Source organism: Brevibacterium sp. LE-L, assembly GCF_050214925.1.
In the GTDB taxonomy this organism is placed as follows: domain Bacteria; phylum Actinomycetota; class Actinomycetes; order Actinomycetales; family Brevibacteriaceae; genus Brevibacterium.
The window spans coordinates 631913-747255 of record NZ_CP189759.1 but is presented as its reverse complement, the minus strand read 5'-3'; the positions used below and the strand labels follow the sequence as shown (position 1 = coordinate 747255).

The 115343-nt window shown below is 65.0% G+C and carries 99 protein-coding genes, 3 tRNA genes and 2 pseudogenes (2 of these 104 running past the window's edge); 47 read left to right on the top strand and 57 right to left on the bottom strand.

The annotated features are described in order from the left end of the window. On the top strand, window positions 1–1991 hold the 3' portion of the coding sequence (locus ACQE2J_RS03280; protein WP_240689816.1) for an RNA degradosome polyphosphate kinase. Its footprint begins 154 nt before the window's first position; only the last 1991 of its 2145 coding nucleotides appear in the window; its start codon lies beyond the left edge, outside the window; the stop codon is at window positions 1989–1991. Further along, window positions 1988–2962 (top strand): NUDIX hydrolase, encoded by a 975-nt coding sequence (locus tag ACQE2J_RS03275; RefSeq protein ID WP_135540033.1) that lies wholly within the window; start codon window positions 1988–1990, stop codon window positions 2960–2962. The genes ACQE2J_RS03280 and ACQE2J_RS03275 overlap by 4 nt, the downstream gene beginning before the upstream one ends. A 137-nt stretch (window positions 2963–3099) precedes the next feature. On the opposite strand, the gene ACQE2J_RS03270 is transcribed toward ACQE2J_RS03275, so the two are convergent. Next, window positions 3100–3909 (bottom strand): methyltransferase domain-containing protein, encoded by an 810-nt coding sequence (locus tag ACQE2J_RS03270; protein WP_167854420.1) that lies wholly within the window; start codon window positions 3907–3909, stop codon window positions 3100–3102. Window positions 3910–4232: 323 nt separating this feature from the next. Between ACQE2J_RS03270 and pstS the strand changes: the two genes are divergently transcribed. The 4 genes from pstS to pstB all read left to right on the top strand — a co-directional run bounded on the left by pstS (window position 4233) and on the right by pstB (window position 8525). Next, window positions 4233–5333, top strand: a complete 1101-nt coding sequence (gene pstS, locus ACQE2J_RS03265) for a phosphate ABC transporter substrate-binding protein PstS (RefSeq protein ID WP_426937488.1) — start codon at window positions 4233–4235, stop codon at window positions 5331–5333. 247 nt (window positions 5334–5580) lie between these two features. Continuing rightward, window positions 5581–6471: a phosphate ABC transporter permease subunit PstC gene (gene pstC / locus ACQE2J_RS03260; protein WP_240689831.1), complete on the top strand. Its 891-nt coding sequence runs from the start codon at window positions 5581–5583 to the stop codon at window positions 6469–6471. A gap of 5 nt (window positions 6472–6476) precedes the next feature. After that, window positions 6477–7613, top strand: a complete 1137-nt coding sequence (gene pstA, locus ACQE2J_RS03255) for a phosphate ABC transporter permease PstA (RefSeq protein WP_135540028.1) — start codon at window positions 6477–6479, stop codon at window positions 7611–7613. A 132-nt stretch (window positions 7614–7745) separates the two neighbouring features. After that, window positions 7746–8525: a phosphate ABC transporter ATP-binding protein PstB gene (gene pstB / locus ACQE2J_RS03250; protein ID WP_135540026.1), complete on the top strand. Its 780-nt coding sequence runs from the start codon at window positions 7746–7748 to the stop codon at window positions 8523–8525. A 135-nt stretch (window positions 8526–8660) separates the two neighbouring features. Here pstB and ACQE2J_RS03245 read toward each other — a convergent pair whose 3' ends face one another. Then, window positions 8661–9314, bottom strand: a complete 654-nt coding sequence (locus ACQE2J_RS03245; protein WP_135540024.1) for a winged helix-turn-helix transcriptional regulator — start codon at window positions 9312–9314, stop codon at window positions 8661–8663. Between the two features lie 109 nt (window positions 9315–9423). Between ACQE2J_RS03245 and ACQE2J_RS03240 the strand changes: the two genes are divergently transcribed. After that, window positions 9424–10110 (top strand): dihydrofolate reductase family protein, encoded by a 687-nt coding sequence (locus ACQE2J_RS03240; protein ID WP_426937062.1) that lies wholly within the window; start codon window positions 9424–9426, stop codon window positions 10108–10110. Between the two features lie 131 nt (window positions 10111–10241). Here the strand turns inward: ACQE2J_RS03240 and ACQE2J_RS03235 are convergent, their stop codons facing one another. The 3 genes from ACQE2J_RS03235 to ACQE2J_RS03225 all read right to left on the bottom strand — a co-directional run bounded on the left by ACQE2J_RS03235 (window position 10242) and on the right by ACQE2J_RS03225 (window position 13518). Continuing rightward, on the bottom strand, window positions 10242–11339 hold the full coding sequence (locus ACQE2J_RS03235; protein WP_426937061.1) for a hypothetical protein: 1098 nt from the start codon (window positions 11337–11339) through the stop codon (window positions 10242–10244). 86 nt (window positions 11340–11425) lie between these two features. Next, a complete protein-coding gene (locus ACQE2J_RS03230; protein ID WP_135808630.1) occupies window positions 11426–12064 on the bottom strand; it encodes a response regulator in 639 nt (212 codons plus the stop codon). After that, window positions 12049–13518: a sensor histidine kinase gene (locus ACQE2J_RS03225; RefSeq protein ID WP_426937060.1), complete on the bottom strand. Its 1470-nt coding sequence runs from the start codon at window positions 13516–13518 to the stop codon at window positions 12049–12051. Before ACQE2J_RS03225 ends, ACQE2J_RS03230 begins: the two co-directional genes overlap by 16 nt. A 111-nt stretch (window positions 13519–13629) precedes the next feature. On the opposite strand from ACQE2J_RS03225, the gene ACQE2J_RS03220 reads away from it, so the two are divergent. Beyond that, window positions 13630–14088, top strand: a complete 459-nt coding sequence (locus ACQE2J_RS03220; protein WP_426937059.1) for a DUF4383 domain-containing protein — start codon at window positions 13630–13632, stop codon at window positions 14086–14088. A gap of 4 nt (window positions 14089–14092) precedes the next feature. Here the strand turns inward: ACQE2J_RS03220 and ACQE2J_RS03215 are convergent, their stop codons facing one another. The 3 genes from ACQE2J_RS03215 to ACQE2J_RS03205 form a co-directional block, all read right to left on the bottom strand. Further along, a complete protein-coding gene (locus ACQE2J_RS03215; protein WP_135540016.1) occupies window positions 14093–15106 on the bottom strand; it encodes an inorganic phosphate transporter in 1014 nt (337 codons plus the stop codon). 3 nt (window positions 15107–15109) lie between these two features. Beyond that, a complete protein-coding gene (locus tag ACQE2J_RS03210; protein WP_425119858.1) occupies window positions 15110–15775 on the bottom strand; it encodes a DUF47 domain-containing protein in 666 nt (221 codons plus the stop codon). Window positions 15776–15981: 206 nt separating this feature from the next. Continuing rightward, window positions 15982–16569: a hypothetical protein gene (locus ACQE2J_RS03205; RefSeq protein ID WP_426937058.1), complete on the bottom strand. Its 588-nt coding sequence runs from the start codon at window positions 16567–16569 to the stop codon at window positions 15982–15984. Window positions 16570–16749: 180 nt separating this feature from the next. Here ACQE2J_RS03205 and ACQE2J_RS03200 point away from each other — a divergent pair, with 180 nt between their 5' ends. Beyond that, window positions 16750–17688: a hypothetical protein gene (locus ACQE2J_RS03200; RefSeq protein ID WP_426937057.1), complete on the top strand. Its 939-nt coding sequence runs from the start codon at window positions 16750–16752 to the stop codon at window positions 17686–17688. A 114-nt stretch (window positions 17689–17802) separates the two neighbouring features. Continuing rightward, window positions 17803–17875: transfer RNA gene (locus ACQE2J_RS03195), tRNA-Lys, on the top strand. A 355-nt stretch (window positions 17876–18230) separates the two neighbouring features. On the opposite strand, the gene ACQE2J_RS03190 is transcribed toward ACQE2J_RS03195, so the two are convergent. From ACQE2J_RS03190 to ACQE2J_RS03170, 5 genes are all read right to left on the bottom strand, one after another. Next, the gene (locus ACQE2J_RS03190) at window positions 18231–20180 is read right to left on the bottom strand and encodes an ABC transporter permease (RefSeq protein ID WP_426937056.1); all 1950 of its coding nucleotides are present in this window, start codon (window positions 20178–20180) and stop codon (window positions 18231–18233) included. Further along, the gene (locus ACQE2J_RS03185; RefSeq protein ID WP_426937487.1) at window positions 20177–20830 is read right to left on the bottom strand and encodes an ABC transporter ATP-binding protein; all 654 of its coding nucleotides are present in this window, start codon (window positions 20828–20830) and stop codon (window positions 20177–20179) included. Before ACQE2J_RS03185 ends, ACQE2J_RS03190 begins: the two co-directional genes overlap by 4 nt. Before the next feature lie 125 nt (window positions 20831–20955). Further along, window positions 20956–21492, bottom strand: a complete 537-nt coding sequence (locus tag ACQE2J_RS03180) for a helix-turn-helix domain-containing protein (RefSeq protein ID WP_426937055.1) — start codon at window positions 21490–21492, stop codon at window positions 20956–20958. A 429-nt stretch (window positions 21493–21921) separates the two neighbouring features. Further along, window positions 21922–22806 (bottom strand): CPBP family intramembrane glutamic endopeptidase, encoded by an 885-nt coding sequence (locus ACQE2J_RS03175; RefSeq protein ID WP_426937054.1) that lies wholly within the window; start codon window positions 22804–22806, stop codon window positions 21922–21924. A gap of 611 nt (window positions 22807–23417) precedes the next feature. After that, window positions 23418–24053 (bottom strand): tyrosine-type recombinase/integrase, encoded by a 636-nt coding sequence (locus ACQE2J_RS03170; protein ID WP_426937486.1) that lies wholly within the window; start codon window positions 24051–24053, stop codon window positions 23418–23420. An 83-nt stretch (window positions 24054–24136) separates the two neighbouring features. On the opposite strand from ACQE2J_RS03170, the gene ACQE2J_RS03165 reads away from it, so the two are divergent. After that, window positions 24137–24385: a hypothetical protein gene (locus ACQE2J_RS03165; protein ID WP_426937053.1), complete on the top strand. Its 249-nt coding sequence runs from the start codon at window positions 24137–24139 to the stop codon at window positions 24383–24385. 485 nt (window positions 24386–24870) lie between these two features. Here the strand turns inward: ACQE2J_RS03165 and ACQE2J_RS03160 are convergent, their stop codons facing one another. Further along, on the bottom strand, window positions 24871–25308 hold the full coding sequence (locus ACQE2J_RS03160) for a hypothetical protein (RefSeq protein ID WP_426937052.1): 438 nt from the start codon (window positions 25306–25308) through the stop codon (window positions 24871–24873). Between the two features lie 517 nt (window positions 25309–25825). Next, window positions 25826–26530 carry an O-methyltransferase gene (locus ACQE2J_RS03155; protein ID WP_426937051.1) on the bottom strand — a complete coding sequence of 235 codons (705 nt, stop codon included), beginning with the start codon at window positions 26528–26530 and terminating at the stop codon, window positions 25826–25828. Between the two features lie 162 nt (window positions 26531–26692). On the opposite strand from ACQE2J_RS03155, the gene ACQE2J_RS03150 reads away from it, so the two are divergent. Together ACQE2J_RS03150 and ACQE2J_RS03145 are read left to right on the top strand one after the other, a co-directional pair. Then, window positions 26693–27151 carry a YybH family protein gene (locus tag ACQE2J_RS03150; protein WP_426937050.1) on the top strand — a complete coding sequence of 153 codons (459 nt, stop codon included), beginning with the start codon at window positions 26693–26695 and terminating at the stop codon, window positions 27149–27151. Between the two features lie 21 nt (window positions 27152–27172). Next, entirely contained in the window at window positions 27173–27646 is a 474-nt protein-coding gene (locus tag ACQE2J_RS03145) for an FABP family protein (RefSeq protein WP_426937049.1), read from the top strand. Window positions 27647–27677: 31 nt separating this feature from the next. Here ACQE2J_RS03145 and ACQE2J_RS03140 read toward each other — a convergent pair whose 3' ends face one another. The 4 genes from ACQE2J_RS03140 to ACQE2J_RS03125 form a co-directional block, all read right to left on the bottom strand. Beyond that, window positions 27678–27941, bottom strand: coding sequence for a hypothetical protein (locus ACQE2J_RS03140; protein WP_426937048.1), 264 nt, complete (start codon window positions 27939–27941; stop codon window positions 27678–27680). Window positions 27942–27945: 4 nt separating this feature from the next. Beyond that, window positions 27946–28188, bottom strand: coding sequence for a DUF2249 domain-containing protein (locus ACQE2J_RS03135; protein WP_426937047.1), 243 nt, complete (start codon window positions 28186–28188; stop codon window positions 27946–27948). 148 nt (window positions 28189–28336) lie between these two features. Beyond that, the gene (locus ACQE2J_RS03130; protein ID WP_426937046.1) at window positions 28337–28588 is read right to left on the bottom strand and encodes a PspC domain-containing protein; all 252 of its coding nucleotides are present in this window, start codon (window positions 28586–28588) and stop codon (window positions 28337–28339) included. A gap of 88 nt (window positions 28589–28676) precedes the next feature. Further along, a complete protein-coding gene (locus tag ACQE2J_RS03125; protein ID WP_426937045.1) occupies window positions 28677–29996 on the bottom strand; it encodes an FAD-dependent oxidoreductase in 1320 nt (439 codons plus the stop codon). A gap of 141 nt (window positions 29997–30137) precedes the next feature. Between ACQE2J_RS03125 and ACQE2J_RS03120 the strand changes: the two genes are divergently transcribed. Further along, on the top strand, window positions 30138–30671 hold the full coding sequence (locus ACQE2J_RS03120) for a GNAT family N-acetyltransferase (RefSeq protein ID WP_205683345.1): 534 nt from the start codon (window positions 30138–30140) through the stop codon (window positions 30669–30671). A gap of 79 nt (window positions 30672–30750) precedes the next feature. Here ACQE2J_RS03120 and ACQE2J_RS03115 read toward each other — a convergent pair whose 3' ends face one another. The 6 genes from ACQE2J_RS03115 to ACQE2J_RS03090 all read right to left on the bottom strand — a co-directional run bounded on the left by ACQE2J_RS03115 (window position 30751) and on the right by ACQE2J_RS03090 (window position 38163). Then, window positions 30751–31809, bottom strand: coding sequence for a BadF/BadG/BcrA/BcrD ATPase family protein (locus ACQE2J_RS03115; RefSeq protein ID WP_426937044.1), 1059 nt, complete (start codon window positions 31807–31809; stop codon window positions 30751–30753). Further along, complete coding sequence (gene murQ, locus ACQE2J_RS03110) at window positions 31806–32780, bottom strand: N-acetylmuramic acid 6-phosphate etherase (RefSeq protein ID WP_426937043.1); 975 nt, start codon at window positions 32778–32780, stop codon at window positions 31806–31808. The genes ACQE2J_RS03115 and murQ overlap by 4 nt, the downstream gene beginning before the upstream one ends. Beyond that, window positions 32777–34288 carry a sodium:solute symporter gene (locus ACQE2J_RS03105; protein ID WP_426937042.1) on the bottom strand — a complete coding sequence of 504 codons (1512 nt, stop codon included), beginning with the start codon at window positions 34286–34288 and terminating at the stop codon, window positions 32777–32779. The genes murQ and ACQE2J_RS03105 overlap by 4 nt, the downstream gene beginning before the upstream one ends. A 117-nt stretch (window positions 34289–34405) precedes the next feature. Further along, entirely contained in the window at window positions 34406–35611 is a 1206-nt protein-coding gene (locus ACQE2J_RS03100) for an anhydro-N-acetylmuramic acid kinase (protein ID WP_425120503.1), read from the bottom strand. Beyond that, window positions 35608–36444 (bottom strand): GntR family transcriptional regulator, encoded by an 837-nt coding sequence (locus ACQE2J_RS03095; protein WP_426937041.1) that lies wholly within the window; start codon window positions 36442–36444, stop codon window positions 35608–35610. Before ACQE2J_RS03095 ends, ACQE2J_RS03100 begins: the two co-directional genes overlap by 4 nt. Window positions 36445–36777: 333 nt before the next feature. Continuing rightward, window positions 36778–38163: a GntP family permease gene (locus tag ACQE2J_RS03090; protein ID WP_240689811.1), complete on the bottom strand. Its 1386-nt coding sequence runs from the start codon at window positions 38161–38163 to the stop codon at window positions 36778–36780. 80 nt (window positions 38164–38243) lie between these two features. Here ACQE2J_RS03090 and ACQE2J_RS03085 point away from each other — a divergent pair, with 80 nt between their 5' ends. The 3 genes and pseudogenes from ACQE2J_RS03085 (at window position 38244) to ACQE2J_RS03075 (ending at window position 40621) form a co-directional block, all read left to right on the top strand. After that, window positions 38244–38564, top strand: coding sequence for a 4a-hydroxytetrahydrobiopterin dehydratase (locus tag ACQE2J_RS03085; protein WP_425120500.1), 321 nt, complete (start codon window positions 38244–38246; stop codon window positions 38562–38564). A gap of 168 nt (window positions 38565–38732) precedes the next feature. Next, window positions 38733–39739: pseudogene (gene mgrA / locus ACQE2J_RS03080) on the top strand (L-glyceraldehyde 3-phosphate reductase). 81 nt (window positions 39740–39820) lie between these two features. Beyond that, on the top strand, window positions 39821–40621 hold the full coding sequence (locus ACQE2J_RS03075; protein WP_135539978.1) for a DedA family protein: 801 nt from the start codon (window positions 39821–39823) through the stop codon (window positions 40619–40621). Between the two features lie 15 nt (window positions 40622–40636). Here the strand turns inward: ACQE2J_RS03075 and ACQE2J_RS03070 are convergent, their stop codons facing one another. From ACQE2J_RS03070 to ACQE2J_RS03060, 3 genes are read right to left on the bottom strand one after another with little or no spacing between them, the layout of a single operon-like run. Continuing rightward, entirely contained in the window at window positions 40637–41497 is an 861-nt protein-coding gene (locus ACQE2J_RS03070; RefSeq protein ID WP_425120498.1) for a shikimate dehydrogenase, read from the bottom strand. Continuing rightward, the gene (aroQ, locus tag ACQE2J_RS03065) at window positions 41494–41946 is read right to left on the bottom strand and encodes a type II 3-dehydroquinate dehydratase (protein WP_135539975.1); all 453 of its coding nucleotides are present in this window, start codon (window positions 41944–41946) and stop codon (window positions 41494–41496) included. Before aroQ ends, ACQE2J_RS03070 begins: the two co-directional genes overlap by 4 nt. A gap of 2 nt (window positions 41947–41948) precedes the next feature. Further along, window positions 41949–42698: an IclR family transcriptional regulator gene (locus tag ACQE2J_RS03060; RefSeq protein ID WP_135539973.1), complete on the bottom strand. Its 750-nt coding sequence runs from the start codon at window positions 42696–42698 to the stop codon at window positions 41949–41951. A gap of 205 nt (window positions 42699–42903) precedes the next feature. On the opposite strand from ACQE2J_RS03060, the gene ACQE2J_RS03055 reads away from it, so the two are divergent. Together ACQE2J_RS03055 and ACQE2J_RS03050 are read left to right on the top strand one after the other, a co-directional pair. Continuing rightward, a complete protein-coding gene (locus ACQE2J_RS03055; RefSeq protein ID WP_135539971.1) occupies window positions 42904–44226 on the top strand; it encodes an MFS transporter in 1323 nt (440 codons plus the stop codon). After that, window positions 44223–46112 (top strand): bifunctional sugar phosphate isomerase/epimerase/4-hydroxyphenylpyruvate dioxygenase family protein, encoded by a 1890-nt coding sequence (locus ACQE2J_RS03050; RefSeq protein WP_135539969.1) that lies wholly within the window; start codon window positions 44223–44225, stop codon window positions 46110–46112. The genes ACQE2J_RS03055 and ACQE2J_RS03050 overlap by 4 nt, the downstream gene beginning before the upstream one ends. A 16-nt stretch (window positions 46113–46128) precedes the next feature. On the opposite strand, the gene ACQE2J_RS03045 is transcribed toward ACQE2J_RS03050, so the two are convergent. Beyond that, window positions 46129–46992 carry a hypothetical protein gene (locus ACQE2J_RS03045; RefSeq protein WP_426937040.1) on the bottom strand — a complete coding sequence of 288 codons (864 nt, stop codon included), beginning with the start codon at window positions 46990–46992 and terminating at the stop codon, window positions 46129–46131. 236 nt (window positions 46993–47228) lie between these two features. Between ACQE2J_RS03045 and ACQE2J_RS03040 the strand changes: the two genes are divergently transcribed. Both ACQE2J_RS03040 and ACQE2J_RS03035 read left to right on the top strand, forming a co-directional pair. Continuing rightward, on the top strand, window positions 47229–47546 hold the full coding sequence (locus tag ACQE2J_RS03040; RefSeq protein WP_135539966.1) for an XRE family transcriptional regulator: 318 nt from the start codon (window positions 47229–47231) through the stop codon (window positions 47544–47546). A 15-nt stretch (window positions 47547–47561) separates the two neighbouring features. Next, a complete protein-coding gene (locus ACQE2J_RS03035) occupies window positions 47562–47813 on the top strand; it encodes a hypothetical protein (RefSeq protein ID WP_426937039.1) in 252 nt (83 codons plus the stop codon). On the opposite strand, the gene gap is transcribed toward ACQE2J_RS03035, so the two are convergent. The 4 genes from gap to ACQE2J_RS03015 all read right to left on the bottom strand — a co-directional run bounded on the left by gap (window position 47814) and on the right by ACQE2J_RS03015 (window position 52445). Then, window positions 47814–48809 carry a type I glyceraldehyde-3-phosphate dehydrogenase gene (gap, locus tag ACQE2J_RS03030; RefSeq protein ID WP_135539964.1) on the bottom strand — a complete coding sequence of 332 codons (996 nt, stop codon included), beginning with the start codon at window positions 48807–48809 and terminating at the stop codon, window positions 47814–47816. It abuts the gene before it with no gap. A gap of 248 nt (window positions 48810–49057) precedes the next feature. Next, window positions 49058–50257: a DJ-1/PfpI family protein gene (locus ACQE2J_RS03025; protein WP_240689810.1), complete on the bottom strand. Its 1200-nt coding sequence runs from the start codon at window positions 50255–50257 to the stop codon at window positions 49058–49060. Between the two features lie 46 nt (window positions 50258–50303). Beyond that, window positions 50304–50645, bottom strand: a complete 342-nt coding sequence (locus ACQE2J_RS03020; RefSeq protein ID WP_135539962.1) for a carboxymuconolactone decarboxylase family protein — start codon at window positions 50643–50645, stop codon at window positions 50304–50306. A gap of 213 nt (window positions 50646–50858) precedes the next feature. Beyond that, on the bottom strand, window positions 50859–52445 hold the full coding sequence (locus tag ACQE2J_RS03015) for a serine hydrolase domain-containing protein (protein ID WP_425120494.1): 1587 nt from the start codon (window positions 52443–52445) through the stop codon (window positions 50859–50861). Window positions 52446–52929: 484 nt separating this feature from the next. On the opposite strand from ACQE2J_RS03015, the gene ACQE2J_RS03010 reads away from it, so the two are divergent. Together ACQE2J_RS03010 and ACQE2J_RS03005 are read left to right on the top strand one after the other, a co-directional pair. Then, the gene (locus tag ACQE2J_RS03010; RefSeq protein ID WP_426937038.1) at window positions 52930–53325 is read left to right on the top strand and encodes a hypothetical protein; all 396 of its coding nucleotides are present in this window, start codon (window positions 52930–52932) and stop codon (window positions 53323–53325) included. Further along, complete coding sequence (locus ACQE2J_RS03005; RefSeq protein ID WP_426937037.1) at window positions 53322–53786, top strand: VOC family protein; 465 nt, start codon at window positions 53322–53324, stop codon at window positions 53784–53786. Before ACQE2J_RS03010 ends, ACQE2J_RS03005 begins: the two co-directional genes overlap by 4 nt. Before the next feature lie 136 nt (window positions 53787–53922). Here ACQE2J_RS03005 and ACQE2J_RS03000 read toward each other — a convergent pair whose 3' ends face one another. From ACQE2J_RS03000 to ACQE2J_RS02970, 7 genes are all read right to left on the bottom strand, one after another. Then, window positions 53923–54543, bottom strand: coding sequence for a response regulator (locus ACQE2J_RS03000; RefSeq protein ID WP_425120493.1), 621 nt, complete (start codon window positions 54541–54543; stop codon window positions 53923–53925). Next, complete coding sequence (locus ACQE2J_RS02995; protein WP_240689800.1) at window positions 54540–55982, bottom strand: sensor histidine kinase; 1443 nt, start codon at window positions 55980–55982, stop codon at window positions 54540–54542. Before ACQE2J_RS02995 ends, ACQE2J_RS03000 begins: the two co-directional genes overlap by 4 nt. Before the next feature lie 143 nt (window positions 55983–56125). Then, window positions 56126–58396 (bottom strand): MMPL family transporter, encoded by a 2271-nt coding sequence (locus tag ACQE2J_RS02990; RefSeq protein ID WP_135539956.1) that lies wholly within the window; start codon window positions 58394–58396, stop codon window positions 56126–56128. A 127-nt stretch (window positions 58397–58523) separates the two neighbouring features. After that, a complete protein-coding gene (locus ACQE2J_RS02985) occupies window positions 58524–59090 on the bottom strand; it encodes an isochorismatase family protein (protein ID WP_096159805.1) in 567 nt (188 codons plus the stop codon). Window positions 59091–59180: 90 nt separating this feature from the next. Further along, complete coding sequence (locus ACQE2J_RS02980; RefSeq protein WP_426937036.1) at window positions 59181–60059, bottom strand: siderophore-interacting protein; 879 nt, start codon at window positions 60057–60059, stop codon at window positions 59181–59183. Window positions 60060–60175: 116 nt separating this feature from the next. After that, window positions 60176–60796 (bottom strand): GrpB family protein, encoded by a 621-nt coding sequence (locus ACQE2J_RS02975; RefSeq protein WP_426937035.1) that lies wholly within the window; start codon window positions 60794–60796, stop codon window positions 60176–60178. Between the two features lie 85 nt (window positions 60797–60881). Further along, entirely contained in the window at window positions 60882–61358 is a 477-nt protein-coding gene (locus tag ACQE2J_RS02970; protein ID WP_096159809.1) for a DoxX family protein, read from the bottom strand. Window positions 61359–61604: 246 nt separating this feature from the next. On the opposite strand from ACQE2J_RS02970, the gene ACQE2J_RS02965 reads away from it, so the two are divergent. Further along, a complete protein-coding gene (locus tag ACQE2J_RS02965) occupies window positions 61605–62804 on the top strand; it encodes an IS110 family transposase (RefSeq protein WP_426936721.1) in 1200 nt (399 codons plus the stop codon). Between the two features lie 114 nt (window positions 62805–62918). Here the strand turns inward: ACQE2J_RS02965 and ACQE2J_RS02960 are convergent, their stop codons facing one another. After that, window positions 62919–64115, bottom strand: a complete 1197-nt coding sequence (locus tag ACQE2J_RS02960) for a CPBP family intramembrane glutamic endopeptidase (RefSeq protein WP_426937485.1) — start codon at window positions 64113–64115, stop codon at window positions 62919–62921. Window positions 64116–64379: 264 nt separating this feature from the next. Between ACQE2J_RS02960 and ACQE2J_RS02955 the strand changes: the two genes are divergently transcribed. From ACQE2J_RS02955 to ACQE2J_RS02880, 16 genes and pseudogenes are all read left to right on the top strand, one after another. Beyond that, a complete protein-coding gene (locus ACQE2J_RS02955; protein WP_425120488.1) occupies window positions 64380–65942 on the top strand; it encodes an APC family permease in 1563 nt (520 codons plus the stop codon). A 1165-nt stretch (window positions 65943–67107) separates the two neighbouring features. Further along, window positions 67108–67662, top strand: coding sequence for a hypothetical protein (locus ACQE2J_RS02950; RefSeq protein WP_135539950.1), 555 nt, complete (start codon window positions 67108–67110; stop codon window positions 67660–67662). A gap of 524 nt (window positions 67663–68186) precedes the next feature. Further along, window positions 68187–69608 carry an argininosuccinate synthase gene (gene argG, locus ACQE2J_RS02945; RefSeq protein WP_135539948.1) on the top strand — a complete coding sequence of 474 codons (1422 nt, stop codon included), beginning with the start codon at window positions 68187–68189 and terminating at the stop codon, window positions 69606–69608. Between the two features lie 372 nt (window positions 69609–69980). Further along, the gene (locus ACQE2J_RS02940; RefSeq protein ID WP_426937034.1) at window positions 69981–71165 is read left to right on the top strand and encodes a Gfo/Idh/MocA family protein; all 1185 of its coding nucleotides are present in this window, start codon (window positions 69981–69983) and stop codon (window positions 71163–71165) included. Continuing rightward, a complete protein-coding gene (locus tag ACQE2J_RS02935) occupies window positions 71162–72190 on the top strand; it encodes a sugar phosphate isomerase/epimerase family protein (RefSeq protein ID WP_426937033.1) in 1029 nt (342 codons plus the stop codon). The genes ACQE2J_RS02940 and ACQE2J_RS02935 overlap by 4 nt, the downstream gene beginning before the upstream one ends. A 33-nt stretch (window positions 72191–72223) precedes the next feature. Next, on the top strand, window positions 72224–72991 hold the full coding sequence (locus ACQE2J_RS02930) for a GntR family transcriptional regulator (RefSeq protein ID WP_426937032.1): 768 nt from the start codon (window positions 72224–72226) through the stop codon (window positions 72989–72991). Between the two features lie 250 nt (window positions 72992–73241). Continuing rightward, window positions 73242–74234: a 5-dehydro-2-deoxygluconokinase gene (gene iolC, locus ACQE2J_RS02925; protein ID WP_426937031.1), complete on the top strand. Its 993-nt coding sequence runs from the start codon at window positions 73242–73244 to the stop codon at window positions 74232–74234. After that, window positions 74231–75157, top strand: a complete 927-nt coding sequence (locus ACQE2J_RS02920) for a Cgl0159 family (beta/alpha)8-fold protein (protein WP_426937030.1) — start codon at window positions 74231–74233, stop codon at window positions 75155–75157. The genes iolC and ACQE2J_RS02920 overlap by 4 nt, the downstream gene beginning before the upstream one ends. Then, window positions 75154–76077 (top strand): 5-deoxy-glucuronate isomerase, encoded by a 924-nt coding sequence (gene iolB / locus ACQE2J_RS02915; RefSeq protein ID WP_135539937.1) that lies wholly within the window; start codon window positions 75154–75156, stop codon window positions 76075–76077. Before ACQE2J_RS02920 ends, iolB begins: the two co-directional genes overlap by 4 nt. A 28-nt stretch (window positions 76078–76105) precedes the next feature. Continuing rightward, on the top strand, window positions 76106–78010 hold the full coding sequence (iolD, locus tag ACQE2J_RS02910; RefSeq protein WP_135539935.1) for a 3D-(3,5/4)-trihydroxycyclohexane-1,2-dione acylhydrolase (decyclizing): 1905 nt from the start codon (window positions 76106–76108) through the stop codon (window positions 78008–78010). 56 nt (window positions 78011–78066) lie between these two features. Continuing rightward, a complete protein-coding gene (locus ACQE2J_RS02905; protein ID WP_135539933.1) occupies window positions 78067–78981 on the top strand; it encodes a sugar phosphate isomerase/epimerase family protein in 915 nt (304 codons plus the stop codon). A 60-nt stretch (window positions 78982–79041) separates the two neighbouring features. Next, complete coding sequence (locus ACQE2J_RS02900) at window positions 79042–80070, top strand: Gfo/Idh/MocA family protein (RefSeq protein ID WP_135539931.1); 1029 nt, start codon at window positions 79042–79044, stop codon at window positions 80068–80070. Window positions 80071–80102: 32 nt separating this feature from the next. Continuing rightward, complete coding sequence (locus ACQE2J_RS02895) at window positions 80103–80987, top strand: sugar phosphate isomerase/epimerase family protein (RefSeq protein ID WP_426937029.1); 885 nt, start codon at window positions 80103–80105, stop codon at window positions 80985–80987. An 83-nt stretch (window positions 80988–81070) separates the two neighbouring features. After that, complete coding sequence (locus tag ACQE2J_RS02890) at window positions 81071–82486, top strand: sugar porter family MFS transporter (protein ID WP_135539927.1); 1416 nt, start codon at window positions 81071–81073, stop codon at window positions 82484–82486. A 99-nt stretch (window positions 82487–82585) separates the two neighbouring features. Then, entirely contained in the window at window positions 82586–82945 is a 360-nt protein-coding gene (locus ACQE2J_RS02885; RefSeq protein WP_135539925.1) for a universal stress protein, read from the top strand. A 406-nt stretch (window positions 82946–83351) separates the two neighbouring features. After that, window positions 83352–84754 (top strand): annotated as a pseudogene (locus ACQE2J_RS02880) (anion permease). Window positions 84755–84968: 214 nt separating this feature from the next. Here ACQE2J_RS02880 and ACQE2J_RS02875 read toward each other — a convergent pair. Continuing rightward, window positions 84969–85268 (bottom strand): hypothetical protein, encoded by a 300-nt coding sequence (locus tag ACQE2J_RS02875; RefSeq protein WP_135539907.1) that lies wholly within the window; start codon window positions 85266–85268, stop codon window positions 84969–84971. Between the two features lie 136 nt (window positions 85269–85404). Next, a tRNA-Arg gene (locus ACQE2J_RS02870) sits at window positions 85405–85477 on the bottom strand. A gap of 377 nt (window positions 85478–85854) precedes the next feature. On the opposite strand from ACQE2J_RS02870, the gene ACQE2J_RS02865 reads away from it, so the two are divergent. Further along, window positions 85855–87687: a phosphoenolpyruvate carboxykinase (GTP) gene (locus ACQE2J_RS02865; protein ID WP_426937028.1), complete on the top strand. Its 1833-nt coding sequence runs from the start codon at window positions 85855–85857 to the stop codon at window positions 87685–87687. Window positions 87688–88135: 448 nt separating this feature from the next. Here ACQE2J_RS02865 and ACQE2J_RS02860 read toward each other — a convergent pair whose 3' ends face one another. The 4 genes from ACQE2J_RS02860 to ACQE2J_RS02845 form a co-directional block, all read right to left on the bottom strand. Beyond that, window positions 88136–88369 carry a hypothetical protein gene (locus tag ACQE2J_RS02860; RefSeq protein WP_135539904.1) on the bottom strand — a complete coding sequence of 78 codons (234 nt, stop codon included), beginning with the start codon at window positions 88367–88369 and terminating at the stop codon, window positions 88136–88138. After that, on the bottom strand, window positions 88366–89763 hold the full coding sequence (locus tag ACQE2J_RS02855) for an inorganic phosphate transporter (protein ID WP_135539902.1): 1398 nt from the start codon (window positions 89761–89763) through the stop codon (window positions 88366–88368). The genes ACQE2J_RS02860 and ACQE2J_RS02855 overlap by 4 nt, the downstream gene beginning before the upstream one ends. A 225-nt stretch (window positions 89764–89988) precedes the next feature. Continuing rightward, window positions 89989–91386, bottom strand: a complete 1398-nt coding sequence (locus ACQE2J_RS02850; RefSeq protein WP_425120527.1) for an aspartate aminotransferase family protein — start codon at window positions 91384–91386, stop codon at window positions 89989–89991. Between the two features lie 36 nt (window positions 91387–91422). Beyond that, on the bottom strand, window positions 91423–92907 hold the full coding sequence (locus ACQE2J_RS02845; RefSeq protein WP_135539899.1) for a CoA-acylating methylmalonate-semialdehyde dehydrogenase: 1485 nt from the start codon (window positions 92905–92907) through the stop codon (window positions 91423–91425). Window positions 92908–93020: 113 nt separating this feature from the next. Here ACQE2J_RS02845 and ACQE2J_RS02840 point away from each other — a divergent pair, with 113 nt between their 5' ends. After that, the gene (locus tag ACQE2J_RS02840; RefSeq protein ID WP_135539897.1) at window positions 93021–94730 is read left to right on the top strand and encodes a PucR family transcriptional regulator; all 1710 of its coding nucleotides are present in this window, start codon (window positions 93021–93023) and stop codon (window positions 94728–94730) included. A gap of 34 nt (window positions 94731–94764) precedes the next feature. On the opposite strand, the gene ACQE2J_RS02835 is transcribed toward ACQE2J_RS02840, so the two are convergent. The 5 genes from ACQE2J_RS02835 to ACQE2J_RS02815 all read right to left on the bottom strand — a co-directional run bounded on the left by ACQE2J_RS02835 (window position 94765) and on the right by ACQE2J_RS02815 (window position 99741). Beyond that, entirely contained in the window at window positions 94765–95769 is a 1005-nt protein-coding gene (locus tag ACQE2J_RS02835; RefSeq protein ID WP_135539895.1) for an Ldh family oxidoreductase, read from the bottom strand. Window positions 95770–95895: 126 nt separating this feature from the next. Continuing rightward, window positions 95896–96987, bottom strand: coding sequence for a proline racemase family protein (locus ACQE2J_RS02830; protein WP_135539893.1), 1092 nt, complete (start codon window positions 96985–96987; stop codon window positions 95896–95898). 117 nt (window positions 96988–97104) lie between these two features. After that, on the bottom strand, window positions 97105–98352 hold the full coding sequence (locus ACQE2J_RS02825) for an FAD-dependent oxidoreductase (protein ID WP_135539892.1): 1248 nt from the start codon (window positions 98350–98352) through the stop codon (window positions 97105–97107). A 166-nt stretch (window positions 98353–98518) separates the two neighbouring features. Next, window positions 98519–99121 (bottom strand): OmpA family protein, encoded by a 603-nt coding sequence (locus tag ACQE2J_RS02820; protein ID WP_101598897.1) that lies wholly within the window; start codon window positions 99119–99121, stop codon window positions 98519–98521. Next, window positions 99118–99741 (bottom strand): hypothetical protein, encoded by a 624-nt coding sequence (locus ACQE2J_RS02815; protein WP_135539890.1) that lies wholly within the window; start codon window positions 99739–99741, stop codon window positions 99118–99120. The genes ACQE2J_RS02820 and ACQE2J_RS02815 overlap by 4 nt, the downstream gene beginning before the upstream one ends. Before the next feature lie 319 nt (window positions 99742–100060). Here ACQE2J_RS02815 and ACQE2J_RS02810 point away from each other — a divergent pair, with 319 nt between their 5' ends. Beyond that, window positions 100061–100906 (top strand): IS1249 family transposase, encoded by an 846-nt coding sequence (locus ACQE2J_RS02810; protein ID WP_167854417.1) that lies wholly within the window; start codon window positions 100061–100063, stop codon window positions 100904–100906. Here ACQE2J_RS02810 and ACQE2J_RS02805 read toward each other — a convergent pair. Beyond that, a protein-coding gene (locus tag ACQE2J_RS02805) for an IS5 family transposase (RefSeq protein WP_135539887.1) occupies window positions 100892–101771 on the bottom strand; the annotation gives its coding sequence in 2 pieces (ribosomal slippage) (window positions 100892–101413 and window positions 101415–101771; 879 coding nt in all). The two genes, ACQE2J_RS02810 and ACQE2J_RS02805, sit on opposite strands and share 15 nt — an antisense overlap. A 518-nt stretch (window positions 101772–102289) precedes the next feature. After that, a tRNA-Ser gene (locus ACQE2J_RS02800) sits at window positions 102290–102378 on the bottom strand. 376 nt (window positions 102379–102754) lie between these two features. Between ACQE2J_RS02800 and ACQE2J_RS02795 the strand changes: the two genes are divergently transcribed. Together ACQE2J_RS02795 and ACQE2J_RS02790 are read left to right on the top strand one after the other, a co-directional pair. Next, complete coding sequence (locus ACQE2J_RS02795) at window positions 102755–105223, top strand: LCP family protein (protein WP_426937027.1); 2469 nt, start codon at window positions 102755–102757, stop codon at window positions 105221–105223. Beyond that, window positions 105220–107376: an FAD/NAD(P)-binding protein gene (locus ACQE2J_RS02790; RefSeq protein WP_425120405.1), complete on the top strand. Its 2157-nt coding sequence runs from the start codon at window positions 105220–105222 to the stop codon at window positions 107374–107376. The genes ACQE2J_RS02795 and ACQE2J_RS02790 overlap by 4 nt, the downstream gene beginning before the upstream one ends. A gap of 150 nt (window positions 107377–107526) precedes the next feature. Here the strand turns inward: ACQE2J_RS02790 and ACQE2J_RS02785 are convergent, their stop codons facing one another. After that, window positions 107527–109917, bottom strand: coding sequence for a YhgE/Pip family protein (locus ACQE2J_RS02785; RefSeq protein ID WP_135539881.1), 2391 nt, complete (start codon window positions 109915–109917; stop codon window positions 107527–107529). Further along, window positions 109914–112841: an MMPL family transporter gene (locus tag ACQE2J_RS02780; protein WP_426937026.1), complete on the bottom strand. Its 2928-nt coding sequence runs from the start codon at window positions 112839–112841 to the stop codon at window positions 109914–109916. The genes ACQE2J_RS02785 and ACQE2J_RS02780 overlap by 4 nt, the downstream gene beginning before the upstream one ends. A 182-nt stretch (window positions 112842–113023) precedes the next feature. Between ACQE2J_RS02780 and ACQE2J_RS02775 the strand changes: the two genes are divergently transcribed. Both ACQE2J_RS02775 and ACQE2J_RS02770 read left to right on the top strand, forming a co-directional pair. After that, window positions 113024–113686, top strand: a complete 663-nt coding sequence (locus tag ACQE2J_RS02775; protein WP_426937025.1) for a TetR/AcrR family transcriptional regulator — start codon at window positions 113024–113026, stop codon at window positions 113684–113686. Window positions 113687–113867: 181 nt separating this feature from the next. Beyond that, window positions 113868–114827, top strand: a complete 960-nt coding sequence (locus ACQE2J_RS02770; protein ID WP_426937024.1) for a hypothetical protein — start codon at window positions 113868–113870, stop codon at window positions 114825–114827. A gap of 32 nt (window positions 114828–114859) precedes the next feature. Here ACQE2J_RS02770 and ACQE2J_RS02765 read toward each other — a convergent pair whose 3' ends face one another. Beyond that, a protein-coding gene (locus tag ACQE2J_RS02765; RefSeq protein ID WP_135539873.1) for a C45 family autoproteolytic acyltransferase/hydolase crosses the window boundary here: on the bottom strand, window positions 114860–115343 show its end. It continues 743 nt past the right edge of the window; only the last 484 of its 1227 coding nucleotides appear in the window; the start codon falls outside the window, past its right edge — the gene reads right to left on this strand; it ends in the stop codon at window positions 114860–114862.

Below are 115343 nucleotides of genomic sequence, written 5' to 3'. Positions count from 1 at the left end.
TCTCGATCTTCGCAACGAATCTCGACGAGTTCTTCATGGTCCGCGTCGCCGGTCTCAAACGCCGCATCAACACCGGGCTGGCCGTGCCGAGTGTGACCGGACGGATGCCCGCCCAGGTCATGCACGACATCGGGGTCCGCGCGTATGAGCTGATGAGCCGGCACGCCGCGCTGCTCAAGGACGATATCGGCCCCCGTCTCGACGCGGAGTCGATCTCGAAGGTCCAGGTCGACGACCTCACCGCGGACGAACGCACCCGCGTCGACGCGTTCTTCTTCGGTCACGTCTTCCCCGTCCTCACCCCCCTCGCCGTCGATCCCGCGCACCCGTTCCCCTATATCTCGGGACTCTCGCTCAACCTCGGCGTGCTCCTGCGCTACCCGGACTCGGGCAAGGAGCTCTTCGCCCGCGTCAAGGTGCCCCCGCGTCTGCCCCGGTTCTTCAACGTCGCCGCGGCGACCGACCGCCCCGCCGGACGCGACGTCCCGGCCCGGTTCGTCGCCCTCGAGGACATCATCGCCGAACATCTGGGCACCCTCTTCGAAGGCATGGAGGTCGTCCACCACTCGACCTTCCGCGTCACCCGCAACGAAGACCTCGAAGTCGAAGAGGACGATGCGGAGAACCTGCTCAAGGCCCTGGAGAAGGAGCTGCTGCGCAGGCGCTTCGGCCCGGCCGTGCGGATGGAGATCACGGAGAACATCCATCCCCGCGTGCTCGAGATGCTCAAGGACGAACTGGGCATCCACGAATCCGAGATCTACCATCTGCCGACGCCGCTCGACCTGTCGGGAATGTCCGATATCGCCGATGTGCCGCGCGATGACCTGCATTTCCCGAAGATGGTCCCGCAGATGAACAAGGATCTGTCCCTGCGCGAATCCAGCGACCAGGTCGACGTGTTCGAAGCGGTGTCCCATCACGACATCCTGCTGCACCACCCCTACGATTCGTTCTCCACCAGTGTGCAGGCCTTCCTCGAGCAGGCCGCCTCGGACAAGAACGTGCTCGCGATCAAGCAGACGCTCTATCGCACCTCCGGCGATTCGCCGATCATCGACGCCCTCGTCGATGCCGCCCAGGCCGGCATCCAGGTGCTCGCCGTCGTCGAGATCAAGGCCCGCTTCGACGAGGAGGCCAACATCACGTGGGCGCGCAAGCTCGAACGCGCCGGCGTCCACGTCGTCTACGGCATCGTCGGACTCAAGACGCATGCGAAGCTGTCTCTGGTGGTGCGGCAGGAGGCCGAGGGGCTGGCCCGCTACTGCCATGTCGGCACCGGCAACTACCACCCGAAGACCGCCCGCGGCTATGAGGACTTCGGACTGCTGACGAAGGACCGCGCGGTCGCCGATGATCTGACGAAGCTGTTCAACCAGCTCTCCGGCTATGCGCCGCGGTCCGAGTACTCACGGTTCCTCGTCGCCCCCAGCCAGGTGCGCACGGGACTCATCGAACTCATCGACGCCGAGATCGCCAATGTCGAGTCGGGCGGCACCGGGCAGGTGCGCATCAAGGTCAACTCGATCGTCGACGAAGCGATCATCGACGCCCTCTACCGGGCGTCTCGTGCCGGGGTGAGCGTCGAAGTCTTCGTCCGCGGCATCTGCGCCCTGCGACCGGGAATCGAAGGACTCAGTGAGAACATCACCGTCCGCTCCGTGCTCGGCCGGTTCCTCGAGCACTCCCGCACCTTCGTCTTCGGCAACAACGGCGACCCCATCGTCTACATCGGGTCGGCGGACATGATGCATCGCAACCTCGACCGGAGGGTCGAGACGCTCGTGCAGATCGTCGACGACAGCCACCGGGACGAGGTCATCGAACTCTTCGACCTCGCGTTCGCCCCGACCACCTCGGCGTTCGAACTCGCCGACGACGGCAAGTGGACCCGGAGCACTCACGATGCCGACGGCAACACCCTCATCGACTACCAGACCGAACTCATCCGCAGACACCGGAAGCGGCGTCGAATCGGGGACGAGGCGTGAGCCGCTCGTCGGTCAGTTCGGCGCAGGCGTCGTCCCGGGTCAAGGCCGATGTGCTCGCCGCCGGCGCCGTCTGCTGGCGACGCGGACCCGACGGCCTCGAAGTGGTGCTCATCCACCGTCCGAAGTACAACGACTGGTCCTGGCCCAAGGGCAAGGTCGACCCGGGCGAGACCCTGCCGGAGACCGCCGTACGCGAGGTCAAGGAGGAGACCGGCCTCGACATCCACCTCGGCGTTCCGCTGCCCTCGGCCGAATACACGGTCGGAGGAAAGAACCTCAAGAAGGTCTTCTACTGGTCGGCCGAGGTCAAGGGCGAAACTGTCTTCGCTCCGCTGAACAGACGCGAAGTCGACCGGGCCGCATGGTTCCCGGTCGACAAGGCCCGGACCAAGCTGACGTCCTATGCCGATCGGGAGCAGCTCGACGCGGTGGAGAAGTTCGACTCCACGGATGCGCTGCGCGCCTGGCCGCTCATCCTCGTCCGCCATGGCAAAGCGTTCCCGCGGTCGAAGTGGTACGAGACCGAACATGTGCGACCGCTGCTCAAACTCGGCACCCGACAGGCGATGGCCCTGACCGGTCTGCTGGGAGCCTGGAAGACGAAGAAGCTCATCTCCAGCCCGTGGAAGCGGTGCATGGCGACCCTGGCCCCGCTGTCAGCGGCCAGGGGACAGCCGATCAAGAAAGCCCCGACGCTCAGTGAGAAGGCGGCCTCGGCGAACCCGGAGAAGACCGCACGGTTCATCCGCAAGCTGCTGGAGAAGGGAAAACCCGTCATCTACTGCACGCACCGCCCGGTGCTGCCGACGATCTTCTCCGTCTACGCCGAACATGCCCCCAAACGCGTGGTCGCGAAGCTGCCGAAAGACGACCCGTATCTCAAGCCCGGTGAGGTCCTCGTCGCCTATGTGCGACCCGGCGCGATGCCGCGCATCGTCGCGATCGAACGCGTCCGCCCCATCGACAGCTGATCGAGGGATCTCAGCCCCTAGGGCGGATGAACGGATTCGCCTGTGAGGGTGAGCCGATCCGCTTGTGACGGTGAACCGATCCGCTTGTGAGGAAGGGCCGCCTCGGCGAAGGGACTTTCTCGGCGAAGGGACTGCCCTCAGCCGACGGTGCAGTAGGCGCCGTACATCAGCGGCCCGAGGAGGGTGGCGTCTTCAGCATCCAACTCGTCGGTGAGCCGCTGCGTGAGCGAGTCGATTCCGAGCTCATCGCCGGTCACAATCCCCTGCTGCTCGAGGTAGGGCAACAGAGCGGCCAGGGCATTCACCCAGCCGAAGCTCGGTGCCTCCGCCCCGCCGCCCACCGGTGCGCTCAAGGTCAGGTGCGGGTCGGGCAGCCCGGCGGAACGGTACGCCGCGAACAGGTCTCTGCCCATCCTGCCGTGGATTCCTATCGATGCGAATGTCTGCAGAATCAGTTCTCTCACGTATTCCAGCAGCGGCGTGTCCGCACTCGCCCACCCCTGTGCGACGTCGAGTTCGTGCATGACCAGCAGACCCCCAGGACGCAGGTGCCGGCCGAGTCGCTCCACCACCTCGACTGGGCTGCGCAGATGCATGAGCACGGCTCGGCCGACGATCGCGTCGAAGTCTTCGTCGAGGTCGAGGGTGCAGAGATCCGCCTCGGCAAACTCGATCTCTCGCCGATGGCCCAGCCGACTGCGGGCGCCCTCGAGCGCCTCGGGATTGCGGTCGACGGCGAGCACATGCCCGTCCGGGCCGACGAGATCGGCGGCGATGACGGCGACGTCTCCGGCGCCGGTGCCGATGTCGAGGACGCTCATGCCCTCAGTGATTCCCGCTTCGATGTGCAGCTGCTTGGTCAGAGGGTCGAAGACGACCGACTGGTCGCGCAGTCGTGAACGTTCGCTCTCGGACTCGCCGAGGACATATCGGTTCCCATCCTTCATGGCTTCGACCGTAGGAACGGGGCCGGACCGGGACAAGAGATCGACGAACCTCAGGGGGCGCGTACGCATACGGCGGGCCGCCTCGGCGAGCGTGCACGAGTACCGGGCGGGCCGCCTCGGCAAGGGAATGCCGGTCCCGACAACGATCCTTTCACGAAAACGGCGCGGTCTGTGATCAAGCGCTCAAGGCGGTTCCAACCCTTCGCCCCTCGTTCACCTCCCATTCACGTTTCAACTCCTTGCACTTCACGCGTGGTCTTTAGCGTGGAACACGAGCAATCGAGAACTCTCGAGCTGTGTCCACAACCATGAAAGGCATCTTCGTGAAGATGAAGCATCTCGCCCCCTCCGCTGCGATCCTCGCGGTCGGCGCCATCACCCTCTCGGCCTGCGGCGGCCAGTCCGCCACCGGCGAGGAGGCTTCGGGCGGCAGCAGTGACCTGCAGGGCACCCTGACCGGCATCGGCGCCTCCTCGCAGAAGGCAGCCATGGATGCCTGGACAGCGGACTTCACCTCGCAGAACTCCGGTGTGACCGTCAACTACTCCCCCGACGGCTCGGGTGCCGGCCGTGAACAGTTCCTCGCCGGCAACGCACAGTTCGCCGGTTCCGATGCCCACCTCGACGATGACGAGGTCAAGGCCGGTCAGGAGGCCTGCGGCGCCGACGGAGCCTTCGAGTTCCCCGTCTACATCTCCCCGATCGCCGTGACCTTCAACGTCGAGGGCGTCGATGAGCTCAACCTCTCACCCGACACGATCGCGAAGATCTTCAAGGGTGACATCACGAACTGGAACGACAAGGCCATCAAGGCCGACAATCCGGACGCGGAGCTGCCTGATCTCAAGATCACCGCAGTCCACCGTGCCGACGACTCGGGCACCACCGAGAACTTCGCCGAGTACCTCAAGGCCACCGCCGATAAGACGTGGGACGCCGAGGTCGACGGAAACTTCCCGAAGGAGTACGGCGGCGAGGCCGCTCAGGGCACCGACGGAGTCATCCAGACGGTTTCGGACACCGACGGTGCCATCGGCTACGCGGATGCCTCCGCCGTCGGTGAGCTCAACACCGCCAAGGTCAAGGTCGGCGACGAGTTCGTCGAGCTCTCCCCCGAAGCCGCGACCAAGGTCGTCGACGCTTCGGAGAAGGTCGAAGGACGCGACGAAGGCGATCTCGCCTTCGACCTCGCCCGCGACACCACCGAGTCCGGTGCCTACCCGATCGTCCTCGTCTCCTACCACCTCGTCTGCTCCTCTTACGAGGACCAGGAGACCGTGGACATGGTCAAGGCCTGGGAGAAGTTCGTCGTCTCGGAAGAGGGACAGAAGTCGGCCGCCGATTCGGCAGGGTCCGCCCCGATCTCCGACGACCTGCGTGCGGAGATCGAGAAAGTCATCGACTCGATCAAGGTCGCGAGCTGACATTTGGTCTCTGACCTCGAGAAATAACCAGCCGGAGCGGCGCAGAGTCCCTGCGCCGCTCTTCGGCGCCTGTGAACCGACCAGGGTTCCACCACAAGTCACGTGAGGAGTACTTGTGCCGACCAGCACACCGATCACCGAGTCCGGCCCCACAGGTCCGGGCTCCGCTCCCGAGGCCGGGCCGCAGCCGCAGAGCTCGAGTCCCGCTCCTCGGCAGCAGAAGGCCGTCGTCCGCCCCGGCGACCGCATCTTCTCCGCCGCCACACTCATCGCCGGCATCCTGATCCTGCTCATCCTCGCAGGGGTGGCGCTGTTCCTGCTCGCACAGTCGAAGGACACCATCGCCGCGCAGATCAGCGATCCGGCGCAGATCACCGGCGGCAAGGGGTTCCTCTCCTATGTGTGGCCGCTGGTCATCGGCACCCTCATCTCCGCGGCGATCGCGCTGATCGTGGCGACTCCCTTCGCCCTGGGCATCGCACTGTTCACCACGCATATGGCTCCGCGCAGGCTCGCCCCGACGCTCGGCTACGTCATCGACCTGCTCGCCGCGATCCCCTCGGTCGTCTACGGCCTATGGGGCATCGCCCTGGCCGGGAACCTCACGGGCTTCTACCTGTGGCTGTCGAAGTGGTTCGGGTGGATCCCGATCTTCGCTCCGGCCGAGGACGGGTCCGTCTCGCAGACGGGACGCACGCTGCTGACCGCCTCCCTCGTGCTCTCGATCATGATTCTGCCGATCATCACCTCGCTGACCCGGGAGATCTTCCTCCAGACCCCGCGTCTGCAGGAAGAGGCGGCACTGGCCCTCGGCGCCACCCGCTGGGAGATGATCCGCATGGCCGTGCTCCCGTTCGGCAAGTCCGGCATCGTCTCGGCGACGATGCTCGGCCTCGGACGCGCGCTCGGTGAAACCATGGCCGTGGCCATGATCCTCTCCCCCGGCGTCCTCACCGCCTCGCTCGTCGTCAGCGGCAACCAGACCATCGCCTCGGAGATCGCGCAGAACTTCCCCGAAGCCGCGGGTCTGCGTCTGTCCGAACTCATCACGGTCGGCCTCGTCCTCTTCGTCATCACTCTGCTGGTGAACATGGGAGCCCGCGCCATCGTCGCCCGTACCTCGGTGAAGGGAAGCTGAGAACGTTGACCACCGCAGATACCGCCATCGCAAAGCCGAAGAAGCTGACCTCGAAGCAGCTGCCCAACGCCACCCCTTGGGTCGTCGCCGCCGCCTCGATCGTCGTAGCGACCCTCATCAGCCTCATCTCCTTCGGCGGCTTCAACATCCCCGTCGTCGCCGTGCTCGCGGGCCTCATCAACATGGTCGCCGTGTTCGCGGCATCCGCAGCCTACGAAGGACGCCGCAAGGCCGTCGACCGCGTGGCGACCACCGTCGTCACCTCGACCTTCGTCCTCGCCTGCGTTCCCCTCATCTCGCTGCTGTGGCTGACCGTGTCCAAGGGCGGGGCCGCCATCAGCGGCGACCTGCTCACTCGCACGATGCTCGGGATGAAGGGTGTGCTCGACCAGCAGTACGTCGCCGGTGAAGCCACCCTCGCCGGCGGTTTCTACCACGCCATCGTCGGCACCGTGCTCATCACACTCGCCGCCTGCATCATCTCGATCCCGATCGGTGTCCTCACCGCCATCTACCTCGTCGAGTACTCGAACAAGAACCGCCTGGGCAAGGCCATCACCTTCCTCGTCGACGTGATGACCGGCATTCCCTCGATCGTCGCAGGTCTCTTCGCCTTCGCACTCTTCTCGACGATCGCGAATGTGCTCATGCCGGCCTCGGCGGGAATCGCGAAGACCGGCTTCACCGCGGCTGTGGCCCTGTCGGTGCTCATGATCCCCATCGTCGTGCGCAACACCGAGGAGATCCTGCGTCTGGTGCCGATGGATCTGCGTGAAGCCTCGTACGCTCTTGGCGTGCCGAAGTGGAAGACGATCATGAAGATCGTCCTGCCCACCTCGGTGTCGGGAATCCTCTCCGGTGTCACCATCGCCATCGCCCGCGTCATCGGCGAGACCGCACCGATCATGGTCACCGCCGGATTCGCGAAGACCCTCAACTGGAACCTCTTCTCCGGCTGGATGTCGACGCTGCCGACGTTCATCTACGATTCGCAGCTGCGCCCCGTTTCCCCCGGTGCGGCCGCGCTGGCCAGCTCCGAACGGGCCTGGGCCGCCGCCCTCGTCCTCGTCCTCCTCGTCATGGTCCTCAACCTGCTCGCCCGCATCATCGCGAAGGTGCTGGCGCCGAAGGCCGGCCGCTGATGTGCGGCGCGGACGCGCGACGCGGACGTGCGACGTGATCTGGTCACGGTGCGGCCGCCTCGGCGATCATCACAGCGGCGCATGCCGGTCACGATTCTCTAGACTCATCACAATCCACGGATAGGAAACACAATGTCCAAGCAGATCGACATCAGGGATCTCGACATCTTCTACGGAGACTTCCGCGCCGTCGACGGTGTGCAGATGCAGATCAAGCCGCGCTCCGTGACCGCGTTCATCGGCCCCTCGGGATGCGGCAAGTCCACCGTGCTGCGCACCCTCAATCGCATGCACGAAGTCATCCCCGGCGCCAGCGTCTCCGGTGAGGTCCTCATGGACGGCAACGACATCTACGGCGCCGGCGTCGATCCGGTCAACGTCCGCCGTGAGGTCGGCATGGTCTTCCAGCGTGCGAACCCGTTCCCCACGATGAGCATCAAGGAGAACGTGCTCGCCGGCGTGCGGCTGAACAACAAGCGCCTGTCGAAGTCCGCGGCCGACGAGCTCACGGAACGTGCCCTGCGCGGCGCGAACCTGTGGAACGAGGTCAAGGACCGTCTCAACCTGCCCGGTTCCGGCCTCTCCGGCGGTCAGCAGCAGCGCCTGTGCATCGCTCGCGCGATCGCCGTCGAGCCCGAGGTTCTGCTCATGGACGAACCGTGTTCGGCCCTCGACCCGATCTCGACGCTGGCGATCGAGGACCTCATCAACGACCTCAAGGACAAGTACACGGTCGTCATCGTCACCCACAACATGCAGCAGGCCGCGCGAGTGTCCGACAAGACCGCGTTCTTCAACATCGCCGGCACCGGCAAGCCCGGCAAGCTCATCGAGTTCAATGAGACCTCGACGATCTTCTCCAACCCGGACAAGGAAGAGACCGAGAACTACATCTCCGGCCGCTTCGGATGACCTGAGCCGTGCCGGTCGCTTCGGGGACCTGAGTTTTCCGGTCGGGTCCGCCGACGCACGTCATTGTCTGGTCGTTCCACGGCGTTCAGCCGCTCTGAAACACCGCGGATCGACCAGAGAATCCCTTGAACGAGCTCACTCTGCGGTCGATGGGCTGCTGACGCCCTCGTCGAGTGGTGCTCGGAAGGCACGGACGAACTCGGGCAGCAGGGATGCGTCGCCGTCTGCTGTCACCGCTCCAGCCGCCACGGCTGCCTCCGCTTCACCATCGGCAAGCACACCCCGCAACCCCGGCCCACCGATGAAGAGCTGCGCGTGCGGATCAGCACCTTCGGCGACATCGACCCCGAACTCATGCACGACCGCATGGGCCTCTGCCGGCCCCGCAGTGACTTCGACGGTGAATGGCCGCACTGCCGCCTCGGTGCGAGATGACAGCAGAGCCGCAGCCAGCGAGCTGTCGGTGGGAACTTCGTCCTCGCGCGGAGCGGCCAGACGTCGAGCGCCCCAGCGGCCGAGTTCGATCAGCACCGGCCCGAGGTCCGAACCGTACTCGCTGAGACGATAGACGACGTTGCGCCCATCAATGCTGCGCTCGACGATCTCGGCAGCTTCGAGTTCACGCAGTCGTGTGGTCAGCAGGTTCGATGGGATGCCGGGAATGCCCTGCCGCAATTCATTGAAGCGCTTCGCGCCCACGAGAAGATCGCGCAGAATGATCAGCGACCACCTCTCGCCCAGAGCCTCTGCCGCCCTGGCCAAACCGCAGAACTGCCCATACGACTTCATGATTGACAGTCTAGCCAACATAGTTCACTATTGAAACTGCAGTTTACTTTTTGAACTGACATTTAATGCATCATGCTCGGCCCACACGACACTCGATGAGGAGATCATCATGAGCCGCACTGTCATCGCCGCACTGTTCCAATCGCTCGACGGCATCGCATCGGACCCGTTCAAATTCCAGTTCGACTCCTTCGACGAGGAGGTGGGACAGTGGATGAACACGGCCATCGGTGGAGTTGACGACTGCATCCTCGGCCGTGTCACCTATTCGGAGTGGGAGAACTACTGGCCGAACCACACCGAAGGCGAAGACGCACCGTTCGCCGACTTCATCAACGCGACGCCCAAGCACGTCGCCTCGAGGACTCTGTCGCAGGCGGACCTCCGATGGGAGAACTCCACGCTCATCCAAGGAGACCTCGTCGACTTCGTCCGTGAACTCAAAGGCACCGACGGCGGCAAAATCGCCGTCGAAGGGTCGATGTCAGTGGTCCGTCAACTCGTCGAAGCCGAGCTCATCGACGAACTGACGCTGGCCGTCCATCCGGTTGTCGCCGGCAGCGGACGCTCGCTCTTCGAGGGAGGCACGACAACTCGATTGGCATTCAAAGACGTGCAGCGCACCAGCAAAGGCAATCTGCTGGTCACATACGGACCATTCGCCGGACTGACCGCCGGTCCTACGGGCGGGCAGTCCGATGGGTCGGCAACCCGACAGTTGGGCAGCCCGGCTGAACGGCACCCCGACGGGCGCAGTCCGACGGGGCAACCTCGACAGACGGGCTATGCCAGGTGAACAGGCAGCTCTTGGGGGGCAGCCCGACGCCGATGAGGCGGACGATTCCCGTCCGCCTCATCGGTCGTGGTGAGCACTCGCTGGTCGGCTGTCACGTCTGTACTTCGGCTGTCACGTCTGCGCTTCAACTGTCAGTTCCGAGCTTCGGCTGTCAGTCGGCGTTCCCGGTAGGCAAAGGTCGCCCAGCCGAGGGCCACGGCCCAGACCGGGAAGAGCAGCGTCGGCCCGATCGTCGCCCACCAGCTGTCCGCGAAGACTTCAGGCATGCCTGAGAAGGCTGTGCGCACCAGGCCGACTCCGCCGGTGAAGATCGCCAACGACACGACCGTCGCAGGAATCGTCGCGAGAGTGATCGGCACTCGTCTCCCGCCCAAGGGACCGAGCCACGCAGGCAGCCGTTCTCCCCATTTCTGCACGAGCCCGAGTGTGAGCAGGATTCCTGCCACCGCGGCGAGGGCGAGCGCCAGGCCCGAATGCCAGAGCCCCACGCGCTGCCCTTCATCGAAGAGGCCTTGGCTCAGACCGATCGGAATGCCGAGCGCCCAGAGAATCCGGGTCAGTGCGTAGAATCCCGGGACGACGACGGCCACACCAACTGCGAGCTTCGCACTGGTCGAGACCGCGGTCGAACCGCTTCCTTCGGGTACCGCAGATCCGTCGACCGAACCGGCATCTCCGGCCGGATGCCGGTCACTGTTACTGCGCAACCCGGCCCGACGCGACCGTTCGGCGACGGCCCACACGACGAGCCACAGCAGCGGACCGATGAGCATGATCGCCTGCCAGATCACTGGAGCCGGGATCGGCGGGAACTGCAGGCTGAGCGCATAGCCCACGTAGGCCAGCAGCAGAGTATCGGTGAAGAAGACGGTGACCACTGCGGTGATTGCGAGTGCGACGACTCCGAGGGCCCGGACCGCGGAAGGTTCGTGCAGTCGTTCCCGCACACGGGCCACGGTGAGCGGAACCGCAGAGAGGACGAAGCTCAGCAGAGCGACGAAGCCGACGACGCCGGCCATGACCGATATCGGGAGCGAGGCGATCGCCGAGGTGAACGCCCCGTCTTCGGATCCGGCCAGCGGTGCGCCGACGATTCCCAGTCCCCAGAGGACCGACATGACGAAGAGGAAGAGCGACCACGCCGAGGCGGCCGCCAGTCCCGCCCGAACAGCGACGGGTGCGGGCTGTGATGGATGATGGACTGTGTGGTGGAGCTGTTTCTGTGTCATGCCTCCACATTCGCCCCCGCGGGCCTGCCACGGTCTCCCCCACAAGGGTGAAACCCGACCCCGAGCGGGTGAAGTCCGATTCGGGCTCAGTGCGTGATGAACCCCGATTCGAAGGCCAGGATCACCGCCTGCGTCCGATCTCTCGCGCCGAGCTTCGACAGCAGCGAACTGACGTAGGTCTTGACCGTCTCCGCCCCGAGGAACATCTCACCGGCGATCTCGGCGTTGCTCATCCCCCGCGCCATCAGGGTGAGAACCTCCTGTTCCCGGCTGCTCAGCTGAGCCGAACTCACCAGATCGACGTGTCGGACCGACCGTGCCGCCATGTCCCGGATCTTCTGCGGATAGAGCAGCGCCTCTCCCCCTGCCACGGTGTGCACCGCTCTGATCAGCTCGTCCGGTTGAGCGCGTTTGAGGACGAAACCGTCGGCTCCCACACGCAAGGCCTCGAAGACGTAATCATCGCTGTCGAAGGTCGTGAGGATGAGCACCCGGGGCGACTCCTGCCGGTCCACGAGCAGCCGCGTGGCCTCCAACCCGTCGAGTCGGGGCATGTGCACATCCATGACGACGACGTCGGGACTCAGCCGAGTCACGAGATCCAGCGCCTCCGCCCCATCGCCGCCTTCCCCGACCACTTCGAGCCCCGGATCGGAGTCGATGATCGCGGCCAGTCCCGCGCGCACGAGCGGCTCATCGTCGATGAGGATCACCCTGATGGCCATGGCACCTGTCCCTCCGAATACGGCAGCCTCACCTGCAGAGCCCATTGTCCGCCATCGACTCCCCAATCCGCGTTCCCACCGAACAGCGCAGCTCTTTCCCCGATGCCCACGAGCCCCCGTGATTCCCTCGCCGAGGCGGCCGCCCCCTTCACATCGGACCTGCCGTCCGTGGCATCGGACCTGCCCTCGCTGACCGTGCCGAACGCGGGACCGGTGGCTCCGCAGGCATTGCGCGCAACCACCTGCACGCAGTCCGCGCCGATGTCGATGGTCACGTCGAGGCCAGGCGTCGTCGCATGCCGCAGCGAATTCGTCACCGCCTCACGCACGATCCGGCGGAGTTCGCGGACCACCGCCGTGGGCAGTCCGGCGGCGTCTCCGCAGATCGTCAGCCGGGTGGGGTGACCGATGGAGCAGGCCTCTTCGGCCAAGCGGGTGATGTCGAGCATCGTTGGCCGAGGCGGCCGCGCACTTCCGCTGTCACCGTCGTCCGCGATCCCTCCGACATCAGCCTCGGCGCCGGCGATGTCGCCGGCGCCGCCCACCAAGTCTTCGACCTCGCTCACAGCGCCTTCGACATCTGCCTCCGCGCGCAGCAGCGCGAGCACATGATCCAACTCAGCCACAGCGTCACGGCTGGTGCGCGCGATCTCGTCGACGGCCGCCTCGGCGAGTTTCTCTTCCTGGGGCAGGGCGCGCTTGGCCACCGCTGCCTGCATCGTCATGACGGTCAGGGCGTGGCCGATCGAATCGTGGACCTCCCGGGCGAGGACGGTGCGGCGGAAACGACGGACGCGATCGGCCCCGGCCAGCGCAGCCCGGTCAGCGGCCGAGGGTCCGAGCAGGATCTGTGCATAGTGCGGCAGGAAATAGCCCTCGGCGATGAGGAAGGCAGCGAGGAGGAGAAGAACCGAGGGTGCCAGGATCTGGATGAGTCCGGCGGGCAGGACGATGGCGGGCTCGGTCCACGGGCCGGCCGACGAATCCCCGCCTCTGCCCGGTGCCCCGCCGGTGGAACCCGCAATGCCGAGGAGCCCGTTCGACAGTTCCGAGGCCTGCTGCGGATCGGCGATCATCAGCGAAGCGGAGGGGATGACGACAACCACGGTGAGGAGGAGCAGTGCGCCGGCAAAGGCGTGACCGAAGTAGAACAGGGCACCGCGGACACGGTCGGAGGTGGTCGGCCGCATCGGCGGGGTGGGGATGGACAGTTCGAGGAGGTGCTCGGCCAGGGTCCGCTCGAGCGCGCGGATCACAGCCAGGAACGCAGGAATGCACAACAGGATGAAGACGATGATGCCGAAGACGAAGATGCCGAGGGCCAGAGACCAGTCGCTGGCCTCGTTCCACGCGGTGACGACCCAGATGATCACCGCAATATAGGGCACGGCGACGACCCCGCCGATCAGAAGGACCAGCAGTCTGCGCCACAGCTTCGCCGCCCAAGCTCCCATCGCCACCAGACTACAGCGCCGGACTGACACGACGATTCTGCGCGCAGCAGCCATCCGAATCGGCATCGGCTCCGAATCATCGATACCAGTCACCTTTGGGAAAGGATCGTCATGAATATCTCGATGTCGTCACAGTCGCCCGCAGCCTCACGCAGCACGCGTTCGCAGGTGCAGATGGTCTCGGGGCTCTTCGGCGCCGTGTTCCTGCTCGTGGGCATCCTCGGATTCGTCCCGGGCATCACCGCGAACCTCGGCTCGATCAGCTTCGCCGGACATCATACGGACGCGGCGCTGCTCGGTCTCTTCCAGGTCACGGTGCTCCACAACATCGTCCATCTGCTGTTCGGACTCGTCGGAATGCTCGGACTCCGCTCGCGCGGATTGGCGAAGAACTACCTCATCATCGGCGGCATCATCTATGCGGTGCTGTGGATCTACGGGATGGTGATTCCGATGGAGTCGATGGGCAACTTCGTCGGGCTCAACACCGCCGACAACTGGCTGCACTTCGTCCTCGCTGCAGCCATGATCACCACCGGCTTCGTCTTCGGGCGGAAGTCGCGGGGCTGATCCGTCAGATTCCTGCAGCCGCTTTGACGATCCCTCCCAGCCCCAGCGCCAACAGCGCTGCGGCCGGGATCGTCAGCAGCCACACGCCGAACATCGGCAGGAAGTAGCGGGCTCGGGCGTGGCCCTTGCGTCCGGCGTATTGGGTGCCGAGGATCGACGAGCCCAGGACGAAGGTCAGCGACACGGGCACGCGCATGACCAGAGCCGCGGTGTACATGAGGATCGAGGCGGCACCATCGGCGATGGCGGATTTGAGCGGGTCGAGCCGGACCATCCGCACTGACAGGGTCTGGACCACCCGCCACCCGCTCAGCCCGGTGCCCAGTGCCAGGGCCGCGGCAATGAGGAGGCGCACGGGCCAAGAGATCTCGACGATGGACAGACCGTCGTGCGGGGTGGCCTCGACCGCGAGGATGCCGACCATGACCAGGGCCGCGACCTTCTGCGCATCTTGGACTCCGTGGACGAGCGACAGGGATGCCGTGAGCACTGAATCGACCATGCGCGCGCCGCGAAACAGCGGTTTCGGCGGAACGGAGGCGAGGAACTTCGACAGCACGAGGGTCAACGCCCACGCGAGGATGAACCCGAGAACGGGTGAGAGCAGCAGCGGCCACACGACGGAGTCCATCGCCTCACCGGTGTTGACGGAGAACCCGAACACGATTCCGGCACCGAGCAGTCCGCCGATGAGACAGTGCGTCGAGGACACCGGCAGCGCCAGGAAATAGGTGAAGAGACTCCAGATCGTCGCGGCCACGAACGCGACGAGCAGACAGGTGAGAATGAGGTCGGCGGAACCGGAGAAGAGCACGATCTGGTTCGCCACGACGATGGCGATGCCCTCGCCGAGCAGCGCCCCGATGAAGTTGAAGACCACGGCCAGGCCCAGTGCCCACTTCGGGTTGAGGGCCCGACCGACGACGGCATTGCCGATCGTCAGCGCAGCGTCATGGAAGCCGTTCGAGCCGGCGAAGATCACCCCGGCGACGATGACGGCCACCAAAAGCAGCTCCACGGACTACGACTCCTTGATCGCGATGGCCGCGACGACCTTGCCGAGCTCCGTGAACCCGTGAGCGGCCCGGACGAATGCCTGCCCGAGCTGGGACACGGCCGCCATGTACGTGAGTCCGCGTTTGGAGTTCGGCACCGCATCCGACATCCGCCACTGCAGGGTCTCGACTTGGTACGTCAGCCGGTTGATCGCGTCGACATAGTCCCACTGGTCGAGTTTGCCCGGCATGCGGGTGATCATCCGCGAGGTGTGGTCGGTCTGGTTCGACAGCACCGCCAAGGTCTCGGGCACGCCGGACGGCAACGGGTCGAAGGCTTCCGAAGCGAGGACGAATCCGACCCCGTGCAGACGGTGGCAGATGTCGCGCATGTGGTGGCTGAGCAGGTAGAGGTCATTGCGGTCGAATGGAGTGATGTAGTTCTCGCGCAGCGCCCGCAGCATCGCGCCCATGTCCTCATCGGCTCTGTCCCCGATCTCGCGGAGACGATCGGCGACGTCGCGACGTTCGCTGATTTCGATGCCGGAGAGTTCGGCGAGCACCAAGTTGCATTGCCGCATCTGTGAGACGAGAGCGGACAACCGCTCATAGAAGACAGTGTCCTGCGGGACTCGCTTGAGCCGCATGCGCTCCTCCTGCCCGGGGCCCGGACGAGCCGGACGAATATGCATGATGCCTCAATGATATGTGCCGGACGCTGAACCGAGAGCGCCTCTCGGCGGAAGGCCGCTCGAAGCGGCTGAATTTGGAGCCCGGGGCTTCAGCGATCCAGCGTCCGGTGGCCCGAAGGCCACCCCCTACGATACTCGTTCACACGCATGAGTCCACCGCCGAGGCAGGTGAACATCCGTTGACAATCTCACAGTCGGGTGGGCGGTCAGTCGAGGCCGCCTCGGCGGTGGGCGAACGCAGCATCGGCGAGGTCCTGGGACAGTTGGCGCAGCCGAGACCGGGTTTCAGTCGCCTCGGTGCCTTCGGCGCAGATGCCGACGAAGGCGGCAGCGCGCAGCAGCGCGATGACGACGTCACCGCGGAAGGCTCCGACGAGGATCTCATCGATCGCTCGAGCCACCTCGTCGACTCCGGCCGGCAGTTCGACTCCGGCGAGGATCTCGTCGAGACCGATCCCCTCGGTGACGCGGCGCTGACCGGTGGCGAACATCTCGGAGAGTTCGCGCGGGGCGGTGTTGATCCACTGGCGCAGGGCATAGAGGCGCCAGAGCGCGCCGGGTGCGGAGACTGCCGGGGCCGAGGACCACATCTCGGCAATCACCTCGAAGCCGATGTCATCGGCGAGTTCGACGAAGCGCCGTGTGGCTGCCTCGTCGCGGTGCCCGTCGGCATCGCCGAGCAGCAGAGCCGCGGTGGCGTGCGAGGTCTCCGAGCGAGCGACCGGATCGTCGCTGGCGCTGACGGAATCGAGGTCGGCCAGGGGAACGGGGCGGTGGAAGCGTCGCTGTGTCATGGTCCCGGCAGTCTAGCCCTTCGCCTGCGCCGCCACTAGGACATGGCGCACATACGCCTGACGGTCAGCTTCTACCCGCCCGGCTCCCAGTGGCCGCGACTAAACTGAGAGTCGATTCGTCTCTGCGACCCGCAGTGCGCGTGACCGATACGAGCGTGACCGATACGAGGAGGAGCTCTCGTGGCAAAATCATCCGTGGCGAAGAAGGGCCTCGACAAGGCAGCGAAGCTGGCTGTCAACGACGATGGCACCCTCAATCCTCGTGCCCACTCGATGCTGTCGCGACTGCTGTCCGTTCAGCGGCCCGTTGCGCTGGCCTATGTGCGCAGTCTGCGCCGCAGAAACCCGGACGCGACTCCTGAAGAGCTCGTCAAGATCATCCGTCGGCATTATCTCGCCTTGACTACCTCGGGCGGGGCGGCTGTCGGCGCCACTGCGGCGGTCCCAGGTCTGGGCACGACTGCCGCCCTCGGTGTCGCGAGCGCGGAGACCGCAGGTTTCCTCGAAGGCACCGCCCTGTTCGCCCAGGCTGTCTCCGAGATCCACGGCCTGCCGGTCCAGGACGTCAAGCGCGCGAACGCCCTCGTACTCGGACTGATGCTGGGTAAAGACGGCAAGAACCTCGTCAAACGCTTCAGCAAGCAGTCCGGCGGCGTCGACTCGATGCTCGGCAGCTGGGGTGCCACGGTGACCAAACAGCTGCCAGCCCCCGTAGTCGATCTGCTGGTGCGCAAGCTACGCAAGACCTTCATCCGCAAGTTCGCTGCTCGTGCGGGCGGCTCGTTCGTCGGCCGTCTGTTGCCCTTCGGCGTCGGAGCGGTCATCGGCGCCGTCGTGAATGCTCAGATGGCGCGCAAGGTCGCCCAGGAGTCGAGGGAGGCCTTCGGAGCGGCGCCGACGATCTTCCCCCTCGAGACGGATCCCGAATACGTCGCTCCGAAGAAGGACCGGAAGCTCCTCGCCGGCCTGAGGAACATCGCCGCACTGCGTGGGAAGGTCAAGAAGAACAGGGCTATCGAGAGTTCGGTCATCGACGAGGCCGCCGACGAGGATCTGTCCTCTCCGGACTCACTGCCTCGGACCTACACCGGCTCCGATCGACCCGAGTTGGAGAAGTGAGGGAGGCGGTGTTCGACCGCGCCCTCTGGTTTGAGTAATGAGGCCACGTGCCTCTAATATTATTGAGTCTCCAACTGTCGTGTTCCGGTTCTGCCGAGCAGTCGAGTTGGGACGGGGCCTCTAGCTCAGTTGGTAGAGCAACGGACTTTTAATCCGTGGGTCGTGGGTTCGATCCCCACGGGGCCCACCGTAAGGTCGCTGTCCAAACCGGCGACATTACCGGTTTGAGACCTCAAATCGGCGGCCCGCCCCCCGTGGCGGGCCGCTGCTATCTGCACACCAGGGTCGAAGAACGTGTTGAACGGTTTTCCTGGCTCACCGATAACAGTGCCTTCCTCACTGAGGTAGTGCTTCTCGAAGAAGGCCTGGTTGGCGATGTGCCGCAGTGAGTCATCGATGCTCATGCACAGCATGTAGCAGTCCCTGGCCAATGTGAGGCAGTCGTCAAGGTGAGCACTTGCTAACTCGTATTGAGCAGGTCGAGCGGTACCGACCCCGTAAGGTGAGCTTGCAAAAGTTTGGATAGCTCGGCCTGGAGATCGTCACGTTCGAGCATCACCAATTCGTGCATCAGTCCCAGTTCTGTTTCGATTGAGCGCGAGTGAGGCTCCCATAGCCGCGGATATGATGCTCACGGCAACACATCCGGCGAGAATAAAGGTGAGAAGCTCGATAGGGATGATAGGTGAGAGACCGGGGTTGATTGCGTCGAGAGCTGTGGCCATCCGTGTGTATACCAGGCCAGTGACTGCGGCTGCGAGGATTGATGCGGTCACGGCGACAATGCCTGACTCAACTATGATCGACCCAACTACAGAGCGTCGGTGTGCACCAAGTGTGGTGAGAAGTTCGAGTTCGTTTCGTCGCCCACGGACCGACGCCAGCGTGGACTGAACAAGGCTGAACAGCGCCAGGATAGCCGCACCTCCAACAATCGTGAGGATCGCTGCTTGTTGACTCGCGACGCTCCGCCGCACCGACTGCTCCACCCAGGCACGATGCGTGAAAGCATGCCCGGATGGGGCAATATCTTCCAACGACGCAGCGAGGCTCGATAGAGAAACACCGGAAGCAGACTCGATAAGCCAGGTATCCGTTGTTGCTCCCGCATCTAGGGCGAGCCCGTCCAGGTCGACGAGGAAGGTGCCATAGGTGAAGCTGGTCGATTCCACGACGGCGGCAATACGGACCGTGACAGGAGTCCCGTCAGGTGCTTCGAGGTCGAAGGTGTCACCAATGTCACCGACACCACTGACGACAGCCACGTCCGTGCCCGAGACATCGTCGATGCCACCCGACTCGAATTTCGCGGGAACAAAGTGAGTGAATGTGTCGGGGTTAATACCCATGAGCTGCGGGTAGTCATCTGGGGGCATATCCGGTTCGTTCCAGGCCCAATCATCCGCTCGCTGAACCCGTGTGACGGCCTGAACCTCGGGGTGTTCCACAACGGACTGAAGCACGTCCGGGTCTGGCCCCTGGGTGGTGAACTCGACTACAACGTCGTTGTTCGTCAGGGCGTCGAGCCCGAGGGCCAGTTCTGATCTTCCGGTTTGTGCCATCATGCCAAACACGGAACCAAGGCCGAGCAAGACGATCATCGGCGTTGCTAGAGCCGCAGTGCGTCGGGCAGCATGCACCATATGTTCTCTTGCCACGAGACCCGCACCCGGCGCGATCGGAGTAACAGCACCACCGAAGAGGCGGGCGATCGCAGGAACGATGACAGGAGCCACAGCAGACACGAAGAGCACGGCTCCAGCTCCAACACCCGCTGTGGTGATCTGATAGTTCAGAGTCTGTGGAGGAGGTAACAGGAACACTATGATGGCGCTCAGCCCGACACCTGCGAGTACCCATCGCATGAGCGGCATCGTCCGCCTGATGGGCGTTACCGAACGCACAGCATCGATAGGTGCGGTGCGCCCGATACGCCGTGCCGCTGTGAACGCGCCAGCCACGCTGACGAGCGTCATGATGGCAACGGACCAGAACAGTGCGGTGGCATGTATCGTCACTGGAAATCCCTGTGGCCAGTTATTCTGCCGGGACAGTATCTCCGCATACGGGGTAGCCAGAAGTAACGACAGAAGCGCACCCATGATGGAGCATACGATGCCAAGGAGCATGCTCTCTTTCAGTACCATTCCGGTTGTCTGCCATGGAGAGGCGCCAGCGAGTCGGAGCAGCGCAAGTTCTTGACGCCTACCATCCACAACGAAACTCATCGTCTGCGATACCAGCAGCACGGCGACGAACGAACCAAGTAATGCCATGAAGCCACTGATGAAGCGTCCGTTCGCGGCCAACCCGATCAGTTTCGCCGCCTCATTCGCGCCAAGCCCGGAAACGTCGATATCGGTGGTTCGTGCTGCTTCGAACAGAATGAATGAACTGCCCACAACGGTAGAAGCAGCAACGAGAACCAGGGCGAGCCCCGCATACGACCAGCGATGCTCGCGGAGCATCGCCCCTGTCAATCCACCGGTCATGCTGCCGCGTCTTCGAGCCCTGCGAGACGAGCGGCGATCTGTTCCGCGCTCGCAGCGACCATTTCTTCTTCGATGCGTCCATCACGCAACCAGATCACTCGATCCGTACGAGCTGCCACCCGTGGATCATGGGTAACCATAAGCACTGCCGAGCCCTCATCCGCCAGCGACTGCAGCTCATCGAGAATCTGGTCACCTGAACGCACATCCAGCGATCCGGTCGGTTCGTCGGCAAACACTACTGCCGGACGTGATACTAGGGCACGGGCAATCGCGACCCGCTGACGTTGCCCACCGGAAAGTTGATCAGGTCGCGAACCTGCTTTCTCACGCATCCCCACACGGCCCAGCACATCAAGCACTTCTTCACGAGGCCGTCGGGAACCACTGAACCGGGCAGGCAGCCCAACATTCTGCTCCGCAGTCAACGCAGGCACGAGGTTGAACTCCTGAAAAATGAACCCGAGTCGATCACGTCGCAACGCCGTCAACTGCTGCTCCGACGCATTCAACACATCGACGCCGTCAAGGACCACGCTGCCACTTTGCGCCTGCAACAACCCTGCAGCGCACAGAAGCACCGTGGATTTTCCAGATCCCGAGGGACCCATCACCGCGACCCATTCCCTGGCATCCAGCGTCAACGACACCTCATGCAATACCGGAATCGGTCCCGCCGACGAAGGATATGCGAATGAGACTTTCTCAGCAGTCAGAACCCTCGAATCGGTACCTGGGCGAGTGACCTCAACCTCTTCCACGCGACGCTGCGGGCTCACTGAACATCACCGCTATCTGCGGCATCCGAGCCGGGACGCATGCGAGCACGACCTGTCTTTGTCGATCGACGCTCACGCTTGCTCTTTGAGAGAGGATACTTCTCCTCAAGTCGTGGCTCGAGATAGATTCGTTGCACGGCACTCAAGACGATTGACACACCTGCCCAGTACGCCACCGTCACGGCAATACCGAACCAACTCAGCGCGAAGCTGAGCATCGTTACTACAATGCCGACGCCGACATACAGCCACCACCAAGCACTCATGATCCGGTCACGAGCTGCCTGTTGCTTCTCTACACGACCTTGCAGCGACTCGACGCGGCTGCCCAGATCTTCATCATCGATTGATTCGAACAGGTCACGGACAGATACGCGCAGTGAATCCGCCACGAGTGTCAGCGTTTCCGAACTTGCGTCCTGTCCAGCCTCCAGCCGCTGGACGGTTCGGAGCCCAACACCGGCCTCGTCCGCGAGGCGCTCCTGTGTCCAGCCAACCTTTTGTCGCAATTCGATCACTCTTGACTTACTCATACCGACATTCTTCCTTGCGGCCATTCGATGCACCACGTCATCCGCCTGCCAATACCCCGCCACCTACCCGCCGCTCTGCCGCCACGCACCCGCCAGTCGGCTTGTGAGCCCGTTCTTCAGACGGAATCAGAGCGTGGTGCTCCGCTTCTGAACTCATATGCCAACCCCAAACCAGCCGAGCTCGTAGACCGCACGGGCGGCGAGAATGAATCCGATGAGGCAGCTTCCGGACCGTGACCGTCGTGTCGTCGATCCCGCGACATTCTTCGGGGCTTGCCGAGGTTTGAGAAGTACCTACTGAGTCCCACCGTTTACCAAGGTCAGAACGGGTGCTCAGGTCGGCGGTTCGGGTCAACCGAACCACCGAGCGTCGTTTAAGTGTGAAATACGCCGACTCTCACGCGCGGAATTTCCCACCGGGTCGGCAGGTCACGCTTTTTGCTTCGACGCAAGTTGCGGCTCCCGTTTGAACTGCCCAGCGAAAGCAAGAATGGACACCACAACTGCCAGGACGATCCACCCTGCGACTCCGAACGGATTCACGAGAGCAAGATTGACTGGGGCATCGGCCATGCCCACGATGAGAACAAGACCGCCCGAGGCGTTGAGGGCACCGTGTCCGAGAACTGCTGGCCACAGTGAGCCGCTACGCAACCTGAGCCATCCGAACACGATTCCCCACCCGATACTTCCGACGGTCATCAACAGAAGCCCCCAGACGTTCGGCTCGTTGAAGTTGTGGCCGAGAAGTATGACAGGTGCGTGCCACAGTCCCCAAATCGTTCCGGTGAGTACCAATGCGGGCCACACTCCCAGTGGCCGAAGAGCCGGAAGCAACCAGCCACGCCATCCGGCCTCTTCGCCGAAGGTGACGACCACGTTGAATATCGCACCGAACGGGATAGCTACGATCTGCACCAGCATCACCAGACGCAGCTCATCCGTGCCCATCGGAGCATCTAATTCTGCCTGCAGTCCTGAAAAGGTCACCAGATCGAGCTGTATCCATCCGAACAGTGATGAGACACCGATACACGCGAGGACGATTATCAATGGCGCGACGGCTGCGGCGACAATGAACCATACGACCCGCTTCGCCGGTCGCAATGGCCACATACCGAGGAATCGCAGACGCTGTCCCCGCGGCACTCGTATCCAAAAGATCACCACGAGAGTTGCCACGAGCGGAGCGAACATCATAACGGATGGCAAAATCCTCGATAGCTCGTCAAATGTTGAACCATCAGCGTCGACCAACCACAACGGCAAGATGGCCAACCATGCCAGGCCAAACGACACCAGCACGAAGATCACAACAGCGCTCCACGGGACACCGGTCACCCTGTCAGGTCGAGTATCTGCGGCCAAGAGCTCCTCTTTCTACTACATCGTTTCAATAGAGTCAGGCTATCGACATGTGTAACCGCTCAAACTGAATAGTTACGATCTGAAACACGACCGCCATCACCAGGTCATTTCACCGCAAGAACGCGCCCATCCCGGTGGAGCAATATTTGTCCCGGCGAATTTCTTTGTGACGGTGCCCGAGACAACGTAGCCAGTGTTGGATGAATGTGAATAACGAGATAGTCAAATGCTCTCGAGGCGGCTGCTATGAGTCTCTTTGGGTACCTTCGATGTTGTTCAAGGCAATCTGATTCTGTTCATTTAGACTTCAACGATGCCCTGTTCATCAGCGCTGGGAAATGGCTACAATCTTTCCCGACGAAGACCTTACGCCAAAGAATGTGGACGAAGCTTCAAGGTATCCAGCCTCACGAATTCCGTGACCCGTGGAACACGTTATTTTGCTCGCGGTGGCAAGTGTGAACGCCATGTTCCAAACTTAGGTCGCTCTACCTCTACCACTTCTACACCTCAGCTATTCGCCGCACGTAGATCGCCGTCGCGTTTGCCTCGAAGTTTCATAACCTGCTCAGCGTTCGGAGCCGAATAGCCTTTGAGACCATTGAGCCCTCCGGTGGGCACCGAACTACGGTCCCAGTACGAAGCGTGCGCGACGGCCTGTGTATGGCCCACCCGCTCAATGTCGATCGGTTGAGCCGGTTTTCCACTGTCCTACGCAGCGTGTGGTTAGTCGCCGTCGGCAGTTCCGCGGCGTCGAACACTCTCCCTACTCGCTTGTTTACGTTGTCCGGGGCGGGTATCGAGCGGGTCGAGGATGGGAAGACGAAGGTCTTCTCGGCATCAGTAGCATTCCCGCGGAGCTTCCGTTCGGCGAGCGACCGAAAACGGGCACGGAGCATGTCGGCAGTGTCGACGGGCAGTGGGATCGTCCAGGTACTCATCCCGGACTTCACAAAGTCTTCCGACTGCAACCCGGGTTTCGCTTCTTTGACACGCACGAGCTTGCCGCCCACCGACAGCGTCGGCACTTCAGCGTCAAGGTCGAGATCCTTCCATCGGACCAACCCGGCCTCACCGAGACGTAGACCGATAGCCGCGGTGAGGCTGAGGAGGTCGGCGAGTCCGCTTTCTCGGGTTCTCTTATCGTCGTAGACGGTGCGTAGCAGGTGTGCGACCTGGTCGTCCGTGAAAATGTCGTTGCACGTGCGTACTGAACCGTTCTTATCCCTGACGGTGGATCAGGGCTAAGAAGCGTCGAGCCGCTCTCAATGATCGGTTGCTCGACGATGCCGAGCGGATGCGCTCACTCATGCTTAGCCCGATCCAGACGATTGCGCAGGGCGAGGTCCTCCACTTGCCGCACCCGTCGCCACGAGACATTCGAGACCTCGCCGTCGCGTTCGGATTCATCATCGACAAGCACACGCTGCTCGACCAGCACGACACCGAGGCCAGTGCCGCGAAGGGACTGCTCGGAGCTCTAGCCGCTCAGCTCGGCCTCGACAAGAAAGAAACAACGCCATGACTGGACACTCCCCTACAGACCTGGCACACGCCCTGGCCGTCTACCAAGAGCACGGACCACGAGGCGGCGCGGAAGACCGGCATACCGGCCGCCACGGTCATAGGCTGGGCGAAGCTCACCGGCGCGCAGACGGCGGCCGGTGACTCGCCTCGGCCCTCTCTGCCGACGACCGATGAGCTCTTCCGGGCGGTAGCGGAAGTCACCGCTGACGCGGCCAAGACCGAGCTACCCCGGCTCGGAGACCTGGCCGAGCGGTCGAACCTGCCAGAGCCGGATCGCGCAATCGTCGGGCGAGCGTTCCACGACAAGTACCTCGAGTTCCCAACACAGGCCGGCATGGAACCGGCGGTGCAGAGCGTCGACCAGCTTGATCCGTGGTTCCGCCACCAGCTCGCCGGGCACGAGGTGGACCCGACCAACTACGCCACGACTGACCCCGCTACGGTGCCCGGTGCGAAAACGCGGGCGCGAAGCTTACGCGGTGCTCAGCTCAGGCCGATAAGACCCCTCACAAAGCTCCCGAGTACCTGTCCCGCACCATTGACGCCGATGTTCCGAATGTCGTGCGCCGCAGCTTGGAGGGCTCGACTCTTCTCTTCGTCGCGCTCGACGGACGCCAGCTTGTCGAGAGCTTCGACGAGAGCGTTACCGAACACTTCGTTGTTGCTGCTCGGCCATTGCCCCGCCGCTCGGACACCAGTGGAGTTGACCTTGGTTAGACCGATTGGCCCTCCCCAAGCACGCTCAGTGTCGATGTAGCCTTCATTCGCCAAAAGCGCGAGGGCGGTTTGAACGTCCGGCCGGTCGAGCTCGAGAGACTTCGCAATAGTTTCCATGTCCGGAGGATCTTCGTTGGCGAGTACGCGCCCGACGCAATATTCGAGGATAGGGAGGGCGGTTGTCTCCCAGTGCGTATCGGTCATGAGGCTATCTCCAGGGGTATTGGATCGGTTTCTTAAGCTCTCCGTCGAGTCTGCCTCTCCCCCTAGGCGCTCAGTCAAAGACGGCTTGACTCGCCCCACGTTTACCCATCGTTTTCAACGCAACCCCACGGAAACTAATGGAACCGTTATCGAGAGGGCGGGCCGCTTCTCCCCGAAATCTAGAGGCGAACAGCACCCTACGAATACTCACGAAATCAATGATTTCTTAACCGTGGGTCGTGGGTTCGATCCGGGACCCACCCCCTCACCCAGGTCCGAACGGGTGCTGAGGTCGGCGGATCGGTTCATCCGAACCGCCGATTGTCATTTGAGTGCGATGTCAGCTCGCCCTCACTCTCACGCACGAAATCTTCCACCGGGTCGGCGGGCCACGCTTGTCGATTCGAAACTGGGCTCCATTTGGATATTCCTCGACGCGCCCACGTTCGTCCTGGAACCGATCGAGGTGGACCGCAGGATGCCGCTGGCCAAGTGAACAGCACCAACGCTTGTCTTCTCATCGCCGAAAGGCGATGATGAGCCCGTCCCAGCCCTTCTCACCGACGGTCTGGAGCGCAGTGGCCTCCAGTTCAGGGTTCGCCACAATTTCCTCAACGACACGTCGCACGCCGTGGACTCGCGGATCGGCACTGTCGGAGTCGACGACTGCTCCATCGCGAACGACGTTGTCGATGACGATCACCGAACCGGGCCGTGTGAGATCGAGCGCGGCGGCGAGGTAGACGGGATTGTTCGGTTTATCGGCGTCGATGAACACAAGGTCGAACGGCTCAACACAGTCGCTCATCAATTGCGCCGCCGATTCTGCCGCCGGTCCGATGATCGTTTCGATTCGGTCTGCAACTCCAGCGGTCCGGAAGTTCGACTCGGCGACTGCTGCGTTATCCGGTTCGATTTCGAGCGTGACGACATGCCCATTTTCACCGACCGCCCGGGCGAACCAAATAGTGGAGTAGCCTGCCAGGGTGCCGAATTCGAGAACTCGCTCGGCGTCCGCGATCTTCACCAACAGGCTGAGGAAGGCCCCTTGGTTTGCGGCAACCTCAGCATTCGGCATCGTCGTCACAGCGCCCGACCGTCGAGCCTCGGTCAGAACACCGTCCTCTTCAAGCAGAGTCGAAGCGAAGTACCTGTCGACCGCGTGCCATTCGTCCGATGCCGGGTAGCGATTGGTCGGTGCTGGGGATTCGGAGTCGTCCATACCTACATTCTTGCGCACCAGAGACAATCGTCGCGGTTGAGAGAGAAGTTGTTCGCAGTTCCACGACCCTGCTGGTGTAATTGGGAGATGACTTCGTTCGCATTCGCGCCGAAAGCCACCGGTCCCGGCTCACGGTGATCACCGCAGATAGGAAGGATGTCCATGCTGAAGACTCCGGAAGACGTCGTCACCGGATGGGAAGACGCGTGGAACCGAGCCGATGCCGATGATCTGGCTGATCTGTTCGCTGAAGACGCCGAGTTCGTCAACGTGGTGGGCCTCTGGTGGCACGACCGAGCGAACATCCGCGACGCACACGCATTCGGCTTCGCCCACATCTTCCCGAACTCACGGATCAGCATGGACGAACCGAGAACTCGCCTCGTCGGCACAGATGCAGCAGTCGTCCAAGCGGGATGGCACCTCACGGGCCAGGTCGCACCCGCCGGCGAGCCGGCCGGTGACCGCCGCGGAGTATTCACTTTCGTCCTCGAACGCCGCAAGGACGGGTGGATCGCCGTCACGGCGCAGAACACAGATATCGAACCCAGCGCACAGACGCACATCAATCTGCCCGAAGGTCGCAGTGCGATCCACTACAAGAAGCGAACCTCCGACTGACCGGACCGGAAGGAAAGAGCCATGACACTGCATCCCGGACTCGAGAGCGTCTCGGGTCTTCTCGGAACCTGGCGTGGTGAAGGCCACGGCGAGTATCCGACGATCGAACCATTCGACTACGCAGAAGAAGTGACGTTCACCGACGTCGGCAAACCGTTCCTCCACTATGTGCAGAAGACCTGGTCACCGGCCGGAGCGCCGATGCACACAGAGACCGGCTACCTGCGGATCGTCGACGCTTCACAGGTGGAATTCGTGCTTGCCCAGCCGACCGGACAAACCGAACTCGCCGAAGGCCCGCTGACCGTGACGGCCGATGGCTTCACCTGCGAGTTGCGTTCCCAGGTCAACTGCGCGAGTTCGGCAAAGCACGTCGAGTCGACCACGCGGCGAATCGAACTGTCCGCAGACGCCCTCACGACCAGCTTCGCCATGGCCGCCGTAGGCGTGCCCATGAGACACCATCTGGCCTCGCAGATGCACAGGATCGGCTGAGCCTCCGCGACTCAGCCGATCCTGCGCATATTCAGTTCTCCGTGGTCGAGTGCGAATCGGCCTGCGCCAGTTCGCCGGAGGTCGGCGACCCGGGCAGCCGCGCGAGGTAGTGCATCGTTCCGTTGATCATTTCGGCCTCGCGTGGGTGTCCGTGCCGCAGTACCGACCAACCGGTGGCAGCCAGACGACTGGCTTGATCGGGTTGACCGGCTTTGCCCAACGCCCGCAGGCTCTTCGCCAATACGGCGGTCAGTGAAGCGACCATCTCGTCTGCTGCCGTCGAATCTGCCTGCATGCGGTCACGCGGACGGTTCGGTTCGGCCGATGCGCACCTGCCAGCGTTCCGGGCCCTCCTCGATCGCGTCCCAGGTGAACTTCCCAGCCTGTTCGGCGGCGAATTGGTAGTACAGAGGCTTCGGGTCATGGTCGTTGACGAGTACGAATGCATCGCCGACCGCAAGGTTGTTGTACGTCTCGAAGATCAGCTCGTGACGGCGTGCAGGAACCTCAGCCCGCACATCCAGTTCGATTTCCTTGCTCATGGCAGTTCTCCTTCATCACGCGTGGGATTTCACTTTGCATTTTTCACGGTACCATTCCGTGTTTATTATGCTAGCGCAACCCACATCGTCGGCACCCGGCCTGAACTGCACGTTCGCAGACACACTCACCGAATCAGGTGACGAGATGTCAGCGAATCGAAGGGCCCCCGAAGACCTGCTGAAGCGGGATCGAATCGTCCTGCCACGGGGTGAGGACCCATGCGACGAGGTAGGCACCGATTCCCAGCACGGGGAGCAGGAACGACGCGAGGACGATGAGGCGCATGAGCCAGACATTGATGCCGGTCACCTCGGCGAGGCCCCCGGCGATACCACCGAGGATGCGGTCGGGACCGCGACGGAAACTGACTTTGCGGATGGAGTCGAAGATTGAGTTCATACCTGAGACTCTACGGACCCGTATGTGCTGAGGCACTGGTGCTGACCGTCGAAGCAGAGTGAGGGAAACCGGAGTCCGCGGTCCTCGGTCATCGTGTTCCCTCGAGGGCCGGTTCCTCACGCCGAGCGAAGTCCGGGGCGTGCTCGGGCGTGATGCCGACTCCGAGGATTCTCGCCGGCACGCGCGTGAGTGCGGGAAAAGTCGTGAGCAGCCACTCGATCGGTGCAGGTGGGCGGATGGGGCGCCGACCGTGGACGGCGGGTTCGACCATCCGGTGGATGCCCGACTGCAGAAGTTCGACGGCACGGGTGGTCGGCAGCCGTCTGAGCTGGAGACGTCGCAGATCCGCCGGGCTGACCGTTCCTGAGCGCAGCGGTTCTGCGAGCACCCGGGCGACGGCGACTCCGTCTTGCACCGCGAGGTTGACCCCGACTCCCCCGAGCGGACTCATCGCGTGCGCCGAATCGCCGATGCACAGCAGCCCCTCGGCGAACCATCGCCTGGCCTCGTTCCGGCGAACGTCGAGAAGCTTCACATCGTCGAGTTCGACGGCGCCGACGTCCCCGGCAAGCTGCGGGTAGGTCTCGGCGACGGCATCGCGCAGCGCCTCGATGCCTTCGGCGCGGAGTCTGGCGTCGGCACCCCTCGGGATGAGGCGGGCGATCTGGACATGACCTTTGCGCGGGATCGCAACGAAGACCTTGCCGTCGCCACCTCGCGGAGCCACGGAGTCGGGCAGATCCGCCTCGGTGTCGATGCGGAACCACCACACGTCGATCGTCGACGACAGCTCACGCACGGACAGCCCCACCTCGGCGCGGGTCTTCGACCACCGGCCGTCGGCGGCGATGACGAGCGGGGCCCGGAACTCGAACGGCCCTGCCTGGGCGATATCAGATGGTTTCGCGGCGGCTCCCTCTGTCGGGATGGTGCTGGCCTCGGTCGGTGGGGCCGCCTCGGTGCGCGCACGCAGACCGGCCACACGATCGCCGTCCCAGATCAACGAGGTGGCCTCGACGCCCATCCGCAGATCGAAGTTCGGTTCGGCTTCCCCGGCCTTCGCGAGCAGGTTGAGGAAGTCCCACTGGGGTGCGATCGTCATGAACGGGTGGGGCAGGTCGAGGCGGGTGAAGTCGGCGAGGAGGACATCGTTGCCGTCTCGGCCGGTGAGTGTCACGCCTTCGACGCGGCGGTGAGCGATGCGGGCGAACTCGCGGTAGAGTCCGAGCTCGTCGAGCAGCCGCAGGGTTGAGGGATGGATGGTGTCGCCGCGGAAGTCGCGGAAGAAGTCGGTGTGCTTCTCGATCACCATGACCTTCACACCGCCGCGGGCGAGCAGAAGCCCTGCGACGACTCCGGCCGGACCACCTCCGGCGATGATGCAGTCTGCGTGTTCGGTGTCGGCCATGACACCCTCCTCCGCTGGTTGGTTCCAGTGTCCAGAGTAGACTCCGAGGCTGCTGCTGGGTATAGGTCTCGGGCGTCGATCCGCGGGATCGCCTTTCCGAAGCGCACTCCGGCAGCCTGTGCCCTCAGGTAACATCCAGTCATGGCTCCCACTGTCCGACGCCCCGTCCCCGCCGATGCCGCCGCCATGGCGCGCGTCCATGTCGACACGTGGCTCGAGACCTACCGCGGGATCATGCCCGACAAGCTGCTCGACGCCCCCGACTTCATCGATCGACGGCGGCAGATGTGGACCAACATCCTCACCGAGGCGGCCCCATCTGCGTTTATCTGCGCGGCAGCCGAGCACGACGGTGAGATCGTCGGCATCGCCATGTCCGGTCCCCCGCAAAACGATGGCGAACCCGCCGGCGGAGGCACCGAGGCGCTTCGCCCCGAGGATCGGCACCTCTACGTCCTCTATGCCTATCGATCCGTACACGGAACGGGTGTCGGGCAGGACCTCCTCGACGCCGTCCTCGACCCCTCTGCAACAACGGCTCTGTGGGTGGCCGACCCGAACCCCCGGGCCCAAGCGTTCTATGCAAAGAACGGGTTCGTCGCCGATGGAACCGTCAAGACCGACGAGTACGACGGCGTCCGCGAGGTGCGGATGGTGCGGCCGGGACGGGCTTGATTCGCTTCAGGTAACGCGAAACTCGAAAAAGTCGTCTCCAGCGACGTCTTTTTCGAGTTTCGCGTTACCTGAGGCCCTGTCAGGTCCAGACGGTCCGTTCCTGTGCACTCAGCTTCCCACCGGCACCGAGGCGGCCGAGCGTGAGTGCGCCATCAAGCGGCCCGCCGGCGGGCTCGAGGATGGTGACGTTCGGGTGCAGACGTGCTGCTTCGGTGCGGAATCCCTCGACGAGGCGGCCGCCGGCGGCCGCGAGTCCCCCGGTGAGCGCGATGCGGATCGGCGAATCGGCAGTCCGGCCGTGCAGCGAGAATACGGGAGCACTGGATGTGCTGCCCTCGCCAATCGGGAATGATCGGCCCCCGGAGTCGGCGGCGCGTGCCACGGCGAGCGCGCTGCGGGCGGCTTCTCTCCCTGCCTCGCGGAGCAGATCGGCAGATGTCGCGTCGCCGGAGCAAGCACAGTCGGCGATGTCGACGGCGAATTCGGCGAGCAGCCCGGCTCGGTCGCTGCGCGTATAGAACTGGCTCGGCCACATGGCGGGAGAACCGAATCTTCGGGTGGCCGCCTCGAGCAGTGTGCGTCCGTGTTCGTCGATTCCGTCGTGAGTGCGCAGAGCGAGTTCGAGACCATGACGTCCCAGCCACGCTCCTCCCCCGCGATCGCCGAAGAGGTGGCCCCAGCCGTCGGCTCGCGACCAGTCGGCAGACCAGTTACCTGTCTCGTCCGGGCCCGGATGGGAGATGGCAATCGCCCCTGTTCCGAGCACAGTGATCGCCCCACCGGTCCCGCCGAGCGCTCCGAGCTGGGCGGTGACTGCGTCAATGGCTGCAACCGCAGGCACACAGCGGTCGGCTGAGATCTCCGCCAGGACATCGGACGGATCCTCGGCAAGAGAGGCGATGCCGGTCGCACCGATGCCGATGCCGCCCACCTCACAGAAGCGGCCAGTCCACGTCTCCGACGCCGTTCTCACAAGTTCCCGGACGACATGAAGAACGTTGCTGCCGCTCGGCCCGATCTCGATCCGCGGGCCGGTGAGTTGGGCGATGACGCGTGGGGCAGAGCCCGCTTCATCGACCTCGCCGAGCGCGGCGCGACTGCCGGTGCCGCCGATGTCGATGCCGAGGATCAGGGTCATGCGCCCACGGTACCCGGGCCGGCGTTGTCCGGTCCGGAGCTGTCACCGGCTTCGGACGATGTGCTCGTCCCGACAAGTTCGGCGATCGCGGCTCTGACCGAACGATCATGGGACTCCAGTGTCGAAGCCGCCCGGGCGGGGGCCGCCTCGGTGAAGGAGACGACGATGGCGGTCTTGAGATCGCCGTTGCAGCGTTCCAGCAGCGACCTCGCTTCCGCTTCGTCGAGGTCAGCGGCCTCCCGAAGGATGCGGACGGTGCGTTCGCGCAGCTTCTCGTTCGTCGCGACGACCGAGACCATGAGGTTGTCCCACGTCCGCCCCAACGCGACCATGAGCGCGGTCGAGAACCCGTTGAGGGTGAGCTTCTGCGCGGTACCGGCCTTGAGCCGCGTCGATCCCGTGATCACCTCGGGCCCGGTGTCCAGCACGATGTGGTCCTCGGCTTTGTCGGCCAGGGAGGCATACGGGTTGTTCGAGATGAGCACCGTGTGCGCGCCCGCGGTCCGAGCCGCGTCGAGTGCCCCGCCCACGTAGGGCGTCGACCCGCTGGCGGCAATGCCGATCGCCACGTCATCGGGTCCGAGTTCGGTCCCGACTGCGCGTCCGTCGGCCTCGGAGTCCTCGGCGTTCTCCACCGCGTTGACCAGGGCCGCCCGGCCGCCGGCAATGTGCCCGATGACCCGGCCGGGTTCGAGGTTGAACGTCGGCAGGAGCTCGCTCGCGTCGAGGACACCGAGCCGACCCGACGTACCGGCGCCGAAGTAGTGGACACGACCGCCTCGGCACAGGCGCTCTGCCGCAATGTCGACGAGCTCGGCCAACTGGGGCAGGGCCGCGGCGACCGCGTCGATGACCGCGCGGTCTTCGGAATTGAGCACCTGCAGCACCCCGAGGGTGTCGAGGTCGTCGAGTCCGGAGCTCGCGGGATTGCGCTGCTCGGTCGGCGAGAGCCGACGCTGGGAGGAGGTCATGGACGGTTGCTTCCTTCCGCCTCGGCGATGGCGGGCTCTTCGACGACCCGCGTCTTGTGACGCAGGCCGAGCAGGCCGCCGACGGCGAAGGTGACGAGGACGCCGAGCAGCGGATACCACTGCCACGCCACCCACACCTCACCGGTGACGTACTTCTCCATGACGAAGAAGAACGCGTTGACGGCCACGGCCAGAGCGAATGCGATGTTCGCGTCCACGGCCCGGGCCCGCTTGTTGACGATGCCGAAGACGAACGCGCCGAGCAGACCGCCGTACGTGATGCCGGCGATGCCGAGGGCGAGGATGACGATGTTGCCCTCATCGGACTGGAACACGGTGGCCGGAAGGATGAAGGCCACGCCCCAACCGATCGTCGCCCAACGCCCGACCGTGAAGCCCTGCGCATCGGTCATCGGAGTGCGCTTGAGCTTCGCATAGACGTCGTTGACGGTCGAGGACGACAGTGCCGAGAGCGAGGAGGACAGCGTCGACATCGCGGCGGCGAGGATGCCGGCCAGCAGCAGCCCCGAGACTCCCGTGGGCAGGCCTTCGATGATGAAACGGGGGAAGATCTCGTCGTCGCGGGTCAGGCCGAGATCGGCGGGCAGCGCGTGGTTGTAGTAGGCCCAGAGAGCGAGTCCGACGGCGAGGAAGACGGCGAACTGGACGACGACCACGACACCGGACCAGATGAGGGCCTTCTGCGCCTCGAGCTTCGACCGGCAGGAGAGCAGACGCTGGACGATGAGCTGGTCCGAGCCGTGGGAGGCCATCGCGAAGACGGCACCGCCGAGGAAGGAGGGGATGAACGACGTGTCCGCGGAGAGCGGGTTGCCTTCGAAGACGAAGACGTTGAGCTTGCCCGCGTCGATCGCGTCGGTGAGCCAGCTGCCGCCCACCGCCGCAGAGATGACGACAATCGTGAGCAGACCGCCGATGACGTAGAGGAACATCTGTGCGACATCGACCCAGACCACGGCCTTGATGCCGCCGATGAAGGTGTAGGCGATCGTGACCACGGACAGGACGACGATGATGACGAAGTAGTTCGTGTGGATGCCGAGCCCGTCGAGGATGACCTTGACGGGGATGGCGCAGGCGAGCACCCGGATGCCGTCGGCGAGGAGACGGGTGAAGAGGAAGGTCACACCCGCCGTCGTCTGGGTCGAGGTGCCGAAGCGCTTGCCGAGGTAGGCGTAGGCGGTGACCATCTCACCGTCGTAGTAGCGCGGAAGCATGAAGAAGGCGACGATGACGCGGCCGAGGATGTAGCCGAAGCCCAGCTGCAGATAGTTGAGGTCGCCGAGGTAGCTCATGACCGGAATGCCGATGACCGTCAGGGCACTGGTCTCGGTGGCGACGACGGACATGCACACCGCCCACCACGGCAGGTCGCGGCCGCCGAGGAAGTAGCCCTTGAGGTTGCTCTGCTTTCCGCTCAACGCCAGTCCCAGCCACGCCGTTGCGACGAGATAGGCGATGATCACCAGGAGGTCGATGATCTGCATTGGTCTCTCCTTGATAGAGGGGGTGGATCGGGTGGGTCGTGTTGTGGTTGGGGCGGGTCGTGCTGTGGCCGGGATGGAATGCGCTGCTGGATGGGCCGCCTGATCAGTCGGTCAGTCTCAGTCGGTCAGTCTCAGCCGGATCGGTCGTCGGTGGAGCGGCTCGGGCAGGCGCAGCGGCCCGGGCCCGGGGGTGAATCGCCCGGCGATGCGCGGGCCGGTCGCCCCGGTCAGGCTCGGTTCGGTGCCGTCGAGGCCATGCCAGCTCAGCCACCCGATGAGTGCCATGAGCAGAGCCTCTTTGCTTCCTTCGGGCAGCCCGAAAGCGACGTCGGTGCTCGTGAGTTCGACCCCTGCACCCAGCTCCTCGCCGAGGAGGCGCATGAGCTCCGGGTTCCTCGTCCCACCCCCGGAGGCGATGACGGTGGTGACATCGTGACGTCGGCACGCCTCGGCGATGGTGCGCGCGCTCAGCGCAGTGACCGTGGCGATCTGATCACGCTCGCCGAGGTGGGGGTGGGCGTCGAGGAAGGAGTCGAGGTAGACGGCGTGGAAGAGTTCCTTGCCCGTCGATTTCGGGGCTGGGAGCCCGTAGTAGGGCTCGGTGAGGAAGTCGCTCAGCAGCGCCTCATCGACGGTGCCCGAAGCGGCGAGCGCACCGTCCCGGTCGCAGTTCTGCGTGCCGTCGGTGATGCGGCGGGCGAGGACGTCGATGAGGGCGTTGGCCGGTCCCGTGTCGAAGGCGATGGAGTCCTGACCGGGGGCAGCGACGGTGATGTTCGCGATCCCTCCGAGGTTGAGCACCGCGGTGGCAGCAGAGGCATCGGCCAGCAGCAGGGAGTCGAGCATCCCGACGAGCGGAGCACCCTGACCGCCAGCGGCGACATCGCGGGAACGCACGTCGGAGAGCACGGGAACGCCGAGCCTCTCAGCGATGAAGGCCGGCTGCCCGAGTTGGAGGGTCGAGGTGACGTGCCCGTCGCTGATGTCGTGCCGGACCGTCTGCCCGTGGGAGACGACGAGGTCGGGGCGCAGGTCGTGCTCGGCGCAGAGTTCGGACAGAGCCTCGGCGGAGAAGCGTCCGAGCCGAGCGTCGACGCTGCTGACCAGGGACAGGGGAATGTCGGCCGGCTGCAGGAGGCGGAGGATGTCGGCGCCGAGCTCCTCGTCGAACGGGGTTTCGCGTTCAGCGAGGATGCGCACGTCCAGAGTGCTCGGGTCCGCGCCGACGAGGTCGGAGCCGACGGTGGGGTCGGGCAGGAACTCGGCGATGACGAGGTCGAGGCCGTCGGCGGAGGTTCCGGTCATGAGTCCGGCGATGATCATGGCTGGTCGTCTCCCGTGTGGTCGGGGTTCGCGTGGTCGGATTTGTTGTCTGTCGGTCCCGAACCGACGGGTGTGTAGTCGGGGTTCACATGGTCGGTTTCGGTGTCGGTTGGTCCCGAAACGACGGATGTGCGGTCGGGGACGGTGAGTTCGGTGCGGACTTTGTAGCGATCACCGCGGTAGACGGACCTGACGAACTCGAAGGGCACATCGCCCGAGCCGCGGGAGGCGCGTTCGAACAGCAGCGCGGCGGAGAGTTCGTCCACGCCGAGATGCTTGGCCTCGGCAGCGTCGAGAAGAGTCGGTTCGATCGTCTGCACGCTGTGGTTGAGGCTGATGCCGAAGCGCTCGCGAAGCAATACGTAGAACGAACTGTTCTCCAGGTCCTCGGCGCACAGCCCCGGCACCAGGGAGGACGGGACATGGAGCTCTTCGAGGGCGATCGGCTCCTCGTCGGCCAGCCGCAGGCGCACGATCGCCACGACCTCCTCGCCGGCATCGAGGTGGAGCCTGCGGGCGATGTGCGTTCCGGCCGCAGCGGTGTCGAAGCTGAGCACACGGGAGCCCGGTCGCATCCCGCGGGCGAGCATGTCCTCGGTGAAGGAACTCGCGGCCAGCGGTTGGTCGAGCTTCGGGCCGAGGGCGAAGACCCCGGTGCCGTGCCGACGCCTCACGACGCCTTTGGCCACAAGTTCGTCGATCGCCCGGCGCAGGGTCATCCGTGAGATGCCCAGCGTCTCGGCGAGCTGGCGTTCGGGCGGGAACTGTTCGCCAGCGACCATCTCTTCGAGGCGGTCGAGGAGCTGATCCCGGATGGAGTGGAACTTCGTCACCCCACCATTGAGTCACAGGTCACACACTGAATTCAAGACCACTGGTCTATTTTGTGCCGCAGAGCCGACGGAGCCGCGCAGCACGCGACGCGGTGAACCCAGCCGAAGCGGAACTGGGTGAGGCCGGGCCGGGCGGCGCGCGGCGCGGCTGGGCGTTCCGCCTGTCACCACTCACGTAAATTCCGTGCACGCACCTCTCAAGTAACGCGAAGCTCGAAAAAGTTCTCACTGGCGACGACTTTTTCGAGCTTCGCGCTACCTGACGCACTTTCCGCCTGAGGGATGCCTTGGGCGGCGGATTCTGAGTGCCCGACGGTGGCTCCCTGACGGCGGTCAGACGAAGAGGAGCGAGAGCAGGAAGGCGAAGATCAGCCCGAAGACGCTGACGAGGGTCTGGACCATCATGTGAGTCTTCGTCGCTTGGCCGATCGTCATGCCGAAGCTCTCCTTGACGAACCAGAATCCCGCATGGTTGACCCAGTTCAGGCCGATCGAGCCCGAACCGATCGCGATGACGACCAGAGACACGTATGCCCCGGAGTGATCACCGATGAGAGGTGCGACGATGCCGGTCGCCGAGGTGATTCCCACAGTCGCCGATCCTGTGGCGAACGACAGCAGGATGCCGATGAACCAGCCGAGCAGGATGAGGTTCATCTCCAGGTGAGAGGTCGCACCGACGACGGCGTCGCCGATTCCCGAATCCTTGAGCACCTCATTGAAGGCACCACCTCCGCCGATGATGAGAATGACTCCGGCGATTGATTTGAGACTGCCGCCGAAGGAGCTGCGGATCCGCTCTCCGCCCATGCCCGAGGTCCACCCGAGCGCAATCGCGGCGAAGATGACTCCTGCCAGCATGGCGATGACCGGGTTGCCGATGACCTCGGCGACGGGTTCGAAGGACGATTCCGGCGCCACGAGCTGCACCACGGTGTGCACGAGCATGAGGACGACGGGGACGAGGACGGTGACGAAAGCGAGCCAGATGGGGATCGTTCGCAGCTCCCGTGAGTCCACCTCGGCGCGGGCTCCGGTGTATTGGTCGATGAGGTCGGCGGTCGGTTCGAGCTTGACGCGCGGGGCGATCCAGCGGGCGTACACCGGGCCGGCGAGGATGACGGTGGGAATCGCACAGACGAGGCCGAGTCCGATCGTCGTTCCGACGTTTGCGCCCAGTCCGGACACGGCGATGAGCGGTCCCGGGTGGGGCGGGACCATGCCGTGGAGGCAGGCGAGAGCGGCGATAGCGGGGACGAGGATCCGCAGGTACCACAGCTTCTTCTGGCCGGTCTTCTTCTCCAGCTGGGACGCGACCGCATAGATGACCGGAATGAGAACGACGAGGCCGACCTCGAAGAACATCGGGATACCGATGATGAAGGCGACCCCCGTCATGATCCACGGGGCGACCCTCGGTGAGGAGTGCTCGATGACGAGGTTTGCGATCCGCTGGATGGCGCCGCTGTCGGCCAGGAGCCGACCGAGCATCGCGCCGAGGGCGACAACGACACCGGTCTCGCCGAGGGTGTCCCCGGCTCCGGCGACGATCGTTTCCGGGATCTTGCCGACCTCCTCTCCGGCCGCAAGCGCCGTCACCGCAGAGGTGATGAGGAGGGCGAGGAACGGATGCAGCTTCGTCTTCCAGTTGATGAGGAGGATGAGAAGCGCGATCGACGCGAAGAGAAGCGTCACGAGGTATGCGGTTGAGCCAATCACTGGCGCAACGTTACGCCCCGGCCTACGGGAGTCAGACATAAGGGGTTCACGCGGGACCGTGAAGTCCCTAGCATGAAGCCATGACTGCATATACCGGACAGAACCTGACTGCCGCCCTCAACAACAATGGTCTGGCCGACTGGCAGGCTCGGAATGACACGATCAGCACTCGACTGCTCACCGGTGATTTTGCGACCGGCCTCGACCTCATCAATAAGATCGGCGCAGCCGCCGAGGATGCCGGCCACCATCCCGACATCACCCTGACGTTCCCCCACGTCGACATCCAGCTGACCAGCCACGACACGAATGCCGTAACCGAACGCGACCTCGACCTCGCGGGCACGATCAGCCAGCTGGCCGCCTCGGCCGGGGTGAAGGCGGACCCGAACGCGGACTGACGGGCGCAACCGCCACCGCACCGGGCACCGGCAAGCTGGGGCCACGAACGGTACGGCCGAGTACGAACCGTGCCTTCGGGTGCGGTCCGTACTAATCTGGGGATACAGCCATCCGCGCGAAACCCAGGAGTACGTGTGCACCTAGCCGCCGAGAACCGCTACGACTCGATGACCTACCGCCCGGTCGGCCGATCCGGGCTCGTCCTGCCCGCACTCTCACTGGGGCTGTGGCACAACTTCGGTGACGACGTCGCCTTCCAGAATCAGCGCGATATCGTCCGCCGGGCCTTCGACCTCGGAATCACGCACTTCGACCTCGCGAACAACTACGGACCCCCTCCGGGCTCGGCCGAAACCAACTTCGGACGACTGCTGCGCGAAGACCTCCTCCCTTACCGCGACGAACTCATCATCTCGACGAAGGCCGGATGGGACATGCACCCGGCCCCTACGGCGGTCCGGGCGGCAGCCGCAAATACCTGCTGGCCAGCCTCGATGCTTCGCTGCGCAGGCTCGGCCTCGACTACGTCGACATCTTCTACTCCCACCGGCCCGATGCCTCGACCCCGCTCGAGGAGACCATCGGCGCCCTCGACACGGCAGTCCGTTCCGGGCGTGCGCTCTACGCCGGCATCTCCTCGTACTCCGCCGCCGACACTGCCCGGGCCGCTCAGATCGCCAGGGATCTGGGAACACCGCTGCTCATCCACCAACCCTCCTACTCGATGGTCAATCGGTGGATCGAAGACGACGGACTGCTCGAGACCACGGAGGGCGAGGGCCTCGGTGTCATCGCGTTCTCGCCTCTCGCACAGGGCCTGCTCACGGACAAGTACCTCGGCGGTGTCCCCGAGGAATCACGGGCGGGAAAGAGCACCCCGTCGTTCAGGGACGGCTTCCTCAACGCCGACAACCTCGCACGCATCCGGGCTCTCAACGACATCGCGACCGCCCGCGGTCAGTCCCTGGCCCAGATGGCCCTGGCCTGGGCATTGCGAGATGACCGCGTGTCCTCCCTGGTCATCGGGGCCAGCCGGGTCGAACAGCTCGAGCACAATGTCGCGGCCCTCGACGCAGCGCCCCTGAGCGCCGAGGAGCTCAAGACAATCGACGAATACGCCGTCGACTCCGGCGTCGACATCTGGGGCGATGCCCGCCGCAGCACCGCGCAGTGACGTGCCGGCGCTCACCCGGACCGGCTCATCCGCCTGTGATACCGTAAGCGCCGACCTCCCAGACGACCGGCAGGAGCCCCGATGAGCGACGAACGCATCCCCCGTGAGGATGCCGAGCCCATCCCTCACGGTGGCGAAGAGCCAGAGGAATCGGAGAGCGCACAGGAGTCATCAGACTCTCCCACGGAGAACCCCTGGGCCGCGATCAAACCCTGGAAGGGCAAAGCCCAGGGCCTGGACAAGCTGTTGCTGTTCATCATCATCGGCGTCCCGCTCATCTATCTCGGGCTCATGCCGTTTCGCCCCTGGATGCTCGTCCACGCCCCGGTCGCCCAAGAGTTCATCAACGGAGCGAAGACCTCGATCGTCGCCGCGGCCGCCTATGCCCGCGTCGGCGAGATCCCGCTGTGGCTGGTCATCGGCGCCGGATTCATCGGCATGGCGAAACTCGATTGGGCGTTCTGGCTGGCCGGCCGCCGCTGGGGTGACGGGGTCCTGCGGCTCTTCGCGCAGAACGAACGCCAGCTCAAACGCATCAACCAGCTGAAGAAGATCCCGAACTGGGCGCTCTTCCTCATGACCGTCATCTCCCGCTGCCCGGGCATTCCCGGCACACTCGTCTACCTCGCCGCCGGATGGACGCGGATGCGTCTGTCCCTCTTCCTCGTCGCCGACCTCCTCGGCTGCGTGGTCTTCACCCTCATCTGGACCGCGCTGGGCTACCAGCTCGGCGAGACCGCCGTCGACGTCCTCAAGGTCATCGACAAGTACGCGCTGTGGCTGACCCTGGCGCTCATCGTCGGCATCTTCGTCTTCAGCTTCGCCAAGGAATACCGCAAACAGAAGAAGACGCAGGCTGCCGACGACAGCTCCGGGGGCTGACCGTTCGGAGCCGGTTCAGGCCCCGAACGACAGGAAGGTCTCGCGCATGCGCTGCGGATCCGCCTGCTGCCCGCTGAAGAGTTCGAAAGCGTCGATGGCCTGATTGACCGCCATCCCCGAGCCGTCGAGCGTACGGCACCCCTTGGCCCTGGCCTCGGCGAGCAGCTGCGTCTCGAGGGGGAAGTACACGACATCGGCCACCCACGTATCCGCGCCGAACACCGAGGTGTCGACGGGCGTGCCCGGGTAGGCTTTCATCCCCACCGGGGTGGCGTTGACGATCCCCCTCGCCGAGGCGGCCGCCCCCGCCAGCTCATCGAGCCCGATCGCTCGCGCCCGGTTCGGAGAATCCGCGGCCTCCCCGATGTCCGCGGCCAGGCCCGCGGCCCGGTCGACATCGGTATCGGCGATGATGAGCTGACCCACCCCGATTTCGGCGAGGGCGAACCCGACCGCACGGCCGGCTCCGCCCGCACCGATCTGCACGACCGCCTCGGTGTCGGCGCCGTCCAAACCGGCACGGAATCCGGCGGCGAAACCCGTGACATCGGTGTTGTACCCGGTCGTGCTGCCCTGCTCATCGATGACGACGGTGTTGACCGAACCGATGCGCGCCGCGACCGGATCGACGGAATCGAGGAGACCGATGACCTGCTGCTTGAACGGGTGGGTGATGTTGAGCCCGTTGAACCCGAGTCGGATCGCCGCAGTGAGCAGTTCGTTAAGCGTGGCGCTCGTAAGGCGACGTTCGGCGACGTCGATGGTGCGGTAGATCGTGGGGATGGAGTGGGCGGCGCCTTCGTTCTCATGCATCCGTGGGGTGCGGGAGGCGGAGATGCCTTCGCCGATGAGGCCGAGGAGGAGGGATGCGGTCATAGTCTCGCTTTCGTGTTCAGAGTGAGGTCGATGAGGATCTCCACCGCGTGGACGTAGCCTTTCGCGCCGGCTCCGGCGATGACGGCTGAGGCCACGGGTGAGAGAAAGGAATGGTGGCGCACGGCTTCCCGCGCATGCGGGTTGCTCAGGTGCACCTCGATGATCGGATGATCGTAGGACTTCAGCGCATCGTGCAGAGCCAGGGAGGTGTGCGTGTACGCTCCGGCGTTGATAATCGCCCCGACCGTGGAGTGCCGGGCCTCATGAACGGCGTCGATGAGCCCGCCCTCATGGTTGCTCTGGATGCAGCGAGTAGTCAGTCCCGCCTCGGCCGCGGCATCGGTGCACATCTCCTCGATGTCGGCCAGGGTGGTGCGGCCGTAGATCTCAGGTTCGCGTTCGCCGAGGAGGTTGAGGTTGGGTCCGTTGAGGACGAGGATCTCGGGCATGCTCACCTCGGGAATCGGGCCGCGATGGCCGCGGCGGTCTCGGTCAGTTGGGGGACGAAGTCGATGAGCTCGTCGAGGGTGCGCCGGAAGACCGGAGCCGCGAGCGCCAGAGAGGCCAGCAGTGTCCCGTCGAGGTCGAAGACGGGCACGGCCAGGGCGTTCATGCCGATGTCATTCTCCTCGGATTGGCCTGCCCAGCCGTCGGTGCGGATCCGCTCGAGTCGAGACCGCATCTTCGCCGGGTCGGTGATCGAGTTCGGGGTGCGGGCGACGAGGTCGAGAGCCTCGATCGTGGCGTCGGCGTTCGGGTCATGGGCGAGCAGGGCCTGGCCGAGCGAAGAGGTGTGCAGCGGAGATTCATCGCCGGGGTCCGTGGTCGTGCGGAACTGCGGGCCGTCGACGGTGAGCACTGTCAGTGCGGCGTTTCCGCGGCGGATGGCGAGGATGCTCGATTCGCCGGTGGTTTCCGTCAGCTCCCGCAGCAGTTCCTTCGTCGCTCCGGACAGCCCGCGTCGATGCGCGACCTTCTGGGCCAGCCGGAAGACCTCCATGCCGAGGGTGTAGATCTTCGTGCGTGCGTCGAAGTGCGCGTACCCCGATTCGACGAGCCCGCCGAGGAGGCGATAGGCCGTCGAGAACGGGTAGCCGGTGACGTCGGCGGCCTGGGCGGCGCTGATTCCCTCGGGAGATTCGCCGAGCAGGTCGAGCATCTCGAAGGTCTTCGTCACCGCGTTCGAGCCCTTGGGCGGCATGCTTCGCCTCCTTGCGTTGCTGGATCGGATCGATGGTGCCGGGTCGGGTGTCCGTGATGCAGAATTCCCGTGGCGCACGTTGACAGACTATGTCATCTCAATCACACTGTAAACCACCATGTAACAATTGTTGCCACACTATGGCAATTAAACGTCGATTCGATGAGCCGATGACGCACCCAGTGAATGAGAAATGCGAGGAGGCATGAACAACGCGATCGAGGAAGCTCGCCCGCCGAAGACGCCGCTTCGTGCGGCCCTGTCGAGCTGGACGGGTTCCGCACTCGAGTACTACGACTTCGCGGTCTACGGGACCGCAGCCGCACTGGTGCTCAACACCCTGTTCTTCCCCGAGACCACCGCTCCGGGAATCTCCATCCTCCTGGCCATGGGCACCGTCGGCGTCGCCTACGTGGTCAGGCCCTTGGGCGCCCTCATCATGGGACCGCTCGGTGACCGCTTCGGTCGCAAGTTCGTCCTCATGCTCACCCTCTTCCTCATGGGCATCTCGACGTTCATCGTCGGCTGCCTGCCGACCTATGACCAGGTCGGAATGCTGGCGCCGGCGCTGCTCGTGCTCTGCCGCATCATTCAGGGGCTCTCCGCCTCCGGTGAGCAGGCGAGCGCGATCTCTGTCTCACTCGAGCATTCAGCGGAGGAGAGGCGTTCGTGGACGACGAGCTGGACACTGCACGGAACCCAGTTCGGCACTCTGCTGGCCACCGCAGTCTTCATCCCCTTCACCGCGTTCCTGCCCGATGAGGCCCTGTTCAGCTGGGGCTGGCGTGTGCCGTTCTGGCTGTCGGCCCTCGTCGTGCTCACCGCATGGCTCATCCGTCGCGGACTCGAGGAGCCGCCGGCGTTCAAGGAGGCCCGGGTCGACAACCCTCCGCTCATGCAGGTCTTCCGCTGGCACAAAGCTGCGGTGCTGCGCGTGGCCGTGTGTGCCATGATCAACACCGTGAACATGGTCTTCACCGTCTGGTCGCTGTCATTCGCGACCTCGATCGTCGGCCTCGAACGCTCGACCATGCTGCTCGTCTCGGTCATCGCCAACGCCGTGGCGCTGCTCGCGATCCCGGCCTCGGCACTGCTGTCGGACCGGTTCGGCCGCAAACCCGTCTTCATCACCGGCGCCGTGGGCGCGGGCCTGATGATGTTCCCGTACCTGGCTGCGGTCTCGAGCGGAAACTGGACGCTCATCTTCATCTGCGGAGCTCTCATGTCCGGTTGCGCCTACTCGCTGGCGAATGCGATCTGGCCATCGTTCTATGCCGAGATGTTCCCCACCACGGCACGTGTGACGGGATTGGCCCTGGGCACCCAGATCGGCTTCGCCGTCTCCGGCGGGCTGGCCCCGGTGCTCGCATCTGCCGTCGCCGGTGCCGAAGGGGAGAATTGGCTGTCCGTCGCCTCGTTCACCGCCGGAGTCTGCATCCTCGTCGGACTCGTCGCCATGACCGCGAAGGAGACGAAGGGCCTGACACTGGAAGAAATCGACATTGCCCATGAGGAGAGGTCACGATGAGAACATCGATCGCCACGGTATGCCTGTCCGGCACACTCGAAGAGAAGCTGCGGGCCGCGGCAAAAGCCGGCTTCGACGGAGTCGAGATCTTCGAACAGGACCTCACCGTCTCCCCCGACTCCCCCGAGGCGATCGCCGCTTTGTCGGGGACGCTCGGGCTGAGCCTCGATCTCTATCAGCCCTTCCGTGATTTCGAGGGCGTCGACGAAGAGCAGTTCGCCGCCAACCTGGCCCGCGCTGAGGCGAAGTTCCAGCTGATGCAGCGGCTCGGTATGACGACGATCCTGCTGTGCTCGAACGTCGCCACCGCCACCATCGACGATGATGCAGTCATCGTCGGTCAGCTGCGCCGCCTCGGCGATCTCGCCGACAAGTACGGCATCGATATCGCCTACGAGGCACTGGCCTGGGGACGTTTCGTCTCCGAATACGACCGGGCCTGGGACCTCGTCAAGGCCGCTGATCATCCGCGCATCGGCACCTGCCTCGACAGCTTCCACATCCTCTCCCGCGGCACGGATCTGTCCCGGATCGCCGAGATTCCCGGGGAGAAGATCTTCTTCCTCCAGCTCGCCGATGCTCCGGCACTGTCGATGGATGTGCTCAGCTGGTCTCGTCACCACCGGGTCTTCCCCGGCGAAGGCGCCTGGGATCTCACCGATTTCCTCACGCGCGTGGCCGTCACCGGGTATTCCGGACCGGTCTCACTCGAGGTCTTCAACGACTCGTTCCGGCAGGCCGACACACAGCGCACCGCTGTCGACGGTCTGCGGTCGCTGCGCTGGCTCGAATCCAATGTGGCCGCGGCTCTCGGCTCAGGAGCCGAAGATCCAAGCGGTAAGACTTCGGGCCCGGTCGCTGATCGCGCGGGACGCGACCGTGTGCGCCTCGATCTGCAGCCTCTGCCGGAGGTCGCCGAACCTCGCGGCATTGACTACGTCGAATTGGACACCGGTGATCTAGGGGCCCTGACCCGGCAGATCCATCAGCTCGGCTTCCGCTTCGTCGGCTACCACCGGACGAAACCGCATGTGCAGCTGTGGCGTCGTGGGCAGGCCCGCATCGTCATCACCGAGTCGACCGAGCAGGCGGACGGTGCCGCGGCATCACGAACCCACCTGCGTGGCATCGGTTTCGCTGTCACCGATGCCGACGCCGCCATGGAACGCGCAATCCTCCTCCATGCCACCGAAGTCCCTCGCGATCAGGCCCATGACGAGGCGGTCCTGCGCGGAGTCTGCTCCCCCGACGGCTCGGAAGTCTTCTTCAGCAACGGAACCGGCGTCGATCCGACGTGGACCGAGGAGTTCGGCACCGTCCCCGACGACCGATGCTCGACGATCGATCACGTCAATCTCGCCCAGCCGGCCCACCATTACGACGAAGCGGTGCTCTTCTACACCTCCCTCCTTGCTCTCCACGCTCAAGCGGCGAACGATGTACCCAGCCCCTCGGGTCTCGTCCGGTCACAGGTGATGGCAAGCTCCGATGGGACGATTCGGATGCCGCTCAACCTGGCCCCGCGTCCGGCGGAGTCTCCGGAGACTCTCAGCTACCCGGAACATGTGGCTCTGTCCTGCGATGACATCTTCTCAGCGGCCGCGACAGCGGTCTCACGGGGTCTGAAGTTCTTGCCCGTGCCCGAGAACTACTACGAGGACCTGGCCGCCCGCTTCGACCTCGCGCCGGAGCTGCTGGATCGGCTGCGGGAGAACAACATCCTCTACGACCGAGACGACAACGGAGAGTTCCTCCACTTCTATACGTCAACGATCGGGTCGGTGTTCTTCGAAATGGTCGAACGCCGAGGCGGCTACCAGGGATACGGTGCCCCGAATGCGCCCGTGCGGCTGGCAGCCCAGCACCGACGCAACGCAGGAATCTGAACCGGCAGCGGCCCGCTCAGAATGGGGCCGCGCCGGATGCGCCCGGCGTCGAATACGGCATCGTCCACTCGTGGTCCCACGCAGGATCAGCAGCTTCTGCTCCACCGTGCCACCCCTCGACCCCGACCTCGACGAGAACGTCCGAATCAGCGTCAAGACCGTACCGCCAGGCGGTGCTCGCGGGTTTCCGTTTCGACAGGAGCCGTCGGTGGGAGAGCTGCCAGACGATCCGCCTGACCTCCCGCTCCTCGGCGCCGAGGACGTCAGCGACCTCTTCGATCAGTACGAGGACATAGTCGTCGGTGACGTCGATGCCGAAGCCTGCGACCTCGGCGATGCAGTTCGTCACCCGGTAGTCGATCTCAAAATGCGGTGATCCCGCGAGCATGAGCAGGTTCTTCCAGGAGATCCCCGATCTCTGGCTGGGCAGATCCCGCCACCGGCCAGCCAACCCGGTGGTGCTGCGCCCCGGCGACGGTTCGTCGACCAGGGTCTCAAGAAGGTCGGTGACGGTGTCGATTCCGTACTCGGCCATCAATCGGGTGGCCTGGTCGACGACCTCGGCTTTGAGCACGGCTCCGGGATGGGTGCTCGCAGGTTTGAGGTTGCAGACCACCTGCTCCGCCCACACCTCTGCTCCACCGGCCGCGGCGATCGAATACCGCAGCGACTTCGCGCCGTCCTCACGGCCATGGCGGGCGATGTACCGGTCGACGACGTTGTCGACCGCATTCGGGTGCGACCCCGTCGAATAGACCGAGTCGAGGATGCACAGAGCAAGACTGCCCGGATAGCTGATTGCCGACGACTCTCCGCGGTCGTCGAGGAATTCTCCGCAGCGGTGAGCCAAACCGCGGATACTGCTGGTCGTGATCTCCATTGTTCTGACCTTCCGTCATGCGCCGCACCCTGCGGCGCGCGCCGCCGACCCCATCGCCGGAAGCATGTTCGTGACACTACTGGACGGCACTGACACAGCCTGATCGGTGCCGAATCGAATGTGACAGACATATGCCTTCACTCTCGTCGATGGTGTCCGTCGCAATGCGGTCACGCACCGTCTCACGAGGAACTCTTCGTCTTGGCACCCCTTGAGGGCTCTGGCATGGTGGTGCCATGAGCACAGAAGAGATCATCATCGATGGCCCCCTGGCACGAGCGACCCGGATCCTCTGCCAGGTCTCGGCCAAGGACGTCGCCGGAAAAGCGGAGCTCGACAAGTCCGAACTCAAGGACTACGAGAAGGGACGCGAGGACCTCACCGCCGAGCAGGAGCGTCGCCTCGTCCTCGCGCTCGAACAGTACGGCGCACGGTTCATCCCCGACGGCGACGAGGGCGGTTACGGTGTCCGACTGAAATTCAGTCGTTCGAAGGTCCGGGCCATCGAACGTTGGGAGGGCGAAGGCGGCACGACCGGTGCCGACGACGTCTGAGTTCGGGCACAACCGGTGCCGACGACGTCTGAGTTCGGGCACGAAGACCGGGAGGGCAGCCTCGGCGAAGGAATCTGTTTCCCGCACCACTGCGCCCCCGCACCGCTGAGCCCAGCACTCCTGCACAAGACGCCTGTGGCCTCGAACCCGCTCAACGCGGATTCGAGGCCACAGGTGCATCCGATGCCGTGGAGGAACCAGGCCGGTGCCGGATCACTCGCCGACGGACAGCGACTGACGATGTCAGCCGCGCCCGCCGGAGCGTGATCAGTTCTTGCCGATGAACTCGAGGTTGTCGACGACACGGTTGGAGAAGCCCCACTCGTTGTCGTACCAGGCCACGACCTTCACGCGCTTGCCGTCGACGCGGGTGAGCGCGGCGTCGAAGATCGAGGAAGCGGGCTGGCCGACCATGTCGGAGGAGACGATGGGCTCGATCTCGTAGTCGAGGATGCCCTTGAGCTCGCCTGCGGCGGCGTTCTCGTAGGCGGCGAGCACCTCGTCGCGGGTGACCTCGCGGGACACGGTCGTGTTGATCTCGACGATCGAACCGACCGGGACCGGCACGCGGATCGCGTCACCGCTGAGCTTGCCGTCGAGCTGCGGGAGGACGAGGCCGATGGCCTTGGCCGCGCCCGTCGAGGTCGGAATGATGTTCTCCGCGGCCGCCCGGGAACGGCGGGGATCCTTGTGGGGACCATCCTGGACCATCTGATCGCCGGTGTAGGCGTGGACGGTGGTCATGAAGCCCTGCTCGATTCCGGCGAGGTCATCGAGGACCTTGGCCAGCGGAGCCAGCGCATTCGTCGTGCACGAGGCGTTGGAGATGACGGTGTGCTCGGGCTTGTAGGCCTCGTTGTTCACACCGAAGGCGAGGGTGACGTCGGCACCCTTCGAGGGAGCGGAGACGAGGACCTTCTTCGCGCCGGCGGTGATGTGGGCGCGGGCCTTATCGGCCTTGGTGAAACGGCCGGTGGATTCGAGCGCGATATCGACATCGAGCTCGCCCCAGGGAAGCTTTGCCGGATCCTTCTCGGCGAAGACCTTGATCGACTTGCCGTCGATGATGATGGAGTCCTCGGTCGCTTCGACGTCGTGGTTGAAGCGGCCGAGAGTCGTGTCGAACTTCAGCAGTCGGGCGAGGTCGCTCACGGGGCCGAGGTCATTGATGGCCACGACCTCGAGCTCGCTGCCGCGCTCGATCAGTGCCCGCAGGGTGCTGCGTCCGATGCGACCGAAACCATTGATGGCGATGCGAGTCAATGTCACTCCTTGATCACGGGGATTCGTCTTGATATCTCCATCATGGGCGATCTCAGCCATCGATAACAGTGGCCAGTCAGACAATCTACACAAGGTTCTCGCCAGACTTATTGCCAGATGCCGAAAGTTTCACGCCAGTGTGATCAGGGTCGCCGAAATGAGCGCCAAAAGGGGTCGGGAACGGTCCAGCGGGATCTTTCCGGACGGACTGATTCGACTGGCCGCTGGGGTTCGCGGCGGCCGGAAGCTCACCCCTGGAAGGAGTGCCGGTAGTCGTTCGGTGAGGTCGAGAGGATGCGCTGGAAATGCATCCGCAGATTCGCTCCGGTGCCGAGTCCTACCTGGTCGGCGATCTGTTCGATGCCCAGATCGGAGTTCTCCAGCAGCTCCCTGGCCAGGTCGACGCGAGCCCGGAGCACCCACTGCATGGGCGTATAGCCGGTGTCTTCGACGAAGCGGCGGGAGAAGGTGCGCACGGACACTCCCGCGGTGGCCGCGAGATCGTTCAGGGTGATCTTCTCCCCGATGTGCTGCAGTGCCCATTCGCGGGTGTCGGCGAAGTCTTCGCCGAGCGGGTCGGGCACGCTGCGCGGCACGTACTGAGCTTGGCCGGCACTGCGGTAGGCGGCGGCGACGAGCCGCCGGGCGACCTGGTTGGACAGGCCCACCCCGTGATCGCTGCGGATGAGATGGAGACACAGGTCGATCGCCGAGGCGGCTCCGGCCGAGGTGAGCAGCTGGCCCTCGTCGATGAAGAGGACGTTCTCGTCGACCTTGATCGCCGGGAAGCGTCGGGCGAGTTCCTTCGCCGTCGACCAGTGCGTGGTTGCGCGGCGCCCCACGAGCAGTCCCGTGCGAGCGAGGACGAAGGTGCCCGTCGAGATCGCGGCGATCCGCGTCCCCGCCTCGAACGCCGCGAGCAGAGCTCCGATGACCGCCGCGGGCGGTTCTTCGACCACCGCCGAGGTGGCTCCCGGGAGGATGATCGTGTCCGCGGTCTCCAGTGCCTCGAGTCCCTGCTCGACGGAGTAGTCGAGTCCGTCCGATCCAGTGATCGTGCCTGCGGCGATGCCGCAGACCTCGACTTCGTAGGGCCAGATCCCGGCCGGCGCAGTCGCCGGTCGGACTCCGGGGACGGCGGCAGTCGCCGGTCGGACTCCGGGAACAGCAGCCGTCGCCGGTCGGACTCCGGGGACGACGTCAGTCGACGCGGTCTCGGCAACGGCCTCCGCGGTGTCGACGGCGGCCAATGCGGTGCCGGCGGTCGGCTGGGACCGCGGGGCCGCCTCGGTGCGGGTGCGTGCCGTGGCGGCATTCGATTCGCGTCCGAACACCTGAACGGGGACGCCGAGATCCATGGCAGACACCCCGTCCAACGCCAGCACGAGGATGCGGTGCGGGCGCGAACGGGGTGCTCTGCGTGGGGTGGTGCGGGGCTCGTCAGTCATGATCGCCTCTCAGTCTAGGCAATCGGGCCCCGCATCGGGACGAAGCTCAGTGCTCGTGAGTACCAGTGAGCTTGAATCCGAGCCGACCGTGGGCGAAGGCGCCGCCGGCACGGATCGCCGAGGCCGTCCACGCGGTCTCGGCGAGTTCGGTTTCGGTGGCCCCGGCCTTGACGGCGGCGTTCGCGTGCGCGTCGATGCAGTAGGCGCACTGCGTGGTGAGGCCGACGGCGTAGGCGATGAGTTCGCGATACTTCAGCGGGATCTCGCGGCCCTCTGCGGCGAAGACGGCGTCGTTGAAGCCGCCGAAGGCCTGGAGGATGTCGGGAGTGGTCTCCTTGTAGGCCCTGTCGTACTTCGCGTCGTTCTCGCGGTCGAAGAAGTCAGTCATCGTGGTGCCTCCTGTGATCGGTGTCGTTCCGATCCTCACGCTACCGAGTCCGCGCAATCGTCGCACTGGTTTCGTCACATGGACGTCAGGTTGCGCGGTCGGACGTGTCATGCGGGCTGCAGTTCCGGACGCGGTCGGACGTGTCATGCGGGCTGCAGTTCCGATGCCGACCGGACTGCCGAGGCACCTGGCCCGACTTGGCGGGCCAGCGTCTCAGTAAAGCGTGTTCTGACCGACCAGCGATGCGAAACCGAGTCCCGAAACGGTCGGTGCCTGCGAAGCGGTCGGTGCCTGCGAAGCGGTCGACGGCTGCGGGGCGGTCGACGGCTGCGGGGCGACCGCCTCGGCGATGGCCTCGAACATCGCCAAGGTTCCGTGTTGGGCGGCCAGGCTCACCGGTTCGGGGTCGCTCGAGAGTTTGACGCCGACGGTCTGTGTGGAGCGGTCGATGTAGAGCATCTGACCGTGGATGCCGATGCCGATGACGACGTCGCGGCGGGCCGAAGGCAGCCAGAACTGGCTGCGGTACATTCCACCCGGATACGACCGTCCCGAGGGGGAGGCTGCGAACACCTTCGCCGAGTCTGCCGCGCCGGTGAAGATGTCCTCGACCCACTCCGCCGAGAGCACGCGTTCGCCGTTCTCGGTCGTCCCGCCGCGGGCGATCATCTCGCCGAATCGGGCGAGGTCGCGGATGGTGGCGCTGATGGCACCGTCGGCGATCGATCCTCCCCACCGGTCCTGACAGACCTGGGCGGCGTGGGCGGCGCCGATCTTCGACCATACGTATTCGCTGGCGACGATGGAGAACGGTTGGCCGGTGACCGCCTCGGCGATCCATGCGAGCACGTCGGTCTCACAGCTGCGGTAGACGAACGACGATCCGTGTTCGCGTTCGCGGCTCAGCCCCGTGAGGAAGTCCTTGATCCCATTCGCCGAGGTGGCCGTCCGGGGCGCGAAATCGACCGCTTCGAACAGGGCCCGGATCTCCGACCCGTCCTCGAGGTATTCTTCGGAGAATCTGATGCCCGAACGCATGTCGAGCAGGTCGCGGATGGTCGCTCCCGCGTATCCGCTCTTCGCCAGGGCCGGCACATGTGCGGTGACGAGGTCGGCGGGGGTGAGCAGCCCGGCGTCGGCGAGCGCGCCGATGGCTGTGGCGACGATGGACTTGCTCACGGAGAACAGCATGTGCTGTCGGGCGGGCTTCATCGGCCACGCGTATTCCTCGGCCAAGGCGACGCCGTTGCGAGTGACGAGCCAGGCGTCGGTGTGGGTGTTCGCCAGGACGTCGCCGACGGTGGACCAGTCCTCATCGGCGGCGGGCCAACGCTGCCGGTCGATCGTCAGCGGGCGGAAATCGTGATCTTCGGTGACGTATTCGCGCACCGGTCCGATGCCGCGCGGGATGCCGCCGGTCGGGAAGATCTCCTGCATCCGGGTGAGCGCGAACGCGAAGTACTCCGGCCATTTCCAGGAGTCGAGGTCGATGCTCTCGAGCACCGGTTCCGAGGGATCGACGATCGCGTCCTCACTCGCCGAGGCGAGTTCGCCGACGTGCGGGAGTGAGATATCCCGCGCCGGAGCGGGGACAGCGTTGTCTGCGGTCCGGTCGGTGGGAGCAACCGGGGGCATCGGAGTCTGCGCCGAGTGCTCGTTCGCCGGTTCTCCCGGCGCTGCCGCCTCGGCGTCGGCGGCCGCTCCCACGCCGATGCCCTTCGTATTGCCGGACAGGGCACCGATGCGACGGTTCTGTGAGGTCACCGGCCTGGGCGGAAGCGACTCGTCTTCGCCCGCCATAGCACCTCCACTGTCTCGTCCCGAACGGCTCTGCATGTGCGCAGGGCTGTCCCGATACGCACGCAACAGACTACCTGGACGAGCGGGAACTCCGTAGCCGAACCGTTTCGGCTCGAACGCTGCCGGCCCTCTCCTCGTCATCGCCTGGACCCCTGACCAGGGGCGACGCCGAGGATCATTACCTATCAGTTATTCAGCTGACATTCGGGCATCAATCACCGCCCACATCGTGGCGGCGAGTGCGGTCACAGCCTCGCCTTCACTTCGGGTGTCATGGGTGCATCAGTTGTCATTCAGCGAAAAACGGGCTGGGTGTCGAGAAACGGGTGCGTGCTCCCGTGTTTCGTCGCTCAAGCAGTTTTTCGGTGAAACCGGCTTCGCTGGCACATGCCCTCTACACCAGCCCCTGGTCCTCGGCGTACAATGACTGCGAGAACTGGGATGTCAACGTCGATTCCCTGTTCGGCATGATGAGGACAGAGATATGAAGATTCTCGCGCACGCTTTCACCATGGTCCCCACTGATGATCTGGCGAGTGCAGTCTCCGCACACGTAGCGGGTGGACTCACAGTCTATTGGCGGCCCGATCCGCGGACTGCGCTTTTGGGAGTCAACGACCGCGCCTGCGTAATGGTGGAAGACGATTCGTCCGAACGTACGCTCGGGTCCGGCCCGGTACTGCTGGTCGACGATGTAACGAAGATCGGCCTTTATGACGACTCCTCGTGGGCTATTCCGCCGGTAGATGTGCCGGTCGGCAACTATGCCGCGTCAAACCTGGACGGAATCATCCTCCGCTACCTTGATCTTACGAGGCTGGAGGACACCATTCCACGCGCATGGTTCGGAGACGCACTCGACGAGCAAAAGGTTGAATGACGGGAAATGTTTCGGGAGTATCCGTTTTGAAGACTACGGGAATCACTTTGCAGGTATATGTGCCGACCGGCGAGACCGCCGCCGCGCGGTCGTTCTACAGTTCGCTGTTTGGTCGCGAGCCCGAGTTCGAGCCTCACGACGACTTCTTCGAATGGTCGCCAATCGCTGGCCAGGAATGCTGGTTTCAGGTGTCAGGGAAAGACCAACCACCCCCCTTGCTCAATAGAGTCCGCTTTCGTGTACTCGATCTGGGCGAGGCATTGTCGTTTCTCGACTCCTCCGGGATAGAGCGGTCCGAACCGTCGCAGCTGCCTGGTGTCGTCGCCTTTGTTGACTTCGCCGACCCGTGGGGCAACCAGCTCGGCTACTACCAAGACTTGGTTCCGAGTGGTCGACAGGTCGAATATCCCGGTTCCTCGGTCAACGATGAAGCGCAGTTCACACGGTTCCCGAACGAGTAAACGAGCACGGCAAGCGTGTGAGACTCACCCGATTCTCGTCGAAAAACGGGCTGGGTGTCGAGAAACGGGTGCGCGCTCCCGTGTTTCGTCGCTCAACCAGTTTTTCGGTGAAACCGGCTTCGCTGGCACCTGCCCTCTACACCAGCCCCTGGTCCTCGGCGACGCGGATCGCCCGTGCCCGCGAGTCCACGCCGAGCTTCGTGAAGACGTTGACGAGGTGGCTCTTCACGGTCGCCTCGGTGACGAAGAGCTCCTGCGCGATCTGCGCGTTCGAGGCACCGGTGGACAGCAGTTTGACCACGTCGCGCTCTCGCCGGGTCAGCTTCGGGCCGGGATTGCGCATCGCAGCGAAGACCTTCGACGAGATCTCCGGAGGCATATAGGTCTCACCCTTCGCTGCCTTCTCGATCGCCGTTGAGATGTCACCGGGGTCGATGTCCTTGAGCAGGTACCCCGAGGCACCGGCGTTGAGGGCCGCGATGATCTCCGAGTCGAGATCGAAGGTCGTGAGGATGAGCACCGCCGGCGGATTCGCCTTCGCTCGCAGCCGCCTCGTCACCTCGATGCCGTCGACGCCCTCCCCCAGCCGCAGGTCGCACAGGACGACGTCGGGGCCGAGCTCATCGACGAGAGTCAGCGCCTCCTCGCCGCTGCCGGCCTCACCGATCACGGCGATGTGGTCAGGGGCGTCGATGACGGACCTCAGACCCGCCCGCACGACCGGGTGGTCGTCGACGAGGATGACTCGAATGCTCATGCGTTCTCTCCTGGATCGGTGTCCGTGTTCTCGTGTGTGCCGTTGCCACCCTCGCCGAGGTGGCCCGCACTGGCTGTGCTCTCACCGAGGCGAACCGCACTGCCCGTGCCGTCACCGAGGTGGCCCGGGCCACCCGTGCCCGTATCGTTCGCGGGCGTGCTGAGTCCCCCACCGCGGGTGCGCAGCTGGGATTGGCTCGGCAGGGTTGCGGAGATCGCGAAGCCGGATCCGGGGCTCGTCTCGATGACGAGTTCGCCTCCGAGTTCGCGCATCCGGGAGGCGATGAAGTCCAGCCCGAAACCCGACTGCGGGTTGCGCTGCCGGTTCTGCGGGTCGGCCATGCCGATGCCGTCGTCGACGATGTCCATTCTGATCGACCCGTCGAGATCCATGAGGCTGATCATCACGCGGGTGGCCTGCGAATGCTGGCGCACGTTGGCCAGCGCCGACTGCGCGGTGCGCAGAAGCGCCACCTCCACCTCGGCGGACAGCGTCGGAAGGGTCTCGTCGAGATCGAGTCGGCCGCGGATGGCGGTGTCCTCCTCCAGCCTGGTGAGCAGACGGCGAAGCGCGGCGGTCAACGCTCCGTCCTCGAGTTCGGTCGGGGCCAGGGCCGCGATGATGCGGCGGACGTCGCGGGAACTCTGCGCAGCGAGGTCTTCGACTTGGGCGAGCACTGTGCCGGAGCGGTCGTCGCAGGTCCGCTCCGCCTCGGCGTGGGCGATGAGACGAATCGACGAGACCGACTGTGCGATCGTGTCGTGGATGTCCCGGGAGACGCGGGTGCGTTCCTGGATCTCACCGGCATGACGCTGGGTCAGGGCGAGCTCGTCCTGGAGGTCGAGCAGATTCTGGTGGGCCAGTTCGAGTGAGCGCAGCAGCTCCTCACGACGGCGGCCCTCCCGGAGGAGTTCGATGTAGCCGCGGGAGAGCCCGAGGGCGAACACGGCGCCGATGAGGGAGCCGATGATGCTCGGCGTAGGCACCTGCCCGTAATGGCCGAGCGGGGCGATGATCGTCGCGATGTACGTCAGAGCCGTGAAGACGATCGCGATGCGCAGAGAGAAGAGGTGGCCGGCGAGCAGCCAGAGGAGGAACGCGATCCAGATGAATTCGGCGGAGACGAGAAGGGTGCACAGCCAGGCGGCGGCGAGGACGATCAGCCACCATTTGGCGAGTACGAGCGCTCCTGTGCGGGCGGCGCGGACGGCGCCGAGGGCGTACCAGGCGAGGAAGACCACGCTCACGGCGATGGCGGCTGTCAGCGGGGCACCGGCGGAGATGGAACGGATGCAGGCGATGAGCGTCAGCGTCAGGGCGATGGCGTGCTGACCGAACTCCATCGTCCGTTCCGTCCATTTGCGTGCGCCCACGCTGCCGCCTTCCTGCAGACCTGCCTCGGCGGTGGAAGCGCCGAAGGAATGATCGTCTGGTCTCATGGTCCTCCTGCCAACTCAACCACATCACGAACCCACGCGGGAGAGGAAATGCATGCCGACGGGGTGCGAACCGAGGCGGCCGGAGGCGATGAGTGTCCTCAACGCCTCGGCCGCCTCAATTCTCACCGGCACACCTCACCGGTTCAGTGCTTGCCGTGGTGCGATCCGGAACCGAGGGACGCATACTCCCCGTCGGCCGGCGCGTGGGTGCGGTCCGAATCTTCGCCGAAGTGCGTGATCGACCTGTTCGGCCACCACATCCTGCTGCCGACGAGTCCGAAGATCGCGGGCACGATGATCGTGCGCACGATGATCGTATCGACGAGCACGCCGACTCCGACGATGAGGCCGAGCTGACCGAGCACCATGAGCGGCAGCATGCCCAGTGCCGCGAACACTCCGGCCAGGACGATGCCGGCGCTGGTGATGACCCCACCGGTGTGGGCGACGGCCTCGACCATGCCCTGCCGGCCGCCGTGGAGGACCGACTCCTTCTTCGCCCGGTGGGCGAGGAAGATCGAGTAGTCGATGCCGAGCGCGACGAGGAAGAGGAACGCGAGGATCGGCACCTGCGCATCGAGCGCTGACTGGCCGAAGAACGTCCGGGACAGGAAGGCACCGAGTCCGATCGCCGCCGCCGAGGACACCAGGTTGACCAGCAGCAGGGCGAACGCCGCGATCGGAGCCCGGAGGATGACCAGCAGGATGAGGAAGCTGATCGCCAGGACCATCGGAACGATCGTGAAGAAGTCCTGCTGGTTGCCGTCGCGGGCGTCGAGTTCCGTCGCCGCGGCCCCGCCGACCTCGGCGTTCGCCTCGTCGATGGCGTGGACGTCGCTGCGGATGTCCTCGACCAGGTCGAGCCCCTTCACACTGTCGGGCGCGAACTCGCCGGTGACCATGATCTTCGTGACCGAAGTGCCGTTGATTCTCGTGTCATCGATCGCCGCAGCGCGCACGACGCCGTCCATATCGGATACCGAATCGACGACCTGGTCGGCGTGGTCGGTGTCGGCGACGATCCAGATCGGCTGCGATTCGCCGGGCGGGAAGTGCTCGGACAGAACGTCGAGGCCCTGCGCCGATTCGGACTGAACCCGGAACTTCTCGGTCTGGTCGAGTCCGATCGAGGACCCGATGAAGCCGGTGGCCATGACGCCGAGGATGACGATGCCGGCGCCGAGGTGGAGCCCGGGTCTCCGGACCACGCGAGTGGCGATGGTGCGCCAGATCGAGGGCTTCGCCGAGGCGGCTCTGTCCTTGGTGCCGGCCGCGCGGTCGGCGAGCTCCCGCGCCGAGTGCGGGGCTGCCTCGGCGGGGGTGGTGGCCTCATCCGAACTCTGCGTTGCGATGGCGTCTTCGGCCTTCGGGACGAAGGGCCAGAACACTCGCTTGCCGCAGATCGCGAGCACGGGCGGCAGGGCGATGAGCACCGCGGCAGCGGAGATGATGAGGCCGACCGCGGCCGTGATGCCCAGACCGCGGGTGCCGGGGATGACGGCGAAGACGAGGCTGAGCAGGGACAGGACGACGGTAAGGTTCGAGGCGAGGATCGTCGTCGCGGTGTGGGCCCAGGCCTCGGCGAGTGCCTTGCGGGGGTCGATGTGGCGACTGAGCTCCTCGCGGTAGCGGGAGATGAGCAGCAGCGCATAGTTCGCTCCGGCACCGAAGACGAGGACGCTGATGATGCCGGCGTCGAACTGCAGGTCGAGCCAGTCGCCGACGGCCGCGGTCACGGTGGAGGCGAGCCCGTCGGCGGTGCCGATGACGATGAGCGGCAGCAGCCACAGGATGGGTGAGCGGTAGGTGATGATGAGCAGGATGGCGACGATGACGATGGTGACGATGAGGAGGGTGAAGTCGGCACCGTCGAACGCCGAGGCGATGTCCGCACCGATCGCCGGACCGCCGGTGACCAGCAGGGACATGCCCTCATCTGTGAGTCCTGAGGCGGTCGGGTCATCGGCGATGGCGGTCCGCAGATCGTCGACGGTCTCGGCCGTGTCCGAGTTCGTCAGGCCCACGGTGATCGGCACCATGAGCAGGGCGGCCTGCTTGTCGTCGCTGAGTATCGGTCCGGTCACCGTCTCATCGGATTCGTCCCCGACGGTTTGGCCGAGCGAGGTGCCGAGCTTCTTCAGCTGCGTCTGGTCGTCGGCGGACAGTTCGGATCCGTCGTCGTTCGAGGCCACGACCATGACGGACTGCCTGTCGGCATCGGGGAACTTGTCGAGGGTCTGCTGGGCCTGGGTGGATTCGGAGTCGGCCGGAGCGGTTTCGTTGGCCCGGTCCTCGCCTGCTCCGGACAGCAGTCCGAAGATCAGTGCGACGAGGACGACGACCCCGCCGAGGACGAGCCACGAACCGCGCTTCGATGTCAGTGTGTGTGCGGATTTCGCGAGGAATGAGTTCATGACTCAAGTCCATCAATTCACCTCCCGGGGCACATCGCCAAAGAGTTCGGACCTGGTCTGCAACTTTCGATGGAGAGAACGCACTGACCTGGGCAGACGCTCTGACCGGGGGCGGCGGGTCAGCGCCTCATGCCAGGCCGGCTCCGGCCTTCTCCATCTCTCTCAGCGCGGCCGCGCTCGTGTCCTCACCGACCCCGGCGACGAGGTCGGTGAGGACGCGGACACCCACACCCGAGTCCAGAGCGTCGAGGGTGGAGGCGCGCACGCAATGGTCGGTGGCGATGCCGACGACGTCCACCTCGGTGACGGTGAGGTCGTGAAGAAGATCGCCGAGGCTGCTCCCCGTTTCCGTGGTCCCTTGGAAGGCCGAATAGTCGGGTCTGCCTTGGCCCTTGCGAACGTGGTGAGTGATCACTGCGGTGGACAGCAGCGGGTCGTATTCGGCCCCGGTGGTGCCGGCGACACAGTGGACGGGCCAGCTGTCGACGAAATCCGGGGTGTCGCTGAAATGGCCGCCGTTGTCGCTGTCGGCATCATGCCAGTCGCGGGAAGCGATGACGGCATCGTAGTCCCCGGCGTGGGCGGCGAGGTGGCGGCTGATGCCTTCGGCCACGCGGTCGCCGCCGGTCACGCCGAGCGCGCCGCCTTCGGTGAAGTCGTTCTGGACATCGACGATGAGGAGTGCCTTGGCCATGCTTCGAGCATAGGCGTTTCTCTGTCGAATTCCAGGGGTGCGGGGACACGAGTGTGCGCAGGAACCTGGGTGCGGGAACGACGACGGCGTTCAGCCGGTGGCTCTGTCGGCGAACCAGTAGAACTGGGAGAACTGCTGCGATCGGCCCAATCCGAGTTCGCCCTTGACGAATTGGCGGACATCCTTGATCAGTCCCCGCTCCCCCGCCGCCCAGACGTAGAGGCCCTCGGTATCGAGGTCGAGCCCGCCGAGGAGGGAGGTCAGGGAACGGCCCGCGCGGTTCTGCGGGGCCAGCGAGGGGGCGGATTCCGTGGGCGCCCAGTGCCATGTCGCGTTCGGGTGCTCGGACTGCGGGAGTCCGGACACCTCGTCAGCAGCGGCGGCGATCGCCACGGTCACTGCCACCTCGGCGGGGACGGCTTCGCACCAGGAGTTGATCGCCGGAAGCGCAGTGAGGTCCCCCGCGAGGAGGAGGTGAGAGGTGTTCTCGGGCAGGTCGATGCGGGCCGGGGTGAGCGCTGCTTCGATCCTCTCACCGGGGCGGACGTGGGCCGCCCACCGCGCAGCCGGGCCGATGTCGGCGGTGTGATCGGTGGCGGCGGTCTGCCGGTCGGCGGCTGCTGCCGAGTGGAGGCTCGTCGTTTCGTCAGCACTGGATCCCACGTCGACCGGACGTGGCGCCCCGAGGTCGCCGTGGAGGACGAAGTCGAGGGCGAAGGTCCCTGCCTCGAGATCGATGGCCGAGAACGTGTAGCCGCGCTGGCTCAGATGCCCGTCGCCCTTCTCGGGATGCGGGAACCACAGGCGGGTCCACAGTGTCGGAAAGACATCGTCGAGCTGGGCCAGCAGCTCGGAGCCGGAGAAGTGGATCCGACGGTAGGTCGGGGTGAAGTCCTCGATGCCTGTGACGACCACTTCGTGGTTGGTGATGCGGAAGAGCCGCATCACCCCGCGCTGCCAGTTGACCATGTGCCCACCTTTCCCGTATCCGCACCTTGCTTAGCCTACCCTAATTAAGTGACGGGGAGTATGTGACGGGGAGTATGTGACGGGTGGCGGGAGGTGGCGGGTGGAGGCTCAGATACTCACTCCCACCCTTCGGCCTCGAAAATGCGGCGATAGATCTCGCGGACCACCGCCTGTTTGCGAGCGTTGTAGTCCATGCCGGTCTCGCCGAGAGCATTCGACTGCTCGGCCGCGGCCGACTTCACCGCCTGATAGCGTTCACGGTCATCCCCGTGCCTGCGAAGGTGATCTCGGAACAGCCGCATCCGCGCGACTTCCGCACAGCGAGGACCGAAGACGTGGAGATGGCAATCGAGCTGTCCCGGGTCCGGATCGAGCCGCTTGAGCATGCGATGTTCGTACCAAGCGGGCTCGCGTACGGTGAGGCCGAATCCGATCGAGTTGAGTACGGGAACGTAGCCGGCTTCATCCCGGGGATCGGTGACAACGAGTGCCATGTCGATGATCGGCTTCGCTCTCAGCCCCGGCACCGAGGTGGACCCCACGTGCTCGAGGCCGCCGAACGTTCCGATCGGGGACAGCGCCCGACGGATCCGGTGTGCTACCTCCGAGAAATAGTCGGCCCACGCGGGATCATGATCGACGATCTCGATCGGGGCGGGATTCCCAGTCGGCCGCACCCAGAGGTCGGGGTCCGTGACGTCGTTGAAGGTGACGATGTCGGCCGTCTCGGCGTACATCGGGTCAGCGAACACATCGCCCGGAGCTTCCGGGCCAGAGCCTCCATGGGCTGGGTGGCCGGGGTGGCCGGTGCCGGGTGGAGGCTCAGGCCTGCTTGAGGGCACGCTTCTCGGCTTTCTTCGCCGCCTTCTTCGCGGCCTTCTCGATCGCCTTGGTGCTGTCGCCGTCTCCGGCGATGAGGAGCAGCCCGCCGAGTGCGGCGAGGTTCTTCGAGAACTGGGTCTGGTGAGCCTTCGCGTCGCCGCCTTCCATCTCCCAGAAGGAGTGTCCGGCCAGAGTGGTCGGGATGAGCGAACCGGCGAGCGCAATTGCTGACAGCCGCGGCTTGATGCCGAGCAGCAGGGTGGCACCGGCGAGGATCTGCACGCCGCCGTTGATGCGCACGAGCAGCTCGTTGTCATCGGGCAGTGCGGGAACGTATTCGCGGATGGTGTCGAGAGTCGACTCGGCCATCGCCGCCTTTCCGGCCGGGTCCTTCACGGCCGAGAGTCCGCCGTTGATGAAGATCGGGGCGGTGAGCATGCGTCCTGCCGTCTGCAGCAGCGATGGTCCGAAAATCATGGAGTTCCTTACCTTTCTTATATGTGGATTGGGAGCAGTGGTAAGTTTCCGACCACTCCGGGGATGCGGGGCATGGCTGTCATGGTGTTACCCGCTTGATGCATGGTCGAAGGAGATTGGCCACCTCGCATCCCGCAACGGCTCGACCGCTGATTGAGAAACGCGACACGATCGCTGTGTAAGGACACGACGGCGTGGCTGTTGAACACGGGGTGGAACACGTCCACACTTACGAAAGGAACCGTTATGGCCGACCTGTTCGCCGGCATCGACGCCGGCAAGTCCCACCATCACTGCGTCGTCATCGACACCGACGGCAACAGGCTTCTGTCGCAGAAGATCACCAACGACGAAACCGTCATCACGAACCTCATCGACGAGGTCAACACCCTCACCGATCCCTCGGGTTCGGTGACGTGGGCGACTGACCTCAACCGGGGAGGAGCCGCGCTGTTCATCGCGCTCATGGCCTCGCACAGGCAGACGCTGCTCTATATTCCCGGGCGCACCGTCTACAACGCTGCCCGCACCTACCGCGGCGACGGGAAAACCGACGCTAAAGACGCCGGAATCATCGCCGACCAGGCCCGGATGCGCCGCGACTTGCAACCCATCCGACTTGGCGATGACATCGCGACCGAACTGCGACTGCTCACCGCTCACCGTACCGACCTGGCCTGCGACAAAACGCGGGCGATCAACCGGATGCGTGCCAGCCTCGGTGAGTTTTTCCCCGCCCTGGAAGCCGCGTTCGACTACTCGACTTCGAAGGCTGCCCTGCTCCTGCTCACCGGATACCAGACCCCAGCGGCGATCCGCCGCATGGGCGTCAAACGCCTCACCGCGTGGTTGAAGAAGCGTGGAGCCAGGTCGGCTGCCCGAGTCGCTGACATCGCCGTCGAGGTCGCCGATAAGCAGCACACCACGGTGCCCGGCCAGGACGCGGGTGCGATGATCGTGGCTCGTCTCGCTGCTGAGATCCTGCGACTGGCTGATGACATCACCGGTATCGAGAACCGCATCGAGGACCGGTTCCGTGAGCATGCTGATGCCGAGATCCTGCTGTCGATGCCCGGATTCGGACCCCTCCTGGGCGCAGAATTCACCGCCGCGACCGGGGGCGGAATCGACCAGTTCGACAGCGCGAACCGATTGGCCGGAGTCGCGGGCCTGGCGCCAGCGCCCCGGGACTCGGGGCGCATCAGCGGTAACCACCACCGACCGAAACGCTACGACCGCAGACTGCTGCGGGCCTGCTACCTCGCCGCGCAAGTGGCATCGCGATGGTGCCCGGTATCGAAGGCGTTCTACGACCGAAAACGGGCTGAAGGCAAGAACCACAAACAAGCGATCCTCGCCCTGGCACGCCGACGCATCAACGTGCTCTGGGCGATGCTGCGAGACCGCACAATGTTCGGTCAAGGAATCTCCCCGATACCGGGGTGAAGCACTTGACAACTTCATTGAGATTCTCCTTTGGGTTGTGAGGAGTCGAGCCTAGCGGACGCCGAGGTCGCCCCTCAAAATCGGGGGCGACCTCGGCGAGAGGTCCGATCGGCTTCAGTCTCTCGGGGCCATCTCGGGCGTGGTCGGCGCTCCTGGCGCAGCCGTGGCCGGTTCGACGGGGACCTCAGCACCGGCAGGGGCGGGTTTGATCTTGATGCCGAGTTCGGGCTGCCTGCGGAACTGACCGGTGGCGATGAGAACAGCGATGACGATCGCCGAGGTGATCCATCCGGAGACTCCGAGCAGAGTGATCAGCGCGGGATCCGGGGTCGGTCCGGACGTGCCCATGACCAGAGCGAGCAGCATGCCGGCCGAACCGTTGAGTGCGGCATGGGCGAAGACGGCCGGCCAGACCGAACCGGTGCGCAGACGCAGCCAGCCGAAGAGGATGCCGACCATCACACATCCGCCGACCATGAATCCGAGTCCGGTGATGTCGGGGCGGTTGAAGTTGTATCCGAGCAGGATCAGGGGTGCGTGCCACAGGCCCCAGATGACACCGACGATGAGCAGCGCCGGCCAGGTGCCCAAGGGCCGCAGGCTGGTGAGCAGCCAGCCTCGCCACCCGGATTCCTCTCCGAAGGTGACGATCACATTGAACAGTGAACCGAAGAGCATGAGCCCAAGATAGATCGCAAGGGCGGCGATGATCGGCAGCGATTCCGCACCCGGGATGGACGCGAGCTGAGTCCTGAAGCCGGACAGCCCGGTGAGGTCGAGCGTGAGCCAACCGAGGGCCGAAGCGACGAGGTAGCCGAGGACCACGAGGACGAAGGTGCCGAAGAACGCGGCGACGGTCATCCAGATCACTCGGCCGATGGGGCGCAGCGGCCCGATTCCGAGGTAGCGCGGCACGCTCGCCATCGGTCGGCGGGCACGCTTGGCCCGTTTGCGCTGGACGGTGAGCGCGACGATGCCGGCGACCAGCGGCGAGAACATCATCACGGCCCCGTAGACCTGAACGGCGAGTGGATCACTGAGTCCCTTGCCGGAGATCCACAGCGGCAGGCAGACGAGCCAGGCCAGTGCGAATGCGATGACGACGAAGATGGCGACTTCGAGCCACGGCACCGTCGCAGGGACCACAGCGAGCGGTCGGCCCTTCGCATCGACGGCCGGGGCCGCCGGGACCGCAGGTTCGGCAGCCGCGAGCGATGCTGGGGTTTCGGGTGGCGCTGCTGTTTCGGTCGGTGTTTCGGCACCTGCCGGGCGGGCCGCCTCGGCGGATTTCCGGTTGGCTTCCGTGTACATGTTCACGGCTCCTCCTCGTTCCTCACCGGTGACCAGAACTCGGCTTCCGGTGCTTTCCTGGTTCCAACCTATGTCCCGCAGCGGTCTGCCACCTCCGCCGCGAGGATGAAATCGCGCTCAGTCGCGTGGACGAGATCCGCCGAGCGCCCCGGAATCGGGGCCAGTGAGACGCGCGCGAACGCTTTCGTCTCCGTGCGGAGGAATCGGGGATACGATGACCGACAGAACCAGGATCAACGACGATTCGAATGAAGGAACATCACCATGTCCGATCATCTCTCCGACGCCCACCATCCCTCGGGCGATCACAACTCCGCTGGCGGCCACCGCAACGCCGGGTCGCAGGGCGACCATCTCTCCGATTCCGACCACCTCGCGGTCCTCGGCTACGGCGACTCCTTCGAACGGTCGATGAGTCCGTGGGCGAACTTCGCACTCGGCTTCACCTATCTCTCCCCGCTCGTCGGCGTCTATTCGCTGCTGGCCGTCGCTCTGTCCACCGGTGGGCCGCCGGCGATCTGGTGGATCGTCATCGTCGCCTGCGGGCAGCTGCTCGTCGCACTCGTCTTCGGTGAGGTCGTCTCCCAGTTCCCCATCGCCGGCGGCATCTACCCATGGGCGCGTCGCCTGTGGAGCAAGCGCTATGCGTGGATGGCGGCCTGGGTCTACATCTGCGCGCTCATCGTCACCATCACCTCGGTGGCCGAGTTCGGCAGCGGATTCCTCGCCAGCCTCTTCGGACTCACACTCAACCGGAACACCACCCTCGTCCTCGGCCTCGCCCTGCTGGTGTTGGCCCTGGCGATCAACTTCTCCGGCACGAAATGGCTGGCCAGGATCGCCCGCATCGGTCTCTTCGCCGAACTCATCGGCGTCATCGGACTCGGCCTCTTCCTCCTCATCTTCGAACGCAAGCACAGCTTCTCCGTCTTCTTCGACACCATGGGCACCGCCGGTGACGGCAGCTATCTGCCCGTGTTCATGGGCGCCGCGATCGCAGGACTGTTCCTCTTCTACGGCTTCGAGGCCTGCGGCGATGTCGCCGAAGAGGTGTCGAATCCGGCGCGAGGGATCCCCAAGGCGATGCTCATGACGATCTTCGTCGGCGCGATCTCCGCCCTGTTCTCCTTCGGCGGCTACGTGCTCGCCGCCCCGAATCTGGAGGCGATCGTCGCCGGTGAGGTCGAGGATCCGATTCCGTCGATCCTCGAGGGCAGCCTCGGCACCGTCGGTGCGAAGCTCTTCCTGCTCGTCGCGATCCTCGCGTTCATCTCCTGCGTGCTCAGTCTCCAGGCCGCGGCCTCGCGGCTGATCTTCAGCTTCGCCCGGGACGGCATGATGCCCGGTCACCGCTGGCTGTCGAAGGTCACCGACGGCACGAAGATCCCGCACAACGCGCTCATCGTCGCCTGCACGGCACCGGCGCTGATCTGCGTGCTCATCTGGTTCAACGACGGAATCCTCGTGGCCGTGACCTCCTTCGCGATCCTCGGCATCTACCTGGCATTCCAGATGGTCGTCGCCGGAGCCCTGCGGCAGCGGCTGAAGGGCTGGAAGCCCGCCGGGCCGTGGTCGCTGCGCGGGTGGGGGATCGTCGTCAACTTTGCGGCTCTGGCCTACGGGATCTTCGCCATGATCCTGCTCTCGCTGCCAGGGGATTCCGGATCGTTCTTCGCCGATTGGATCGTCCTCATCGGCCTCGTCGTCGTCCTCGTCGTCGGGTTCATCTACCTGTTCATCGCCCGCCCCGACCGGAAATCCGACGCCCCCGAGGATGATGCCATCGCCGTCGCCGAGGCGATCCGAGCCCGCCGGGCGAAGATGTAGGGGCGGGCGCACTGGGATCCCCGAAGAGTGGTCGCAAACGGACTCCTCTCACGAACGTAGGTCGCAAACGGACTCCTCTCACGAACGTAGGTCGCAAACGGACTCCTCTCACGAACGTAGGTCGCAATCGGACACCGCCCTCGAACGTAGGTCGCAAACGGACACCACTCACGAATGTAGGTCGCAATCGGACATTTTCTGACCTCCGAAGTGTCCGATTGCGACCTAAGTTTCGGCCCGAATGTCCGTTTGCGACCTAAGTTTCGGCCCGAATGTCCGTTTGCGACCACTGTTTCGCGAGCAGAATCCAGTAGCAGCCTCCTTTCTGCTCGCTTGGCATGGCCGTGATGGCGCACATCGCTGAGCCAACCTGGTCAACACAGAACCCACTTGGACACTCATACCTGTGCAAAGATTCGCCACTGCTCTCGCGACCACACCCGACCCACTCGTTTGCGCTTTGCTCTGAAGGAACACCGCCGGATACTTTTCGCTTTCGGAATCGACCGGGAGTGGCCGCCTCACCTTTGGCACGAATGCAACCCAGGAGTCCGCAGAGGCCCGCCCTCGAAGCGAATCTCCTGTTCAGGGTGCGGTCGGCACAGCCACCCGGATCCTCCCGTATGCGGCTCGCGAACCATCCATGGTCTGCTCGAGGCAACTGTCCGACTCACCTCCATTCAGCTGTGGACACCATCGCGGCTCGAGCGTGAACTGCCTGTGGATGGGCAACAGTCGACCACAACCGCCTCGGGCAGGTCTTCCCTCGCCCAGAACCCCCGTGAACTATCTGTGCATGAAGCATCCGGTGAACTATGCGCACTACCCAGCAGTCCTCTCGGTTTCGGAAGCGCGAGCGCGAGGAGCCTCCGAGTACGACATCAGGTCCGGGCGTGGTTTTCCTCCTGCCACGTGGGGTATCCGCTTCGACGGCTCTGTCTCCACCGAATTCCCGATACCCACTTGGGCAGATGACGCATGGATCGATGAGGCGCAGCTGTTGACGGCCATCGTCTACAGACACCCGGGGGTCGTCGCCTGCAGAGAAACTGCTGCACGCCTATTCGGGTGGCCGTTGCCCAGCTCACTCAGAAGCGACATTCTTCATCTGGGAACTTCGGACATCAACAAACGCATTCGCAGAAGAGGCATCACACTGCATCGAATGAGAACGCTCAGATCAATCGAGTGGTTGAAGTTGCCGGTCCTGAACCCACTTCAGGTATTCAGCCAGCTCGCTTCCGTCTGTTCGGTGGAGTCGCTGGTGAAAGTTGGTGACGCGGCGATCGGCAACTGGAAGAGCCCACCCCAATTCACGTTGGCGACTTTGACCGAGCACATCTCCGAAACAAAACACCTCAGGGCCAGGCCAAAGCTCGAAGCCGCTGTCGACCTCATTCGAGAAGACGTCGACTCGCCGATGGAAACAGACCTCCGCCTCTGGGCCATCTCCCGAAACCTGCCTGAACCAGAGGTCCACCCTGCCGTGTACTGTCCGACGATCGATCGCACCCTGCATCCCGACCTCGGCTACCCGAAGAAAAAGCTTGCGCTGGAGTACGAGGGAGATCATCACCGAATCTCCGAATACCAATGGGCCGCCGACATCGATCGAGTCAACGCGCTGAGAGCAGCTGGCTGGACCGTCATTCGGGTGACAAAATCGACCAGTCGTCAGCAACTCGAGCGCGATATCCGCCACCACCTCGGGCTGCAATGAAGAATATAGGTCACCATCGGACATTTCTGGCGGCAAAAAGTATCCGATAGCGACCTAACTTTCGACCCGAGTATCCGATAGCGACCAATATTCGCACGAAGCTACCGGGCCACCTGGCCGTCGCGAACCCACCTGGTCGCGAGGTTACCGGGCCGTCGCGCAGCCAACGGGCTACCGGGCCTCGGTGCCGCGGCGAGGCGGGCCCTACTCAGACCCCGAATTCGGAAGCGAAGACCCACCGCTGTGAGCGGCTTCGGTCAGGAGCGCTTCGAGGTCGCCGGAAGCCTCAGGGCGTACGGCGAACTGAGCCGCTGACGTCCTCTCGGTTCAGTCGCCGCAGGGAGAGCGCGGCGCGGGTCTGCGGCGAGGGTCCGCGGCGAGGGTCTGCAGCGCGGGTCTGCGGCGAGGGTGCACGGCGCGGGTCTGCGGCGCGCGAAGCGCAGACCGCGCCACCCAGCACATAAAAATACATAGCTATGCATAACCATTCGACACGTGAGTGATATGCCGTTAGGCTAGTGGACATGTCGAAAGTACTGTCTTCGCTCCCAGTCGGTGAGCACGTTGGAATCGCCTTCTCCGGCGGCCTGGACACCTCCTGCGCGGTTGCGTGGATGCGCCACAAGGGTGCCGTCCCCTGCACGTACACGGCCGACATCGGCCAGTACGACGAACCGGATCTGGAGTCGGTGACCGAACGCGCCAAGGAGTACGGTGCCGAGATCGCCCGCTTCGTCGACGCCAAGCGCCTGCTCGTCGAAGAGGGCTTCGTCGCCCTCCAGTGCGGCGCCTTCAACGTCCGCTCCGGCGGCAAGACCTACTTCAACACCACCCCGCTGGGCCGCGCGGTCACCGGCACCATGCTCGTGCGGGCCATGAAGGACGACGGCGTCGACATCTGGGGCGACGGCTCGACCTACAAGGGCAACGACATCGAGCGCTTCTACCGCTACGGCCTCATGGCGAACCCGAAGCTGCGCATCTACAAACCCTGGCTCGACTCGGAATTCGTCGAGGAGCTCGGCGGCCGGCAGGAGATGAGCGAATGGCTCGTCGAACACGGCTACCCCTACCGCGACTCCGCGGAGAAGGCCTACTCGACGGATGCGAACATCTGGGGCGCCACCCACGAGGCGAAGACCCTGGAGTTCCTCGACGCCGGCCTCGACATCGTCGAACCGATCATGGGCGTGGCCGCCTGGCGCGAAGACGTCGAGGTCAAGACCGAAGAGGTCTCGGTCCGCTTCGAGGCCGGCCGCCCTGTCGCCATCAACGGCGAGGAGTTCGACGACCCGGTGGCGCTGGTCTTCAAGGCCAATGAGATCGGCGGCCGCCACGGACTCGGCGTCTCCGACCAGATCGAGAACCGCATCATCGAGGCGAAGTCCCGCGGCATCTACGAGGCCCCGGGCATGGCGCTGCTGCATGTGACCTACGAACGCCTCCTCAACGCCATCCACAACGAGGACACCATCGCCCTCTACCACGAAGAGGGCCGTCGCCTGGGCCGCCGCATGTACGAAGGCCGCTGGCTCGACCCGCAGTCGCTCATGCTGCGCGAATCCATGCAGCGGTGGGTCGCCTCGGCGATCACCGGCGAGGTCACCCTGCGCCTGCGCCGCGGCGACGACTACACGATCGTCAACACCGAAGGCCCGAACCTGTCCTACCACCCGGAGAAGCTGTCGATGGAGCGCGTGGGCGACGCCGCCTTCGGCCCCGAAGACCGCATCGGCCAGATGACCATGCGCAACCTCGACATCGCCGACTCGCGCGCCCGTCTCGAGCAGTACGCGGCCATGGGCATCGTGTCCGGCCCGACCTCGGAGCTCGTGGGCTCGCTGGAGGCAGGCGGTGCGGAGGAGATCGCGAACTCCGGCGCCGAGGTGGATGAAGCCGGCGACCTCGCCGGACTGTCCGCGGCCTTCGACGCCGGCACGGACTGAGTTCCGCGCCGGACGGTTCGAGAGCTTCCGGAGACACTGCGCAGCATGAGACTCGCGGCCTCCGGCTGAGAACTGGAAGCGGCCGGCAGGTGCGCTCCACGATCTGATGGATCTTGGGGCTCACCTGCCGGCCGCTTCTTCTATTCACTGCCTGCGCGACTTCCGCGGGGGCGATCCCAACAATTTTCATGTAATGACAAATAATGCTTTGAATTCTCTTTTGACCTGACAAATTTGCCTGTAGCGTGGTGACTGCGTCCCGCCCAGGGAACGACGGAGAGCACTGCTCGTCCATGCGCGCCCATTGCACGCACCGACGAAGCGCGCCTCACGTGCAGCACAGACACCCGCATGCATTCGAAGGAGAATCCCATGCCCCAGCGACTCGGAATCGCGGTCATCGGTGCCGGAATGGCCGGTCGAGCACACGCCGCTGCCTGGCGAGCCGCCCCTGCCGCCGGAATCGGAAGCCTGCCGGACCTCGAACTCGTCTCCGTCTGCGACATCGCCGGCGATCTTGCCGCAGCCACCGCCTCGCGGTACGGGTTCACCCGTCATGACACCGACTGGCAGCACATCGTCGACGCCGATGACATCGACATCGTCAGCGTCGTCGTCGCCAACTCCCTCCATCAGCAGATCGTCGAAGCCCTGCTGGCCGCGGGCAAGCACGTCCTGTGCGAGAAACCGCTGACCGACACCGTCACCGACGCCGAATCCATGGTCGCCGCCGCGAACGACGCAGACTCTGTCGCGCGCCTCGGCTTCACCTTCCGACGCACACCGGGCCTCGCCGCGATCAAGGACTTCATCAACGACGGCACTCTGGGCGAGGTCCACCACATCAACGCCTGGTACTGGACCGATTACGCCTGCTCCCCCACTGCCCCGATGAGCTGGCGCTACCGCGGCGAACTCGGCAGCGGAGCTCTTGCCGATGTCGGCAGCCACCTCACCGACACCGTCGAATTCCTCGCCGGGCCCATCCGGAAGGTCTCCGGCGGACGTTTCCACACCGCCATCACCTCCCGCCCGCTCCCGCTGGGTCACGTGGTCGGACACGACCACGCCGAGGTCAGCGACGAATACGAGCCGGTCGGCAACGACGACTACGCCGGATTCAGCGTCGAATTCCCCACCGGGGCCGGTTTCCTCCAAGTCTCGCGGATCGCCGCGGGCCACCCCAACAGCCTCGGAGTCGAAGTCTTCTGCGCCAACGGCTCCGCCGGCTTCGACTTCCGCTTCCCCGGCCAGATCGTCCTCAACCGCAGCATCGACGACGCGGCGGCCACCGGATTGACGACGATACAGCTGGGACCCGAGCACCCCTATATCGCGAACGGGCTGGCAATGGCCGCGCCCGGAGTGGGAGTGGGCCAAAACGACGGGTTCGTCTTCCAGGCCCGGGCCTTCCTCGATGAGGTCGCCGGCATCGCCGAGGCGGACTCCCTGCCTCGCTGTGCACCATTCTCCGATGGCCTGCATGCACTCCAGGTCCGAGATGCGGTCATCGACTCGGCCAACGACAACGGACATGAGAAAGAGGTTCAGTCATGAAATTCGGCGCCTACACAGCCATCCTGCACGACCGCCCGCTGCCCGAGGCCCTGACCGTGCTCAGAGAGCTCGGCCTCAGCGCGGCAGAGATCAACGTCGGCGGATTCCTCCCACCCGTCCATATGCCGACGATCGATGACATCCTCACCTCCGATGATGCGCGAGACGAGTACCTCGGCACCTTCGCCGAGGCGGGGGTCGAGCTGGCGGGCCTCAATGCCAATGGCAACCCGCTCCACCCCGATCCGCAGATCGGCCCGCCGACGCTGAGCGACATCGAACGTGCCATCGCCGTGGCGAACCGGCTCGGTCAGACTCGAGTGGTGACGATGTCCGGACTGCCGGGCGCGGACGCCTCGGCACCCAAACCGACGTGGGTCGTCAACCCCTGGGAGTCCTCACTGCTCGACACACTCGACGAACAGTGGGCCGCAGCCACCCCGATCTGGGCAGATCTCGATCGGCTCGCCGGCGACAATGGTGTGAAGATCGCCATCGAAATGCATCCGCACAACCTCGTATTCAATCCCGCCACACTCGAGCGTCTCGTCGAGAGCATCGGGGCTGAGAACGTCGGCGCGGAGATGGATCCCTCCCATCTGTTCTGGCAGGGCATCGATCCGGTCGCAGCGATCGAGCACCTCGGCGAACTCGTCGTCCATGCCGCGGCCAAGGATGTGCGCATCAACGAGGCCGCGAAGATCCACGGCGTCCTCGACGATCGGCACACGCGATTCACCGGCGAGCGGATCACCGAGCTCCGAGGCGGTGCCGCGATCAACGCGTGGCCGCAGGGCTCCTCGTGGGACTTCGTCGCCCTCGGCCATGGCCACGACCAGGATTTCTGGAACCGGTTCGTCTCGGCCCTGAAGAAGGTCGTCCCGGACATCGCTGTGCACATCGAGCACGAAGACGAATCCCTGGGACGCATCGAGGGGCTGCAGACCGCCGCCGAGGTTCTTCTCACCGCTGCCGAGTCGGCGAATCCTGCGGGTCAGCCCTCGTCGGCGGCTCCCGCCGAGTAAGCTCAGACGCAGACCACGACAGGACAGGAGCACATGGCACGCGAACCCGAGACCGAACTGCCGGCAGAGTTCTTCGGTCCCCTCGATCGCTCCCCCGGAGCCGTGCCGCTCTATGTCCAGATCGCCCGCAGACTGGAAGCGGCGATCTCCTCCGGCCAGCTCGTCGCCGGAACCCGGCTCGAGAACGAGGTGGCGATGGCCAAGCGGATCGGCCTGTCACGGCCGACCGTGCGCCAGGCGATCCAAGACCTTGTGGACAAAGGGCTGCTGGTGCGCAGACGCGGAATCGGAACCCAGGTGATCCAGCGCCCCGTCGCCAGGCCCGTCGATCTCACCAGCCTCTACGAGGACCTCGAGAAGTCGGGCAATCCGCCGAAGACCGTCGTCCTCTCCCACCGGGTCGAAGCCGCAGACGCCGACAGCGCCGAGAGGCTGGGGGTGCCCGTCGGGTCTCCCTGCCTCCATCTGCGGCGCCTGCGCCTCGTCGGGTCGACGCCGCTGGCCATCCTGCACAATGTCCTGCCCGCCCGATTCACCGATATCACCGCCGAGGAGCTCGTGAACTCCGGCCTCTATGAAACCCTGCGGGCGCGCGGAGTCGTGTTCTCCGTGGCCCAACAGCGAATCGGAGCGAAGGCGGCCGATGCGGAAGAGGGCGAGCTCCTGGAGATCGAAACGGGTGCGCCGCTGCTGACGATGCACCGCACCGCACACGACCACAGCGGAGGGATCGTCGAATGGGGCGACCACTGCTATCGCCCCGACCTCTACTCGTTCGAGACGACCCTCGTCTCCCGCTGATCGCCGAGTTCCCAAGGCAGCACCGAACCCTCGCCCCCATTCGCCGATCGGCGCACCCTCGCGGGCGCTGCTTCCGGCAGCTCATCCGCTCCGAGCTGCAGCCAGACCCTTCCGAGGACGCCGAAACAGCAAGGATTGCCCAGAAGGGGTGACGACGCGAACAAACAATGATATTGTCATGACAAATACTTTGTCCTGACAAAGGATCGATCCGCATCGGCACAGCAGCCGCGGGGAAGGAATGACGAGAATGACCTCATCGCCTGGCTCGGCTCCTCGAACCTCACCGTTCGACCTCATCACCATCGGACGCATCGGCGTCGACATCTATCCGCTGCAGGACGGCGTCGGCCTCGAAGAGGTCGAGACCTTCGGCAAGTACCTCGGCGGCTCCGCCTCGAACGTTGCCGTCGCCGCAGCCAAGCACGGCCTCGACGCCGCCGTCATCACCGCCACCGGCGATGACCCCTTCGGCCGGTACCTGCACAACGAGGTCGCCCGCCTCGGCGTCGACAACCGCTGGGTCGGCACGAACCCGAACTACAACACCCCCGTGACCTTCTGCGAGATCTTCCCGCCCGACGACTTCCCGCTCTACTTCTACCGCGACCCCAAGGCGCCGGACCTCGATCTGACCGAGTCCGACCTCGACCTCGAGGCGGTCGCCGCGGCGAAGATCTTCTGGTCCACCGTCACCGGACTGAGCGTCGAACCCAGCCGCAGCACCCATCACGCCGCATGGGCGGCACGCGGGCACGCCGAACACACCGTCCTCGACCTCGACTACCGACCGATGTTCTGGCAGAGCCCCGAGATCGCCAGCGCCGAGGTGGGGCGCGCACTCGAACACGTCACCGTGGCCGTGGGCAACCGTGAGGAATGCGAGATCGCCGTCGGCGAGACCGAACCCGAGCGGGCCGCCGACGCACTGCTCGAGCGCGGAGTCGAACTCGCCATCGTCAAGCAGGGCCCCAAGGGCGTGCTCGCGAAGACCGCCGACGAGCGGGTCGAAGTTCCGCCCTACCCCGTCGACGTCACGAACGGCCTCGGCGCCGGTGACGGCTTCGGCGGTGCGCTGTGCCAGGGACTGCTTGCCGGCTGGGACCTCGAATACGTGCTGAAGTTCGCCAATGTCGCCGGTGCCATCGTCGCCACCCGCCGCGAATGCTCGACCGCGATGCCCGCCACCGAAGAGATCACCGCCGTGATCGGCACCAACGACCAGAAGGAAGCCCGCGCATGACATCGGATGCCCCCTCCCTCGACATCGTCACCGACGATGCCATCGCCGAACTGCGCGAGGCGCGTTTCACCGACCCCGGTGCCATCACCCGAGCCTGGGCCTCCCGCACCCGCCGCAGCATCAGCGGTCCGGATTCCCGTCTGTTCATCGTCGCCGCCGACCACCCCGCCCGCGGGGCCATGAAGGTCGGCGACGATCCGCTGGCCATGGCCGACCGTGTCGATCTCGTCGCCCGGCTGGCCACCGCGCTCTCGCGGCCAGGCGTCGACGGAGTGCTCGCCACCGCGGAGATCCTCGACGACCTCGCCTTCCTCGGGCACCTCGAGAACAAGCTGGCCGTGGGCTCGATGAACCGCGGCGGCCTGGCCGGCTCCAGCTTCGAAATCGACGACCGCTTCACCGGTCACACCGTCGAGCGCATGTCCCGCGACGGAATCGACCTCGCCAAGACCCTGCTGCGGATCAACCTCGCGGACCCCGCCACCACCTCGGCGCTCATGGCCAATGCCGCAGCCGTGAACGCCTGCGCAGACACCGATCTGCCGGTGATGCTCGAGCCGTTCATGAGCGAATGGGTCGACGGCAAGGTGCGCAATGTGCTCACCCCCGAAGCCGTCATCCGGTCGATCGGCATCGCGCAGGGGCTCGGCACGACCTCGACCCACACTTGGCTGAAGATCCCCGTCGTCGACGACATGGAGCAGGTCATGGCAGCGACGACTCTGCCGACCCTGCTGCTCGGAGGCGAGCGCTCGGATGATCCCGAGGCGACCTTCCGCAGCTGGGAGAATGCCCTGGCACTGCCCGGTGTGCGCGGCCTCGTCATCGGCCGTTCGGTCGTCTACCCGGCCGACGGCGATGTCATCGGCTCCGTCGACCGCGCCGCCGCACTGGTCCACAGCACAGAAAGGATTCCGGCATGATCAACGAATGGTTCTACCCCCGCGGAGAGCTCGCCAGGGACGGCTTCGAGTCCGTCGTCGATTCGACTCTTCCGGGGTGGGCGCACACCGGGTTCCGCGCCGCCACGCTCGGCGGAGACCAGCCGAGCTCGGTCGAACTCGCCGCCGAGGCGGTCGAGAGGGTCTTCGTGCCGCTGGCCGGTGAGTCCTTCACCGTCGACTACGTCCTCGCCGACGGCACCACCGGCAGCCAGGAGCTGGCCGGTCGGACCTCGGTCTTCCACGGACCGGCCGACTGTCTCTACCTACCCACCGGCTCCAGTGCCACGGTCACCTCGGCGAAGGGTCGGATCTCGGTCTCCGAAGCACCGACGACGGAGACGCGCCCCGTCCAACACCTCCCCGCTGCCGAGGTCCCGGTCGAACTGCGCGGTTCGGGAATCTCGAGCCGACAGGTCCACAACTTCGCGACCCCGGCGGGCCTCGACTGTGTGAAGATCATCGCCTGCGAGGTCATCACTCCGGGCGGCAACTGGTCATCCTATCCCCCGCACAAGCACGACGAGGCGATCGCCGGTTCCGAGTCCCGCCTCGAAGAGATCTACTACTTCGAGACCGCGGTTTCGCGTGCCTCGAACGCACCGGCCGAGGCCGATCCCTTCTCCCTGTTCTCGACCTACTCCTCGGCCGCCGGCGAGATCACCACCTCGGCGACGGTGCGCACAGGCGATATCGCCCTCGTCCCCTACGGGTACCACGGCCCCCTCGCCGCCGCACCCGGCTACGACAACTACTACCTCAATGTCATGGCCGGCCCCGATGACGAACGCATCTGGCTCATCAGCGACGACCCCGCCCACGGCTGGGTCCGCGAGGAATGGGACGACCTCGAGTTCGACTCTCGGCTGCCCTACACCGCGGACGAACAGAACCCCGCCTAGAGACATCAGACTTCGAAGGAGAAGTGACATGACTGTGACGATGACCGTGGCTCAGGCGCTGACGACCTTCCTGTCCCGTCAGTACACCGTCGACGGAGACATCCGCCAGCGCACGATCGCGGGGATGTTCGGCATCTTCGGGCACGGCAATATCGCAGGCATGGGTCAGGCTCTGCGTCAGCTCAGCCACGATGAGCCCGACGCGATGCCCTATCACCAGGCCCGCAACGAACAGGCGATGGCCCATCAGGCCGCAGGCTTTGCGAGGATGAATCGTCGACGCTCGACCTTCGCAGCGGCCGCTTCGGTGGGGCCGGGTGCGGCGAACATGCTCACCGGAGCGGCCCTGGCCACGGCCAATCGCCTGCCGGTCCTGCTGTTGCCTTCGGACACCTTCGCGACCCGCGTCTCCGATCCGGTGCTCCAGCAGCTCGAACACCCCCACGACACATCGTTACAGGTCACGGACGCGTTCCGACCGCTCTCCCGTTACTTCGACCGAGTCGAACGCGGCGAGCAGCTGTTCTCCATCGCGCTGGCGGCCATGCGGGTGCTCACCGATCCTGCCGAAACTGGTGCGGTCACGATCGCACTGCCCGAAGACGTCCAAGCCGAAACCATCGAGGTCCCGGATGAATTCCTGACCGAACGAGACTGGCACATCCGGCGGCCCCTTCCCGAGCCCGGCCCGCTCGAGCGTGCCGCCGCCGCGATCCGCGGGGCCGAGCGACCGCTGATCGTCGCCGGCGGCGGAGTGCTCTACTCCGCAGCCGAGGAAGAGCTGCGCTCCTTCGCCGAGGCGACCGGCATCCCCGTTGCCACCACCCAAGCCGGCGGTGGAGTGCTCGACCACGATCACCCGCTCAACCTCGGCGGGATCGGAGCAACGGGGTCGTCCGCGGCCAACCGGATCGCCGCCTCGGCGGACGTCGTCATCGGCATCGGCACTCGCTACAGCGATTTCACGACTTCGAGCCGAAGCGCCTTCGCCGATCCCGATGTCAGCTTCGTCAACCTCAACGTCGCGAGCTTCGATGCCTACAAGCACGGCAGCCGCTACCCCATCGTCGCCGACGCCCATGCCGGACTGGTGGGACTGAGCGAGCAGCTGGATGAGTTCCGAGTGGGCGAGGAGCATACGCGCCGGATCGATGTCGAACGCAGGAACTGGGTCGCCGAGGTCGATGCGGCCGTGGCGCCCACGCCCGCCGAACTGCCGGGCCAGCCCGAGATCATCGGTGCGGTCAACCGAGCTGTCGGTCCACGCGATGTCGTCATCCAAGCCGCCGGCTCCCTGCCGGGTGACCTGCAGAAGCTCTGGCGGACCCGGGACGCCCTGGGCTATCACGTCGAATACGCGTTCTCCTGTATGGGATACGAGATCGCCGGAGGCCTGGGAGTCCGGCGCGCCATCGAGGCCGCCGGTGATGACCGTGAGGCCGTCGTCATGGTCGGCGACGGCTCCTACCTCATGCTCCACACGGAACTCGTGACCGCCGTGGCCGAGGGCCTCAAGCTCATCGTCGTCCTCATCCAGAATCACGGCTATGCCTCGATCGGACACCTGTCGGAGACAGTCGGTGCACCCCGATTCGGCACCTGGTACCGCAGATACGATGCCGACTCCCCGGAGTTCCGCACCGACGAGATCCTGCCCGTCGACCTCGCAGCGAACGCTCGCTCCTACGGCGTCGACGTCGTCGAGATCGACCCCGGCCCCTCGGCGAGCACTCGCCTCGCCGAGGCCGTGGAGGCCGCCCGTGCGGCCGAGACCTCGACGCTCATCCACATCAACTCGGATCCGCTCGCCTATGCCCCTGAAGGCGAAGGGTGGTGGGACGTGCCGGTCGCGGCCGCGTCGACCATGGACGACACCCGAGCGGCCCGCTCTGCCTACGAGGACGAGCGCAGCCACCAACGGCCTCTGCTGTAGCCAGCCGATCGCCCAGGGCACGAAGACCACCGACAGCCGACCACAAGGACAGGACAATGACAACGCAGTCACTTCGCATCGGCACAGCACCCGATTCCTGGGGCGTGTGGTTGCCAGACCACCCGGGACAGGTCCCGTGGCAGCGCTTCCTCGATGAAGTCGTCGAGGCGGGATACACCTGGATCGAGCTCGGCCCCTACGGCTACCTGCCGACGAATCCCGAGCAGCTGCGCGAGGAGCTCGGCTCGCGGGGACTCAAACTCTCCGGCGGCACGGTATTCACCGGGTTCCACAAGACGGATGACCAGTTCGAGCGGGCCTGGAAGCAGGCCGAGGCGGTCGCCGCACTCACTGCCGAACTCGGCGGTGAGCACATCGTCGTCATCCCCGATCTGTGGCGCTCGGACACGAGCGGCCAGGCCCTCGAACCCCGGACGCTCGATGACGAGCAGTGGTCGCGTATGGCCGCCGGCCACGACGCTCTCGGCAAGGCCCTCTACGAAGAGTTCGGTCTCCGCCAGCAGTTCCACTCGCATGCCGACTCCCATGTCGGCACACATTCGGAAGTCGAACGCTTCCTCGAACTCACCGATGAGCGGTACACGAACCTCTGCCTCGACACGGGACACTTCTCGTACTACGGCGGGGACAACCTCAGACTCATCCACGACCACCCCTCGCGCATCGGCTATCTTCACCTCAAGCAGGTCGATCCGGTTCGGATCTTCGACGTCCTCAAGTCCGATACACCGTTCGGCGACGCGGTCGCGCAGGGAATCATGGTCGAGCCCGATCAGGGGATCCCTCCGCTCGACCCGATCATCGATGCCGTCGCGGCTCTCGACGAGAACACCTTCGCCATCGTCGAACAGGACATGTTCGGCTGCAGCGTCGACGCCCCGTTCCCGATCGCCGAACGGACGCTGAAGACGATCCTCGCGTCCACGGACGCCGCGGTCGTCGACCACTGACCCAGCTCATCGCCGCTCGATCCCACACACCGACAAGCCCGCAGCCCCACAGGAGAGACAATGACCGTGACAGACCCGCCTGAAGATTTCCGCGTCGGCATCGTCGGTGCCGGAATGATGGGCGCAGACCACGTCAAACGCATCACCTCGACGATCAGCGGGGCCACGGTCTCCGCCGTGGTCGACCCCGATGAGTCCCGGCTCGCCTCGGCGCTGGAGAACGCCCCCGGAGCCGTCGGCTGCTCCCGCATCGAAGACGCTCTCGAGGCCGGAGTGGTCGACGGGGTCCTCATCGCGACCCCCGGGTTCCTCCACGAACCCGTGCTGCTGCCCAGCCTCGAGGCCGGTCTCCCGATCCTGTGCGAGAAGCCTCTGACCCCGGACCCGGACTCCTCGTGGCGGATCCTCGAAGCCGAGCAGGCCACCGGCCGCCACCTCATCCAAGTCGGGTTCATGCGTCGTTTCGATCCCGAATACCGGCAGCTGCGCGAGCTCATCGACTCGGAGCAGGCCGGTGAGCTGCTCATGCTCCGCTGCGCCCATCGCAACCCGTCGGTCCCGGACTCCTACATGCAGGAGTCGCTCATCAACGACTCCGTCGTCCACGAATTCGACGTCGTACCCTGGCTGGCCGATTCCCCCATCCGCAGCCTCGAGGTCAAGCACGCTCGCCGCAATCGGCTCACGCCCGAACGCCTCCAGGAGCCGATCCTCGTACTCATGGAGCTGGCCAATGGCACGCTCGTCGATCTCGAGATGAACGTCAGCGTGCAGTTCGGCTATCAGGTGACCACCGAGGCCGTCTTCGATTCCGGAATCGCCCGCATCGGCGAGCCCACCGGCCTGCAGCTGTGGCATCAGGGGCGTTCGGGAATCGCCGAACATGCAGACTTCACCACCCGTTTCCGGACGGCCTACGACGATCAGGTTCAGGCCTGGGTCGACGCGGCGCGCTCGGGCGGCATCGCCGGCCCGTCTGCCTGGGACGGCTACAAGGTGGCCGTGGCCTGCCGGGAAGGCGTCGCCTCCCTGCTCGACGGCAGACCGCGCACGCTCGATCTGCCCGACACCCCTGACTTCTACCTCTGACCGACCTGCCCTCACGAACGCTTGGAGTATCAATGAAGATCGCCTACGATCCCACACCGCTGCACCACACGCACCGCCTGCTCGACTTCCCGGCCGTGACCGCCGACCTCGGATTCGACCATCTGCAGCTGACACCGCATCCGGACTTCGCCACTCACTTCCGATACCCGAAGATGGATCGCGCGCTCATCCGCCGCTTCGGGCAGGCCGTCGATGCCGCAGGGATCACGGTGCCCGCCCTGCTGCCCGTGCAGCGGATCGCCTGGCCGGATGAGGGCAAACGCGTCGCGGCGGTGAAGAACTTCCGCCGCGTCATCGAGATCGCCATCGACCTCGGCGTGACGACCATCAACACGGAATTCAGCGGTCGCCCGGAATCCTTTGAGGACTCCGAAGAGTCCTTCTACCGTTCGATGGACGAACTGCTGCCCATCGTCGAGAAGGAGGGGCTGAGGCTCAACTTCGACCCCCACCCCGACGACTTCGTCGAGGACGGGCACGAAGCCTGGCGAGTCCTGCGCGGTCTCGACTCCGAAGCGATCGGCTTCGTCTACGTCGCCTCGCACACCTTCCACTACGGCGACTGCCTCGCCACCCTGGCCGAGGAGCTCGGCGACCGACTGCGTGCCGTCTACATCTCCGATGCCTTCGACCACCGCGCCTCGCACGGGCTGCGGTACATCGCGAACCCGCCGACCACCTCGGCGCGGGTGCATCAGCATCTCAAGGTCGGGGACGCCGACGTCGATTTCGACGCTCTCTTCGGCGTGCTGAACGCAACCGGGTTCCTCGCCCGCGAAGACTCTCTCCTCGTGTCCAATGTGTTCGGGGAGAACGAGAACAATGACGCCGTCAGCCGATTCCAGAAACAGCGGATCGATGAACTCATCTCCGCACAGGCAGGTCCCACCGGCTGAGGCGGCGCGCAGCCACCGTCGAATCGCATCGAGAAGTTCGAGACCGAAGCATCGGAAAATCATTCAAAGGAGAGTGAACGTTCATGAGCGGAGAAGGCAAGAGTCTGGTCGATCTTCCACCGGACACGAAGGGACCACACACCACACGCCTGGGCATCATCGCCGTCGTCGCCACATTCGGCGGCCTGCTGTTCGGCTATGACACCGGCGTCGTCAACGGGGCCCTCGAGCCCCTCACCCACGATTTCGGTCTGACACCGCGGACCGAGGGACTCGTCGTCAGCTTCCTCACCATCGGTGCGGCCTTCGGCGCCGTCATCGGCGGTCGACTCTCCGATGCCTTCGGACGCCGATCGAACATCCTGCTGCTCGCCTGCTTCTTCATCGTCGGGACCCTGGCCTGTGCACTGTCGCCCAATTGGCAGTTCCTCGCCGGGGCGCGCTTCTTCCTCGGATTGGCTGTGGGCGCGGCATCGACGACAGTGCCCGTCTACCTGGCCGAACTCGCGCCCTTCGAACGGCGCGGCTCACTGGTCACCCGCAACGAGGTGATGATCGTCGTCGGCCAGTTCGCGGCCTTCGTCATCAACGCGGTCATCTTCAACGTCTGGGGAGAGCACGAGGGCGTATGGCGCTTTATGCTCGCCGTCGCCGTTCTGCCCGCCATCGCACTGCTCATCGGCATGCTCTTCCTGCCCGAGAGCCCCCGCTGGCTGATCTCGAAGAACCGCGATGATCAGGCTCTCGGCGTGCTCAAGCAAGTTCGTTCGGATGATCGCGCCGAGGCGGAGATGCGCGAAGTCGAACTGCTGGCAGAACAGGAAGAGGTCGCCAAGACCGGCGGTGTCTCGGACCTCGCATCGAAATGGGTGCTGCGCCTTGTCCTCATCGGCGTCGGCTTGGGCATCGCCCAGCAGCTGACGGGCATCAACTCCGTGATGTACTACGGGACGCAGCTGCTCACCGATGCGGGCTTCTCCGCCGATGCAGCGATCATCGCGAACACGCTCAACGGTCTCTTCTCCGTCATCGGCGTCACCGTCGGCATCCTGCTCATCAACAAGCTGCCGCGCAGATTCATGCTGTTGGGCGGATTCACGCTCACCAGCACGTTCCACCTGCTGATCGGCCTGTCCGCGGTGTTCCTGCCCGACGGAATGGGCAAGGCCTACACGATCCTCGTGTTCGTCGTGCTGTTCGTCTTCTCCATGCAGGGAACCCTGGGACCGCTCGTCTGGCTCATGCTTGCCGAGATCTTCCCGCTGAAGATCCGCTCCTTCGCGATGGGCATCTGCGTCTTCGCCCTCTGGCTGGCCAATGCCGCCGTTGCACAGTTCTTCCCGAGCGTGGTCAGCGGACTCGGAATCTCGAACACGTTCTTCCTCTTCGCCGGGCTCGGCGTGCTCGCTCTCATCTTCATCTACTTCATGGTTCCCGAAACCAGGAACAAGACGCTCGAAGACCTCGAAGCGGAATTCCGTTCGAAGTACGGGCAGTGAAGCCCGCCCGGCAGCGCTCTATTGGGCGCGTGCCCGGAACATCAGGCATTCTGACGGTCAGAGTCTGATCTGACGGTCATCGACGAGAAGGAGAAACCCATGTCCATCATGGTGGCAGTACCCGACAGCAACGCGGCTCCGGCAGCGATCACCGCGGCGATCGAAGAGGCGAAGCGGTTCGGCACCGACCTCGTCGTCATCCCGCTCGGCATCCAATCCGATTTCGACACCGCGGCATTCGATGAGTCCGGGGTTCCCTACCAGGTGATCGGACGTCAGGGGCGTGGCGACAGAGACCCCGCCGAGGCGGTCCTCGACGAACTCGACGAGCACCCTGAGATCATCCGCCTCGTCATCGGAATGCGCCGCCGGTCCCGAGTGGGCAAGATGCTCATCGGCTCGGTGAGCCAGCGTCTCCTGCTCGACTCGCCGGTCCCGGTTCTCGCCGTCAAGGGCTGAGAACCGAAAGCTCCGGTGGCGGGCCGAGCGGGTACGCACCCGCTCGGCCTGTCGACGTGAGCGCACGTCGTCGCGGCTGATCGGTCGGCGTCGCTGCCGGTCCTCTACCACTCACCGGCTCGCGCCGCTACGTGAGGTATCCCTCCGGCCGAGGTCCTCCTCAACGTCCTCACACAGGGCTATTCTGGGACTGGATCGCGCAGAACCGGGCTCTTCGCCCGCCCCGATCCCGCCGCACGCCATCGCTGTCGCCGCCGACAGCGAAAGCAGCCGGCAGAATGCGAACACAGACGGCATCAGGCGCACACCGAATGACACCCAAGGATGCCCCATGCCCAGTACGTCAAGCACCAGCACGCTGGAAGCAGCCGCCGCACACCACGCCCGCACCCATGCCCGCCTGTCGATGGCGGGGAAGATCGCGGCGATCCTCGCACTCACCCTGATCATCTACTTCATTCCAGCCCCTGAGGGCATCGACCCGCGTGGGATGCACATGGCGGGAATCTTCGCCGGAACCATCCTCGGCCTCATCCTGCAGCCGCTGCCGACGGCCTCGGTCGCTCTGGTCGGACTGGCCGCCGCCATGGTCACCGGCACGATGGATGCGAAGACCGAGGCCCTGCAGGGGTTCGGGAACTCGACCATCTGGCTGATCGTCGCCGCGTTCTTCATCGCCGACTGCTTCCTGCTCACCGGTCTGGGACGCCGCATCGCGCTGCTGTTCGTCTCGTGGCTCGGCAGGTCCTCGCTCGGCCTGTCCTACGGCATGGCGCTGGCCGACCTCGTCCTCTCCCCCGCCACACCGTCGAACACGGCCCGCGCAGGCGGCGTCGTCTACCCGATCGTCCGGTCGCTCGCTTCGGTCAACGACTCACACCCATCCAGCGCCGAGTCGCGGAAGAGACTGGGTTCCTACCTCTCCCTGACCTCGGTGCAGGTCAACACCATCACCTCGGCCTGTTCGTCACGGCTATGGCCGGCAACCCGTTGGCCGTGGGCTTCGCCGCCGATGCCGGTATCGACATCTCCTGGGGCACCTGGGCGCTGGCCGCGATCGTGCCCGGACTCGTCGCACTCATCGTTATGCCATGGTTCATGGCCAAGGTCTACAAGCCGGGCCTGACGAAGACCCCCGAGGCCCCCGCCCACGCGCGTGAGGAACTCAAGGAGCTCGGCTCCATGAGCCGCGGCGAGTGGACCATGCTCGCAACCTTCGCCCTCCTGCTCCTCCTGTGGGTGTTCGGTGACATGATCGGGGTGGATGCCACCTCGGCGGCCTTCGTCGGCGTGGCGATCCTCCTCATCACCAAGGTGCTGACGTGGAAGGACATGGCCGCCAACAGCGGCGCCTGGTCGACGCTGATCTTCTTCTCCGTGCTCGTGGGCATGGCCACCCACCTCAACACCCTCGGGGTGATCGGGTGGATCGGCGACGAGGTCGCCGGGCTGGTCGGCGGAATGCCGTGGATGGCCGCGTTCGCTGTGCTCAGCATCGTCTACTTCTACGTCCACTACCTCTTCGCATCGAACACGGCGCAGATCGTCGCGATGTACTCAGTGTTCCTCGGGGCGGCGATCGCCACCGGCGCTCCCCCGCTGTTCGCGGCACTGGCGCTGGGCTTCATCGGCAACCTCATCGGCGGCCTCTCGCACTACGCCTCGGGCCCCGCGGGCGTGATCTACGGCTCCGGCTACGTCACGACCGCCGAATGGTTCAAGGTCGGCTTCCTCGCCTCCGTCGTCAACATCCTCATCTGGAGCCTCGTCGGCGGCGGATGGATGTCCCTGCTCGGCATGTTGGGCTGATCCCCTCACCGAGTTGCGAATACCCCCTCGCCGAGGCGGTCCTGGCGATGGCATGGATCGCTCGCTGCGATGAATGCCGCCCAGTCCCTGCGAACCAGATCCAGCGATCGTCGATCGACCGCGGAATCGGGTCGAGCGCAAGTGTGAAGCGCCTGCGCCCACGCCGGGCGTCCTCGGCCGAGCAGGCAACGAAGTGGACACCATTCTTCGTCCATCACGACGCTCTGAGCGTCGACTGCGAAATCTTCCTCTGCAGCCCGACCTCCTTGAGATATCGATTCGCGGCGGTGACCCCGGCAATGCTGCCCGGCGTGATCTGCTGATAGGGAATGGCATAGGGACGAATGCCCGGAGCGGCTGCGAGCATCGGTGTCTCCCCCGGGTTGATGAGCGTCAGACCGGTGAAGATCAACCAGCCGAGGACGAACCCCATCACGGTCTTCGGTCCCGGGCGGTCACCGAAGACCTCGATGACCTCGCCGAGCTCCTCACGGTGACGACGGGCCTTTCGCATCACGGAACCCAACACAACCCCGACCTTCGGATCAATCGTCAGAACAGCCGGACCCTTTTGGGCTCACAGCCCTGACTCTGGACCCACGAAAAAGTCCCTCACCGGCTATCCTGCCTGGTGAGGGACTTCCCTTCGGTGCGCCACGAGGGATTCGAACCCCCAACCTTCTGATCCGTAGTCAGATGCTCTATCCGTTGAGCTAGTGGCGCGCGTTGTTCGGACTGACGCCGTGCAACTCGAACAACTATACACACCAGTTTCGCTCAAGCTCAAATCGCGTCCGCGTGCGCTTCGCCACATTCGCGCACAGGCGGGCAGTCGCCTCGGCGAACCGGGAATGAAAGCGCGGATTTCAGCAACGAGTCACCAATGAAACAACGCGTCAATTAATTGCAATGACACGTCATGTCAAAGTCTGATTCACGTCAATGAAGTCGTTCTTGTGACCCAATGCACATCTTCGAGTGACCGAAACCAGCGATTTTCGTGCTTGTCCCCATCCTACGGTGGATGTGTACCAACCGCTCGACGGAACCAGCAACCGCCTGAGACGCAACCCCGCACTCGACCTCAAAGGAGACCACTCATGACTGTCCTCGACCATGATGTCGTCGCTGACCAGCTGAAGAATGCACCGACCCGAAACGAGTCGGTACTCTCATTCGTCGGCCGGATCGCCGCCCTCACCACTCCGGATGACATCGTCTGGATCGACGGTTCCGAGGAGCAGAAGAATCAGATCGCCGAGCAGCTCGTCGAGGCCGGCACCATCAAGCGCCTCACCGGCACCAAGGACTCCTACTACGCGGCCTCCGATCCCGAGGACGTCGCCCGCGTCGAGGGCCGCACCTTCATCTGTTCCGAAGAGGAGAAGGATGCCGGCCCGCTGAACAACTGGGTCGCTCCCGCGGAGATGAAGGAAACCCTCAACCCGCTCTTCGCCGGATCGATGCGCGGACGCACCATGTACGTCATCCCGTTCGTCATGGGCCACGCCGAGGCGGACCAGCCGATGTTCGGCATCGAGGTCACCGACTCGGCCTACGTCGTCCTCTCCATGCTCGTCATGGCTCGCTCGGGCAAGTACGCCCTCGATGCGATCGACTCCCAGGATGCGAAGTTCGTCGAGTGCGTGCACTCCGTCGGCGCTCCGCTCGAAGAAGGGCAGGAGGACGTCGCCTGGCCCTGCAACACCACGAAGTACATCACCCACTTCCCCGAAGAGCGCGCCATCTGGTCCTTTGGATCCGGCTACGGCGGCAACGCCCTGCTCGGCAAGAAGTGCTACGCGCTGCGCATCGCCTCGGCGATCGCTCGCGACGAGGGCTGGCTGGCCGAGCACATGCTCATCCTCAAGCTGACGAACCCGGAGGGCGAGGTCAAGTACGTCGCCGCCGCGTTCCCCTCGGCCTGCGGCAAGACGAACCTCGCGATGATCGAACCCACCATCCCCGGCTGGAAGGCCGAGACCCTTGGTGACGACATCGCGTGGATGCGCTTCGGCGAAGACGGCCAGCTCTACGCCGTCAACCCCGAGTTCGGCCTCTTCGGCGTGGCTCCGGGCACCGGATACACCACGAACCCGACTGCGATGCGCGCCATCGAAGCCGGCGGCAACATCTTCACCAACGTCGCCCTGACCGACGACGGTGACGTGTGGTGGGAAGGCAAGACCGACGAGAAGCCGGCGCATCTCACCGACTGGAGGGGCAACGACTGGACGCCTGAGTCCGAGACCCCTGCCGCTCACCCGAACTCGCGCTTCTGCACCCCGATCGCCAACGTTCCCACCCTGGCTCCCGAGTGGACCAACCCGAACGGTGTTCCGATCTCGGCCATCCTCTTCGGAGGTCGCCGCAAGACCACGATGCCGCTGGTCACCGAGACCAAGGACTGGACCCACGGCGTGTTCATGGGTTCGGTGCTGTCCTCGGAGACCACAGCCGCTGCCACCGGAGCCGTCGGCGTCGTCCGCCGCGACCCGATGGCCATGCGTCCGTTCATCGGCTACAACGTGGGTGACTACCTGCAGCACTGGCTGAACATCGGCAACACCGAGGGTGCCCAGCTGCCGAAGATCTTCTACGTCAACTGGTTCCGCCGCGACGACGACAACTCGTTCCTGTGGCCCGGGTTCTCCGAGAACTCGCGCGTTCTCAAGTGGGTCTTCGAGCGCGTGGCCGGCACCGCCGACGCTCAGGAGTCTCCGCTCGGACTCACCCCGGTCGAGGGCGGCCTGGACACCGAGGGCCTCGACTTCACCGATGAGCAGCTGCGCAGGGCACTGGCCATCAAGCCCGAGGAATGGGAGACCGAACTCGGCCTCATCGAGGACTGGTACGCCGAGCTCGGCGATTCGGTTCCGACCGAACTGCGCGCCGAGGTCGAGAACCTCCGGAAGCGCCTCGGCCTGGCCTGAGACGCGGAGAGCCTGAGACTCCCCGAGTCTGACTCGAGTCTCAAGGCCGATGGAGAGGTTCGGCCCCCGGGCTGAGCCGTCCTGTCCCACAGAGAATCCCCCAACCGCCGCCGAGGTGGTTGGGGGATTCTCATGTTTCGTGGGTGTGCGGCCCATGCTCCCGCTGCAAAGCGGTATCCGTCCCACACCGTCAGCGGCAACTCGCCCCGCAAGCCACACGACGCCCTCGCACCGCCATAACGCACCGATGCAACGGCAGGAGATGTCACTAACGGTGACTGATGCCGAACCGCCGGTACGTGACGCTGCCGGTACATGAACGTTGCCGGTGCGTGAGGCTGCCGGTGCGTGACGCTGCCGGCACGTGGTGCGGGAGGTATGGGGCGATCAGGCGTGGTGAACACCCGCCGCCCCGTGGCGCTCGTAGTGAGCTCGTACGGCCTCGGCTTCAGGCCCCGTGCAGTGCCGGCACGATGAGGTAGACGCCGAGGAGGACGACGAGTCCGCAGATGCTGAAGACCGCCCAATAGCCGGCCTTGAGCAGCGAGTTGCCCCTGCCCTCTTCGACTCGATCGAGATGAACCGCGCGCATCCGCACGGCCGAGGAGAAGAGGGTGATGACGATGATCGCCGAGATCCAGGTCGCGGCCGCAACGATGACGAACGAGCTCCACTCGATCATTTCGCGTCTCCCTTGTCGCTGGCTTCGGCCCCGACCGAAGAGTCCTTCTGAGCCTCAACCTGAGTCCCGGCCGGCGAGTCCTGCGGCACGGAACCATTCGCGCCCTCAGGGCGGGGGGCCCGGGCTTTCTTCTTCGCACCTCGAGCGCGACGCTTCTCTTTCGCAGCCTGCTTCTCTGCCCACGCCTCTCGGCGGGCTTCACGCCTGGCACGGGCTCGTTTGCGGTTGCGGTCCTTGCGCAGTTTGCGCTTGCGACCGCGAATGTTCACTGCCTCGCCGACGGTGTCGAAGCCCGAAAGGTCGGTCTCCTTGGTCTGGCGGGAGCTGAAGTAGATCCAGAGGACGACGATGACTGCGGCCACCGTATCGATGATGACACCGACCAGCCCGAGGTGGGCGATCCCGGCGGCGAGCCCGCCTACGATGGCGGCTGCCGGGATGGTGAACAGCCAGCCCGAAGCGATTCGCCCGGCCGTCGACCACTGGACATCGGCGCCTTTGCGGCCGAGCCCCGAGCCGAGCACCGAGCCGGAGGCAACCTGGGTCGTCGACAGGGCGAAGCCGAGGTGCGAGGAGGCGAGGATGGCTGCGGCGGTCGAGGTTTCGGCGGACAGCCCCTGAGCGGCCTTGACCGTCGTCAGCTTGGTGCCGAGGGTATCGATGATGCGCCAACCGCCGACGTAGGTGCCGAGCGCGATCGCCAGAGCACACGAGGCGATGACCCAGATGTGGGGGCCGGTGCCGTGTTCCTGCAGGTTCGCGGAGACGAGCACGAGGGTGATGACACCCATCGTCTTCTGTGCATCGTTCGTGCCGTGCGCGAGCGCCACCAGCGAGGAGGAGAAGATCTGCCCGTACTTGAACGGTCCGCGACGCGCGGTCTTGCCTTCCTTGTTGCGGCGGGTGATGGCGTAGGCGATGCGGGTGCACAGGTACGCGCTGAACCCGGCGATGATCGGCGCGGCCAACGCCGGAATCACGACCTTGGACAGGAAGACTCCGAAGTCGACGGAGCTGAGTCCGGCACCGACGATGGCCGCGCCGATGAGGCCGCCGAAGAGCGCATGGGACGAAGAGGAGGGAAGGCCGAAGCGCCAGGTCGCCATGTTCCAGACGATGGCGCCGATGAGACCGGCGAGGATGAAGTCGGGAGTGATCTGCACTCCCCCGCCGCCTTCTTTGATGATGCCGCCGGAGATGGTCTTGGCCACCTCGGTGGAGAGGAAGGCGCCGACGAGGTTGAGGATCGCGGCGAGCGTGACCGCCGTCTTCGGTTTGATGGCTCCGGTGGCGATCGGCGTGGCCATGGCATTGGCCGTATCGTGAAAGCCGTTGGTGAAGTCGAAGAACAGTGCCAGTGCTATGACGAGCACGACAACGAAGATGATTTCCACTAATCGACCTTGGGTGTAGACACTATTCGGACCGTGGATGATGCAGCTGGCGGCCAGCGATCACTATCCCGCTGAAGTCTACCCTCGACTTCTGCCGATCTTCATCCGCAGTTCGACCCTACTCCACTCCGTTTACCGGATGTTCACTTTTGACGTGGGCAAATGCGCTCCGCCCGGAGCAGAATGCAATAGCGCTCACATTCCGGGCGGAGCACAGATGGACCCTCAGGCCACGAATCCGTCGGCGACGTCGAGCGCCTGGTCGAGGACGTCGAGTCCGAAGCGCAGATCCGCGTCCCCGATGTTCAGCGGCGGCACCACGTGGATCCGGTTGAAGTTCGCGAACGGGAGGACTCCCCCGGATTTGAGGGCGGCGACGACCGCGTTCATCTCCGGTGAGCTTCCGCCGTAGGCGGCCAGGGGTTCCTTCGTCACCCGGTCGCGCACGAGCTCGACCGCCCAGAAGCAGCCCCGTCCCCGCACGTCACCGACCGAGGGGTGGCGAGAGGCCATCTCCTGCAGTGCCGGTCCGATGATCTCAGCGCCGAGGCGGTCGGCGTTGTCGACCATCCCCTCGGTCTCCATGGCGTTGATCGTCGCCACTGCGGCCGCACAGGCCAGCGGGTGGCCCGAATAGGTCAGACCGCCCGGGTAGGCCCGGTCGCGGAAGGTCTCGAAGATCGCGTCCGAGATCGCGACACCGCCCAGCGGCACGTATCCGGAGTTCACTCCCTTGGCGAAGGTGATGAGGTCCGGCGCAACGCCCCAATGATCGAGTGCGAACCAGCGACCGGTGCGCCCGAAACCGGCCATCACCTCGTCGGCAATGAAGACGATCCCGTGCTTCGCCGTCAGTTCGCGCACACCTTCGAGGTATCCGGCCGGAGGACCGTAGATCCCGGCAGTGCCCGGCACGGTCTCGAGGATGAGGGCGGCGATGTTGCCCGGTCCTTCCAGCGTGATCATGTCTTCGAGGTGGGCCAGTGCCCGCTGCGTCTCCTCGGCTTCGGAACTCGAGTTGAAGTAGGAGCGGTACTGGTAGGCGGGCATGAAGTGGACGATGCCTTCGGCCGAGTAGTCGTTGGCGAACCGTCGCGGGTCGCCGGTGACGTTGACGGCCAGCTGGGTTCCGCCGTGATAGCTGCGATAGGCCGAGAGCACCTTCGTCCGCCCGGTGTGCAGCCGCGCCATGCGGATGGCGTGCTCGTTCGCATCGGCCCCGCCGTTGGTGAAGAACACATGGTCGAGGTCTCCGGGGGTGCGCTCGGCGATGAGTCGAGCCGCCTCGGAGCGGGCGTCGTTGACGTACTGCGGGGCAATCGTGCACAGCCTGCCCGCCTGCTCCTGGATCGCTGCGACCACGCTCGGGTGCTGGTGGCCGATGTTCGTGTTGACCAGCTGTGAGGACATGTCGAGCAGCTTCCGGCCCTCACCGTCCCAGACATAGGATCCTGCGGCGTCGATGATCGTCATCGGGTCGAAGGGACCCTGCGCCTGCCAGGAGTGGAAGACGTGGGCCCGGTCGAGTTCGTGGGCACGGCGCCCGGCGTCGATGCGGTCGGCGTCGATGCGGTCGACGTCGACGCGCGATTCGGTGAGCGGGGAATCCGCGGTGGTGGTCATGGGTGCTCCTTCGCCGAGGTGGCTGTGCGTGAGAGGTCAGTCGTTGGTGGGGAATCCGAGGTTGAGTCCGCCGTGGCTGGGGTCGAGCCAGCGCGAGGTCACGACCTTGCCGCGGGTGAAGAAGTGGACGCCTTCGTCGCCGTAGGCGTGGGTGTCTCCGAACAGCGAGTTCTTCCACCCGCCGAAGGAGTAATAGCCCACCGGCACGGGGATGGGCACATTGATGCCGACCATTCCGACCTCGACCTCGGTCTCATAGCGGCGGGCCGCTCCTCCGTCGTTGGTGAAGATCGCGGTGCCGTTGCCGTAGGGGTTGGAGTTGATGAGCTCGAGGCCTTCGTCGTAGCCGGGGACGCGGACGACGGCGAGGACGGGGCCGAAGATCTCGTCGGTGTAGATCGACATATCGGGGCTGACATGGTCGAACAGCGTCGGGTTGAGGAAGAAGCCCGCATCGGCCGTGTTCTCGCGACCGTCGAGGACGATGGTGGCGCCTTCGGCCGCGCCGGCGTCGATGTAGCCGGCGACCTTGTCTCTGTGGGCGGCGGTGACCAGCGGTCCCATGTCCGGTTCGTCCGCTCCGTCACCGACCCGCAGGGTCCGCGTGCGTTCGGCGATCTTGGCCACGAGCTCATCGGCGATGGACTCGACGGCGACGACGACGGAGATCGCCATGCAGCGCTCACCGGCCGCACCGTAGCCGGCGTTGACGGCGGCATCGGCGGCGAGGTCGAGATCGGCATCCGGCAGGACCAGCATGTGGTTCTTCGCCCCGCCGAGGGCCTGGACGCGTTTGCCGGTGGCGGTGCCGTTCTCGTAGACGTACTGAGCGATGGGAGTCGAGCCGACGAAGGACACCGAGGCGACCTCCGGGCTCTCGAGCAGCGCGTCCACGGCCTCCTTGTCCCCGTGGACGACGTTGAACACGCCGTCGGGCAGTCCCGCTTCCTTCCACAGTTCGGCCAGCCAGTTCGCCGCCGAGGGGTCCTTCTCCGAGGGCTTGAGGACGACGGTGTTGCCGGTGGCGATGGCCACGGGGAAGAACCACATGGGCACCATGGCCGGGAAGTTGAAGGGCGAGATGATGGCCGAGACGCCGAGCGGCTGGCGCAGGGAGTGGACATCGATCTTCGTCGAGGCGTTCTGCGTGTGACCGCCGCGGAGGTGGCCGGCGATGCCGCAGGCGAATTCGACGACCTCCTGGCCGCGAGCGACCTCCCCGAGGGCGTCGGAGACGACCTTGCCGTGTTCGGCCGTGATGATCTCAGCCAGTTCCTGTTTGCGCGCGTTGAGCAGCTCACGGAAGGCGAAGAGGATCGACGTCCGCTTCGCCAGAGAGGTGTCGCGCCAGGCGGGGAAGGCCGCCGCAGCGGCGTCGATCGCCGATTCCACGGTGGCCCTCGACCCCAGCGCCACCTGGCCGGTCACCTGACCGGAGGCCGGATTCGTGATTTCGCCGAGGCGGGTGTCGGTGTCCGCGGTCACGGCCTGTCCGTTGATCCAATGGGTGAGCGTTGCCATGAAGGCTCCTTCTGCGTCGCCGAAGAGTCGGTTGAGTCCATCTTCGATCTGCCGCACCGATCCCGAAAGCGTCAGAGTGTCAGAATGTTCCGCTCTGGCTTTACACTGTGTCAATGGACAGCGTGTGGGAATCGAGCGGATCATCGCTGAGCATCGCCGGTCTGCTCGAGTTCGAGGTGATCAGTGCCGCGGAGCCGCTCGTGCTGGCCGGCACTGCTTGTCTTGACCGGGCGATCCGCTGGGTCCACATCGCCGACTCCGAACACGTCGAGCGCTTCCTCGAAGGCGGGGAACTCGTGCTGACCACGGCCACGACCTTCCGTCATTCGCCTGCGGCGATGGCGGAGTTCCTCGACCAGCTCGAACGCGCGGGTGCCGCTGGGACGATCATCGAACTCGTCGACGAGGACTCGGCCTTCGACGAGGCGGCGGGCGCGATCGTGCGGGAGGCCGCCTCGGCGAGGGAGCTGCCCGTCATCGTCCTGCCGCGGCGGGTGAAGTTCGTCAGGATCACCGAGCTCGCGCATCGCAGTCTGCTCGCGCAGCAGATCTCGCGGCTCGAACATGCTCGGGAGATCCACGAGACGTATACGCAGCTGAGCCTCGATCGGGCCGAGGCGCAGACGATCGTCGATCGCACGGCCGAGCTGCTCGGCACGGCAGTCGTTCTCGAGGATGTGTCCCATCGGGTGCTCGCACATTCCGGCCGCGGTTCGCAGGCTCTTGCGCAGAAGTGGGCCGACCTCGTCAGCGGTGCGAATCCGGTGCCCGACGGGCTGGATGCGACGCGGTGGCGGCAGACTCCGGTGGGTCTGCGGTCTCGCCGGTGGGGTCGGCTCGTCGTCCCCGGTGCTGCCGAGTCCGTCGCCGATCTCGATCAGGTGATCGAACGCGCCGGTGAAGCCCTGACGCTGACCCGGATGGCCGATCGCGATGAGCAGGATCTGCTGCTGCAGGCTCAGAGCGGGCTGATCAGAGAGATCACGGACTCAGAAGGACTCGACGAACGTGCGGCGCTGGAACGTGCCCGTTCACTGGGATTCACTCCGGCCGACGGGGCCGAGCTCACTCCGGTGGTCATCCGGATCGACCGTGAAGCCGACACCGATCCGACTCGAGTGCAGCTGCAGGAGCGGGGCCTGACGCAGGAGATCACTTCCGCCGCTTCGCGCCTGAATCTGTGTGTGCTCATGACGAGCCTGCAGTCGGGGGCTTTCGGGTTCGTCCTGGCACCTGGTCGCGGGAGAGGCAGACGGTCGCAGCAGAGTCCGCGCAGCACCGAGGAGGCCGATGACTGGCTCAACCGCCTCCTCGCCGAGCTCGAGGGGCTTGCAGCCAGCTGGGTGGTCGGGGTCGGCCGGAGCAGCACCTCTCTGCTTCAGGCTGTCGCCGGTCTTGAAGCGGCGTCCCACGTCGCCGAGGTCGCCTCGACTCTCGATGTGCGTGAGCGCTCGTTCTACCGCTCCTCGGATGTGCGTATCCGCGGGTTGCTGTCTCTGTTGGCCGAGGACTCGCGGCTGCGCGCCTTCGCCGAGGGAGAGTTGTGGCCGCTGCTCGGCGCCTCCGGTCGTGATGGCGGTCGCCGGGACGGGGTGCTGTCGCCGGCCGCGGATTCCGCAGATGAGGGACTGCTCGACTTCCTCGAGCTGTACCTCTCCCACGGTGGCAACAAATCCGCGATGGCGCGGGCCGGGCACCTGTCCCGGCCCGCGCTCTACGCGCGGATTACGCGTCTGCAGGACCGCCTCGGCGTCTCACTCGATGATGCGGAGTCACGCACGGCGCTGCACGTGGCGCTGCTGTGGTGGAGGATGTATGGCTGAGGATCGGGCGGCAGGCCACCCGGTCCGCAGTGTTTCAGTTGAGAATTGAGCGGATCAAATCCGTGACGGGGATTCCTCGGTCGGCCGCCTCGGCGCGATTGACGTAGCGACGATCGCCGGGCAGACGATCCATGCCCGCGTCGCGGAGCATATCGACGAATTCGCGGACTCGGCCCAGGTAGGCGTCGTTGCCGCCGCGCTCGGGGTCGAGGACGATGAAGAGCTGACCGGTGCGGAAGGTGTGGGCACCGTCGGGGGCCTCCGCGTCGATCTCGTAGGTGAAGGCACCGCCGGTCAGCCCGGCCGCCAGCGTTTCGATCATGAACGACAGCAGTGCACCCTTATGCCTGCCGATGGGCCGGATTCCGCCGCCGTCGAGGATGGCGCTGGGATCCGTGGTGTCCGCGCCGGTCGAGTCGACCCCGGTCCCGACCGGAACGTCCCGGCCCTCGGCCCGCAGCAGCTGCAGGTCCCCGTGGGACATCGACGATGTGGAGAAGTCGAAGACGATCGGGTCCGCACCAGCCACGGGAGTGGCGAAACCGAACGGGTTGGTGCTGAAGACCGGGCGCGTGGCCCCTTCGGGAACGACGGCGAGCTTGCCGCTGGCGATCATGCCCATCGCCACCCGCCCCTCGCGGGCAAAGGCTTCGAGGTCGGGCCACAGAGCACTGAAGTGATGGGTACTGCGCAGGGCGATGACAGCGACGCCGGACTCGGCAACCGCCTCGTCGATCGTCGGACGCGCCTCGGCGAGTGCGGGTTGCGCGAAGCCGTTGCGTCCGTCGATGCGGATATAGGAGGGGCCGACAACGTCGATGTTCGGCTCCGCAGCCCCGTCCGCCCAGCCGCGGGTCAGCGAATCGAGGTAGCCGGCGACCCGGAAGACTCCGTGGCTGAGAGTGCCGTCGCGCTCACAGGTGGCACAGTTGGTCGCCAGCACTTCGGCCACCGAAGGCGAAGCGCCGGCGGCCACGAGCTTCTCTTCGATGGCCGAGACAAGGTCATCGAAAGAGATTCGGTCGGGTTCATTCGTCATTGTGTGCTCCTCATGTGCGGTCGATCGTGTCGGCGTCGACCACTGCCCTTACCCAGCAGACTATCGTTCGATCGGTCATCGGCCCTGCGGATCCTTGTCCGTTCCTCGGTTCTCGTCTGCGGGTTCTCAGTTCTCTTCTGCCGGTTCCGCCGCGCTCGTGCCGCCGCTCCAGATGTCACCGACGGTAAAGCCGATCGGGAACGGATCGTCGGGCTCGAGGACGAGCTGCTGGAATCCGGTGATCCATCCGCGCCCGGTGATCGAGGGGATCACGGCCGGCAGTCCGCAGATCTCGGTCTCTTCCTTCACCACGGCGGTGAAGGTCGTTCCCAGCATCGATTCGTGGACGGATCGCTGACCGACGGCCAGTTCGCCGCGGGCGTGCTTGGCTGCGACTCGGCCGCTCGTGCCGGTGCCGCAGGGCGAACGGTCGAACGTCCCCGTCCACGTCCTCGGATCGTCGAGGTCGACGATGCCGTTGGGCAGGACGACCGCATTGCGTCCGTCGGTGCCCGCTGTGCGGGCGGGCCCGTGGATCAGCGGCAGACCGATCGCGTCGATCTCCGGGATGAGAGGATGCCTCACCTCGAAGGTCTCGTTCGCCGCCTGCCGCATCACGCTGGCCGCTCTGATAATCTCCTCGGCATTGCCCGGATCAAGGTCCACGCCGAGGCTGTCCGCCGCAGTCTGCACGTAGAACTGACCCCCGAATACGATGTCGACGGGGATCGTCCCATACCCCGGCACCTCGAGCGGCAGGTCGAGTCCGTGGACGAATGCCGGGACGTTGTCGAAGGTCACCGACGTTGCTCGGCCCGCTTCCACCTCGGCGCGGACCGTGACGATGCCGGCGGCGGTATCGATGCGCAGCTCAGTGACCGGTTCGCTGACGTCGACGGATCCGGTCTCGATCAGCGCCGTGACGGTGCAGATGAGGTTCAACCCCGACATCGGCTTGAACCCGCCCTGCTCCATCACGATCATTCCGAAATCGCAGCTCGGATCTGTCGCAGGCACGACGATCGGCGAGCACAGGCCGGGATAGCCGCGGGGTTCGTGGAGGATGAGGTTCCGGAAGTCGTCGAGGTGCTCTTCGCAGTATCGGAGCTTTTCGGCCATCGTGGCACCTTTGACCCGCAGTCCCGAGCCGATGAGCACGCGACCGGGTTCGCCGGCCGCGTGAACATCGACGGCCTGGATGAGCTGTCTGTTCTTCACGTTCCCTCGTCTCTGCTCGGGCGGGCCTCAGCCCACGATTTCGCTGCCGGCGACTTGCTGTGTGGTCATGAGCCCATCCTCGTGAGTTCGGGCCCGTGCGGCGTTGACGTAAATCGTTCAGGAACGATTCGGGGACACACGAGCGAGCTGCTCACCGGGCAGCGTCGAGCTTCCACCAGTCATGAGTCCGGATAGCAGCCGAGCAGATCCCGGTGCCAATGTCAGACCGAGCATCGAATCTCCGGAGTTGTTGTAGGCGTTCTTCACGGAGTCCAGGCGCCCGATGACGGGAAGGCCGTCAGGAGTCATGGGGCGCGACCCAGCCCATGGAGCCAGTTCTCCCTGACCGTCGCCCCAATCACGGAATGCTTCCTGAGCCGCGCGGCGGATCGCACCGACGCGGACCTCGTTGACGTCGTCGTCCGTGCTGCCGAACTCCATCGTGCCCGCGAGCCTGAGCATGCCGTTCAGCGGAGTGAGGGCGACGCGAGCATCTTCGAGGGTCAGGGATGTGCGCAGCTGAATCGGAGCGGGTGAGTAGTCAATGCTGTAGCCCTTGCCCGAGTAGATCGGGACCTTCTGACCGAGTTGCCCGGCCAACACGCCGGACGGGACACCGGCCGAGATGACAAGTGCATCGGCCTTGATGACCTCCGAGTCCGAGGTGACAACTGCGGTCACAGCGTCGCCGGAGCGAACGAAGCGTCCGACCCGAGTGTCTTCTCGCACGACTACGCCGAGATCAGAGAGTTTCGCGAGGAGGCCCGCTGTCAGAGAATCGGGTTCGATCTGTCGGTCAGCCGAGAAGGACAGACCGTGGCGGATTCGATCGCTGAGAGCCGGTTCGGCCTCGCGGACTTCGTCATCATGCAGTCGCCGCGGCCGGTGGCCCGCGGCCTCGAAAGCGGGCAGGCTCGCACAGTGCTCGTCGAAGCGTTCCCGAGTCTCGAAAGCCAGCAGCACACCACGGTCGTGCATCTCGAAGTCGATGCCTTGAGCCTGGTACTCATCGAAGAGATCGTTCGCATCCTCGCCGAGGCGCAGGTGGAGGTCGAGTCCGGCTTCGAAGTCACGTGCGTTGCAGTGCCTGGCCATCTGCAAAAGGAATTTGAGATAGCCGGGCGCAAGGGACGGCTTGATCGATAGTGGGCTGTCGGGCTTGAGCATCCATCGGATCCCCTGAAGCAGCACCCCTGGGGCAGGCACCGGGGTGCTCTCGGCGATAGCGATCTTTGCGGCATTTCCGTGGGAGGCACCCGCACCGCATCGGGCAGCCTCGATGACGGTGACGTCGTGTCCACTCAGCGCCAGTTCGTAGGCGCTGGTCAGCCCGACCACGCCGCCTCCGATGATGACTGTCTTCAATCGGTTGCCCTCCGTTGGTCCCCGAACCGGCTGCTTCGCCGCCGGATCAGGGCCGACGTCACCGAAGTTGCCTCATGTATGACCATCTATTGAAAGAGACGCTATGCAGTGCTGTCAGGTTCGTCAATGGTCTCAGCCGCTCTTCCCGAACAGCCCAAGATCAGGCTCAGTCTTCGTAGCGGATTTCGACGCGACGGTTCTTCGCCCGGCCCTCGGGGTCGTCTTTGCCGTTCTTCTCATTCGACTCGACGGGCTCGGACTCGCCGAAGCCCTTTGCCGCCACGTCAAGGTCGGAGTTCTCCGAGGTGAGCACGTCGGCCACGGCCTTCGCACGGTCTTCGGAGAGCTTCTTGTTGTAGTCGTCCTCGCCCTTGGAATCCGTATGTCCGCCGACGATGATCTCGGAGTCGGTGGGCAGGTCCTTGACGAGTTCCTTGATCTTCTTCTTCGCGGCCTCGCTCAGTTCGGCCGAGTCGAAGTCGAAAAGGATATCGGTATCGAGGGTGACCACGGTGTCGCCGCCGCTGACCTTCGTCGTCTCAACGTCTTCGATCCCCTTCTCCAGGTCATGGATGCCAGGTTCGAGTTCGACGATACTTTCGTCGATCCGCGACTGGTCAGGATCAGTGAAGTCATCCGGTGTCGGAGTACCGCGATCGGCAATATCCTGCGGAGTCACAGGGTCAGCGAATGCAGATGCGGTTGGACCGGCGACAACGAGGCCGGCAGCCAACAGCACCGCGACCGGTCCGGCAGCTGCGTGCTTCACGAGATCTTCACTCCGGTAACGAGATTCATCCCGTCGACGACAGAGACCTCAACTTCATCGACGTCCGGTGGCGGTGCGGCAAAGACAGCGAAAGCGTAGTGGGTCTGGCCGGGCTTGAAGTTCGTACCCACAGAGTCCGTCTGTGCTTTATCGACGCTGTACTTGAGCACATGGTGCTTGCGCAGGTTCTGAGAGTCGACAAGGAACGGACTCCAGCTTCCATTGCCGAGGTAACCGTAGAGATTGTCGCCGGGATCATCCTCATCGGCCGCCTTCTCCGAGTTCACGGTGAACGCGAACTGCGCCACGAGAGTCTCGCCCTTCCGCTTCAATGGGAACAGCTGAACAGTCATCGTTGCCTCGTCGTCACCTTTGACGGTCGCGGGGATGTCTTGAGTGGCGACAGGATCGGGCAGATTATTCGGGTCGAGGCCGGCCGCCTCGGCGGATCCGGATTCCCCCTTGGAACCAGCGGCTTCGCTGGACTCCTCCGTTGATTCCTGGGTCTGTGCATCGTCAGCACTCTGCTTGTCCGCATCGTCGCCGGACGAACAGGCGGTCAGTGTCAGCGCGAGAACGGCTGCGGCAGCGGACAGAGCTGTCCTGCTGATCGGGGACATAGAGATCTCCTCAAGTGTCGCCGGAGCCGTGTTTGTCCTGGTCAGCTCCGGTGGCGGGGATGGTCGCGGATCATCCTACCTCGGACAAGTGAACTTTCACTACACAGCACGTATATCAAGATGAACTCCGGGTTCAGCACCCGCAGGCTCGAAATTCATGCGCCCCGATCACGATCACCACAAATGCACTTTGAAGCCGCTTTTGATGAGAAGTGGGGGTGGAATCGGGTTATAGGCCAAAATGTGTGTACAGGATGGCCTGCTTGCCCAGTAGCCAGTAGGGCAAGACTGGATTGAACATGCTCTGCAACCATGTTCAGTGCCCAATCCCAGAAATCACCCCGTCTGTGGTGTATGTGCAAACAAGCTCGTCAAGAATGGCAAAACCGGTGCCGGACGCACCAGGTGGCGGTGCAAACACTGCGGCTGTTCAGCAATTCAGACGCGCACCGATTCGGCGAAGAAGGCAGACTTCAACAGCTTCATCGCATGGTTGACCAGCACGCAGCCACGAGGCGATTTCGCTACCAGCACTCGTACCTTCACACGAAAGATTCAATGGTGCTGGAACGTAACCCCCAGGGTGGTCCTGACAGGCGAGATCCATGACCAGATCATGCTCGACGGCACCTACTTCAACGGTTGGTGCGTGCTCATCGCCTACACCGGCACTCACGTCATCGACTGGCAATGGTGCGACCAGGAGAAGAACGCGTCCTGGACAGCCCTCATCAGCCGCATCCCCGCCCCGGTGGCTGCGATCGTCGATGGCAACGGACCATTGACGACAACGATCAAGCGACTCTGGCCGACCACCCGTATCCAACGGTGTCACTTCCACATCCGACAGGCCGCACATCGGTACCTGACCATGCGGCCTGTCCTGCCGGCGAACAAGGAACTCCTCGGCCTGTTCAAGATGCTGCCGAAGGTCACCAGCCTCGACGAAGCCGCGAAGTGGACAGGCGCATTCACGTCCTGGGAAGCGAAATGGGAGTCGTTCCTCAAACACCGCACCCAGGTGCGGTCAGGAACACCCCGACCGGCACACGTGAAGCCGGGACAGCGCTGGTGGTACACGCATCTTCGGACCCGTCGAGCCCACAACCTGCTGACAGGACTCCTCCGCGACCGGCAACTGTTCACGTGGCTAGGGCGTGTCTGATAAATGCTGTAACCAAGCGATGACACCGTTGAGCACGACAGCGGCTCGATAGACGACGGCGAGTTTGTCATAGCGAGTGGCCAGTCCTCGCCACTGCTTCAAACGGGCGTACCCGCGCTCGATGACATTGCGGCCCTTGTATTTGATTGCATCGAACTTCGGTGGATGGCCACCCTTTGATCCTCGCCGGAGACGATGGCCTTGCTGATCGGAGGGTTCGGAGATGACTGCCTCGATCTTCCGCGACCGCAGCAGTGACCGGTTCGCTCTCGATGAGTAGGCCTTGTCGCCAAGGACGGCGTCCGGGCGGGTGCGTCGACCGACCTGAAGGTTGTCCAACAGAGGGGCGAGCATCGGGCTGTCGCCGTCCTGGCCAGCGGTGCAGATTGACACCAGCGGCAGTCCGTGGCCATCGACGAGCTGATGAGTCTTTGTTGACAAGCCTCCGCGCGAGCGGCCGAAAGCGTGGTCAGGCGACTCTGTCAGTAGATCCTTGTAATTCGACGAGTCCCTTTTTTAGGCGGCTGATGTTCGTCGCGTGTTGATGTGCGCGAGCGATCGTGGAGTCGACTGAGACGGTGAAGTCGACTTTGTCATTCTTTGCCGCGTGGACAGTCAGAGCCTGGTGGATGGCATCCCAGGTGCCGTCGGCGGCGAGGCGGCGGTGCCAGGTCCACACGGTCTGCCATTTGCCGAAGGTCTCGGGCAGATCGCGCCAAGCGATACCGGTGCGGTAGCGGTAGATGATGCCCTCGATCATCTGTCTGGGATCGGAGAACGGGCGGCCTCGTCGGCCGGTCGGTGCCGGGAGGTAGTCGGCGATGAGAGCCCATTGGTCATCAGTGAGTAGTTGGAATCGAGACACGATTCCAGGGTTTCAGAATCCCGCCGGGAAATTTATCAGACACGCCCTAGAACTAGCCGAAGACGACTACACGATCGCGAAGACTACGAACCCATTAGAGGGCGGCCCGAACAAAGCGATCAAGGACTTCCTCCGAGCCCATCGAGGACTGAACATCGATCATGCCCGCCGAGGAGTCGACTGGCTGTTGTCTCTGCGCACCGAGGCACCCAAGGACCCGTGGTCGTTCGTTACTCCACGAGCGTGGACACCACCGCGCAGCGTCCCGAATGTGGTGAAACCCGACACGGGCCGAGAGGAGACGAATCTTCTCTACGGGACGGGATTCAGCGTCGAGGATGGCAATGGGATCCAGAAGGGCTGGGGCGGCAGAACCCGGTGAGAACCAGCATCGACACGCCCTGCCCATACACACATTTTGGCCTATAACCCGTGGAATCTGGGCGCAAGCGATTCGGCGGGAACGCAAAAACCCCTACACCCGATATCTCATCGGATCGCAGGGGTTCTGCTTAATGCGGAGCCGGTGGGATTTGAACCCACGGTCCCCCTATTGGAGGACTTCACCTTAGCAGGGTGACGCTTTCGGCCGCTCAGCCACGACTCCTTTGCAGTACGGTGATCCGCTCCGGCGAAATGCACGGTGACACACCCTCCAGCACTACAGATAACAGCCTAAGGTAAAGGTGGCATCCAGGGCAAAGCGCGGAGTCGGAGAGTGGGCTTCGTCATAATCCGGTCCACCGCTGAAGCCCGCGAAACCGGGCCGAATGTCCCTTCTGCACTGCTCTCCCACACCGGAATTCCAGCATTCATCAATGTCCGGGCGTAAAATCGGCGTGAAGTGCTTTGCGGTCCGAACTCTTCTTCCCGCGGGAACACCGGTCGATTACCCGACGACGACGGCGATGTTCCCTGCGCCCGAGAGGAGAACGGCGAGCGGGCCGTACTGCACGAGTAGACAGTTCTGAGGAGAAGACAACTTGCCAGAGTTTCCCCCTGACAAGCGCGGACCGCACGGGAGCGACCCCAATTCCCAGACAACTGGTCGTCGGCTCCGCGCCTCCTCTCGCCCCCGCTTCCGTGGAGACACCGCCGCCAGCGACGATCATTCGACACCGCAGTCGAGCTCGCACGCCCGCTCGCAACAGCAGAACTCGCGTCCGTCGATACCCGAGCAGGCAGACTCCCCTCACAGCGCGCATTCCGGCTACAGTGCCGATTCCCGCTACGGCGCCGACGCTTACCGCCGTGACGCGCAACAGCAACCAACTCAGGGAGTCGAGCCCCGCCGGCCCGGCGAGAACTCCGGCCAGGATTCCGCCGCTCGGTCACCGCATGCTCCACCACCGCGCCCGGTAGCTCCGCGCACTCGCCGCGAAGCACGGATGCTGCGCGCTGCCGCCGCCAGCGGAGCTTCAGCAGCCGGAGTCGCCGCCGCAGCGAACTCGAATTCGAACTCGTCCGACGCTTTCGACGCGAACTTCCACCGCAATGCTGCCCACGATGCCCCGCGCACGTTCGCACGCAGCGAATCGGCCACTTCGGCGAGGGATCCCCGTGACTCCGCCCGATCGGACAACTTTTGCACGGAAGACGCGCCGACGACCCGCCGCGATGCACGCGAACGGCACTCCGCCGAATCCCGCGGCCAGGGCCGGAAGAAGGCACCAGCCGCACGATCAACACGCAATGCCGCGGCCGCAGCAGCGGTCGGCGCGGGCAGCACAGCATCCGCTGTCGGAGCATCGTCTGCCGCCAGAAGAGCCGACGACAACGGCCCAACGCACAACGCGAAGCCCGCCGAGCACGGACCGGCACGGGCCCGCCGTCATTCCTCCCGCCTCGGCGAAACCTTCCCCAGCCTCGTCGGTTGGACTTCGCTGAGTACGCTGCTGCCCGGAATCGGACTGCTGCGCACACGATTCCGTCCCGCCGGCCTCGTCGTGTTCGGACTCTTCGTCCTCACTCTCCTCGCCGGGCTCGTGTATCTACTGGTCAAAGGGCCGGTGCGGGCTATCGCCACGGTCGTCGCCAGCCCCTCTCTGCTCAACTTCCTCGCGATCGCCGCCGTGCTCGTGGCCGTGATCTGGATCCTCGTGATGATCGTGTCACACCTCGGGCTGCGCCGCGGGCACAAATACCGGCCCTGGCAGAACAAGATGGCAGGCATCCTCGTCGTCTCCCTGGCCCTCATCATCGGCATCCCGCTGGGCGTCGGCTCCGTCTTCGCACGCGTGCAGTCGGACACTGTGGCCAGCCTCTTCGGTGACAGCACAGGCAAGGCCCACAGCCCCGAGGAGCTCTGGGCGGACAAGCCGTACATCAACGTCTTCCTCATGGGCCGCGACAACGGCGACGACCGTGAGGGCACACGCCCGGACACGATGCTCGTGGCCTCGATCGACACGAAGACCGGCAACGCCGCGCTCATCTCCGTGCCCCGCAACCTCGCGTTCCCGATCTTCCCCGAAGACAGCGAACTCGAAAAGGCCTGGCCAGACGGGTTCCGCCCCTCCGGCGACCCCTCCGAAGACCTCATCAACGCCGTGTGGCAGTGGGGTGAGCAGAACCCCGATAAGATCGGCGACGACCACGGACTCGAACCGGGAATGTGGACGACGATGCAGGCTGTCGAAGGCTCGCTGGGGCTGAAGCTCGACTATTGGGCCGCGGTCGATATGGCCGGGTTCGAAGATGTGGTCGATGCCATCGGCGGAGTCCAGATCGACGTCGAACGCCCCATCCCGATGGGCGGCGGAACGTCGATGTCCGGCGTGAAGAACGAGGTCTACGGTTGGGTCGATCCCGGCCCGCAGGTGCTCAAGGGCAAGGACGCACTGTGGTACGTCCGCTCCCGCGAAGGCAGCGACAACTACGACCGCATGTGCCGTCAGCAGCGCATGCTCAAGACCACGCTCGAACAGATCGATCCGCAGGAGATCGCCACGGCCTATCCGAAGCTCGCGAACTCCGCGACCCGGAACATCGCGACCTCGATTCCGCAGAACGAGATCCCGGCCTTCATCGAGCTCGCCCTGATGATGCAGAAAGGCGACGTCACGACGGTCCAGATCAACAACGATGTCACCCCCACCTACGACCCCGACTTCGATGTCCTCCATAAGTGGATCCTCGGCGAGGTCAAGGGTGCATCGGACGGCGAGGAGACTCCGAAGCCGACGAACGTCGGCAGCAAGTCCCAGGAGTCCGGTGACAGTGCGGATGCGTCCGAGGACACCGCCACCGAGGATGCAGGTGCCGACAGTGCCGAAGCTGCGGACTCCGCCGATGGTGCGACCGAGGAAGGCGGCGCCGAGGCGGCCCCCACCGAAACGACGACGCCGGGTGAGCCCGATGCTGAGGGCAAGTGCTACCCGAAGGGGTACAAGCCCGGTGACGACTTCCCTGGCTACCCCGGCCCTAACGGCGGAACCGGCGAGCAGGGGTGAACGACACCCCACAGACTCCCATCCCCGCGGTCGCGATCATCGGCGTCGGACCGCGCGGTCTCACTGTCCTGGAGAGGCTTGTGGCGTTGGCGGCGAAGCGCTTCGCTGGCAGCTCCGAGACCGCGCTGACTATCCACCTCATCGACCCGTATCCGCCGGGTGCCGGCATCGTGTGGCGCACCGACCAGCCCGAGTCTCTGCTGATGAACACCACCATTGCCGAGCAGACGGTCTTCCCCGACTCCAGTTGCACCTTCCTCAGCCCCGATGATGTGCCGACCGGACCGTCCATGGCCGAGTGGTATGTCGCGGACGGCGGCACCGAACCGCTGCACTCGACGTTCCCCAGCCGCAGCCTCTACGGCCGCTACCTCCGCGATGCCTACCGCCGCATCCGCGCCCACGCACCGGACTTCATCGAGATCGTCGAGCATCCGACGAAGGCCGAATCCGTCATCGACCTGCCCACGATGGATCTCCCGCAATCCGCGCCCGAGGAATTACGGGCCGCGGTCCCCGAGCAGCTCGTGCGTTGCCAGAACGGCACGACGATCGTCGCCAGCGCCGTCGTGCTCGCCGTCGGCCACATCCCCAGTGCCCAGCCGGAGGAGCGCGCCCGCCTCGCGGCGTTCGCCGAGCAGAATGGCGGGCTGTATCTGCCGCAGGGCCTGCCCGCAGAAACCCCCGTCGCCGAGGTGGCCCCCGGTGAGCGTGTCATCGTCCGTGGCATGGGGCTCAACTACTTCGACCTGCAGACCTTGTTCACTCATGAGCGCGACGGTCGCTATCTTCCGCAGCCCGGCGGGGACCTGAAGTATGTGCCCAGCGGAGACGAACCGCGATTGGCGCTGGGATCACGTCGCGGAATCCCGTATCGCAGCAAACCGATCTGTCAGGAGCATCCTCGGCGGGACTGGCCGCTGCGGTATTTCACGAAGGACAATGTCGCGCTGCTCGCCGGACTCGACAACCTCGATGGGGAGCGCAAAGCCGGTGCGCGGTTCAATGACCAGCTGTGGCCGCTCATCCTCGCCGATCTGCGTTTGGCGTACTATCACACGCTCTCCCAGGTCCGTCCCGAAGCGTTCGCCGATGACCCCGGTCAGCTGCGTGAGGCCATCGGCGAGGCCGTGTCACGCCACCTGACCCGACGCACCTGGCAGGAGACCCACCCGCAGGCGGCGGGCGATGCCGGTGCCGCCGAGACCACCGAGGAGACCGCCCGCCAGGGCCGCGTCACTCGCGAAGCCTTCGCCTGGTCGGAGATCGAAGAGGCACTCGTGCCCGATCCTGCCGATCGCATGTCTCTGCACACTCTGCTCAACCCGCTCGAAGGCGAGCTGTTCACCAGTCGCGAACCCGGCGAGCCCGGTTCCCTGCACGAGTGGATGCTCGACTTCCTGCGCACCGACCTGCACAGCTCCCTGGCCGGTCCGACCGGCAGCCCGGAGAAAGCATTGTTCACTGTGCTGTGGCAGTCCCGCCTGCTGCTCAAGGACCTCATCGTCGCCGGTCACATCGATCGGGTGAGCATCGACATGGAGATCCTCGGCTGGTTCGAGGGCTTCGTCTCCGGCATCTGCGATGGGCCTCCCCCACAGCGGATCGCCGAACTCCTTGCCCTCGCCGAGGCGGGAATCGTGTCCTTCATCGGCCCCGATATGCGCATTGAGGAGAACCCGGACGCACTCGAAGCGCGTGAGGCGAACGCCGCTGCGGTATCCGGGACGGCCGCCGATGTGGCGTCCGGGGCGAAAACGCCGGGGCCGCGACCGGAGCTCTTCACGGTCACCTCGGCGCAGGCCGCCGGTGAGATCACGGGCAGTGTCGTCATCGATGCCGCATCCCCGACGAATTCCGTCTCGCGCGCAGCCGATGTCCTGCTGTACGGGATGCTCGAGCGCGGTCAGCTCACCGCAGCACGCTTGACCTTGGACGACGGTCGGGAGAAGTTCCTCAACGGACTCGCGCTCACCCCTCGCCCCTATCGCACGATCGATGTCGAAGGAAACGTCAACCCGCGCCGATTCGCATTGTCCATTCAGCTGTCGTCGAAGCAGTGGGGTCTGGCGATCGCCGCGAACCCCGGCACCGATGCGGCCACACTCAACGACTCACACGCCGTTGCAGAGGCGATCCTCGACCTCCTCTGAAGCCCCGCGGGCTCTCGCCAGACGCCAGACGCCGAGCACTGAACGCGAACAGCCCAGTTTAAGGTGCACAGCCCAGCTTCAAACGTGGGCTATCCAACTCAGACTGGGCTATTCGCAGACCCGCGCCACCGACGCCCCGCGCCATGGCGGCTACGCCATTTCCAGGGCGGCTTCGGGCTTCGTGGTCCGGGCCCGGACGATCGCGAGCAGCGACATCACGATGCCGATGACCGCCCAGGCCAGCAGTCCGCCGTAGGCTGCGGCCTGTCCGGTGGTGCCGGCGGCGATCGCGGCGAAGCCGTTCATCGACGGGGTCAGCGGCAGGATCGGTGCCACAAAGTCGAAGAACTGCGGCACCGCGCCGATCGTCCGCCCGGCCACGGCCAGGACCACGGCGATCACCGACAGGAACCGCCCCACTCCGCCGAACCACGCCACGAGGGCGAAGTTGAGGATCATGAACACGATCGCCGAGGCGAAGGTGAGCACCGCGATGTCGAAGCCTTGGACCGCATCGATGTCCATCACGGTCACCGCGAGGATCGAGAGCACGAGCGCCTGCAGCACACCGACGACCACGCCGGGCAGCAGACCTCGGGCCCACACGGCGAGCGAGGGCTTCGTCGACAGCAGGGCCCAGGCCGGAATCGGTTTGAGCACCGTGTACGTGACGAGCCCGCCGATCCACAGGGCGAGCATGATCAGCAGCGCGATCGTCGATCCTGCCAGGACGTTCGTCAGACCATCCGGGCTCGGGGCCTTGATGTTCGCCGAGGCGACCTTCGACAGCTGGTCGCGTTCCGGAGCCGTGTAGGAGGGCACATCGTCCGCTCCGTCCTTGACTCCGTCCGCGAACTTGCTGACACCCTTCGCGTATTTGCCGGTGCCCTTGTCGAGTTCGTCGAGTCCGGCCGCCAGATCGGAGGTGCCTGTCGCGGCCTCGGAGACACCGTCGGTGTACTTGCCGACACCGGTGCTGTACTCGTCGAGCCCCGCGGAGAGCTGCCCGGCTCCGTCGGAGAGCTCTGAAGAACCGTCCGCGAGCTGCCCGACGCCCTTTGACAGGGCCGGCATCCCGTCGGCGAGCTGCTGGTTGCCGTCGGCGACACCGGCGGCACCGTCCCGCAGACCCTGAGAGGCCTTGAGCAGCTTCGGAGCGTTCTTCGAGATGTCCGCCATGCCCTTCGTCAGCTTCCCGAGGCCGTCCTCGAGTCCCTTGACGAACTTGCTCACACCGTCGGAGAGCTCCGATGCGCCGTCAGCGAGTTCATCGGACCCGCCGAGGAGAGAGGCGCCGTCCTTCTCCTGCTCGAGCCCGTCGACGGCGGTGTTGAGTCCACCCGACGTGCCGTTGAGCAGGCCCTGCGCGTAGGCCTGTTCGATGCCCTTGCAGACCTGATCGGGGGTGCCGGTCGGGCACATCTCGGCCCGCGCCTGCTTCGCCTCGGCCGCGGTCATGATGTCCTCCTTCACGAGCCCGTCGAGATCCGGCTTCGCACCGGCCAGCTGATCGGCCTGGTCAGCGCCCTTCTTGAGACCGTCACGGTACTGGTGCAGACCATCGGAGAGGCCGGAGGCCCCCTTGGACACGCCCTGCGCGCCCTTGTCGAGTTTCTTTCCCCCGTCAACGAGGTCGTCGAGTCCGCCTTCGCCGGAGTCACCGGATCCGGCGAAGCCCTTGATGATCTCGTCGATCGACTTCGTGTATTCGTCGACTCCGTCGGAGAGTTCGCCGGAACCGTCGGCGAGCTTCTGGGTGCTGTCGGGAAGTTTCGCTGTCTTCTTGTCGAGTTCGTTCAGGCCTCCGGACAACTGGGAAGCGCCCTTCGACAGCTCTCCGGCACCGTCAGAGAGGTCCGAGGCACCGGTCTTGAGTTCGCCGCCGGACTTGCCCAGCTGTTCCATCCCCGCAGCCAGTTCACCCGCGCCGCTCGCGGACTTGTCCGTGCCTTCCTTGAGTCCTTCGGCGCCCTTGTCGAGTTCCCCGGCGGCGTCGCCGAGGTCCTTCATCTGCTCGCCCATCTCGTTGAAGCCGACGTAGATGTTGTCGAGGTAGGTCTCGGTCATCTTCGTATTGAAGGTCGTGCGGGCCACCTCGGCGACGGAACGGGAGATCTGCGTGTCCAAAGCCGGTACTGTGCCCGAGACATCGACGTCGATCTGCGTCTGGGTCGCCGATTTCGCGTCGTCGACCGAGGTCACTGCGCGGGAGAAGCCTTCGGGGATCGTCAGCTGCGCGGCGTACTTGCCGTCGGACAGCCCCTTCTCAGCCTCGTCTTCGTCGGTGATGACCCAGTGGATGTTGTTCTCATCCTCGCCCACGAGGCCGCTGGTGAGCTGTCGCCCGATCGGCACGGTCTTGCCGTCGACCTTCGCGCCGTCGTCGTTGTTGACGACGGCCGCCTCGATGGTGTCGAGGCGGTCGCCGCTCTTCCAGGTGGCGAGGATGAATCCGGCCGCCACGATGATGGGGATGAGGACCAGGCCGAGGAGGGAGAGCCAGTTCACCGGTCGCTTCGAGTTCGCACGTTCGAGTCTCACGACTGCACGCCTTCCATGTTGGTGCTGTCAGCGGCGTGGGTGTGTTCGCCGCCTGATTCGCTGTCGGTTTCGCCTCGTCCATCGGGCCGAGCTTCGTCGAGGTCGAGGTGAAAGTAGTTCGTGTCGGGGCTGAAGATCCCGGTCACATCGCCGTCGGGCAGGCCGAGGACGACGGTGGTGCCGTCTGCGACGAGCTGCGGCAGGAGGTCGCGCAGGTCGCGTCCGGGTCCGGCCGCGTCCCGTGCTCCTTCGCTCAGGTGCTCGGCACCGTCGATGATGAGCAGGTCCGGCGCCGAGGCGGCCATCCGAGAGATGTCGCGCGGGCTGATCGCCTGGTCGGCTCCGCCTGAAGTGAGGTCGAAGTACGGCACCTGGCGGCGGACCCGTCCGGAGTGTTCGGGCAGGACGTTCTCGCCGATCTTCATCTCTCCGGCCGTGAGCCCGACGCGGCCGGAGACGGCCAGCAGCAGGGCCCTGCGCGCGGCGCCGCTGGCGACGAGGATCTGTCCGGGCCGCAGCGAGATGTCGACGCGGGCGAAGCCGCGCTCCCCCGAATACACGCCGATTCCGCGACCGTAGACCCGGTAGTCCGAGTTCGGCTCCGGCCAATCGCGCAGCGCCACCTCGTGGGCCAGTCCCTCACCTTCGACGTCGAGGCGCGGCAGGATCCGATCGAGCCACTTCGGCAGCCACCAGGCTTTGTCGCCGAGGAGCTGCATGATCGCGGGCACCAGCGACATGCGCACGAGGAACGCGTCGACGAAGATTCCCGAGGCCAGGGCCAGGGCGATGGATTTGATGATCGGCTCACCGGCGGGCACGAAGGCCGCGAAGACGGAGAACATGATGACCGCCGCCGCAGCGACGACCCGCGCCGAGGAGGTGAAGCCGGCTTTGATGGCGTCCTTGGCCGAAGCGCCGTGGACGTAGGCCTCGCGCATTCCGGACACGAGGAAGACCTCGTAGTCCATGGCCAGGCCGAAGAGGATGCCCATGACGATGATCGGCAGGAAGCTGATGACCGGTCCTGTCGAGTCGATGCCCAGCGGTGCGGCGAAGAGTCCGTCGTGGAAGACGAGGACGACCGTTCCGAAGGAGGCGAAGACGGACAGGAGGAACCCGCCTGTGGCCTTGATCGGCACTGCGATCGACCGGAAGACCATCATGAGCAGGATGATGGACAGGCCGACGACGAAGATGCCGAAGGGCAGCAGCGCCTTTCCGAGCTGATCGGAGACGTCGATCTGGATCGCGGTGGCGCCGGTCACGGCGGTGTCGAAGTCGTAGTCGTCCTCGATCTCCGTGCTCAGGTCCCGCAGCCGGTCGACGGTTTCGAGCGTGGCCGGATCGTCGGAGGCGGTGGTCGGGATGATCTGGAACAGAGCGGTCGTGGCATCCCGGTTCGGGGTGGCCATGATGACCTCTTCGACCCCGTCGACCTTCTCGATGCGCTTCTCGATGTCCTCGACATCGTCGAGCGGGTCATCGCTGGTCACGATCTCGCTGGTCATCACCAACGGCCCGTTGTAGCCGGGCCCGAAGTGTTCGTCGATGAGGTCGTACGTCGCCCGGGCGGGCGTTCCCTGCTCCTGGTCGCCTGCGGTGGGCAGTGACAGCTGGAGCTGAGTGGCGGGGATCGCGAAGAGCGCGAGGCCGCCGACGATGACGACGATCGTCAGCAGCGGAATCTTCGTCACGACGGCCAGCCACCGTTCGAAGAACCGGTTCATGATCGTCTTCGGGTACGGTTCCCCCGCCTCGGCGCGGGCTTCGTCGGCGATCTCCTCGCGGGTGGCGGAATCGCTCGGCCCCGCCTCGGTGGAGGAGTTCCCCGCCGAGGCGGCGCTGCGTTCGTCTGCCCGCGCCGAGGCGGCGGCGAAGGCCTTCCGGTAGCGCTTCGTCGGCTTCGGCGTGATTCGGGACTTCGCGAGACCGAGGAAGGCCGGGATCATCGTCAGGGAGATGAGCACGGCCACGGCCACGGACCCGGAGGCACCGACGCCCATGATGGTGAGGAAGGGGATGCCGGCCAGGGACAGTCCGAAGAGCGCGATCATCACGGTCATGCCGGCGAAGACGACGGCGGAACCGGCGGTGGCGACGGCACGGCCGGTCGCCTCGAGGGGTGTGTGTCCCTCGGCCAGCAGGTCACGGGCGCGGGAGACGATGAATAGGGCATAGTCGATGCCCACGGCCAGGCCGAGCATGAGCGCGAGCATGATCGACGAGGAGTTGATCGTCGCGAATGCCGTGGCCCCGACGATGAGCAGCACGGAGATGCCGACGCCGATGAGCGCGGTGACCAGCGGCATTCCGGCGGCGCGGAAGGAGCCGAGGGTGAGCAGGAGGACGATGAAGGCGATGACCACGCCGACGCCTTCGACCCAGGAGATCTCGACGCCGGTGATCTGGAAGAGTTCGCCGCCGCCGTCGACCTGTGCCCCGGGCAGGTCGTCGCGCAGCGGTTCGAGGGCGTCGATGAGGTTGTCCCCGGCGTCTTCGCCGACTTCCTGCTGGGTGCCGTCGTATTGGACGGAGATCATCGCCGCCGAGTCGTCCTTGCTGATGGCGCCCTCGACGAGGTCGGAGAACGGGGAGGTCACCGTGTCGACGTGCGGGAGATCTTCGAGCCGCTTGACCTCGTCGCCGATCGCGTCCTTGTACTTCGCATCCGTGACGGAATCGCCTTCGTCCGCGACGACGATGACCGAGGCGGAGACTCCGGCCGCCTCGGGGAAGGTCGACTGCATCGAGTCGAGCGCGGTCTGCGCTTCGGAACCCGGCAGGGTGAAGTCGTCGTCGAAGTCCTTGGCGAAGGCGGCGACCCCGGCTCCGACGAGGACGAAGATGAGCAGCCATGCGGCGATGAATCGCCACGGGGTCTGGTACGCACGGCGGCCCAGGGCGTAGAGGAAAGTTGACACGGAAACCTCGATACAAAAGTGTATTGGATACAGTATTGTATTGTTGTGCAATCCTCACCGTCCACGCAAATGGATTCCAGGAATCGCGAAGATTCCCATCAGATGTTCAGCCGCCGAGGCGGTCGCACAGTCGTCGACGACGACGCCGCGACCGCATCGGCAGACCCGACCACCGCCACGAGATGACGATGACAACAGACGAACTCAGCCCCCGCAGACGCCAGACCCGGTCGACCCTCGTCCAGGCCGGGACCTCGGTGTTCGCCGTGCGCGGCATCGACGGCGCCTCGATCGAGGAGATCTGCGAGGCGGGCGGACTGACCCGTGGCGCCTTCTACTCGAACTTCTCCAGCCGTGACGACCTCGTGCTCGCCATCATCGAGATGCGCACTTCGGAGAACCTCGACCGTCTCGATGCGACGATCCGACGGTGGACCGAACAGCTGACTGCCACCACCGAGGTGCCCGAGATCAAGGCGCTGATGACACAGTTCATCGACGACGTCTTCAATGAGAAGAAGCAGACGGTGGCCGAGACCATCACCGAGCAGGAGATCGAGCTCTACTGCCTGCGGGTCCCCCACCTCTACGCCCGCTACCTCGAGCTCAACGCCACTCAGCTCGACCGGCTCGCCGCGCTCGTGACCACGGCCCTCGAGGTCGCCGGGGCCACGACGAAGCAGCCGATCGGGGAATTCCTCACCGTCATCATCTCCGTGTTCAACCGGATCGCACTCTCGGCCGCGGCCGGCAAGGAGATGGACGAACACGTCGACATCGACCCGAGCCTCATCGTCGAGGTCCTCATCCACCTCATCGACTTCAGGCCCTGCGAAACCGACTGAGCGCAACACCGGCAGGGCGGCCGAGGCGGGCCGGTCGGCCACGGCGAACCGGTCGGGCAGCCGAGACGGGCAGAGTGACGGCGAAGTCGGACTGCGCACGGGACTCAACTCCGTGGCCCGAGGCACTATGGTGGTTCCCGTGAATGAACTTCAGCGCGAATTTACTGCCTTCATCAACAATATGGACGTCCGACTCGGCGCGTTCGTCCTCGCCGACCTGCCCGAGACCTTCGAGAAGGAGGACGGGGAGACGGTGAAGTTCCCGAAGGACTTCGGCCCGAAGTCGCTGCCGATGCTCGAACTCTTCGTGCTCTCGAAGTTCCCCAGCACCGAGGCGATCCTCGAAGCGGAGAACCGGCGGTTCTTCGAGGGCCTCATCCGTTACCTCGGCGAGACCTATCTGCGGGCGATCGGCGGGGTCTGGGACCACGACGAGACCACCGGCAGCGGGATGCCGTTCATCCGCCCCGACACCGAGGAGGGCCCGGCCGCCGGTGAGCCGATCCCGCTCGTGGGCATCGTGCTCACGGCCGTCGATCAGCGCAGCGCCGAGGTGTTCACCGCGGTGCTGAACAAGGCCCGAGAGCTCCTCGGAGGGGACGGACTGCCGCGCCGCAAGTGCACGGGACTGTCCCTGGGCATGCTCACGGCCGAGAACTCGAGCGAGGAGGAGGTCGAGTTCCTCTCCCGCTTCATCGGCACCGTCGAACCGGGCATCGCCGCGTGGACGCAGGAGCAGGCCGATCCCGCGTCGTGGGGCTTCGATCGTGAGAGCCTGGCCCGGCTGGGCAAGCAGATCGCGGTCCGCTACGACTCCCCCGAGGACATGATGGACGAGGAGGAGACCCCGTTCACCGCCGGTGCCATGCGCTTCATCGGCGAGACCATCCGCCGGACATGCTTCGGCCAGTGGCGCTACGGCACCGACCTCGAAGCCGACGATCCGCGCAGCCGCCAGCCCTATGTCCGCTTCGTCATCGGCGACCAGAACCTCGACCTCGTGCCCTGGCGCCTCATCCAGGCGGCCCTGGACGATGCGGACGCAATCGCCTCGGCGCTCGAGGCGGTCATCGAGATGCGCGAGAACGAAGCCGCCGAGGCGGAGTCCGAGACCGACGGCGAAGGCGACGGCGAGGACTGAGCCGCCGCATCGAGCGCGCATCGACCGCCGGATCAGAGCTGGAAGCGACGATTTCCGCGCATCCCATCGGCCGGCGATCCGGGGGCGAGGTCGATCTGTCTGCGCGCCGGGTCGATGCGCACGCTCACCAGGGTCGCCGAGCGATTGCCGTAGGCGGCGTCGGGGGCCGGGGTGCAGCACACCGGCGCTTCGCCGGGACCCGTCGTCAGCAGTCTCGTGAGGTCGGCGACGCTCACAGGCGCATCGGCCGCCGTCCCGCTTTCAGCGTTTTCGGCTTCAGCGTTCTCGGCGTCACCGGCAGCGGGCTCAGACTCGCCTACCGCGGGCTCGGGCGGCTCGACGGCGGGCTCGGCCTCGCCAGTCGCGGCGCGGTCGGCTTCGAATCGTGCAACGACCTGCTCGAGGTGCCGGCCGCGCTCCTGTGAGGTCGAGTCCGGGCGCAGCTCGAGCGCCCCGTCGAGCAGATCGGGGTGGAGGAAATGGTTCGTGTGGATGAGGAATCCGCGACCATCTGCT

Bases quoted from the DNA above. Each gene is read 5' to 3' on its own strand.
- iolC (WP_426937031.1), top strand. From the start codon at position 73,242: ATGACCTCATCGCCTGGCTCGGCTCCTCGAACCTCACCGTTCGACCTC.
- ACQE2J_RS02985 (WP_096159805.1), bottom strand. From the start codon at position 59,090: ATGGCCAAGGCACTCCTCATCGTCGATGTCCAGAACGACTTCACCGAA.
- ACQE2J_RS03140 (WP_426937048.1), bottom strand. From the start codon at position 27,941: ATGCAGGCAGATTCGACGGCAGCAGACGAGATGGTCGCTTCACTGACC.
- ACQE2J_RS03115 (WP_426937044.1), bottom strand. From the start codon at position 31,809: ATGACCCTGATCCTCGGCATCGACATCGGCGGCACCGGCAGTCGCGCC.
- ACQE2J_RS02990 (WP_135539956.1), bottom strand. From the start codon at position 58,396: ATGAACTCATTCCTCGCGAAATCCGCACACACACTGACATCGAAGCGC.
- ACQE2J_RS03220 (WP_426937059.1), top strand. From the start codon at position 13,630: ATGAATATCTCGATGTCGTCACAGTCGCCCGCAGCCTCACGCAGCACG.
- pstB (WP_135540026.1), top strand. From the start codon at position 7,746: ATGTCCAAGCAGATCGACATCAGGGATCTCGACATCTTCTACGGAGAC.
- ACQE2J_RS03235 (WP_426937061.1), bottom strand. From the start codon at position 11,339: ATGACACAGAAACAGCTCCACCACACAGTCCATCATCCATCACAGCCC.
- ACQE2J_RS03085 (WP_425120500.1), top strand. From the start codon at position 38,244: ATGACTGCATATACCGGACAGAACCTGACTGCCGCCCTCAACAACAAT.
- ACQE2J_RS02950 (WP_135539950.1), top strand. From the start codon at position 67,108: ATGAGAACGCTCAGATCAATCGAGTGGTTGAAGTTGCCGGTCCTGAAC.
- ACQE2J_RS03245 (WP_135540024.1), bottom strand. From the start codon at position 9,314: ATGAAGTCGTATGGGCAGTTCTGCGGTTTGGCCAGGGCGGCAGAGGCT.
- ACQE2J_RS03000 (WP_425120493.1), bottom strand. From the start codon at position 54,543: ATGAGCATTCGAGTCATCCTCGTCGACGACCACCCGGTCGTGCGGGCG.
- ACQE2J_RS03240 (WP_426937062.1), top strand. From the start codon at position 9,424: ATGAGCCGCACTGTCATCGCCGCACTGTTCCAATCGCTCGACGGCATC.
- ACQE2J_RS02975 (WP_426937035.1), bottom strand. From the start codon at position 60,796: ATGTACGCCGAGACGGCCGACATCGTCACCTTCAACGACGTCACGGAC.
- ACQE2J_RS02850 (WP_425120527.1), bottom strand. From the start codon at position 91,386: ATGACCACCACCGCGGATTCCCCGCTCACCGAATCGCGCGTCGACGTC.
- ACQE2J_RS03105 (WP_426937042.1), bottom strand. From the start codon at position 34,288: ATGCAGATCATCGACCTCCTGGTGATCATCGCCTATCTCGTCGCAACG.
- ACQE2J_RS02965 (WP_426936721.1), top strand. From the start codon at position 61,605: ATGGCCGACCTGTTCGCCGGCATCGACGCCGGCAAGTCCCACCATCAC.
- ACQE2J_RS02845 (WP_135539899.1), bottom strand. From the start codon at position 92,907: ATGGCAACGCTCACCCATTGGATCAACGGACAGGCCGTGACCGCGGAC.
- argG (WP_135539948.1), top strand. From the start codon at position 68,187: ATGTCGAAAGTACTGTCTTCGCTCCCAGTCGGTGAGCACGTTGGAATC.
- iolB (WP_135539937.1), top strand. From the start codon at position 75,154: ATGATCAACGAATGGTTCTACCCCCGCGGAGAGCTCGCCAGGGACGGC.
- ACQE2J_RS03050 (WP_135539969.1), top strand. From the start codon at position 44,223: ATGAGAACATCGATCGCCACGGTATGCCTGTCCGGCACACTCGAAGAG.
- ACQE2J_RS02935 (WP_426937033.1), top strand. From the start codon at position 71,162: ATGAAATTCGGCGCCTACACAGCCATCCTGCACGACCGCCCGCTGCCC.
- ACQE2J_RS03060 (WP_135539973.1), bottom strand. From the start codon at position 42,698: ATGCCGCCCAAGGGCTCGAACGCGGTGACGAAGACCTTCGAGATGCTC.
- ACQE2J_RS03135 (WP_426937047.1), bottom strand. From the start codon at position 28,188: ATGAGCAAGGAAATCGAACTGGATGTGCGGGCTGAGGTTCCTGCACGC.
- ACQE2J_RS03150 (WP_426937050.1), top strand. From the start codon at position 26,693: ATGCTGAAGACTCCGGAAGACGTCGTCACCGGATGGGAAGACGCGTGG.
- ACQE2J_RS03005 (WP_426937037.1), top strand. From the start codon at position 53,322: ATGACGGGAAATGTTTCGGGAGTATCCGTTTTGAAGACTACGGGAATC.
- ACQE2J_RS03025 (WP_240689810.1), bottom strand. From the start codon at position 50,257: ATGACTGACGAGCCCCGCACCACCCCACGCAGAGCACCCCGTTCGCGC.
- ACQE2J_RS03225 (WP_426937060.1), bottom strand. From the start codon at position 13,518: ATGGGAGCTTGGGCGGCGAAGCTGTGGCGCAGACTGCTGGTCCTTCTG.
- ACQE2J_RS02835 (WP_135539895.1), bottom strand. From the start codon at position 95,769: ATGACGAATGAACCCGACCGAATCTCTTTCGATGACCTTGTCTCGGCC.
- ACQE2J_RS02960 (WP_426937485.1), bottom strand. From the start codon at position 64,115: ATGTACACGGAAGCCAACCGGAAATCCGCCGAGGCGGCCCGCCCGGCA.
- ACQE2J_RS02885 (WP_135539925.1), top strand. From the start codon at position 82,586: ATGTCCATCATGGTGGCAGTACCCGACAGCAACGCGGCTCCGGCAGCG.
- ACQE2J_RS03120 (WP_205683345.1), top strand. From the start codon at position 30,138: ATGGCTCCCACTGTCCGACGCCCCGTCCCCGCCGATGCCGCCGCCATG.
- ACQE2J_RS02905 (WP_135539933.1), top strand. From the start codon at position 78,067: ATGACAACGCAGTCACTTCGCATCGGCACAGCACCCGATTCCTGGGGC.
- murQ (WP_426937043.1), bottom strand. From the start codon at position 32,780: ATGACCTCCTCCCAGCGTCGGCTCTCGCCGACCGAGCAGCGCAATCCC.
- ACQE2J_RS03125 (WP_426937045.1), bottom strand. From the start codon at position 29,996: ATGGCCGACACCGAACACGCAGACTGCATCATCGCCGGAGGTGGTCCG.
- ACQE2J_RS03190 (WP_426937056.1), bottom strand. From the start codon at position 20,180: ATGACCGGTGGATTGACAGGGGCGATGCTCCGCGAGCATCGCTGGTCG.
- ACQE2J_RS02865 (WP_426937028.1), top strand. From the start codon at position 85,855: ATGACTGTCCTCGACCATGATGTCGTCGCTGACCAGCTGAAGAATGCA.
- ACQE2J_RS03070 (WP_425120498.1), bottom strand. From the start codon at position 41,497: ATGACCGCATCCCTCCTCCTCGGCCTCATCGGCGAAGGCATCTCCGCC.
- ACQE2J_RS02920 (WP_426937030.1), top strand. From the start codon at position 74,231: ATGACATCGGATGCCCCCTCCCTCGACATCGTCACCGACGATGCCATC.
- ACQE2J_RS03130 (WP_426937046.1), bottom strand. From the start codon at position 28,588: ATGAACTCAATCTTCGACTCCATCCGCAAAGTCAGTTTCCGTCGCGGT.
- ACQE2J_RS03210 (WP_425119858.1), bottom strand. From the start codon at position 15,775: ATGCATATTCGTCCGGCTCGTCCGGGCCCCGGGCAGGAGGAGCGCATG.
- ACQE2J_RS02775 (WP_426937025.1), top strand. From the start codon at position 113,024: ATGACGATGACAACAGACGAACTCAGCCCCCGCAGACGCCAGACCCGG.
- ACQE2J_RS02900 (WP_135539931.1), top strand. From the start codon at position 79,042: ATGACCGTGACAGACCCGCCTGAAGATTTCCGCGTCGGCATCGTCGGT.
- ACQE2J_RS03040 (WP_135539966.1), top strand. From the start codon at position 47,229: ATGAGCACAGAAGAGATCATCATCGATGGCCCCCTGGCACGAGCGACC.
- ACQE2J_RS02890 (WP_135539927.1), top strand. From the start codon at position 81,071: ATGAGCGGAGAAGGCAAGAGTCTGGTCGATCTTCCACCGGACACGAAG.
- ACQE2J_RS03145 (WP_426937049.1), top strand. From the start codon at position 27,173: ATGACACTGCATCCCGGACTCGAGAGCGTCTCGGGTCTTCTCGGAACC.
- ACQE2J_RS02995 (WP_240689800.1), bottom strand. From the start codon at position 55,982: ATGAGACCAGACGATCATTCCTTCGGCGCTTCCACCGCCGAGGCAGGT.
- iolD (WP_135539935.1), top strand. From the start codon at position 76,106: ATGACTGTGACGATGACCGTGGCTCAGGCGCTGACGACCTTCCTGTCC.
- aroQ (WP_135539975.1), bottom strand. From the start codon at position 41,946: ATGCCCGAGATCCTCGTCCTCAACGGACCCAACCTCAACCTCCTCGGC.
- ACQE2J_RS03015 (WP_425120494.1), bottom strand. From the start codon at position 52,445: ATGGCGGGCGAAGACGAGTCGCTTCCGCCCAGGCCGGTGACCTCACAG.
- ACQE2J_RS03160 (WP_426937052.1), bottom strand. From the start codon at position 25,308: ATGACCGATACGCACTGGGAGACAACCGCCCTCCCTATCCTCGAATAT.
- ACQE2J_RS03230 (WP_135808630.1), bottom strand. From the start codon at position 12,064: ATGGCCATCAGGGTGATCCTCATCGACGATGAGCCGCTCGTGCGCGCG.
- ACQE2J_RS03045 (WP_426937040.1), bottom strand. From the start codon at position 46,992: ATGGAGATCACGACCAGCAGTATCCGCGGTTTGGCTCACCGCTGCGGA.
- ACQE2J_RS02840 (WP_135539897.1), top strand. From the start codon at position 93,021: ATGGACAGCGTGTGGGAATCGAGCGGATCATCGCTGAGCATCGCCGGT.
- ACQE2J_RS03180 (WP_426937055.1), bottom strand. From the start codon at position 21,492: ATGAGTAAGTCAAGAGTGATCGAATTGCGACAAAAGGTTGGCTGGACA.
- ACQE2J_RS03155 (WP_426937051.1), bottom strand. From the start codon at position 26,530: ATGGACGACTCCGAATCCCCAGCACCGACCAATCGCTACCCGGCATCG.
- ACQE2J_RS02970 (WP_096159809.1), bottom strand. From the start codon at position 61,358: ATGATTTTCGGACCATCGCTGCTGCAGACGGCAGGACGCATGCTCACC.
- ACQE2J_RS03055 (WP_135539971.1), top strand. From the start codon at position 42,904: ATGAACAACGCGATCGAGGAAGCTCGCCCGCCGAAGACGCCGCTTCGT.
- ACQE2J_RS03020 (WP_135539962.1), bottom strand. From the start codon at position 50,645: ATGACTGACTTCTTCGACCGCGAGAACGACGCGAAGTACGACAGGGCC.
- ACQE2J_RS02815 (WP_135539890.1), bottom strand. From the start codon at position 99,741: ATGTCCCCGATCAGCAGGACAGCTCTGTCCGCTGCCGCAGCCGTTCTC.
- ACQE2J_RS03075 (WP_135539978.1), top strand. From the start codon at position 39,821: ATGAGCGACGAACGCATCCCCCGTGAGGATGCCGAGCCCATCCCTCAC.
- ACQE2J_RS02770 (WP_426937024.1), top strand. From the start codon at position 113,868: ATGGACGTCCGACTCGGCGCGTTCGTCCTCGCCGACCTGCCCGAGACC.
- ACQE2J_RS03010 (WP_426937038.1), top strand. From the start codon at position 52,930: ATGAAGATTCTCGCGCACGCTTTCACCATGGTCCCCACTGATGATCTG.
- ACQE2J_RS03205 (WP_426937058.1), bottom strand. From the start codon at position 16,569: ATGACACAGCGACGCTTCCACCGCCCCGTTCCCCTGGCCGACCTCGAT.
- ACQE2J_RS03270 (WP_167854420.1), bottom strand. From the start codon at position 3,909: ATGAAGGATGGGAACCGATATGTCCTCGGCGAGTCCGAGAGCGAACGT.
- ACQE2J_RS02980 (WP_426937036.1), bottom strand. From the start codon at position 60,059: ATGGTCAACTGGCAGCGCGGGGTGATGCGGCTCTTCCGCATCACCAAC.
- ACQE2J_RS02930 (WP_426937032.1), top strand. From the start codon at position 72,224: ATGGCACGCGAACCCGAGACCGAACTGCCGGCAGAGTTCTTCGGTCCC.
- ACQE2J_RS02940 (WP_426937034.1), top strand. From the start codon at position 69,981: ATGCCCCAGCGACTCGGAATCGCGGTCATCGGTGCCGGAATGGCCGGT.
- ACQE2J_RS02895 (WP_426937029.1), top strand. From the start codon at position 80,103: ATGAAGATCGCCTACGATCCCACACCGCTGCACCACACGCACCGCCTG.
- ACQE2J_RS02875 (WP_135539907.1), bottom strand. From the start codon at position 85,268: ATGCGAAAGGCCCGTCGTCACCGTGAGGAGCTCGGCGAGGTCATCGAG.
- ACQE2J_RS02860 (WP_135539904.1), bottom strand. From the start codon at position 88,369: ATGATCGAGTGGAGCTCGTTCGTCATCGTTGCGGCCGCGACCTGGATC.
- ACQE2J_RS02955 (WP_425120488.1), top strand. From the start codon at position 64,380: ATGTCCGATCATCTCTCCGACGCCCACCATCCCTCGGGCGATCACAAC.
- ACQE2J_RS03100 (WP_425120503.1), bottom strand. From the start codon at position 35,611: ATGATCATCGCCGGACTCATGACCGGAACCTCCGCCGACGGCCTCGAC.